Origin of the sequence: Mycolicibacterium anyangense, from assembly GCF_010731855.1 — a bacterium.
Taxonomy (GTDB): Bacteria; Actinomycetota; Actinomycetes; order Mycobacteriales; family Mycobacteriaceae; genus Mycobacterium; species Mycobacterium anyangense.
The window spans coordinates 4,959,499-5,074,841 of record NZ_AP022620.1 but is presented as its reverse complement, the minus strand read 5'-3'; the positions used below and the strand labels follow the sequence as shown (position 1 = coordinate 5,074,841).

The window sequence follows — 115,343 nt, the reverse complement described above, 5'->3', positions numbered from 1 at the left end:
GCCTACCAGCTGTCACCGGGCATGGCGGTCAACGGCGCCATCGCCCGCGCCTGGGAGGCCATGCTCGCCGCGCACCGCGCCTGGCGGACGGCGCTGGATCGGCTACCCGAGGGTGATGCCGCGACCAAACTCACCCGGGACAAGTGGCTGCTGCCGCTGCTGTACGAACTCGGTTGGGGCCGCCCCGATGTCGTCAGCGGTGGGTTAGCGGTACCTCCTGGGCTTGGCGAGACGGAGGCACCGCACTTTCCCATATCGCATCGCGTCGCCTGGCCCGACGCGTCAAATCCCACGGCGTGGGCGCCGCTACACCTCGTCGGCGCCGGAATCGACCTGGACACCAAGACCGCAGGCGTGACTGCACGGGCGCCGCAGGCCATGGTCCAGGACTACCTCAACCGGGAAGACCGTGCCCTGTGGGCCATTGTGTCGAACGGCAAGCTGCTGCGGCTGCTGCGTGATGCCTCAAGTCTCACCCGGCAGTCCTTCGTTGAGTTCGACCTCGACGCAATCTTCACCGACCAGCTCTACGCCGACTTCCGCATCCTGTTCCTCACAGTCCACGCCAGCCGCTTCGCGCCCCGCCTAGACGGCGGGACAGCCAAAGCCGTAACCGATAGCGAGGATTCCGGTGACGATACCGAGGTCGAGCAGGCCGAACCCAAACTGGACAACTGCTGGTTAGAACGCTGGCGCACCACCGCCATCGACGACGGAGCGCGCGCTCTGCTCAATCTGCAGCATGGCATCGCCGCGGCATTGCAGGAGCTGGGCACCGGCTTCGTCGCACACCCCGCCAACGCCGCACTACGAGAGACCCTGGCCGCGGCCGCCGACGCCGACCGCGATCTGCAGCGTGCACTGCTACGCATCGCCTATCGGCTAATCGTGCTGTTCGTGGTCGAGGACCGCGATCTGCTGCACCGCTCCGACGTCCCCGAAGGTGCCCGCACCCTATATGCGGAGTACTTTTCCACCGCGCGCTTACGCCGACTGGCGGCGGAACCGATTGGCGGATGGCACACCGATCTATGGCAGGCGCACCAAATCGTCACCGACGCGATCGCCGGTGATGGCCTGCCCGCTCTCGGGTTGAGCGGCCTCGGGGCGAGCCTCTTCTCGCGAGAGGCACTGAGTATTCTCGACGGCGCCAAGCTACCCAACCGCGCGCTGCTAGCCGCCGTACGGGCGCTGGCACAGATCGACGACCCTGTCACCGGCTTGCCGCGCCCGGTCGACTACCGCAACCTCGATAGCGAAGAACTCGGCGGCATGTACGAAGGGCTGCTGGCGTATACGCCCCGTTATCATGCCGATGAACGGGCCTTCACCCTCGATGTGACGACCGGCAACGACAGAAAGAAGTCTGGCTCCTACTACACCCCATCGGACCTGATTGCGCTGGTCCTCGACGAGGCGCTTGATCCTCTAATCGACGAGGCGGTGCGGGAGAATGACCCGGAACAGGCGCTCCTCGCGCTTACAGTGGTCGATCCGGCCTGCGGCAGTGGGCATTTCGTTGTCGCAGCGGCTCGACGTCTCGCTGCCGCTCTTGCCACCGTGCGCACCGGGGAGACCGAACCAACGCCAGCCGCACTGCGTGCTGCGACTGCCGACGTCATCGAGCGCTGCGTCTACGGTGTGGACCTCAATGACCTGGCCATCGAGATCACCAAGGTGGCGCTGTGGTTGGAGGCCTTCGACGCCGACCGGCCGTTCCCGTTCCTAGATGCGCACTTCCGCGTCGGCAACGCTCTTCTGGGCACCACACCGGAATTGTTGCGGCACAACATCCCCGACGCGGCATTCGTTCCGTTAGGTGAGGACGACAAAGAGTGGACGTCCAAGCTCAAGGCTCGCAACAAGAAAGAACGCCAAGCCGACGAGAACCAGCTGACGCTCAGCTTCGGCGCCGAGACGCTGAACGTAGAAACCAGCCAGTTCACCAAAGCTGCCCGCGAAGCCGACACCGGAACCGTCGCCTCGGTGGCCGCTCTGCGCGCCCGGGCGGACGCCTGGCGCCGCCTGGAAACCGACCCCGACCTAGTAGCTGCCAAACTCGTCGCCGATGCATGGTGCGCGGCGTTCGTGCAACCCAAGACCGGGGCCACCACTTCCGGACAGGGCATCACCCACGCGACCGTTCGAGCTCTCGCCGAGACGCCAGAGTCGGTACCCGACACCCTGATCGACCAGATCAACACGCTGGCTCGGCAGTACCGATTCTTTCACTGGCACTTGGAATTTCCCGGCATCTTCACCGTGCCCGACGACGGCAGCGCAGATGCGGACACCGGCTGGACGGGCGGGTTCTCCTGCGTTGTCGGCAATCCGCCTTGGGAGCGCGTGAAGATCCAGGACAAAGAATTCTTCGGTAACGCTGGAAGACCCGACATCGAAGGTGCGGCGACTGCCGCCGTGCGCAAGAAGATGATCGACAAGCTTGTCGACGATGACCCCGATCTTCATCGCGCTTACCTCGCCGCGCTCAGACAATCGGACGCCACCGCGCACCTTCTGCTGAAGAGCGGCCGCTACCCGTTCACCGGCCAGGGCGACGTCAATACCTACAGCGTGTTCGCCGAAACCATGCGTACCGTCACCAACCCCGAGGGCGCGGCCGGAATCATCGCGCCAACCGGTCTGGCAACCGACAAGACGACGGCGCCATTTTTCGCAGATACCTTAAGTAATCACCGGCTCTATGCGTTCTACGACTTCGAGAACGAAGCAAAGATCTTCCACGCCGTGCACAACCAGATGCACTTCGCCTTGATCGTCATCACTGGAGCAACGCGGCCAGCTGAGCGGACGCGGTTCGCGTTTTATATCCGATACATTTCGGATATCACGGACCGCCGATTCGAACTCGCGGCAAAAGAAGTTCTCGCCCTAAATCCGAACACCGGCACGCTGCCGATGTTTCGCAGCCGCAAGGACGCCGACATTACGCTCGGCATCTACTCCCGGCATCCCGTGCTCATTCGCGACGGCGACCCCGACGGCAACCCCTGGGGGCTATCCTTCGCAAGGCTCTTCGACATGGCTAATGACTCCGAGCTGTTCCACGCTGCGAACGACCTCGATGATGCTACGTTCGACGGCTGGTCTTTCAAGCGTGGCAAGAAAGAGTTCGTGCCCCTATACGAGGCGAAGATGCTGAGTCACTTTGACCATCGTTTCTCGACATACAAGGGCGCCACGCAAGCCCAGCTAAACAAGGGAACTCTCCCGCGGCTGACCGATGAGGAGCACGACGATGACTCGTTAGAACCTCTCGCTCGCTACTGGGTCGATCGATCAGAAGTCGAGTCACGGTTACTCGATCGATGGAACTCCGATTGGTTACTTGGTTGGCGAGATATCACCAAGGCGCATCAGGTGCGAACGTTCATCCCAACGGTGCTTCCTGTCTCAGCCGTCGGCCACGTGTTCCCTGTTGCATTTCCTAGCGATCCAATGCATGCCTATCTGCTCCAGGCAACGTGGTCCAGCATCGCATTTGACTTCATCGCCAATCAGAAACTCAGCGGGAACCACATGACGTATGCCGTGCTGAATCAGATGGCTTGCATGGCGCCTAGCTTCTTCGAGGAACCAGCGCGTTGGCGGCCCAATGAGCAACTAAGGACTTGGCTCCGCCCCTACTGTCTTGAGCTGGGATACACCTCTTCACGGTTGAACTCGTACGCTAGGGATCTCGGCGATAAGGGGCCGGCGTTCCGTTGGCTGCCCGGACGCCGGGCACTACTGCGGGCTGACCTCGACGCCGGATTCCTGCACGTCTACGGTCTGAATCGCGAAGAAGCAGAACATGTTCTCGACTCGTTCTTCGTCGTCCGCAAGTACGAAGAACGGGACCTCGGTGAGTACCGCACTAAGCGCCTCGTGCTCGAGGCCTATGACCGCATGGCCGATGCCATCGCCAACGGCGGCAAGGGCTGGAAGCCACTCGCCGACCCACCCGCCGGACACGGACCCCGCCACCCCGAATAGTCGAGCAACGGAAGAACAATGCCACTCGCCATCGATAAGGGCTTCATCGCCGACCTCGCCAAGATGGAAAAGACTGTCGTCAAACGGGTTACCGAGGTCTTCGACGAGTTCGACGCTGCCACCCATACCGGGTTGCATTTGGAGAAGATCGCCAATGCCCGCAACCCGCGGTTCCGATCCATCCGCATCGACCAGGCCTGGCGCGGCATTGTGCTGGCTCCCGTCACCGGTGACGTATACACGTTGCTCAAGGTGCTACATCACGATGACGCCTATGCCTGGGCTCAACGCAGCAATGTCTCGGTCAACTCCGCGACCGGCGGCATCGAGATTCGCGACGACGCCGAACTCGAACGCCAAATCCCCGAAATGGCTCACGCCGCCAAGACTGCCGGCGCACCGATCTTCGCCAACATCAAAGATGGCGAGCTGGCGAAGCTCGGCATCGACGAAAAGGTTCTTGCGTTCGCGCGCACCGTCACCGACCCCGTCCAGCTGGATGCTGCGAAATCCTTTCTACCCGAAACACAGTGGGATGTGCTGTTCGGGCTTGCCGCCGGATTCACTCCCGATGAAGTGTGGGCCGACCTTGGCGCGCAAATTCTGAACGAGCCCGTCGACACCGAAGACATAGACGCCGCAATCCTCCGAAGCAATGACCGCGTCGTCCTCGTCGACGGACCCGACGAGCTGATGGACGTCTTCGCGTACCCGTTCGCCACGTGGCGGGTATACCTGCACCCCACCCAGCGCACTGTCGTCAACGCCATCTACAAGGGCCCCGCCCGCGTCACCGGCGGCCCCGGCACCGGCAAGACGGTCGTCGCGCTGCACCGGGCGAACATGCTCGCCAAACGCGATGACGGCAAGGTCCTCGTCACCACGTTCACCTCCACGATGTCCGAGACGCTGCAGTCCGGCCTCGACATGCTCGTCGAGGACGATGCCCAGAACCGCATCGAGGTGTCGCACGTCGATCGGATTGCCCACCGCGTCTTCCGCAAGGCCCACGGTGCGCCCCTATTGCTAGGACATGACGACGAAAAGGCGTTGTGGACCGAACTGATCCATCAACTCGGCCTAGGTTTCACTCCAGCATTCCTGTCCGAAGAATGGCGACAAGTAGTACTAGCACGCCGGATCAGCTCGGCCGACGCGTACCTCGCAGCGAAGCGAACAGGCCGCGGAAGGGCCCTCGGTTCCACACAACGAGCCCAAGTTTGGCAAGTCGTCAACGAATTCGAACGCGCTCTTGCGACCAGGGGCTTCTGGACGCACGAAACCGTCCGGCGCGAGGCCACTCACCTCCTAGAGCATTCCTCCGAGAAGCCGTTCCGACACATCATCATCGACGAAGCACAAGACCTCAGCCCCGACCAGTGGCGTCTGCTACGCGCAGCGGTTTCCGAAGCGCCAGACGATATCTTCATCGCAGGCGACACCCATCAACGCATCTACGACAACCGGGTCAGCCTGCGCGAAGTCGGGATCAACATCGCTGGTCGTTCGTCGCGGCTCAGCATCAACTACCGCACCACCGCCGAGATTCTTGCGTGGAGCCTTGGCTTGCTGCGCGGGCAAGCCATCGACGACATGGAGGGCGGCCTGGACTCCATCGCCGGCTGCAGGTCCCACGTCCACGGACGGCCCCCCACATTGCAGAGTTTTGCGAACGCCGAAGCTGAGGCGCAGGCAGTCGCCGACACCATCAAGAAATGGATTGCCGCGGGCGTCGCGCCATCTGAAATCGGCGTGGCAGTTCGCGCCAAGTGGCTCACCACAAAAATCCAACAGGCACTGAAGGTGTCACGCATTCGGTCAGTCGATCTCGCCAAGGCAGCGGACAACGACGAAGCAGTGCGAGTCGGCACCATGCATCGCATGAAGGGGCTGGAGTTCCGCTGCATCGCGGTAGCAGGCGTCAGTGCGAAGCACGTCCCGGAGGCAAAGGCCTTGACTCCGGTCGAAGAGGATAAACACACCCATGAACAAGATCTAGAACGCGAGCGTTGTCTGCTGTTCGTGGCGTGCACCAGGGCTCGAGAAGAACTGCTTGTCACCTGGCACGGCGAGCCCAGCCCGTTCCTGACCGCTCTCGAGAAGAACTGAACAGGAGATTCGAGTGACTCGCTTGTCGACCTTGCTGGACGAAATCGATTCGGGTGTGGTGCTTCTCCCCGAGTTCCAGCGCGGCTACGTATGGAACCGCGATCAGGTCCGCGGTCTCATGCGGTCGCTCTACAAGCAGTATCCCGTGGGCGGTCTGCTGATGTGGGAGACAGCCTCAGACGACATCACCGTACGTGGATCGGCATCCGTCGGCGGAACGCGCCAGCTGCTGCTCGACGGCCAACAACGTGTCACGTCACTGTACGGGGTTATCCGCGGCACTCCTCCGCCCTTCTTTGAAGGCGACAAGAACGCATTCTCCGGTCTGCACTTCAACGTCGAGACCGAATCATTCGAGTTCTACGCGCCGACCAAGATGGCTGGCGACCCGACGTGGGTAAACGTCACCGAGTTGTTCAGCAAGGGGCCAACCAAGTACTACAAGACCTTTTCGCACGTCGACGAGGATGAACGCGACACTTACATCGACCGCCTGAATCAGATTACGCAGATCGCGAATCGTGACTTCAACTACGAGAAGATTACCGGCGCGGGTAAGACCGTTGAGGAAGTCGTCGAGATCTTCAACAAAGTTAACTCGGGTGGCACCAAGTTATCCAAGGGTGACCTCGCGCTGGCAAGACTCTGCGCCGAGTGGCCGGAAGCGCGAAAAGAACTGCGCGACAATCTGCTCCGATGGAAGTCGGCTGGCTTCAACTTTTCACTCGAGTGGCTACTTCGCAACGCGACTGCGGTCGCAAAAGGCCGGGCGCTGTTCTCGTCCCTGAGTGACATCGGCGCGGTGGAGTTCCAGGCCGCTTTGAAGCAATCGGTGAATCACATCGGCACATTCCTAGACTCAGTGTCAGGCCGCTTAGGGCTGGATCACGACCGCGTACTGATGGGAAAGTACGCAACACCTGTCGTCACAAGGCTTCTCCAGCTCAACGGAGGCGGATTCACCGACAGCGCCCACCGCGACAAAGTCCTGTATTGGTACGTCCACTCAGCGCTCTGGGGTCGATTCAGCGGCTCGACCGAAACGGTCTTGCAACAGGACTACGACACCGTGGAGCGCGGCGGAATCGACGCGTTGATCGCGACGCTTGAACGAGCACGTGGCGGACGCCTCTCGGTGAGCGCAGATGACTTCACCGGAGCGACACGCGGTGCGCGCTTCTACCCCCTCCTTTATCTGCTGACTCGCGTGGATGGCGCACGAGATTTTGGTAGCGGATTGGAACTGCGGGCCGAACTTCTCGGCAAGCTGACCTCTCTCCAGGTGCACCACATCTTCCCAAAGGCTCTGCTGCGCAAGCACGGCTTCGACCGCAACGACATCAACGCCCTTGCGAACTTCTGCTTTCTTACTCAGGACACCAACATCAAGATTGGCATGCGCGACCCGGCGGAGTATCTGCCAGAGGTGCAGGCTAAGCATCCCGGCGTGCTTGAGTCTCAGTGGATTCCGACTGACCCGGAACTTTGGCGCGTGGAGCGGTATGCAGACTTTCTGGCCGCGCGTCGTGAGCTACTGGCGGCATCTGCACAATCCTTCCTCGAGAGTCTGCGCAATCCGGAGGCGCCGCATGACGACGTCATCCTGGAACGCCTGCAGGTCGCCGATGAGGAGATAGACGACCCCCGCGCTGAACAGGTGCAAGCATTGATCGCGGAGCTGAGTCGCAGGGGCTACGCCGAGCCCGAGGTCGACGCCGAGATCCCAGACCCTGATACGGGTGCGGTTCTTGCCGTCGCTGAAGCGTTCTGGCCTAAGGGTCTTCAGGAGGAGTTGGGGGATCCCGTCGTCCTCGAACTCGATCCCGACGATGCCGACCTACCCCGCTTGGAGGAGTTGAAGATTCGGGTCTTCACCTCAGTAGACGCGCTGTTACGGTTCGTCGACAGCGAGGCCGCAATGGCAGCAGGCGAGCAGACAGAAGCCATTGTCGAAGAAGCCGGCGCCTCGGAGACAAGCGAATTGGAGGCGTCCTTTGCGCATCGAATGAAGGATGTCTACTTACGAGGCCGTTCGGAGGCCGGGTCCAACGCACCGTTCTTCTTGAACATGCTCTCCCAGTACGGCCCGCTGGAAACAGCCCACAAGCTGCTCGCGTCTCCCGCGATCTCAGATGGGTTTGCCGATCTATGGGAACGTGGCCGGCTCGACCTGACAGTGGAGGCCGTTGTCGTCGAGCCCCAGTTCTCTGGGTTGTTCACCGAGGACGAGATTGAGATCGCTAGGCGGCGGCTCGAGCAGTTCGGGTATACGCCATGACAGCAGCCACCCATGGGGTCGACGCGTTGCAGAGTAGCCGTAATCGAGCTGGTTCGACATCCGAGGAGTGGGGATAACCATGCCAGACGACACCTCCGACAATCTCCCGGCGCCGGCCGATAGTGAGGAAGTAGAAGTATCGGTTCAACCCGGCGGCCTCGTCGTTTCCGGTGAACCTGAAGCTGTCGAAGCCTATTTGTCGCGTTTGCGAAACGTCGCCGGCAGGACAATGCAGGTCACCGGCATCAATCGTTCCTCAATCGGCAACGCCGCAGGCCTATTGGCCGGAATGGCAGGAATCCTCGCCGATGGCGGTAAGTACGTCCGGCTCCACCCCGACAGCGTCAACGCCCTGCGGGTCGGCAATTGGATTCCAGGCACAGACGGCTACTTCCGGATGATGACACGAGGCCACAACGGGCTGTTCCTGCAGCAGCTGCAGTGGGCACCGACGCCAATCGCACCGCCACAAATGCTTGCCGTGCAACTGATCGCGACACAGTTGGCGCTCAAGTCTGCGATCGCCGATGTTGAGACCGCTGTGGACCGCGTCGAAGGCAAAGTCGAGTCCGTCCTCAACATCGCCCAGGCGACCCGTGCGGGTGATGTGCTCGGCAACCACCTGTCGATCCGCCGGGCAACGGACTTCCTCGACAAACACGGCGAGCTACCGGATGCGGACTGGGATGCGTTGGCTGGCCTAGGACCAGCACTCAATGTGACCGTCGAGCAACTCAGAAACCACGTGAGCCGAGTCCTCGACTCGTTCGAACCCAACCGTCCTGTACAGGAGCGCGCAGCGAAGCTGCGCGCTGCGGTCGAGGAGAAGCAGCTCGGCGAAACCCTGAGCCTCCTGGTCGTCGCAGAGGATGCGCTGTACCGCTGGCAACTCCTTCGACTGGCCCGTATTGAGGAGAAGGAACCACAGCATCGACAGCGAGTAATCGACGATCTCAACGAACTGATCCGCCATCAGCTTGCCGAGGACGGCAAGCTCTATCGCGAGGCGAAGACCCTGCTGGACGACTTCGCAAAACCAGCCCCCATAGAGGGATTTCGCTTTCAGAAGGTACGGGAGCTTGCTGAGTATCGGTCAACCCTTCGTGACGAACTAGATCGCTTCGCTACAGCGCGGCGCCACCAGATTGAGGAATGGTCGAATCCAGACACTCCAAACGTCTTGGACGCTGCAGAGGCCGTGATCGACGCCGTCGCGGACTCGGCACTCAAAGTCGTCGGCGCAGCTGGACAGCGACTGATTCGGATGGGTGAGTACCTCGCCGAGAAGTCCCCAGCCAAATCACCTTTGCCGCCAGGAGACGAATCCGACAACGAGGAGTCGACGAGCAGAGATCGAGACCACTGACGGTGCCAGTCAGACTCCACACTTTGTCGAATCGCACCCGTCGTTCCGTAGTGACGGTCAATCCATGAGCAGCGAGAACCGCCCTCTGCCTCCGGCTGCGGAAGCTGCGCACCGCATCCTGGCCGAGCACGGCCCGCTCACGGCCATGGAACTTCGCGACCGCCTGCGGTCAGACCAATTCGTACTCGCCATCGAACGGGTCCTCCAGCTCCCCGATCGCTTTCCCCATCGATTCGCAGTTTCCACCAATGGCCGCCTCTCCATCGCCACTACTACCGCTCGCGAGGCAGCGGCGGAGCCCGACGAAGAGGATTCAGACACTGCGGATTGGTATCGCCCCCGACCCGAGCGCGTCCGAATGGACCGCGTGGCCGTGCTCGACCTGGAAACCACCGGTCTAAACCGCACAAAAGACTTCGTGACCGAAATTGCCCTCGTGCGCCTCGACGGCACGACGTTGGTCGACCTCGCAGTCGGCATACCTGACGGTATTGAGCGACCGACGCCGGCCAAGGACGACATCGTCTCATTCGACCAGGCACTGCGGGTGCTGCAGGCTCACCTGCAGGACGTTGACCTCGTGATCGGCCACAACCTGCTCGACTTCGATCTTCCATTTCTCCTAAATGCAGCTGAACGTGCCGGCGTCGAGGCGGTCAGATTCCCTCGCACCGCCGACAGCATGCACCTGTCGTTACTAGTTGATGTCGCGATGCCCAACCGCGGGCTCGCCGACCTCGCCATGGCGTGCAACATCAGCCACGACAATCCTCACCGAGCCCTCCCGGATGCCGTCGCAACCGCCGCAGTCGTGCGAGAACTGCTCGCCTCCGTGGACCTGAGTGAGCCCAGCTGGAGCCTCGCGGTCGCCGTACTTGAAACGACCGGCCACGCCCTCGCCATGCTTCTCCCTCCGGTGACCGAAGTGCCTGACCTGTCCACGCTTGACCGGCCTGCGGATCCGCTACTCGAGGCCACCGGCCCGCCAGCGCCTGACGCGTGGTCGGCGGTACGTGGTGACTTTCCGGTCTTGCATCAGCAACGGGGCCTGCTGCCCCGACCTGCCCAGGAGGAAATGGCGCGCGGCGTCGCAGAGGTCTTTGACCGCGGTGGCCGCCTGGCCGTCGAAGCGCCAACCGGAACCGGTAAGTCCCTCGCCTACCTGTTGCCTGCCCTCGGCCGCGCGTCCCAAGCAGGGCGGCCGGTCCTCGTGGCAACCGCGACAAAAGCGCTTCAGAACCAACTACGCGCAGACGCCGCCCGGCTCCATGAAGACGGCCTGCTGCGCGCACCGTTCCGACAGATCCAGGGAGTCGGCAATTATGTGTGCGCGAGGGAGCTTGAAGGCGTCCTGACCGACAAGGACGCTTCCGGACTGGCTCTGGCTGTTGCTGTTCGAACGTTGGCAACCTCGCCGTCGGGAACATGGGATGACGTCACCGACTACGCGATAAGTAGCTCCGATGCCCACTACGCCAGAACCCGCGTGCGCCTGCGTACGAACTCGGGAGGGTGCGACCGACGAAACTGCCTGTGGGCCAATGTGTGTCCATTGATGCAGCAGCTGGTGAATCTTGAGAAGAAGCCCGGCGTGGTATCTGTCAATCACGCACTGATCGCCAGCTGGATCAAACTCGAACAACAGGGCTCTCGAGCCCCTGGCGATGTGCTAGCCGAAGGTAGGGCCGACCTGGTCTTCGATGAGGCTCATGCACTTGAGGATTCGTTGACAGCCGCCTGGACCGAACGCGTCGACGCGCTCGAGCTGGAGATTCTTGTCAACAGCCTCGCGAACCGGTCCCGACTGATGCGAGACATCCGCACCAAGACCAAAGGCGACCAGGCCGTCAGCGACGCCATGGAGTCGATCGCGACAGCATCTACCCAAGTCCGATCGACCGGTAAGGAACTGGCCGAGGCAATCGACACATATCTCCATGAGTACGCCGGTAAAGCCGACGCCGTGGTCCTGCAGGCGGGAGTGGTCAACAACCGCCCTGAGTTCAGGGCTTTGCGCCAAGCTGCGTCGAGCGTCCGATATTGGCTTATCCAGCTCGCCAAAGCGGTTACCGGACTTCGAAGTTCACTGGCGGAGATAAAGAAACTCTCCTCGGCCAAGCAGCGACTCCGCGGGTTCTCCGAACGCCTCGACAACGCCATCGCTCTTCTGGACGCGATTGGCGAACTCCCCGATAGTCATCTCTGGGTCTACCGCCTCGCCGCCGAAGAAGACGATCCAGCAGCATGGACGTTCGAGCGTCTGCCCATCCACGTCTTTCCTGAGTTCAAGCAACAGGTGGTCGATCGCACCCACTCCACCGTCCTTTGCTCAGCGACGCTAACGGTGGAGCGCCACTTCGACTACCTCGCCTCCCGGCTCGGTATCCAGATCAGTCCCGACGCCGACGGTGAGGCATTTCGAGCACTGCGTCTCGCCTCCCCGTTCGACTACCAGAACCAGTCGATCGTGGTGCTTACCAACCACCTACCCGTACCCGTGCCGATCAACGAGCGTGAGTTCTGCGAGGAAATGGCAGCCGACCAAGCTGGCTTTCTGTCGTTGTCCGGCGGAAAGACGCTGACGCTCTTTGCCGCCCGAAAACGTATGGAGGCCGTCGCGCACGGTGTCCGCACAAAGTCAGCCGAACTCGCCGACCGCGGGGTCGAGTTACTCGTCCAGGGTGAATTGGGCCGCTCGCAGATCGCTCACCGCTTCCGCACAGAACCCGGCACTGTGCTTTATGGTCTCAAATCGTACTGGGAGGGCTTTGACGCACCCGGCGACACACTCTCGTACTTGTTCCTTGAGAAGCCGCCCTATCCCCATCCGAATGACCCCCTGGTATCCGCTCGCCAGCGCGCCATAGCGGAGCGCGGCGGTGACCCGTTCCGTGAGTACGTCCTTCCGATGACGGCCATGCTCTTCACCCAAGGGTTTGGTCGACTCATTCGCTCTGAGAAGGACAGAGGCGCGGCGTTTGTGTGTGACCGTCGTCTGCACTCACCGACTCTGGCTCAACGAGTGATCCTCGAATCGCTGCCGGAGCCGACGATCCACGAGGCAATCGACAGGGATGACGCGTGGACCCGCGCCATCGAGTTTGTCACGGGCACACCACCCGACCTCTCCGCCGCAATCTCCTTCGGCCGTGATGACGTCACCCAACTTCTTGAGAACCTCAGACTCGTCGAGGGCGAAGACCCCACCGCGAAACTCACCGAGGCCGCAGAGAAGTTGTTTGGGATCACCAAACTTCACCCCAAACAACTTGAAGTGATGCGAGCGATCATCGAAGGAAGGGATGTCGTAGCGGTGCTACCGACCGGCTTCGGTAAGTCGCTGTGCTTCCAACTTCCCGCGCTACTCGCCCCCGAGGCTCGGGCTACCGTCGTCGTGTCCCCCTTGATCGCCTTGATCAAAGATCAGGTCAACGACTTGCGTGGTCGGCGCGGTATCAGACCTGTTCAAGGCATCACAGGGACAACATCGCGGGCGATTCAGATCGAAATTCTGCGCGATACAGCCAAAGGTCAAGTGCGGCTTCTGTATGTATCACCCGAGCGATTGGCGCGCGATCCAATCTTACGCGGGGCTCTAGGTCGCCAGCAGCTCAATCGCGTCGTGGTTGACGAGGCTCACTGCGTCTCCGTCTGGGGACATGACTTTCGGCCGGAGTTCCGCCAGGTTCCCGCCTCCGTCGCGTCGTTTGAGACCCGTCCGCCACGTGCAGGGCTTACGGCGACAGCCACACCTGAGGTCGAAACGGACATCGCGGTCGCGTTGGACATGCATGAGCCCATCGCCATCCGCGAGCCAAGTGATCGGCCCAACCTTCGATTCCGGGTGATCAGGTGTTCAGACGAGCGAGATCGAGCCCGGGAACTACTACGCTTTGTGACGTGGGCAGGAGATAAGTCGGGGATCATCTACGTCTCCAAACGCGCGCTCGCGGAGGAGATCGCCTCGCTGCTACGACGCGCCGGCCATGCGGCGCGCGCCTACCACGCGGGCATGGTTCCCGAACAGCGCGATGCCGTTCAGGAAGACTTCGATTCCGACACAACACGAATCATCGTCGCCACCAAAGCATTCGGAATGGGTATCAACAAGCCGAATATCGGATGGGTCGCCCATTACGACCTCCCAGACTCTCTAGACGGGTACGCCCAGGAAGCAGGTCGAGCCGCTCGTGCGCGCGACATCTCCGGTGAATGCGTATTGCTGTACACGAGCTCCGACCTTGCACGCCGTCGTCGGCTCATCGAGGCACACGGAACCAAGGCCGACGCGGCAATGACACAACAGCTCCTGGCCGCGCTGTGGGAGTGTCCCGAACGTGGCAGCAGCCGTGTCTTCAACATCGATGACATGGCCGACAAACTCGGAATCGACGATGATGAGATCAACGTGCATCTGGCCCAATTGGAACGCGTGCACGCCATCGAACAGGGTTTGGACTGCTCGGCGAGGGGAACAGTCGAAGTCGGCTTTAAGGATCCCAGCGATGAAGACGAACGCCGGCTATTCCGTGAGCTCTTCTACCAGGCGCACCGAGCTCGGCCGAACGTACGGGTTCAGCTCGACTTTCAGCAAATGAAGGACGAACACGGCCACGACCCGGACCAGCTCGAGCAGCAGCTCATCAACTGGTCGCTGGACCGCCTGATTACGTTCTACAGTTCAAAAAGACTGCGTCGCGTACGCGTACTGTCGCGCGTCGCGCCTCAGCAGTCACTGGAAAGTGAGTCTGCTAAATGGAAGTGGTGGCAGAAGCGGCGTCTCCAGGCAATGATCGATTACGCGACCAACGACTCTAACTGCCGCCGAACTGTAGTCGGAAACCACTTCGGCGACACCGTCATGGATTGCAAGAGCAGAGATGTCGAACCGTGCGACGTGTGCAGCGGCGAGGCGGCACCTTGGTCCGCTCTTCCCGACCGGATGGTGCCCGATCCCGAGTTGCTGGTCAATGTCGAACTTATTGTCCTTCAGGCGATCGCGTGGGCGTCCCGATTTCGTGGCGGCGCGTACGGCGAAGCCAGTCTCAAGGCAGCAGTTCTTGGGCGTGAATCACTGGGCGAGGGACGTCCGCTTGGTGCCGGCGTGTTGAACTGCCCTCAGTTTGGTGCTCTGCGCCACGTCCGCGGTAGCGAACGCCGCTGGGACGAAGCCGTGAGCAAGCTCATCGAGAGAGGCCTCGTCGAACGTCGAACTGCCGTCCGCGAAGGATCCCAGTCCTCCTACCAGTCCCTCACCCTGACATCTGCCGGCTGGCAATCACTTGGCATGACGGAGCCAGAATGATCGAGAAGCGAATCACCCACCAAATCCTAGAAACTGGCCTGATCGCGCTTACTGAGCGGGAGTCGGCAGCGCTAGCACTGCCGGAACATAGTTCAGCCATCGAGCTCGAACTCGAGAGTGAACCGTTTCTGGCACAGTGGAGCGGACGTAGCCGACAGCTTAGCGGTGAACTGCTCACCGAACGTTTGCAAGATTGGGGTCAAGACGGTGGCCTGCTGCGGCTGCGACTCGTCAATACCGTGTACCGGCTGCAGCTTCTGCCGCCAGGAACGCCGAGCCAGATCAGTATCGTTACACCACCCCCTATCCCGATCGCCAAGTCGAGTGGAGCGAAGGCCAAGAAGCGTCGCGCCACCGTCGACCGCCAGTTTCACGCTGACACCGAATACGACTGGGGCGCAGGCGGTGACCGCACAATTGGGTTCCTCAGCACCGCACGTGAACTCCTGGCTGAGCAACTGAAAGCCGCGGGATTCGATGAACTCTCCCTGGTGGAACTGCGTCTGCAAGGGGAAGAGCTTGCAACGCTCGACGACTTCGAGGAACTTCTAGCGGTCGACGTGTCAAACGTCGATCGGATGCCACATCAAGAAGCTGTTGCGCGGCATGCGTTGTCTCGGTTACGCGGCCGCGCTGTACTTGCCGATGAAGTTGGCCTCGGCAAGACCATCGAAGCCGGATTAGCGGTCAAGGAGCTCGCGCTACGTGGGCTCGCGAAGCGAGTGCTCATCTTGTGCCCGGCACCGTTGCGCGATCAGTGGCGCGAGGAGATGAACAGTAAGTTCGACATGAGCTTCGACATCGCGGCTCGTGGCCCCGAGATCCAGCAGCAGGACAGACTGATCCTCAGTCTGACATTAGGTCGAAGTAATGCTGAGAAGCTCACCAAGAAGCCCTGGGACATCGTCATCGTGGACGAAGCTCACCGCGCGGCAGGTGCTGGGGCAAGGAAGACTCGCGATGTCATCACTTCATTGACGACGAAGTGCCGCTACGCGTTCTTTCTGACCGCGACGCCCGTACAGAACGACTTACTCGAGCTTTACCGTCTTGTCGAGCTGCTCAGACCCGGAACCTTCAACTCGGTTACCGATTTCAAACGTCAGTTCATGAAGGGATACGACCCCCGCACACCGAACGACCCTGCCGCCCTACGACGACTCATCAGCAGCGTCATGATCCGCACCACTCGCGCCCAGGCCGGCGTGGACCGAGTAGTGCGTCGCGCGGTGGATGTCCCAATCAAGCTAGGAGCTCGCGAGCAGGAACTCTATGTATTAGCAACCCAATTGCTGCGCGGGGTGATGCGCGACCCTGGCGACGCGATGCGCCGTCGAAGTCTGGCGCTCCGTCTCACCGCAAGCCCATTCGCGATGGGAACAACGGCGCTACGGATGGCCGAGCGTCATCCGGATCTTCGGGTCCGAGATGTTCTGCTCGAGATCGGGCATCGAGCGATGGACATCAGCGAGTCAGCGCGCGAAGACACCGCGCTGAAGATCACCCGCGACTGGCTGCGGGAGCACGGCCGAGTGCTGATCTTTACCCAGCACACCGACACGGTAACGGGATTGCTTCGACGAATGGAGCTAGAGGGACTCAACGCTCGCTCCTTCCACGGCTCGATGTCCGCGGGAGAGCGCGCCGCGACTATCGCCGCCTTCAAATCCGGTGACGCGCCGATCATGATCTCCACCGACGCCGGTGCCGAGGGTCAGAACTTACAGTTCTGCAACTGCGTTCTGAACTATGACCTTCCCTGGAATCCCATGCGAATTGAGCAGCGCATCGGCCGCGTGGACCGCCTCACCCAGCCTAAGGATGAGGTCTTTGTTGCCAACCTCTACGCCCAGGGAACCATTGACGAGAGCGTCTACGGGCTGCTCGCTCACAAGCTTCGCATGTTTGAGCTGTTGTTCGGGCAGGTCACCACGATTCTGGGCGAGCTCGATGACTCGAAGACCGCAAGCTTCGAAACACGCGTCATGGAAGCTCTATTCGCCGAGAACGACTCCAAGATGCAGAACCTCCTCAACCAGCTTGGCACCGAGCTGGTGCATGCCCGCGAAAAGGCCTCCGAACTCATTGCCGCCGATAGCGGCATGAGCCGATGGATGGCGACGGCATTCGACCATCGCGAGGGGCTCACTAAGGCTGGCAGCACCGAGCTCGCACCTGAGGTAAGCGAACGGGCACGGATGCGACAACGCCGTGTACAGACCTGGGTGCGCAGCGTTCTCGACGCCCTTAACTCCGAGATCCTGCACGACACTGACGACGGTGACGGCGCCTTCCTGACTGCGAAGTTCGATGAAGAGTTCGAGCAGGAACTCGGCGGCCGAACAGTGATGCATCTGGCCTTCGACCGGTTTGGTCTAGAGCACCACCCTGATGCCGAGCTCTGCGCAGTCGGCTCGCCGGTATTCGACGAACTGCTCGGGCTCCTCCGCGTCCGTGGCGACATGCATGCCACCGTCCCGGTTATCCCCGACGATATTGGCCCCAGCCCATATCGACATTCGTCCTCCATCCAGCTGGTTCGTCGGCGCCTTATTCCCTCTGGATCGTGGAATGGTCAAGCGACATTCCGCGCTACTGTCGGCGAGGCAGAGACGACAGAACATCTCATCACTGCAGACATCAACGGCCATAACGAACGTCGGCTGCCTCGACGCCCACTCCAAGACGGCGAGTCGCTGCCGCCTTCGTTCGGTACGGCCCAGAAGGTGATCGCCCAGTTCGAACGTGCAGCGACAGCCCAACTTGAGAAGCTACGCCGCGAACGTTCGAAGACCATCGAGAAGGAACAGAGCCAAGAGCTCGCGCGCGTCGTGAGCGGCTACAAGGCACAGATCGCCGACACGACCGGGGAAGATCGCGCTCGACTGCAACGGGCCTTACGCTCAGAGGAGAACCGTCTCAGCCGACGCCCCGATGTTCGAGCCCGCGCGAAAATTCTCGCCGTCACCCTCGACGAAGACGACTGGCTGGTCGAGGAGACTTGGGCGGGGCCAAGTGGCGACGTAACCTCCATCACATACGAGTGGGGCACTCATGAGCCCGTCGTCGTGGAAAGTGACGTCTCTGGAAATGCTATAAGCATTCTCGCCCTCTGCTCCGCAATGCACTGGGTCGACGAGACTGAAGCGACCAGCTGCGAGTCTTGCAGCCATGTACTGTGCCAGGCATGCGGCGAGGATGCAGTCTTTGCTCCATGCGCCGCATGCGGACAGCTAAGCTGCGGGCAATGCCGGCGCGAGACCGGAGGGCTGTGCCGCTGCTGCGCGTCACCCGAACGCGCTCCAGAACTGGATGACGAATACTCGATCGCGTGGAGGCTGAACGGAGACAACGTTCTCCGAGTCGGAGAGCGAAGTGCCGAACTTGTCCGTGGAGAACATGCTTCGGCAGTTGCACTAGTAGACGACAATGACACTGATGATCCTGAGCGAGTCCGCCTGCGCGGCTTTGCCCGCCAGAACGGGCTGCCCCTAGACTCCGGCTTGGTTCTGCAAGACCTAACTGTGCGTGTTCCAGAACACAACGAGGGGCGCGTACGCCTGCATAGTATCGAGCGCATCGACGTCGAGACATCGGTCGCTCCTAGCGCCGGCCCGTCGATCGACAGCAGCGCTCTGGCTGATCTTCCCATGGCACCGGATATCTCCGTTGTGCCGGAAGGTCGATCCGGCCTCGCCGATCTCCTGAAGAGGCTGCGCAGTGCCGTTACACCTCCGCCCCGACCCGCTGTACTCGTCACTCGCCGTTCATATTTCACTGACGTGTATCTTGAGGCAGACCGCATCGTCGAGGAAAGATCTCTCGTCACCGACAGCGGGGACCTAGACGTTATCGCTGTCGAGAGCGCCGACATAGCCTGGATCGCTCCGCGCATCGACGATCCCACGATCGCCGACGTCGAGCTTGGTGGCCTCCACGTGAGTTTGCAGCGCAGGAATGAAGCCGTCTTGATCACAGCTCGCCATCAGTCAGAAGAGCTTCTGTCGTGGATTGCTTGTCCTGAACGGTCCTCGCCCGCTGAGCAACTGGGCGCTTATGACTATCTTTGTTCGATCGGGATGCCTGGCGGAAAGCTTGGCAAGCGCACCGACGAAGTGCTGCAGGTGGTCGGCGCCTTCCCCTCACCGTCGGAATGCGGCCTGTCGGCACGCAACGTGCAAGACGTCGCAATCCTTGATGAACTCCCGATTGCGAGGGAAGTAGTCTCCGCCAACACTGCCGCACTCGAAGCGATCGGAGCGGCCCCAAACACGTTCGCAGCAAAGACAGTAGCGCCCCTGCCAGTTGGGCTAGGTCACGCACTGCTCGAGAAAACCGATCGGTCGTTTACGGCCGCTCTCCGTGGCGGTCTTGAGATAACGGAGACATGGAGCGGGCACGGAACCGCCACCCACACATACCAGACGTTCGACGGTATCCCGTTGGCCCCAATCATGTCTCACACTGGTTCCCGCCACTCAAACTTCGGAGTCTGTCGGGACGGGCACTTTTACGAGGCAGGGACAGCCGCGCTCTGTGACGCATGCCTAACGTGGGCTTGCGCCGCCTGCGACGCGTCGGGCTACCAGGCGTCGATCACCTGCCCGGGTTGCTGGCACCCAGCATGTAAGAGATGTACTAGCGTGGCACACGACGTGGCCGCAGATCAGTGCCTTTTGTGCGCTGACCGCGCTTGCGCTGATTGTGGTCGCGATCCCCAGGTTGCCGACTGCGCGATGTGCGAACGCGCTGTGTGCGGGTCGTGCCGGATCGACGACTTGTGTCCTGCATGCAGCCGGCTCGCCCCGCTCACCTTGAATGAGTTGGCGAAACTGCCGGCCGACCTGGCACTCGCCGGTGCAACCGTTACCGTAGGCGACGACAACGACGCAACCGTCATCGCAATTGATCGGGGCAGTTCGTACGAATTGGCGACCGTCCGCGACGGAGCGATTGTCCGGTGGATTGCCTTCGACCGAAGTCAAGTCGACAGCCGGTACCGCCTGAGACTGTCGGCGAGCCGTGCGCTGGGGTCACAGGTGATTCCCACCATCGTGACTCCAGAACCGGAGGCGCCTCGAACAGGCCCTCGGCTTCTGGTTAGTTCGACACGACTATTCCGTCCAGTTTGGTCAGTACCTGGGCTAGGGCTGTCAGGACGAAGTCCTGATGCCCATCCCTCCGCTGAAGGTGATCTGTATTCAGCAATAGGGGATCAGTTTCCGCCACTCGCCTGCTGGCCTGAGGCAGTACCCAACACCCCCCGCCGGCTAAAGAAAGTACTGCAGTCTCTCGGAGCGCCCACAACCACGACCATGCCCTTACGTTGGGATCCAACGGGTTTCGACATTGCGATCACCCCTGCTGGGATCAGCAAAGTCACGATCGAGGGCACTGACGTAGGGGAAACGATCAGCGAGTGGGAAGAATCCAAGCCAGCAAGGGACTGGATAACCAAGGCATGGAAACCAAGCCCAACCATTCGCAAGTTCGCAGCGAGCGGCGACGTTGAGGCGGCTATCGTCAGCATGGCGAGTTCGACTTCGCTAGGCGTTTGCCGATTCGAGAGTTCTGAGTGGTGGGTGATCTCAGCGTCCGAGCGAGCTCTGGCTGCGACCTTCCTGTCGCGCAAAATGGGACTCGGCGACGTCGACGCGGTCGGAATCTTTACTGACCCCAACCAGATCAGATTGTCCCTCGTCTCAAACGCCACTGCGTCTTCACTCGATATCAGGCCTCTGGGGCAGATAACGAACGTCGGAGCGGTGGTCACCGACCACACCTACGATGCGCTCACAGCTTGGTACCCGAAGGAATCCGTCACTGCTCCCGCACTAGATGCGTTACCAATGCAACTTCGAATTGCTTTGCAAGATCTGGTTCAACCAGCGCCGAGAACTTGCCTCGATATCGGTGCCTCGGTGACGGAAGAGGTCACTGTTTCGGGTGGCCAGGAGTGGCGATATGAGGCCGCTCTGGCACCAGGCAAGACCGACGCACGTCGCCCCGATCACATCTCCCGGCAGATTCTCGATTGGGGCGGGATCGACCGCGAAGGACACTTCGGATCCGTAGCCGCCCAATGCGGATACTGCCAACAGCTATGCTGCCCGGCCTGCGCGGACGGAATGGTTATTTGTGATTGCTGCGGCACACCCATATGCAAAAGGTGTGTTCAGGAGCCATCCAGCGGCACCTGGCTTTGCCACGCATGTTCGGCCACACGTCCTCCAACCCGGCACGAGGCTCGCGAACACGGACGCCTATTGTTCACCCGCGGCATGTTGATCGGGATAGACCCAGTGCATACCGTCGTCCTTGAACACTCCAAATCGCACTGGCAGCTGCACGTGCCTAACGGCGACAAACGCCTCGTTGCTAACCCGTCGGTAGTTCGCTATCTCGACACGCGCTTAGCCGGAAGCTAGACGTGGGGGAGACGCGAGCAGTCCGCCACTCCCCTATCCCCCCGACTTCACCAACGTGATCGGGATCTGCTCCTGCCCGGGCCGGGTCATCTGGCACACGCCCTGCTGCACCACGTTGAGCTGACCATCCAGCGTCTGGGCATTCCAGACGAACTGCATGATGCCCTTGGTGGTGCTCTTGTCCGGGCACACCGGCACCAAGCCGCGCAGCGTCATCACCCAGGTGTGCCCGCCGCGGTAGTACGCCTGCCCGTCGATCGTCGAGGAATGCACATCGGACTCGCACCCGATCGAGACCTGGCTGCACTGCGGGGTGATGGTCCAGGTGTCCAGCTTGTTGTTGGGCCCCATCACGTCGTACGTGCCGGACAGGATGTCACCCTCGGCATGCGCCACCGGCGCACCGCCCAGCACCACCGCGCACATCAGCGCGCCCACCGAAGCCACCCGGCCGCCGGTCCTCATGCGAGCTTCCTCCCGGTTCGAGTCCGATCAAGATCTCCCGAACCGTATCCCACGCCCCTGCGGACCGGCAGTTAGAGGTTTTCTAACCAGCTGCCAGCGCCAGCTCCAGCGTCACCAACCGGTGTCCGCCGACAAAGCCACCGACGTCCACCGACGCCGCCCGCGGCAGGCCGCTGACCGCGGTGACCGCCGTGTCCAACTCGGCCGGCGCCGGCACCGGCTCGATCACGTAGAGCACCGAAGCGGAGCTGGCCGCGGGTGCGCCACCGAACAGGTTCCGCAGCCCGTTGACCAGCAACGTCAGCCCCGACGCCGCCCCGATCAGCACGGTCGCGGCCACCCCGACCACACCGCCGACGATGAAGCCGACCGGGTTGTCCCCCAGCAGCGACCCGATGCCCTGACCCACAGCCATGCCGAAGGCGATCTGCAGCTGCGGGCTGCCGATCACCGCGTTGATCACCGTGTTGATCGCGTCTGCCGGCGGCAGCCCGTTGGCGATCGAGACGGTCAGGTTGGTCAGCAAGGTCTGGGCCGCAGAATTGTCGAGCAGCGAGTCGAGCGCCCCTTGGGTCACCTGCCCGACCACCGGGCCCAAACCCGACGGAAGCGCCTTGCTGATCAGCTCCTTGGCGGCCCCACCGACGGCGTACTGCACGGCCGGCACATCCAGCGTCGCCTTGAGTACCTGGGCCACCACTGCGTCGATGGCCGTCTTGATCGCCGGGGTGGCCGCCAGCCCGCCCAGCGCCGCCTGAAGCACCGCGGGCAGCGGAGCACCGTCGAGCACCGTGGCCACGATCAAGCTGGCCGCAGCCGACAGCGCGGCCGGCACCCCGGTCTGGCCGAAGAAGGTACTGAGCGCCCCGCCCACGGCAGCGGCGAGATCGGCAGCGGCCGACGGATCGGCCAGGACGCCGACGATCACCGGCCCGTAAGTCGAGCCGAGCAGCCCGCCGACCAATGCCTGCACCTGCGGATCACCTGCCAGCTGCGTCACCAGCGAGGCGGCCGCCGACCCGAGCGCCGAGATCAGCGCGGTATCGGTCACCACCGAGTTCACAATGTTGCCAGCAGTCGCGGCCAGCGCAGTACGGATGGCCGAATTCGCTTGTAGCGCAGCCAGTGCAGTCTGGATGACGCTTCCGGGGCTGGTGCCACTGACCAGGGCGACCGCCGCGTTCTGCGCCGCCGACACCAGGGCCGTCACCACACCGGTCTGGCCGAGGAATGCCGTGAGCACCGAGCCGGTCAACCCGCCGAGTTCGTCACTGACAACCGAATTGGCCAGCAGGCCCGCAACCGCGCTACCCACCGCGTCGGCGATCTGCTGCCCACCCGGCTGACTACCCAGCGCCGAGGCCAGGAAGTCCGCGACCTGCTCGCCGATCAGGTTCGCCACCGCCGAATCGCCGACGATCCCGGACACCACGTCGGAGACGACGTTGCCCAGCGCCGAAAGAAGACCCGGTGCGGTCAGCAGCGTCTGGACCACATCGTGGACCACCGGGCCGACGACATCGGTCACCTCGGTCTTCAGCGACGGCCACGCGCTCGTCAGCGCCGCCAGCAGATCCTGCCCTCCGATCAGCTTCGGCAGCACCGCGTCGATCACGTGAGCGAGCACCACCGGAACCTGGTCATACCCCAACGCCGCACCGAGAACCGATAGGAGCCCTTGTACCGCAGCGGTATTCGCCAGTAGGTTCTGCACCGCGCCGCCTACCGCGGTCCCGACGGCGGATCCGAGCGCTCCCCCGCCCAGCGCGGAACCCAGCTTCTGCTGGATCTCCGCCGCGACCCAGGCCCGCACCGAGGTGTTCCCGGCCAGCTGGGTGACCAGGGTGCTCACACTGCTGCCCAGCGCGCCCCGCACGTCGCCCGAGCTCAGCAAGAACAACACCGCGTTGCCGAGCGTGGTGCCCACGCCGTCCTGGAAGCCGTTGTCGGCCAACAAGGTCTGCAATGCGGTCGCGATGGCCGTCTGCGGGTTGCCGTCGCCACCCAGCGCGGTGGCCACCGAGCTGGCGAAGGTACCGAGCGCGTCGGCCACACCGGTCTGGCACAGCAGGCCACTGCAGCGGACGTCGGTTCCGAACGGGACGAGGCCGACCAGTCCCCCGAACACCGACGCCAACGCCCCGTCCACACCCGGATTGGTCAACAACCCGGTCAGCGACGTGCCGATCGCGGTGCCGATCGTCGTCGCGACGGTGCCGCCACCAAGTGCCGCGGTCACCGACTGGCCGAGCGCCCCACCGAGGAATGTCACGAACGCCGTCGACGGGCTTCCCGCCCATGACGGGCTGCTGACCCCGGTCAGCACGTTGACCGCGGTCGAGATGCCGCTGGACAGCGCGCTCTGCAACCGGCCGTCGGCCAGGAACGTCGGCAGATCGGTGCCCAAGGCGCCGGCGCTCTGCGCAATATCCTGACTGATCAGGTCGTTGAGGGTGTAGCCCGGCTCCGCCAGGTGCGCAGCGAGGTCGACCAGACCCCACCCATTGGGAATCAGCGTCAGGCTTTGGAAGAACGTGCCGAAGGCGTTCTGGAAGTTGGTGTCGCTCAACACCGTCTGGACCAGGGCCCCGACGGCAGTCCCGACCACGAAGGCGGCCTGGCCGGGCACCCCGGCCGCGTTCACCACGTTGGCGACCTTGGTCACCACGTAGTTCAGGAAGTCCTGATTGCTCGCCAGGGTGGAGAGAGCTTCGTTGACCGAGTCGTTGAAGTAATGGTCGCCGAACAACTGGACCGCGACGGGGATGAAGGCATCGGCCGCGGCCTGGGTGGACGGGCTGAGACCGGCGTAGTTGATGCCGGTCTTGATCAGGTCGGTCAATGCAGGCGCGACGACGTCATTCCAGAAGGAGAAGTCCCCCGGGTCCACGGTCACCGTGGTCGGAGTCAGGGTGGTGTTGCCGTTCAGCGCCGTAGCCGGGGCGACGACACCGCCTACCACCGCGGCGGAGCCGGGCGTGCCGTTCTTGCCCTTGGCGCCGAGGAATCCGGCGGCCCCGCCCTTGCCGCCCGGGGCGGTGCCACTCGCGCCGTTACCGCCGTCGCCCCCGTTGCCGGCGATCAACCCGCCCCGGCCGCCATCGCCTCCCGCACCGCCGTTGATGCCGTCGACACCCTCGCCGCCTTTACCGCCGTTGCCGAGGAAGCCGGCTGCGCCACCGTCACCGCCGGCGAACCCGTTGCCGCCGTTGCCGATGAACCCGCCCTTGCCGCCGTTGCACGGGCCGCTCTGGCAGGCACCCTCATAGGAGGTGTAGGAGTAGCCGTTGCCGAAGAAGATGCCGGCGTCGGGATGGTCGGCGGTGCCGTCCCCGACGAAGAACCGGATGAACGCATCCACCGGGTCCACGACCGTGAGGGAGGCGACGGGCTGGCCGGTGGTCACGATGGCGGCGGCGGGCGCCACCGTGGTGGAGTTGGTGGTCTCGCGTCGACTGACGGCCAGTGCGGCCCAGGCCAGCGGCCCGGTGAAGGCACCGAGCGGGTCGCCGCCCCCGCCGGTCAGCCAGTCCAGCGGCCCACGCGGAGTGGTCGACAAGGACCCCCGCGGGGTCGCTGCGGTGAGCACCGGGGCCGTGGTCTCGGTGGCCGGCACGTCGGCACCGACGGTAGGCGAAATCTCTTTCACGGCAACCGGACTGGGCTCCGGGGTGACGCTGTCGGTGGCTCCCAGGTGAATCCGGCGCGCGGAGGCCGCGGCACCGGATTCGGCGCTGACGGCGCCGGCCGGCTTGGCCGTGGTGCTCCCCTTGCCGTTGCCCGACGCCGAGGAGGCGCTGCCCGGCGTGCTCTTGGCCGCGGCCTTGCGGGCGCTGTGCGCCACCGACCCGGAACTCCCCGAATCACCTGAACCGGTGTCGGCAGCGGCGACCGGCAGACCGGCGATCATCCCGCCGACCCCCAGTGCCACGGCCAGCGCACCAACCCGGCCAACATAGACGCTCTTGTGTCCAACTCCCATGGCCACGGCCCCCCGAATTTGACGCGTGAGAAAGATGTGTCTCTCAGGGATATCACAGCTACCGGCGCGCCGCCGCCGTTTGCTGATGGCAAGTAGCCGAACAGCAGGTGGCGGGGTGCGCTCAGGCCACAGCCACCTGGATCAGGAATGCCGGAATGTCAGTCGACGTCGCCTGCCGCAGCTCGGCACCCCGCCCGTCGCCGAGGATCGGCACCGGAGGCACGGCCGCCGCCGGTTCGATGAGCAGCAGGCTGTTGCCCGCGCGGACGGGTGGCCCGCCGGTCAACAGCGCAGCGACTTTTTCGATCAGCAACGCGGTACTGGCGGTGAGGCCAATCACGAATGCGGCGCCGACCCCGACGACGTTGCCGACGAAGTAGCCGATCGGGTTGTCGCCGAATAGGGAGCCGACGCCGCGACCGATGGCAAAGCCGAAGGCGTACTGCAGGTTCGGGGTGGTGATGACGGCCTGCAGGACGGTGGCAGCGAGCTGATCCGTCGGAGTCCCGGTGAGTGCGTCGAAGGCCAGCTGACTCAGCAGAGTGCGCACGGACGGATCCGACAGCAAGGAGTCGACGGCTGCCTTGGCCACGCCGCCCAATGCCGAATCCAGCAGCGGGTTGCTCAGGATTGTTCCCTTGAGCAGGTCGTCCACCAGGTCGCCCACCGCCGTGCTGATCGCCTGCTGCACAGCGGGCCGGGCCAATACCGCCTTGAGCGCTTCAGGAGCCACGTCGGAAATCGCCTTGGTGATCACCGGATTGTTCTCCAGCGACGCCAGTGCGTCCTGCACCGCCGCATCGATGCCACTGCCGGCGAACAGGTCGGTGACCAACAGGACCGCGGCGGACGACAGCGCCCCTGCCACCCCGGTCTGCGCCAGCACGCCGCTGAGCAGGGAACCGAGGCCGACGGCCAGGTCGCGCGCCGCGTCCGGGGTGGCGAGCAGGCCAACGACGACCGGTCCGTACGTGGGCCCCAGCAGATCGTTGACGTAGGCCTGGACAGCAGGGTTGGGCGCCAGGCGCGCCACCACCTCAGTCAGGCTTGACGCGAGCGCCGACACCAGACCCGTATCGGTCACCAGTGCCGACACCACGCTGCCGACCGCGCTCTTGACCGCGGTGACAAAGGCCTGATCCGAAACAAGGCCTTGCCATGCCGTGGCCAGCGCCGCACTTGACGTAGCCCCGGACAGCAGCGCTGTCACAACCGTTTTGGCTGCCTGCGACAAGGCCGCTGGAATGCCCTGCGTGCCAACGAAGTCCGACAGGGCCCCGCCGACCGCCGAGAGCAGGCCCTCGATGGCGGCGGAGTCGGCCAGGAGATGCTGCACCGCAACGCTGACTGCCGAAGCAACGGCTCCACCGATCGGAATGTCGTGCAGCGCCGAGTTGACGATGCCGGCCACCTCCTGGCCGACCCAGACGCGGACAGCGTCCTTGGCAGCAGCGCCTGCGAGTACATCGTTGATGAAGTCGCCCAGTGCGGGCAGCAGCCCCTGAGCGGTGAGGAACGTGTTCACGGCGGCACCCGCCGCGGCACCGAGAGCCTGCTGGAATGCGCTCGTGCCCAACAACTCCTGCACGGCAACCATCGGGTCGGTACCGGCGAGCACCGCCGACACGATGTGTCCGGCCGCCTCGGCGAGCGCGGCGGCGGCCCCTGGGGCGTTCACCAGAGTCGACAACGCCGAGCCCACGATCGACAGGACGCCATCGACGGCCGAGGTGTTGGCGAGCAAGCCCTGTACCGCACTACCCAGCACGTCACCGAATGCTGCCGCAGCAGTGCCACCACCCAATACCGTTGCGGCCCAGTCGTCGACCAGCTTCCCGACGAAGGCCTGGATCGCCGTGTTACCGGCGAGAGCCGAGACGACATCGGATACCTGCGCGCTGAGTCCATCCAGCACGGCGGCGTTGCCGAGCAGCGACGCCACCGCATCCTTCACCGCGGCGCCGACGCCGGCCTGGATGGCGTCACTGTCGACCAACGCCGACACGGCCGTGGCCACAGCCTGTGATGGGGTGACGCCGGAGGCCAGTTGCTGGACGAGGTCGCCTGCCACGCCGGCCAGGGCCGCCACGACACCGTCGTGGTCGAGCACTCCGGAGATGGCTGCGTCGAACACGTCCGCGAACCCGTCGACAACATCAGCGTTGCCCAGCAGGGCGGTCACGGCGTTACTGACTGTGGTGCTCGCGAACTCGCTGAATGCCGCTGCACCCGGAACGTCGGCGAGTTCGTCGGTCACCCATTGGCCGGCCAGTGCTGCCAGGGCGGCTACTCCGTCGTTTGACAGCGCGGTGCTGAGGAAGAGACTCGGCACCACTGCAAGCGCCGAGACAACGCCGGGTGTGGTGAACAGCGCTGAGAGCGCGTCGTTGGCGGCCGCGCCGAGACCAGTGGCGACTTGGCCCAGCAGGGCCGTCAGTGCCGCCTGTATCGTTGCGTCGGTAGCGGTTCCGTCGAGCAGGTCGGTGGCGAGTTGCTGGGCGGTCGCGATCAGGGCGGCCGGCACTCCCGTCGTGCCGAAGAGGCCGCTCACCGCGGCACTGACCGCTGCACTGAGACCTTGGCCGAACGCCGAATCCTGAAGCAACGCATTGATGGTCTGATCAACCGCCGCACCGATGGCGTTGCCCAGCGCGGAGTTGCCAAGCTGGTCGGACACCCACTGGCCAGCCAGCTGCGAGACATAGTCGGGCACCTCCGGTGACAGCAGGAGGCCGTCGACCAGGGCACCCGCGGCGGAAGCGAGGGCTTGTTGTACCCCGGATAGCTCCAACTGCGCTTGCAATTCATCGAGCACCGCGGTGACGGTGGCTGCGATCGTGGTACTGACGCCGGGGTCCGCCAAGAAAAGGTTCAGGGCATTCTGCGCGGCCACGTCGATTGCCGTCCCGTCGGCGACGGAGTTGATGAATTGTGTTGCAACGGACAGAAATTCGTCGACAGTGTCTTGGTTGAGGAAGGTGACCACGCCCGTGTGGACTATCGATGCAACCAATTGGCTTATCGAGTCGTTGGCCAGCAGCGCGTCCACTGCCTGTTCGACGGCGTAGCCGACTGCGCTGCTCAATCCGGCGAGCGATGGATTCTTGCTGAGTTCAGTCTCAACGAGTTGACCAAGCCACTGGCCGGCGTAGGACTTCACGTCGGGATCGACCAGCAACCCTCCCACCAGTTGACTTAAGGAGGCACCGAGGAGTTGTTGGACATCGGGGTTACCCAACAGATCGTTCCCCGCGGCGTCCAATGCGGCGATCAGGGTGGGTGCCAGCGCAGCCGTCACGGAGGGGTTGGTCTCGAAGTCGGCGACCGCGGAGGTGGTTCCATCTATCAGGCCCTTGATGAGGGTCTGTACTGCACCGGCGATTCCGTTCTGCGCGAGGAATGCGCCGAGGCCGCCGCTGACCACCGCACTCAACCCGCTACCCACATCGACACCGAGCTCACCGTCGGCGGTAAGGAAGGTCTGCAGCGCGAGGCCGATCTGTGTAGCAACACCCAACCCGATTGGGCCCCCGCCCAGCGCCGAAGTCAGCGAGGGAACGATCAGCTGATTCACAGTCCAACCGAACTCATCGGCCTCGTCGACCGAGATCGCGCCGTCAGCGGGTGACTGCGCTCCAAGCAGCACCCGAACGAAGGTCGCCGCAGTCTCGGCGAGAGTGATCTGAACTTCACTGTCACCCAGAGCAATTCCGACTTCGTTTCCGATCTTTTCACCGCCGATCGCTTTGAGGATGTCGACGAGGCTGCCATCTCCCTCAACAAGATCCTTCAACGTATCCAGGAGGTCGTCGGGCAGGCCCTCCAACAGCTTCGCGGTGTAATGCCGAACCGCGTCATCGCTGAATAACACCACCACCGCGGTGGCAACCGCGTTCCCGATGATGTTGGCGACTTCCTGCTGCGCCGTTGCCGGCGTCGAGATGACCGCCAGAGCGGGTTCGACGGCGGCCGCGACCGTTTCGGCGACGTAGGTGACGAACGTCGAATCCTGCACGATGTCGAGGATGTCGGACTTGATCTCGCCGGTGTCATCGACAAGTGCCCACGCGAAGATCGCCACCAGCTTCTCGATGATGTACGCCGAGAGACTCGCTTGCACCTGCACCGGTGTCGTGACCGGCGTCGTCACCGCGTCCGCCGACAGCGCCACCGCGGCACCGCCAGGCGATCCGGATATCAGCCCACCCTTGCCCCCGGCACCACCGGCGCCGTCGTTTGCCGGACCACTGCTCGCCGTTCCCCCAGCTCCCCCGGCCCCACCGTTGCCGACTAGCACGGCACTGCGGCCACCGGAACCACCTGCGCCACCGGCACTTACCCCGTCGCCACCATTGCCGCCTGCGCCGCCGTTGCCCTTGATGAACCCGCCATCACCGCCGTCACCGCCACGTCCACCTGCTCCGGAGGTCACCGTGACTCCGTCACCGCCGCGGCCGCCGTCGCCCATCAACAGGCCACCCCGGCCACCGTCGCCGCCAGCACCATTGTTGATGCCGACCACACCCTGGCCGCCGGCACCACCGTTGCCGATCAACACCGCCGCGCCACCGGCACCACCGGCGAAACCGTTGCCGCCGTTGCCAATCAGGCCTGCCCTGCCGCCGTTGCACGGCCCGCTCTGGCACGCCCCCTCGTAGCCGGTGTAGCTGTAGCCGTTGCCGTAGAGGATGCCGGCGTCGGGATGATCGGCAGTGCCGTCGCCGACGAAGATGCGGAGGAATGCGGCCAACGGATCGACCGCGACCACGGAGGCAACCGGCTGGCTGGTGGTCACGGTGGCCGCTGCGGGGGCAACCGTCACTGCACCTGTGGTCTCGCGTCGGCTAACCGCCAGCGCCGCCCACGCCAGCGGACCCGTCAGCGCGGCGAGCGGATCATTGCCCGCGGCCAGCCAATCCGACGCGGCGCCGGGCTTGGCCGACAAGGATCCCCGAGGGCCAGCTGCGGTGAGCACCGGAGCCGAGGGCACAGTCGGCTCGGCCACCGGGCTGTCGACCGCGGGTGTCTGCGCGTCGGCGGCCGGCTCCGCGTCCGGCTCGGGCTCAGACGTCGTGCTCTCGGTGGCGCCGGTGTGGATGCGACGTGCGGATGTGGCTCCGGTGACAACCGTGCCGGCCGCGGCGCCGGGCTTGGCCGATCCCGATGTGGTGCGCCCGCCGCCGGCCGTGGCCGATGCCTTGGCGGGTGCGCTCTTGCGGGCGCTGTGCCCGACCGAGGTGTGCCCGTTATCGGGCGCCGAGGAGGCCGGTGACTCGGATCCGGTGTCGGCTGTGGCTACCGGTAGGCCGGCGATCCATCCGCCGACTCCCAGCGCGACGGCCAGCGCACCGACCCGCCCGACGTATACGTGCTTGTTTCCAGCCCCCATGCCGCCACCCCAATTTTGACGCACAAGAAAATACGTTTCACAGGGATACCACAGCTGTGGATACCCCGCTGCCATTTAATGATGGCGAACAAGAGAACGGCCGGTGCCCACCGCTTGACGCGGACACCGGCCGTTCTACGAGATCAGCAGTTACTGATTGCCGCGCTTGCTTCCGCCGGTCGAGGAGCCCGAAGACCCGGAGCCGCTCTTGCCCGCCGCCGCACTCTTGGGCCCCTTATTGCTCTGCGGGCCGACCGCCGAGGCACCGCCGACGCGGAACTGATTGATCGCGATGCCGGGGCCCGACTTGGTAACCGTCTGGCCGGTGGTCACCACGGTTCCGGCGAGCGTCAGCGGTCCGGGCCCGGCCGTCACGTTGTTGCCGCCACCCAGGAAGTTGAAGCCGGCAGTGAAGTTGCCGCCGGGGCCGCCTGAGGTGATGGTGTTGCCGTTACCGAGCGCGTTGAGCACGGTGTTCCAGTTACTTCCGGGCCCACCCGCAGTCAGGATGTTGTTGCTGCCGATGATGTTGCGCACCGAGTTCAGCGTCCCGCCGCCGGTGGTGAGCTTGTTGTTGTCCCCACCCAACAGATTGCTGGCCGCATTGTTGATGCCGCCCGAGACTTCCACGAGATTGTTCGTGCCGAAGATGTTCTGCGCGGTGCTGGCGTTGCCGCCGGTGACGTCCACCTGGTTGCCGTTGCCGAACAGGGTGCGGGCCGCGTTCTGGTAGCCGCCGTTGACCGAGACGCTGTTGCCGTCGCCGAACAGGCTGCGACCCCAGTTCAAGTAGCCACCGAACGTCGAAACGGTGTTGTTACTGCCCAAGATGCTGCTGGCGGTGTTGAAGAGGCTGCCATAGGTGGCGACAGTGTTGGCATTGCCCAGGATGCTGGTGGCCCAGTTGAAGATGCCGCCCTGCGCCGACACGGTGTTGTTGCTACCGAACAAGTTCGTCGCCAGGTTGATCACCGATCCCGCCCCCGAGAGGCCGGACTCGACGGCGTTGTTGCTACCGCCGACATTCGTGGCGATGCCGAACTGGCCAGCCGACGTCACATGCATGCTGGTCGGATTCCCGGCCGTCCCGGTACCGAAGAGGTTGATGGCCACGTTGCCGCCGGCACCGGTGCCGCCAGCCGTCACGGTGCTGCTGTTGGCCGGGGCCCAGGGCGCGGTGACGTTCAAGGCGATGTTGGCGCCGATGTTGCCGAACAGACCCGAGCCCTTGGTGATGGCGGAGCCGTTGGGGCCAAGCTGGGTGGCGAAGGCGAACAGACCACCGGCGTTGGCCGCCGATCCGTCGCCGACGGCGGTGGCGAAGGTGAAGGCATCGCTGGTAGTGGCGGCGGAGTTGGTTCCGAGGGCGAAGGCCGCGCCGAACAATCCGGTGGCGTTGGCGGTAGCGCCGTTGCCGATCGCGATCGCGATGCTCAGCGGGGTGCTGGTGCAGTCAGCGCTGTTGCCCAGGCCGAAGAACGACGCGCACGAGGCGTTGGCGGTGGGCGCCGATCCCATAGCGGCCGCGGCGAGCAGCCCGGTGGTGGCGGCCCCGGCCGCCAGGAAGCTGGTGATCGCGGCACGAGACTTCGCGGTGGTGGCCATGCTGACGGTTCCCCTCTGATCAATTGACGTCCGGGCAGAATCGTAGAGGGCACAACTGGGAAACGCAGACGGACCCAGGAAATGGGCTCGCCGCAATGCAATCAAGCCCGTCAAAGACGGGCTTGAAGTGTGTGGCAGGTACAGGATTCGAACCTGTGTAGGCTTCCGCCGACGGATTTACAGTCCGCTCCCATTGGCCGCTCGGGCAACCTGCCGGGTGCTCCACACCGGGGACCGGTTTGGTGCGACTAGCAGGGTACAACGAGGATGTACCCCAAACACAAACCGGCCGATCACACCGAGGAGGGGTCCAATGGCGGATTCATCGTTCGACATCGTCAGCAAGGTCGACCGCCAGGAGGTCGACAACGCGTTGAACCAGGCGGCCAAGGAGCTGTCCACCCGGTTCGACTTCCGTGGCACCGACACCACGATCGCCTGGAAGGGCGAGGAGGTCATCGAGATCGTCAGCTCCACCGAAGAGCGGGTCACCGCGGCCATCGACGTCTTCAAAGAGAAGCTGATCCGTCGCGACATCTCCATGAAGGCATTCGACGCCGGCGAGCCCCAGGCCAGCGGGAAGACCTACAAGGTGAGCGGCACCCTCAAGCAGGGCATCGATCAGGAGAACGCCAAGAAGATCAACAAGCTGATCCGCGACGAGGGGCCCAAGGGCGTCAAGACCCAGGTTCAGGGCGACGAGATCCGGGTGTCGTCGAAGAAGCGGGACGACCTGCAGGCCGTCATCGCGCTCCTCAAGGGCGCCGACCTGGACGTCGCGCTGCAGTTCGTCAACTACCGGTAGGACGGGTCTCCCCCAACTCGTCGGTCAGTGCCTAGTGTGGTGACGGAGACCACACACCGCACGAAGTGAGGACCGCGATGACCGCCACCCCGGAGACCGCCGCGACGCCCACCGAACAAGACGGTGGCACCTACGACGTCGTCATCATTGGCGCCGGCTTCTCCGGGATCGGGGCGGCCTACCGGATCACCGAACGCAACCCCGGGGTCCGCTACGTCATCCTCGAGCGCCGTGAACGGATCGGCGGCACGTGGGACCTGTTCCGCTACCCCGGTGTGCGGTCGGACTCCTCGATCTTCAGCCTGTCGTGGCCGTGGGAGCCGTGGACCCGCAAGGAAGGTGTGGCCGACGGCGATCACATCCGCCAGTACATGGCCGACACCGCCGACAAACACGGCATCACCCCGCACATCCGGTTCGGCACGCACGTGATCTCCGCCGACTGGGATTCGTCGTCGGACACCTGGACGGTGCACGCCGACGAGGACGGCACGCGCACGACCTACCGCGGCCGGTTCGTGTTCTTCGGCTCCGGCTACTACAACTACGACGAGGGCTACACCCCGGAGTTCCCCGGCATCGAGACGTTCGCCGGCACCGTCGTCCACCCGCAGTTCTGGCCGGAGGACCTGGACTACACCGGCAAGAAGGTGGTGGTCATCGGCAGCGGCGCCACCGCGGTGTCGCTGCTGCCTGCGCTGGCCCGCACCGCCGCCAAGGTGACCATGCTGCAGCGCTCGCCGGGCTACCTGTTCTCCGGTTCGCGGGTGAACCCGGTCAACGAGGTGATTCGAACAGCGCTGCCGCGCAAGGCCTCTCACTTGATCGTCCGTTTCATCGCCACCCTGTTCGAGGGGTCGACGTGGCTGTTGTCACGGCGCGCACCGGAAGTGATGAAGAGCGTCATCCGGGCGCAGAACAAGAGTCTGCTGCCGCCGGGTTACCCCGTCGACGTGCACTTCAAGCCGCGCTACAACCCGTGGGATCAGCGGATGTGCCTGGTGACCGACGGCGACATGTTCGAGGCCATCTCCCAGGGCCGTGCCGAGGTGGTGACCGACCACATCGATCACTTCGACCAGACCGGAATCGTGGTGAAATCGGGCCGGCATCTGGACGCCGACATCATCGTCACTGCCACCGGCCTGCAGCTGCAGGCCCTCGGCGGGGTGCGAATCAGCTTGGACGGCAACGAGATCAAGCCACAGGACCGGTACTCCTACAAGGCACACATGCTCGAGGACGTGCCCAACCTGATCTGGTGTATCGGCTACACCAACGCCTCATGGACGCTGCGCGCCGATATGACAGCCCGCTCCACGGCCAAGCTGATGGAGTACATGAGGGCCAACGGGTTCACCCACGCCTCACCGCATCTGGGCGGCCAGCCGATCGCCGAGAAGCCGCTGTGGGACCTGCAGGCCGGCTACGTGCTGCGCAACCTGCACGCGCTGCCGAAGTCGGGTACCAAGCGGCCGTGGATCACCCGGCAGAACTACTGGGCCGACACGATCGATCACCACTTCATCGACAAGATCGGTGAGGACATGACGTTCGGCCGGGTGGGTTCGCCGCTGAGCACCGATGTCGCGGTACGCCCGATCGGCACCGGTGCCGGTAGGAAGGCTCTGGTGGCCTCCGGGGTCGCGGCAGCCGCGGTGTTCGCGGTGGCCCGGGCGCGACGGTCCAAGGCGGCCTAACAGTTCGGGTGACCCACCTTGGCGAACTCGCTGTAAACGGCCAGCCCCGGCAATAACCTAAACGCCATGACACCTGACCGCCGCGAACCCAATGTTGTCGTCCTCGGCGGAGGCTCCTGGGGAACCACCGTGGCCTCCATCTGTTCCCGCCGCGGCCCGACCCTGCAGTGGGTCCGCTCGGAGGAGACCGCCGAGGACATCAACAAGAACCACCGCAACTCCAAGTACCTCGGTGATGAGGTGGAGTTGTCCGAAACGCTGCGGGCGACTACCGATTTCGCCGAGGCGGCCAACTGCGCCGACGTGGTGGTGATGGGTGTGCCCAGTCATGGCTTCCGCGGCGTGCTCGCCGAACTGGGCAAGGAACTGCGGCCCTGGGTCCCCGTCGTCAGTCTGGTCAAGGGCCTCGAGCAGGGCACCAACATGCGGATGAGTCAGATCGTCGACGAGGTGCTCCCCGGCCACCCGGCCGGCATCCTGGCCGGACCCAACATCGCCAAAGAGGTCGCCGAGGGCTACGCGGCGGCCGCTGTGCTGGCTATGCCCGACCAGAACCTGGCATCCAATCTGGCGAAGATGTTCCGCACCAAGCGTTTCCGCACCTATACCACCGACGACGTGGTCGGTGTCGAGATGGCCGGCGCGCTGAAGAACGTCTACGCGATTGCCGTCGGTATGGGCTACTCGCTGGGCATCGGCGAGAACACCCGCGCCATGGTGATGGCCCGCGCCGTGCGCGAGATGTCCAAGCTCGGTGAAGCCGTCGGCGGCCAGCGCGACACCTTCTCCGGCCTGGCCGGCATGGGCGACCTCATCGTCACCTGCACCTCAAAGCGCTCCCGCAACCGCCACGTCGGCGAGCAGCTCGGCTCGGGCAAGACCGTACAGGAGATCATCGAGTCGATGAACCAGGTCGCCGAGGGCGTCAAAGCCGCGAGCGTGATCATGGAGTTCGCCGAGAAGTACGGCATCAGCATGCCGATCGCGCGTGAAGTCGACGCCGTCGTCAACCACGGCGCCACCGTCGAGGATGCCTACCGCGGACTGATGGCCGAGAAGCCCGGCCACGAAGTCCACGGCTCGCGCTTCTAGCCGGGGAACCCCGGGAAGTAGGGGTTGGTGCCCTTCGGCCGGTCCAGCATCGGACTGGGGCCGGAGGTAAAGGTGGCGGCCGGGCCGACGACGAAGCCCACCTGGTCGTGCTGGTTGACGCAGGCCACCACGCCGCCGCCGTCGACGCCGCAGCTGATGTCGCCGAAGCCGATGCGGGTGTTCGGCGGGAGCGCCTTGACCGCGCCCGCCGCGCCGAAGACCGGCTGAGCCGTCGTGGAGAAGCCCGGCTCGCCGGACGCACCCGCACTGACCAGGTTCGCACCGTCGGGCGCACCCGGCAACGGGCCGCTGCAGCCATAGGTGCTGTTCTGCTTGTTGATCACGCAGGTCACCCCGGGCGGGCCGGCGAAGGCGTACCAGTTGCCACCCATCGCGGAGTAGTCCACCGGGCTGACCGCGGTGTAGGCATTGATGTTGGGAAGCACGGGTGCCGGGGCAGGCGTCGGATCGGCGGCGGCGCTGGCCGCCAGACCGACCGCCGCGGAAGCGCCCAGCACGCCGATCAGGATTCTGCTCAGCATCACCACACCCTATTCAGTCGCGTTCTTGGTTGCACTGTCGGCGACGCGCGGCCCGGTGTTACCGCCGCCCGGCCACGACCTGCTCGAGCAGACGCAAAGTCGCACCAGAACAGCCCGAAAGGTGCGATTTTGCGTCTGCTCGCGGCCGGCGGGAAATGTGTAGAAGGCCGCCGGGCGGGCAATGCCACCTGGCGATGACTCCCACCAAAACCTCGATGTACCTTGCTGTTTCATCCCCTGACCTGCACGAATTCTGGGTCGGCAACGTGGGCCGGTGGCTGCAGACCAAGGGACTGCACATTGTGCTGGTGATCCTGGCCGCCTTGCTGGCGACGCGATGCATCAACTGGGTGGCCGCCAAGATCGCCCGCCGCCTGGATCGCGGCCACGCCCTGGTGCGCTCAGAAGCCGCCAAACACCGCCGCGCGGTGGCCTCGGTGATCTCGTCGGTGACGATCGCGCTGCTCTACGTCCTGGTCGCCGTCGACATCGTCGACACCCTCGGGCTACCGGTCGGGTCGTTGATCGCGCCCGCGGCGGTCCTCGGTGCCGCCCTGGGCTTCGGCGCCCAACGGATGGTGCAGGACCTGCTCAGCGGCTTTTTCATCATCACCGAGAAGCAGTACGGGTTCGGTGACCTGGTTCAGCTCACCGCCACCGGGTCGGCCAACGACGCCCGTGGCACCGTCGAGGACGTCACCCTGCGGGTCACCAAGCTGCGCTCCGGCGACGGCGAGGTGTTCACCATCCCCAACGGCCAGATCGTGAAGTCGCTGAACCTGTCCAAGGACTGGGCCCGCGCCGTCGTCGACATACCGGTGCCCACCAGCGCCGACCTCAACACCGTCAACGACCTGCTGCACGACGTCGCCGCCGCCGCCATGCGCGACGACCGGATGTGTCAGCTGCTGCTCGACGAACCCGCCCTGATGGGGGTGGAGAGCATGCAGGTCGACACGGTGAACCTGCGGATGGTGGCGCGCACCCTGCCCGGCAAGCAGTTCGACGTGGGCCGTCGGCTGCGGGCCATGGTGCTGGAGTCGCTACGTCAGGAAGGGATCGTCAGCCCCAAGCCGCACGTATCTGCGACCACTCAGAGCTAGCCACTCAGAGCTGACGCCCCGCCATCTTCTCCAGCCGCGCAATGCGGTCCGGGATCGGCGGGTGGGTGGAGAACATCTTGCCGATCCGCTCACCCGAGCGGAACGGGCTGGCGATCATCAGGTGCGCCTGGTCGGCCAGCTGCGGGTTCGGCGGCAGCGGCGCGGCCTCCACGCCGCCGCTGATCTTGCGCAGCGCCGAGGCCAGGGCCAGCGGATCGCCGGACAGTTCGGCGCCGGACTCGTCGGCCTGGTACTCCCGTGACCGCGACACCGCCAGCCGGATCAAGGTGGCGGCGATCGGACCCAGCAGCGAAACAAGTAGCAAGGCAAAGGGATTCGCGCCGCCTTCACGATTACCACCGAACGCACCGGCGAAGACCGCCATATTGGCCAGGGCGGTGACCACCGAGGCCAGCGCACCGGCCACGCACGAGATCAGGATGTCGCGGTTGTAGACGTGGGATAGTTCGTGGCCTAGGACGGCGCGCAGTTCACGTTCGCTGAGTAGGTTGAGAATGCCGGTGGTGACGCACACCGCGGCGTTGCGCGGGTTGCGGCCGGTGGCGAAGGCGTTGGGGTTGGCGGTGTCGCTGATGTAGAGCCGCGGCATCGGCTGATGTGCGGTGGTGGCCAGCTCGCGCACCATCGCATAGATCTGCGGGGCCTGTACCTCGGTGATGGGCTGGGCGTGCATCGCGCGCAGCGCCAGCTTGTCGGAGTTGAAGTACACGTAGACGTTCATGCCGATGGCGAAGATCAGGGCCAGGAACATGATGTTGCGCCCGAACAGCGAGCCCAGGAAGACGATGAACGCCGACATGCCGACGAGCAGCACGAAGGTCTTGAGCCGATTGGTGGTCGGGTGCCAGGTCATCAGGTTCCTCCTACGAACGCATTCTCCGGGAGACTAACGCCCCGGACATGCCACCAGGTTCCTTCGCTCGCGCTCAGCCGTGCCGGTTGATCGTGTAGTCGACGAGCGACGCCAGCGCCCGGCGTCCCGGCACATCGGGCAACCCGGCCAGCTCCTCGCCGGCCTGGTCGGCATAACGCGCCACGGTGGCCTTGGCTTTCGTCAGGCCGCTCCCCGACCGCAGCAGCCCCAGCGCCTCGGCCAGCGCGTCGTCGTCCTCGATCGGGCCCGCCACCAGCTCGCGCAGCCGGTCGGCATCCGGCCCGGTCTCGGCCAGGGCGTAGAGCACCGGCAGGGTGTGCACACCCTCGCGCAGGTCGGTGCCCGGCAGCTTGCCCGACTCGTCGGGATCGGAGTCGATGTCGATGATGTCGTCGGAGATCTGGAATGCGGTGCCGACGATGCCGCCCAGCCGACTCAGCCGCTCGATCTGGTCCGGGGTGGCCCCGGAGAACGTGCCGCCGAACTGGCCCGATGCCGCGATCAGGCAGGCCGTCTTCTCGTAGACCACCTTGAGGTAATGGTCCACCGGGTCGACGCCGGCCGCCGTGCCCTTGGTCTCCCGCATCTGACCGGTGACCAGCTGGGCGAACGTCTCGGCGATGATGCGCACCGCGTCCGGTCCGAGCTGGCTGACCAGCCGGGAGGCCGTCGCGAACAGGTAATCGCCGGCCAGGATGGCGATGTTGTTGCCCCAGCGGGCGTTGGCCGACGGCGCACCGCGCCGGATCTGGGCCTCGTCCATCACGTCGTCGTGGTACAGCGTGGCCAGGTGGACCATCTCGATGACGGCACCGGCCACGGTGACCTGCCAGGCGTCCGGCTCGGGCCCGATCTGGGCCGACAGCACGGTGAACAGCGGCCGGAACCGCTTGCCGCCGGCCTCGAACAGGTGCAGCACCGCCTCGGTCATCAGCTCGTCGCCACCACGCAGTTCGGTGCCCATGAGCTCTTCGACGCGGCCCACGCCGTCGCGAACATTCTGGGCGAATACGGGGTCACCGAAGTCCACCCCCGCTACCACGGTCGCCGGTGTCCTCACCCTGCCAACATACTGGGAGGGTGGACAGGCATGCGGATGTGGTCATCGTCGGCGCCGGGCCCGCGGGCTCGGCCGCCGCGGCTTGGGCCGCCCGCGCCGGTCACGACGTGCTGGTCATCGACGCCGCCGAGTTCCCCCGCGACAAGGCGTGCGGTGACGGGCTGACCCCGCGCGCGATTCTGGAACTACAGAGCCTGGGGCTGGGTGGCTGGCTCGACGGCCGCATCCGCCACCACGGACTGCGGCTGAGCGGGTTCGGCGCCGCCGTCGAGGTGCCGTGGCCGGGTCCGTCGTTCCCGGGCTGGGGGTCGGCGGTGCCGCGGATGGAACTCGACGACCGGATCCGCAAGGTCGCCGAAGACTCCGGAGCGGCGATGCTGCTGGGCGTGAAAGCCGTTGATGTGTGCCGTGATTCGCGTGGCGCGGTGGATGCCGTGGTGCTGGCCGACGGGTCGTCGGTGCGGTGCCGGTGGGTGATCGTCGCCGACGGCGCCCGCTCGCCGTTCGGGCGGGTGCTGGGCCGGCAGTGGCATCAGGAGACGGTGTACGGGGTGGCTGCGCGGGGTTATCTGGCCTCGCCACGGGCCGGCGAGCCGTGGATCTCCTCCGATCTGGAGCTGCGGTCGGTCGATGGGCAGGTACTGCCCGGCTACGGCTGGATCTTCCCGCTGGGCAACGGCGAGGTGAACATCGGCGTTGGCGCACTGGCCACGGCCAAGCGGCCCGCCGATGTGGCGTTGCGGCCACTGATCAAGCACTACACGGCACTGAAGCGACAGGACTGGGGTTTCGATGGGGCCCCGCGGGCGGTCGCCTCGGCGCTGCTGCCGATGGGCGGGGCGGTCTCCGGTGTCGCCGGGCCGAACTGGTTGCTCATCGGCGACGCGGCGGCATGCGTGAACCCACTCAACGGTGAGGGCATCGACTACGGCCTGGAGACCGGGCGGCTGGCCGCGCAGATGCTGGGCTCCCCCGGCATCGCCTCGGCGTGGCCGGCGCTGCTGCAGGAGCACTACGGGCGCGGATTCTCGGTGGCCCGCCGGCTCGGTCTGCTGCTGACGCTGCCACGGTTCCTCCCGTTGACCGGCCCGGTGGGGATGCGCTCGACGCGGTTGATGGGCCTGGCGGTGCGGGTGATGGGCAACCTGGTCACCGACGAGGACGCCGACTGGGTGGCGCGGGTCTGGCGCTCAGCTGGGTACGGATCGCGAATCATGGACCGCCGCAAGCCTTTCAGCTGAGCTGGGCCAGTCCCGAACGCAGCAGCGCCAGGCTGTCGGCGGACAGGACGGTCAGGTCGGACTCGCACTTGTCGCGGCCCCATTTCTCCGTCGCGACGATCAGCGCGGCGGCCACCGTCGCACCCGCCACCTCGGCAACCAGGTCGATGTTGTCCACGTGCCGGTAGCGGTCCCGGACGAACTCACTGATCACCGCCGCGAACGACGCCTGCACCAGACGGATGTGCCCGGCTGCCCGCTCGCCGTCGATCAGGCTGGCGCGGGCGAGTGCGGCCTGGCGGACTACCTCGACGTCGTGCGGGAAGTTGCCCATGGCCGCCAGCACCGCATCGAAGAGCGGCTCGTCTGTGGGCCGGCGCTCGAGTGCCTCGGCGAACCATTCGAAATGCGTTTCGTAGTCGGCGAACAGCACCGCTTCCTTGGTGGGGAAATGCCGAAAGAAGGTGCGCTGGGTGACGCCGGCCTCCTCGGCCAGTTCGGCGACGGTGACGTTGGCGAAGCCGTCGCGGGCGAACCGCTCCAGGGCAACCCGACGCAGCGCGTCGCGGGTGGAGCGACGGCGCTGTTCATGCAGGTTACCGGGCATCGTCACGACCTTAACGACAAATTTGACAAAACTTCGGGAAATCGCGTCAGTACTGACATAAACTCCGCCGCATGACTGATTATGACGCCATCATCGTGGGGGCCGGACACAACGGTTTGACCGCGGCCGCGGTGCTGCAGCAGGCGGGGCTGCGCACGCTGATCCTGGAGCAGAACACCTACAGCGGCGGCATGGCGGCCACGGTCGAACTCATCGACGGCTTCCAGTTCGAGATCGCCGGGTCGATCCGCTTCCCCACCGCCTCGAAGATCAACAGCGAGCTCGGGCTGGACACCCTGCCCGTCATCGAGAACGAGATCATGTCGGTCAACATCGGGGAAAACGGCGAAGAGCCGATGGTCTTCCACCACGACCCGATGAAGATGATGACCGAGATGACCGAGAAGCACGGCATGGAAGCCGTGATGGGCATGGCCCAGCTGTACGGATGGGCCACCGGGCCGCGAAAGGCGTTGGGCCGCTTCGACGCACTGGAACCACCGAAGACCATCGACGAGATGTACGCCTGCGCGGCCGACGAGAACGAACGCCAGGCCATCCACGACATGCTGTTCGGCTCGGCGATGGATGTGATCGACCGCTACGTGCCAGACAAGGAGCGCCACGCGGTGATCCGCGGCATGCTGGCCTTCCTGGCCGTCAACTCCACCTACCGCGGGCCCTACACCCCCGGCAGCGCAACATGTTTGGCGTTCGCACTCGCGATGCCCGAGGACGGCGGCCAGATGACCACCAAGATCAAGGGTGGTATCGGGGCGCTGTCCGATCACCTCAAGAAGCTCTACCTGGAGGCGGCCGGCGAGATCCGCTACCGCGCGAAGGTCGACAAGATCCTGGTCGAGAATGGGAAGGTCACCGGGGTGCGACTCAAGGACGGCACCACCGTCACCGCGCCCGTCGTCGTCTCCAATCTGGCTCCTGACACCACTCTGCTGGAACTCGTTGGTGCCGAACATCTTCCGTCGTCACTGGTGACCCGTCTCGGCGGTCGCGACCATCGCGGCTCGTATCTGCAGATCCACTTCGCTCTCGACGGGCTGCCGCAGTACGCCGCGCCGTACGAATTCCTCAACGAACCAGGCATGCAGATGTCGGTCGGCATGTTCGGCTCCCCGGAAACCCAACAGCGGCAATGGGACAACTGCCGTTTCGGGATCGTCCCGGACAACCCGGCGTTGTCGATCCAGATCCCGACCGTAGGCGATCCGGAGATGGCACCGGAAGGCAAGCACGCCGCCAGCGTGTACGTCTATGCCTTCCCCACCGAGGCGCCGCGCGAGCAGCACGGTCACCTCAAGAACGAGATGGCCAAGGTCGTCGTCGACAAGATCTCCACGTACGCTCCCAACTTCAAGGACGTCGCGATCCGTCACATCACGTTCGCGCCGTACCACATGAACACCATGTTCGGCGCGCCCAACGGCGACTTCTGCCAGGGCCTGCTGCAGCCCGAGCTGATGGGGCCGAACCGGCCGGGGCCCAAGGGTTTTCTCGACGAGCCCATCCCGATCGAGGGACTGTATCTGGGCGGTGCCGGCTGCCACGGCGGGCCGGGCATCACGTTCATCCCGGGCTACAACGCCGGATACCAGGTGCTCGCCGACGCCGGACGATGAGGTCTTGGGTCAAAAATTCACTGCCACCTTCACGACTTCACCGAGGCTGTCGTTATCGCGCAAAAGTGCGAGTAACCAGCACGATAACGACAGCCTCGCCGTAACAAGGGGCTCACGCGACCCTCGACGGATTAACAACTCAGGCGGCTAGGGCTTGACGGCGGCGTGCAGGGCGACGATGCCGCCGGTGAGGTTGCGCCAGCGCACCTGTGACCAGCCGGCCGCCTCGATGCGCCGAGCCAGCTCGGCCTGATCCGGCCAGGCCCGGATGGACTCCGCCAGGTACACATAGGCCTCGGGATTGCTGGAGACCGCGGTGGCCACCCGCGGCAGCGCCCGCATCAGGTACTCCTTGTAGACCGTCGAGAACACCGGCACCACGGGCGTGGAGAACTCGCACACCACCAGCCGCCCACCCGGCTTGGTGACGCGGGCCATCTCGCGCAACCCGGCGGAGTGGTCGACGACATTGCGCAGACCGAAGCTGATGGTCACCGCGTCGAAGACCTCGTCGGCGAACGGCAGCTTGGTGGCGTCGGCGGCCACCTTGGGTACCGGCCGGCCCGCGCCGGCATGCAGCATTCCCACCGAGAAGTCGGCGGCGGCGCACCACGCGCCGGATTTGGCCAGCTCGACCGTGGAGACCGCCGTCCCGGCGGCCAGGTCCAGCACGGTGTCCCCGGGACCGATGCCCAGGGCCGCCCGGGTCGCGCGTCGCCAGGCGCGGTCCTGCCCCAGCGAGAGCACGGTGTTGGTGATGTCATAGCGGCGCGCCACGGCGTCGAACATCGACGCCACGTCACGGGGATCTTTGTCCAGCGTCGCGCGGCTCACGGACCCGACGCTACCCCAGCGGGAATCATCGGCGGGCCCAGGCGTTGGCTAGGACCATGAGCGAAAAAGTGTGGTTCATCACCGGAACATCCCGTGGCTTCGGACGCGAGTGGACGATCGCCGCCCTGGAGCGCGGTGACAAGGTCGCCGCGACCGCCCGCAACACCGACACCCTGGCCGATCTGGTCGAGAAGTACGGCGACGCGATCCTGCCGATCGCCCTGGACGTCACCGACCGCGCCGCGGACTTCGCCGCGGTCAAACAGGCGCATGACCACTTCGGCCACCTCGACATCGTCGTCAACAACGCCGGATACGGCCACTTCGGGTTCGTCGAGGAACTCAGCGAGGCCGACGCGCGCGACCAGATCGAAACCAACGTCTTCGGTGCGCTGTGGGTGACCCAGGCGGCACTGCCGTATCTGCGCGCCCAGGGCAGCGGCCACATCATCCAGGTGTCCTCGATCGGCGGCATCACCGCGTTCCCGCTCGTCGGGATCTACCACGCCTCCAAGTGGGCGCTGGAGGGCTTGTCCCAGTCGCTGGCGCAGGAGGTCGCACCGTTCGGCGTCCACGTCACCCTGATCGAGCCGGGTGGCTTCGACACCGACTGGTCGGGTCCGTCCGCGAAGCGCTCCGAGCCGCTGCCCGACTACGCCGCGCTGCACCAGCAGGTCGCCGAAGCCCGCGCGCAGCGCTGGGCGAAGCCCGGTGACCCGACGGCGTCGGCGCGCGCCATTCTCAAGGTCGTCGATGCCCCGAACCCGCCGCTGCGGGTGTTCTTCGGTGAGTCACCGCTGCAGGTGGCCCGGGCCGACTACGAGAGCCGGCTGGCCAACTGGGAGCAGTGGCAGCCCGTCGCCGTGGAGGCGCAGGGTTAGAGCCGTGCAGGCCCAGGGTTAGTTACATGGCGTGCGCGTCGACTTGCAGGAGTTGGCGCGCACGCCCTGCCATCCGTTCGCTGAGGTGGATCAGCCGATCCTCGTGCCCAGCGGGCATGGTGTAAGCCAACTTACGTAGCTCGACGGCAAAGGCTTGCAGTTCCTGGCGAAAACTCGTGTCACTCATCAGAGGTATCCCTCGACCTTGGGAGTTGTGTACGAAATGCGGTCGGCTCCCGCGCCAAATTCCCCGATGTATGCCAGTGTGCCCTGAATCACGCTGAAGCAAAACCTATCTCAGCAACTATTCAGCTGACGGCCATCAACTGGTCGGCAACCTATGCCGCCCGAATCCGACGACGACCGTCGGCCTGCACCGCCTCGTAATGGGCGAGCAGTTGGTCACAGACCGCAGGCCAGGTCCGGCCCAACACACTGCGCCGTGCGGCCTGCGCGTAGCGGGTCCGCTCGTCGAGCAGGTGCCCGACCGACTGCGTCAGCCGCTGCTCGAACTCGGGCACCGGCAGCAGAAGTCCGGTGCGGTAGGGAGCGACCAGATCGCGCGGCCCGCCCGCATCCGGTGCGATCACCGGCAGTCCGGAAGCCATCGCCTCCTGGACGGCCTGGCAGAAGGTCTCGTGCTCACCCGGATGGACGAAGACGTCCATGCTCGCGTAGGCGGCGGCCAGCTCTGCGCCGTAGAGCGCGCCGGTGAACACTGCACCGGGCAGCAGGGCCTGCAATTTGGCCCGGTCCACACCGTCACCGACGATCACCAGCTGCAGGTCGTCGCGGTGTGCCAGGGCCGCCAGCCGTTCGACGTGCTTCTCCGGCGCCAGCCGTCCGACGAATCCGATGATCGGCTTGCCCTGCGGAGACCACGACGCCCGCAGCTCCTGATCCCGGTTGGACGGTGCGAAGCCGGTGACGTCCACTCCACGGCCCCAGTGGTGAACCCGCGGGATGTTATGGGCGGCAAGGTCTTCCATCGCCGCCGTGGACGGGGCCAAGGTGCGGTCGGCACGGGAGTGCAGATGCCGGGTCCACGCCCACGCGGCACGAGAGGCGACGCCCACGCCGTAGCTCTGGGCAAAGCCGGCGATATCGGTCTGGAACACCGCGACCGTCGGCACCCCGAGATGCCGGGCGGCGTGCAGCCCGCCGTAGCCCAGCAGGGCCGGGGAGGCCAGGTGTACGACATGCGGGTCGAACCCGCGAAGCACCCCGACCATTCGCGGGCGCGGCACACCCAGGGGCAGCGAGGTCACCTTCGGGAACATCCGGGCCGGTACCCGGTGTACCCGGATACCGTCGTGGATGCGCTCGGCGGGCTGTTCACCGCGGGGGTTGTCCGGTGCGATGACGAGGGCTTCATGGCCGGTGCGGCGCAGATGCTCGAGCACCCGGAGCACCGAGTTGGTCACTCCGTTGACGTTCGGCAGGAAGGACTCCGCGACAATCGCAACGCGCACCCCACGAGGGTGTCAGCGGCGCTTGTCAGCAAGGTTTCGCCCAGGCATACACGACACGAAAAGCTGGTGGGACGGTACGGTTCGACCATGCGCTACCTGTCTGCGCTCATCCTGACGCTGCTGGTCCTCACCGGTTGCAGCCGTGCCGTCGCCGGTGTGGCACAAGTGGATCCGAACGGTCCGGCCACCCAGATCTCCAAGGACGGGTTCGGCGTCATCGCCGGCGATCCCAACGCACCGGTCCAGATCGAATTGTTCACCGAACCGCAATGCACCCATTGCGCCGACCTGCAGAAGGACTTCGGTGACCAACTGGCCAGCGAGATCGACCTCGGCCGGCTGGCCGTCACCTACCGGCCGCTGACGTTCCTGGACACCGCGAACACCGCCGGGCACTCCGCGCGAGTCGCCAATGCACTGTTCGCGGTTGCCGGCCCCAAGACGTCGGCCAGGGCGTTCCAGAAGTTCGTCGAAGATCTGTGGGCGCACCAGGCCCCGGGGAGCAGGGGCCCCAGCGACGATGAGATTGCGCAGATGGCCCGCGAGAGCGGGCTCGGTGCCGACGCCGTCGCCGCCATCACGTCGGGCCGAGACGCGGTCGACGTCAAGGAGATGGCGGACACCAACTTCGAGTACCTCTACGAGGTGGATCCGATCAACACCGGAACCCCGACGGTCTACGACCTGAAGAAGGGCGACACCGTCGACATCTACGACAACAACTGGCTGTCCAAGTTGCTCTCGTCCTGACGGTCGAGGCGGCGCTCCAACACGACCAGCCCGGTCAGCAACACCGCACCGACCAGCCACCCCACCACCGCGATCGAGCCGGCCGGGATGATCGCCAGCGACGCGTTACGGTCCTGCACCCGAACAAGATCCGGATCGTCCCGGTCGTACTCGACGTAGATCCGCATCCCCTCGGCCAGCTCCGAGGGGTACAGCACCCCGAGTTCGGGGCGGTAGGTGACCCGGTCCGGGGTGACGAACTCGATGGTCGAGCGGCGCGGGCCCGCCGAGAGCACCTCGGCCTGCGCCACCCCCATGTTCTGCTCGATCTGACGGTCGTTGCGCCACGCCCCTGCCACCAGCAGGATGGACTGCAGCGTGACCAGTCCGAGCACGATCCACACCGCACATTTGCTCCACCGCAAGGCTTTTCGCGTGGGCGTGTCGACGACACCGGGTGTCCGCAGGGGTAGTGCCGGTTCCAGCAGGGCTCGCAGCCTGCCGATCACAGCGCCGCCTTGATCGCGGCGTGCAGTGCCCGCAGCGATGACCGGTCGGCCTTGACTTCCAAAACCCGCATGCCGTCGTGTTTTTCGTCCAGTGCAGCGGCCAGTTCGTCGACCTCGATCTGGCGGGAGTCGACGTGATAGGCCCGGCACAGTGCGCCCACGTCGACGTCGTGCGGGGTGCCGAAGATCCGCGACGACACATCGGAGAACCTCGGATCCCCCTGCTCGAGCAGTTCGAAGATGCCGCCGCCGTTGTCGTTGGACACCACGATGGTCAGATTGTTCGGCGTCGGCTCCGTCGGGCCGATCAACAACCCGGAGCTGTCGTGCACGAACGTCAGATCGCCGATCAACCCGATGGTGCGGCCCGAATGTGCCAGCGCCGCACCGATGATCGTCGACACCGTGCCGTCGATACCGGCGACCCCGCGGTTGGACCGCACCTTCAGGCCCTCGGTGTTCAACCCCACCAGCGCGGCGTCACGCACCGGGTTGGAGGCACCCAGCACCAGCTGATCCCCCGGACCCACGGCGTCGGCCACCGCGGCCGCCACGTGCAGGCCGGTGGTCAGCGGGTGGGCCTCGAGCTGCTCGCGCACCGCTGCGACGGCATGCCGGTTGGCCTCCGCACAGCGGCGCAGCCAGGCCGGGTCCGCCGCACCGACGACCTCGGCACGGGTTCCGGTGGCCTGGCTGTTGCCCGACACGTCGGGCCAGCGCGGGCCGGTTGTCAGCGCGAACACCGGCAGCGACGGATCGGCGAGCAGCGTGGACACCGGCCGGTGCAGGGTGGGGCGGCCCAGCATGATGACCTGCGCGGGCCGCAGCAGCGGCAACGCCAGCGGGTGCAGCGCGGTGGACGCGTGCGGTGCGGTCGGCTCGGCGACGGTGGGCAGGTGCGCCAGGTTGGGGTGCACACCGGCACCGTGACCGGCGATGACGACGGTATCCGGCGTGACGTCGATCTCCAGCGGCTGATCGAACGTCACCGGCGGGGTGTAGGTCCAGGGCCTGCCGTCGGGTCGGCCCGGCGGGACGTCTCCGGGTACGACGTTCTCGTCGGGCACCAGCGGCTCGCGCAACGGGATGTCGAACTGCACCGGGCCGGCGTTGGCGGTGCGGGCGCCGGTGGCGGCAGCCAGCACCCGGCAGGTCGCCGAGCGCCACTGCGCGTTGAGCGAGTCCAGCTTGTCCGGGGAACCTTCGGCCAGCCCCAGGCTGATCGCGGCGCGCACCTGGGTGCCGAAGTAGCCGAGCTGTTCGAAGGTCTGGTTGGCGCCGGTGCCCAGCAGTTCGTAGGGCCGGTTGGCGCTCAGCACGATCAGCGGCACCCGGGCGTAGTTGGCCTCCACCACGGCCGGGCCCAGGTTCGCGACCGCGGTGCCCGACGTCATCGCCACGCACACCGGGGCACCCTCGGCCACCGCCAGGCCGACGGCCAGGAAACCGGCGGTGCGCTCGTCGATGCGGACGTGCAGCCGCAGCCGGCCCGCACGGTCGGCGTCTTGCAGGGCAAACGCCAGCGGTGCGTTACGGGAGCCGGGGCACAGCACGACGTCGCGGACGCCGCCGCGAATCAGTTCGTCGACGACGACCCGAGCCTGAGCCGTCGAGGGGTTCACCACTACAGCGTGTCATACCGTCATTTGTGACGGAAAGCCGCAGCTCAGACGAGGGTTCCGGCGAAGAAGTCCAGCATCGCGCTGTTGACGGTGTCCGGGCGTTCCAGGAAGCCCAGGTGTCCGGTGTGGCCGATCTGCACGTAGCGGCCGTTGGGCAGCGCATCGGCCACCTCACGGCCCAGCGCCGCCGGGGTGATGACGTCGTCGGCGAATCCGATCACCAGCACCGGCGTGGAGATCGACCGGTAGGCTGGCAGCCGGTTCTCGGTGGGCACCACCGTCAGCTGCGAACGCCAGCCCGGGGTGCGCTTGAGCGGGAACGCCGTGAACATCTCGTACCACTCGGTGATCGCGCTGTCGTTGTTGATGGTCTTGGGCGAAAAGTTCTCCAGCACACGGACTTTCGCCGCATAGGCGGGCGGCAGGTCGATGCCGGATTCGACCAGCGCGTCCTCGGCCGCCCGGAACGACTGGCGGGTGGAATCCACCCGGCCGCGGGTGCCCATCAACACGGCCTGGCTGACCAGCTCGGGGCGGGCGAGCATCAGCTCCTGGGCGATGAACGCCCCCATCGACATGGCCACGATCCGGGTGGGCCCGCCGACGAGGTGCTCGATGATCGTCGCGGTGTCGGCGATCATCTGCTCGGTGGAGAACCCGCCGGCATTCTCGGTGGCGCCGATCCCGCGGTTGTCGAAGGTGATGCAGCGGTAGCCGGCGGCCCGGAAGGCAGGCACCTGATAGATGTGCCAAGTGCGGCCCGCGCCGCCGGTTCCAGCGATGAACAACACCGGCTCGCCCGAGCCGGTGTCGTCGTAAGCCAGGTTGATCACCTGGCAGAGGCTACGCGACCCTTCCTGCGCTGACGCCGTGACCGGGCCGCCTCGATGGCGCCGGACCACAGCAGCGCCGTCGCCGCCTTCACCTGGGTCGGCTTGGCCAGGTCCTTGGCCATCAGTGCGGTGGCCGCCGCCTTGGTGGTCGCCGACGCCTTGGACATATGGCCCGAGTCGAACGGCGGCTGTGGGTCGTACTCCATCGACAGCTGGATGACCTTGGCCCGCTCTTCACCGCCGATCTGGCCCGCCAGCCACAGTCCGAGGTCGATCCCGGCCGATACCCCGGCGGCAGTCACGATGTCGCCTTCATGAACCACCCGCTCGTCACCCACCGGCGTGGCACCCAGCGCCTTGAGCGCGGCAAGGGCCATCCAGTGCGACGTCGCACGCTTACCCCGAAGCAAACCTGCCGAGGCCAGGATCACCGAACCCGAACACACCGACGTCGTCCACGTCGCCGTCTCGTGCGCGCGGCGCACCCACTCGAGCACCTTCTCGTCGCGGGCATGCTCGATGGTCGTCATGCCGCCGGGTATCAGGATGACGTCGGGTGACGGCGTCTCGTCGAACGAATGAGTGGCGGCCACGATCAGCACACCGGAGTCTGCGGTGATCGGCCCGGGCTCGTGCCAGACGAATCGGACTTCGGCGTCGGGCAGCCAGCGCAGTGATTCATAGGGACCGATGAAGTCCAGGGCGGTGAAGCCGGGATAGAGCACGATGGCGATCTGCATGGTTTTCTCCTCTAGGCGAAGGTCTTGCGGTACTGATCGGGTGAGACGCCGACACGTCGAATGAAGTTGCGGCGCATGGTCTCTGCCGTTCCGAAGCCGCAGCGGGCGGCGATGGTGACGACGGTGTCGTCGGTCTGCTCGAGCTGCCGGCGGGCGGCTTCGGTGCGCACCCGCTCGACGTAGGCTCCCGGCGCCTCGCCCACCTCATCGGTGAACACCCGGGTGAAGTGCCGCGGACTCATGGCCGCGCGGCGGGCCAGGTCGGTGATGCTGTGCGCGGCACCGGGGTGCGACTCGATAGCCTCCTGCACCTCCCGGATGGGGGCACGCTTGGCGCGCGGCATCCACACCGGTGCGGCGAACTGGGTCTGTCCGCCGGGCCGGCGCAGGTACAGCACCAGCCAGCGGGCGACGGTCTGGGCGATCTCGGTGCCGTAGTCCTCTTCGACGAGCGCCAGCGACACGTCGATACCGGCAGCGACCCCGGCAGCCGTCCACACCGACGGCGTACTGCGCACGAAGATCGGCTCCGGGTCGACGGTGACGTCCGGAAACTCGCGGGCCATCTGGTCGGCGAACGCCCAGTGGGTGGTGGCGCGGCGACCGTCGAGCAGTCCGGCCTGCGCCGCTAGGAACGCACCAGTGCAGACACTGACCACCCGGCGCGCGTTGGCGACGGCACGGTTGATCCACGCCATGGTGGCCGGGTCGGTTCGGGCGGCGTCGACCCCGCCACCACCGGGGAGCACCAGGGTGTCGATGTCGCGTGGTTGCGGCATGGCCTCGGCGACGAACGCCAGGCCGGTCGGGGTGGTGATCGGCGCACCGTCGGCTGAGACCACGCGGACCCGGTAGCCACCCTCGGTGAGCAGGGCCGCGCCGGTGAACACGTCGTGCGGCCCGACGAGGTCCAGCGCCTGTACGCCGGGAAAGCCGAGAATCACCACCGATCGCGCCATGGGTCCCAGTGTTCACACCCAGCGACATGGCGTCTACGCCATGCACCCCACAGATCAGGACAGGGCAGTCGCTCCCGTCCACACCCCGAGATTGAACCCACGCATGCAGCTACTCGATCTTTTCCTGCACTAGTTCAATCTCGGCGACATGAGCAGCGGGTAGCAGGTGCGCACCCGGGCGATCCACCAGTCGCGGCGGTCGGCGGGGGCGGCGAGCGCAGCGAGCCGGGCCGGCTCGGGCTGGATGTCGACGACGGGAAGCCCGCCGTCCACCGGGGTGATGTCAGCGACGTCCTCGACGAACAACCCGCCGGTGCCCAGACCGCAAGCATGATCGAGGCGCGGCAGCGCCGCGGCCGCGCGCAGTCCGGCGGCGATGCCGACCGCGGAGTCCAGCGCGCTGGAGACCACCACCGGGATGTCGATCTGAGCCGCAATGCCCAGCAGTGCCGAAACCCCGCCCAACGGAGCCACTTTGACCACGGCCACGTCAGCGGCGTGGGCGTGCACCACGGCCAGCGGGTCGGATGCCTTGCGAATGCTCTCGTCGGCCGCGACGGCGACGCCGACGCGCGCGCGCACGTCGGCGAGTTCGGCCACGGTGCGGCACGGCTGCTCGATGTACTCCAGCGCCCCGTCGGCGGTCAGCGCCCGCGCCGCCGCAACGGCCTCGTCCACCGTCCACCCGCCATTGGCGTCCACCCGCACCGTCGGGATCACCGCGCGCACCGCATTGACCCGCGCCACGTCGTCGGCCAAAACCTGTCCCGGCTCGGCGACCTTGACCTTCGCAGTGCGCGCCCCCGGAAACCGCTCGAGCACCGAGGGCACCTGCGCGGCGGGCACCGCGGGCACCGTGGCATTGATCGGGATGGCCGCGCGGACCACCGGAACCCGCGCACCATAGGCGGATTCGATACCCGAAGCCAGCCAGGACGCCGCCTCCGGAGGCTCGTACTCCACGAAAGCGCCGAACTCACCCCAGCCCGACGGGCCGTCGATCAGCGCCACCTCACGAACGGTGATACCGCGAAACCGCACCCGCATCGGCAACGAGACGACGTGCAGGCGCTCCAGTAGCTCCTCGATCGGTGGCAGCATCAGATGGCGCGGTCGCGGCTCTCCCAGTACGGCTTGCGCAGATCCCGCTTGAGCAGCTTGCCGGTGGGGTTGCGCGGCAACTCCACAGAGATCTCCACGCTGCGCGGGCACTTGTAGTGCGCCAGGTGCTCACGGCACCAGGCGATCAGTTCCGCTTCGGACGTGCTTTGTCCGGAGGACAACTCGACGACGGCCTTCACCGACTCGCCCCACTTGTCGTCGGGGATGCCGAACACCGCGGCGTCGAGCACCGCGGGGTGATCGGTGAGCACCCGCTCCACCTCGACGGAGTAGATGTTCTCGCCGCCCGAGATGATCATGTCCTTGAGGCGGTCTTCGACGAAGAGAAAGCCGTCGGCGTCGACGCGGCCGATGTCACCGGAACGGAACCAGCCGTCCTCGGTGATCGCCGCCGCGGTGGCCTCCGGCTTGTTGTGGTAGCGCAGCATCAACTGTGGTGTGCGGAACCATAATTCACCGGGCTGTCCGGTGGGTAGCTCGGCGAGGGTTTCCGGGTCGACCACCCGCACCTCCACCTCGCGGGCCGGTTGACCGGCACTGGCCAGGCGGTCCGGGCGCGACTCGTCACGGTGGACCTCCGAGGAGAGCTGGGTGATCGCGCCGCACACCTCGGTCAGCCCGTACACCTGGATGAAATCGGTATCCGGCCAGGCCTTCAACGCAGCCTTGAGCAACGCCGGCGGCATGGGCGATGCGCCGTAGACGAAGGTCTTCAGGGCGCTGAACAGCTTGATCGCGTCCTCACCGGATTCGAGCACCTTGGCCAGCACGGCCGGCACCAGGAACGTGCGGTTGGCGCCCTGCAGGATCGCCCCGGCCAGCGCCGCACCATCGGCCTCGCGGGTGATGATCGTCGGAATGCCGGCATGGATGCCGTACTGCACGTAGGACGAACCACCGACGTGGAACAGCGGCATGGCCACCATGTTCTTGTCCTCGGGACCGAATTCGAAGGTCCCGGCATTCAGTGTGTGCGCCAAGAGGTTTCGCTGACTGATCGTCACCCCCTTGGGGTGCCCGGTGGTGCCCGAGGAGTACATGATCAGGCAGGGGTCGTCGGGCTGCACCTCGGGCTGGCGACCCACCGGCGCGGCCGACTTGAGCATGGCCTCGTACTGGTCGCCCCGTCCGCCATCGGGGGTGACCTCGATGACGCTGTCGGCATGAGCCAGCTTGTCGCGGATCTTGTCGATCACCGGGATCAGGTCGGTGCCGACGATCAGCAATGTGGCGCCGCAGTCGTTGAGGACGTAATCCATCTCCTCACCGGCGAGCCGGAAGTTGATGATCGCGATGGCCGCACCCAGCGATGCCGCCGCGATCGTCGTCTCGACACAGGCCGGATGGTTCTTGTCCAGGAACGCCACGACGCCACCCCGCCCGATGCCCCGCTCCTTGAGCGCACCGGCGCACCGTCGGATCCGGTCGTCCCACTGCGACCACGTCCAGCTGCGGCCCAGATAGCTCACCGCCTCGTTGTCGGGGGTGTGCTCGGCCCAGTACGCCGGCCGGTCGTCCAGGAAGCGCGGTTCGGGAGGCTGATGCATACCGCACAGGGTGCCACGCCGATGAAAAAAGGGTCTGGAGCTTGTCGATATCAGTGCAACTCGTTCTCGACACCCAAGGAGGCAACCGATGCGCTACATGATGATCATGCGGTCCACGCCCGAAGCCCAGGCCGCGATGGCCGAGCAGAACGTCGGCTTCGACCAGATGATCGCGATGATGGGCCGCTACAACGAGGAGCTGGTCGAGGCGGGCGCTCTGTGGGCGGGTGAAGGACTGACGCCACCCGACCAGGGCTTCCTGGTCGACTTCAATTCTGACCCTCCGGAGGTCACCGAGAAGCCGTACATCGGGGAATCGTTCGACGGATTCTGGATCATCGAGGTGCCGTCGGCCGACGAGGCCAAGCGGTGGGCGGCCAAGTGCCCACTGGGTAGGGGCGTGACGCTGGAGGTGCGCAGGCTCGCGGAGGCCACCGAGTTCCCCCAGGACAACGAGTGGGTCCGCCGGGAGATCCAGTGGCGAGCCGACATCGCCGAGAAGCAGGCCGCCGACGCCCGCCAGGCCGCGGGCAGGTAAGACAGCCCTTCCTTCCGATCTGGAACACGTTCTAGTCTGGAAGTCATGAGTGATGACTTGCTGCGCCATCCCGTGCATTCCGGCCACCTGACCGTCAAGGCGCTCAAGCGCAACAAGGACAGGCCGGTGCTGCACCTGGGCGACACCACGCTGACCGGCGGTCAGCTCGCCGAGCGCATCAGCCAGTACATTCAGGCATTCGAGGCCCTCGGTGCGGGGACCGGAACCACCGCCGGCCTGTTGTCGCTGAACCGGCCCGAGGTGCTGATGATCATCGGCGCCGGCCAGACCCAGGGGTACCGACGGGTGGCACTACACCCTCTCGGCTCACTCGACGATCACGCCTACGTTCTCAACGACGCGGGCGTGACGTCCTTGATCATCGACCCGAACCCGATGTTCATCGAGCGGGCGCAGGGTCTGCTGGAGAAGGTGCCCGGCCTCAAGCAGGTGCTGACCTTGGGGCCGGTGCCCGACGCACTGGCCGACTCCGCGGTGGATCTGATCGCCGAGGCCGCCAAGTACCAGCCGAAGCCGCTGGTGGCCGCGGACCTGCCGCCCGATCATGTCGGCGGCATGGCCTACACCGGCGGCACCACCGGCAAGCCCAAGGGTGTGCTGGGCACCGCGCAGTCGATCACCACGATGACGACCGTCCAGCTCGCCGAGTGGGAGTGGCCGGAGAACCCGCGCTTCCTGATGTGCACCCCGCTGTCGCATGCCGGGGCGGCCTTCTTCGTGCCGACCATCATCAAGGGCGGCGAACTGGTGGTGCTCACCAAGTTCGACCCGGCCGAGGTGCTGCGGGTGATCGAGGAGCAGAAGATCACCGCCACCATGCTGGTGCCGTCGATGATCTATGCGTTGATGGACCATCCGGATTCCCACACCCGCGACCTGTCCTCGCTGGAGACGGTGTACTACGGCGCCTCGGCGATGAACCCGGTGCGACTGGCCGAGGCGATCCGCCGGTTCGGGCCGATCTTCGCTCAGTACTACGGCCAATCCGAAGCGCCGATGGTGATTTCGTATCTGGCCAAGAAGGACCACGACGAGAAGCGGCTCACCTCCTGCGGGCGACCCACGCTGTTCGCGCGCACCGCCCTGCTCGACGCCGACGGCAACGAGGTGCCCCAAGGCGAGGTCGGCGAGATCTGCGTGTCCGGACCGCTCTTGAGCGGTGGGTACCACAATCTGCCCGAGGAGACGGCCAAGACGTTCAAGGACGGCTGGCTGCACACCGGTGACATGGCGCGCGAGGACTCCGACGGCTTCTGGTTCATCGTCGACCGGGTCAAGGACATGATCGTCACCGGCGGGTTCAACGTGTTCCCGCGCGAGGTGGAAGACGTCGTCGCCGAACATCCGGCCGTCGCGCAGGTCTGCGTGATCGGCACCCCCGACGAGAAGTGGGGTGAGGCCGTCACGGCGGTGATCGTGCTGCGCCCGGATCACCCGTCGGACGACGCGGCGGTGGCCAGGGTGACGGAGGAGATCCAGGCGGCGGTCAAGGAACGCAAAGGGTCGGTTCAGGCGCCCAAGCAGGTGATCGTGGTCGATTCGGTGCCCGTCACCGCGTTGGGCAAGCCGGACAAGAAGGCTGTGCGCGCACAGTTCTGGGAAGGCTCGGACCGAGCCGTCGGCTAACGACTCAGCAGAGGGCGGCGGCACAGAAGATGCCGCCGCCGATCAGGGCGATGCCCATCGCGGGCACGGTCAGGCCCATCGAGAGGGTGACACTAACGCCGACGATTGCCGCGATCAGCACGATGACCAGGGCGATCGCCATCAGGTGGCGACGTGCGCCGGTAGCAGCGCGGGGCGACGCGACGGTCAGCGCCGCAGGACTCGGTCCATTTGCAGTGGTCATCGCGCACCTCTCTCGTTGTGAGTGGAATCACCATACATCCGCAACAGTGATAGTCATCACGTATCGACGCGAACGCCATTTTCACGAGGTGCGACGATGGCTTCATGCCAACCCGCGCCGTCCTGTTCGACTTCTCCGGCACCCTGTTCCGACTCGAGGAAGACGACAGCTGGTTCGCCGGGCTGCACCTGATCGACGACACCTTGTCCCCCCGCGGCCGCCGCGAGGTCGACGAGCACGTCCAGGCCGAGTTGATGGAACGCCTCACCCACCCCACCGGTGGCCGCGGTGTCGAGATGTCCGAGGACGCCTATCAGACCTGGGCGCGCCGCGATCTGGCGCCGCAGCTGCACCGTGAGGCGTACCTCCATGTGCTGCGCGCGTCGGGGCTTGCCGAGGACGACGCCCGATCGCTGTACAGCAAGGTCGTCGACCCCGCGTCGTGGGCGCCGTACCCCGACACCGTCGAGGTTCTGGAGACGCTGCGTTCGCGCGGCCTCAAGGTCGCGGTGGTTTCCAATATCGCCTTCGACATCCGTCCGGCGTTCCAGGCGGCAGGCGCGGAGGTCGACGAGTTCGTGCTGTCCTTCGAAGTGGGTTCGGTCAAGCCCGATCCGCAGATTTTCCGGGTGGCGCTGGAGCGGCTCGGGGTGTCGGCAGCGGAGGCGGTGATGGTCGGCGACAGCGAGGAGAACGACGGCGCCGCGCGCAGCCTCGGCTGCGGCTTCGTTCTGGTCGACCCGCTGCCGATCGACCAGCGGCCGACCGGACTGATCGACGGGCTGCGTGCCCGCCTCTGAGCGACTAACCGGACGGCCCGCAGAAAGTTGTCGGCGTGCTATGCGAGCGTGCCGCTATGCCGAACCAATACCTGCTCCGCGGTACCGAGCTGCGGTACACACTCACCCGACTACTCCAGCTGATGGGGCAGAGCTCGGTGACCGAACTCGTTGCCGCACTGGACAAATGGAACTTCAGCGTGCCGGGACGGCCAGCCAAGACGGTGTCCGACGCACTGCGCTGGGAGATGCAGCACGACCGGGTGCTGCGACGCGGCCGGGGTAGATACAGCGCGACCGGGATGCCGCGCAGCACCGAGCATCGGATCATCACCCGGGTGGCCGCACTGCGCAGCGCCGCGGAGTCGCGCAGAGGCGGGCACGACTCCCCCACGCCAGCCCTGCCCGGCGGGTAGCGTGGGACGCCATGGCTGACTCCGAGCGCATCACGCCGCCGTGGTGGCTGAAGCCGATGAACAAAGTCTTCATGAGCATCGTGCGACTGGGCCTCATCAAGGACGGTCCGGTGGTGTTGACGGTGCCGGGCCGGACGTCCGGCAAGCCGAGGGCCACACCGGTCACCCCGTTCACCGTCGACGGCAAGCGGTACGTGGTGGGCGGCTTCCCCGGTGCCGACTGGGTGCGCAATGTGCGTGCCGCCGACGTCGCCACCCTGACCCAGGGCAAGCGCTCCGAACGGGTCCACCCGGTGGAACTGCCCGCCGACGAAGCCCGCCCACTGCTGCGGGCATTTCCCACCCTGGTTCCCACCCGCGTGAGCTTCATGAAGAACGCCGGGCTGGTCACCGAGGGCAGACCTGAGGAATTCGAAGCGCTTGCCGGGCGATGCGCGGTGTTCCGGTTCGACCCGGTCTCGTGACCCGGCTGGCGATGGCAGTTGCGGTGGCGCTTGCCGCCGCCATCGTGAATTCCCCTGCAGCACAGGCAGATCCATACTGCACCGAGGACGGACCACCGCCCGGATCGGCCAGCAAACCCTACGACGGCGGCACGGTCTGGATCAGCCCGGACGGCCTGGTCGGCGTGACGACCGCGGCGGGCAACGGCCGAATCAGGGTGCCGGGGGCGTCGCCGATGCCACTTCAGGCGATGGTCATCGACGCCCAGGCCAACGGCCAACGGCAGCTAATCGTCAGCAACGGCCGGGTTGCCCACCTGTTCGCACTCGACGGCTGCACGATCGACACTGTCTACAACGGGCAAGGCGATCCATTCCTGTTCGACCTGCAGAACCTGCGCGGCAATGGCACCGGAGTCGGATGCAGTGATCTGGGTGACGGACCGCATCTGGTAGGACTGCAAGCGCTGCCCGACGGTTCCGGGTACACGGTGCGCCGCACCGAGATCGACCTCGACGGGTCGATCGCGACCATCGGCCGCTCCGACACCGTCGCAGGCACGTCGCAGCAGGACCCGGTCGTCGCGTGGGCGAGGACCATCAGCTGCGGTGAGCGGACCATGACCCAGGACGGAGTTCAACAGCCTTGAGTTCGGACAACCCCTTCGACCCGTCACTGTGGCGAGCCGTCGACGGCTTCGCGGACCTGACCGACATCACCTATCACCGGCACGTCTCCGACGACACGGTCCGGGTGGCGTTCAATCGGCCCGAAGTGCGTAACGCGTTCCGTCCGCACACGGTCGACGAGCTGTATCGCGCGCTGGACCACGCCCGGATGTCGCCCGACGTGGGGGTGGTGCTGCTGACCGGCAACGGGCCCTCCCCCAAGGACGGCGGGTGGGCGTTCTGCTCCGGCGGCGATCAGCGCATCCGGGGACGCAGCGGCTACCAGTACGCCGCGGGCGAAACCGCCGAGACCGTCGACCCGGCGCGCGCTGGCCGGCTGCACATCCTCGAGGTGCAGCGGCTGATCCGCTTCATGCCCAAGGTCGTCATCTGTCTGGTCAACGGCTGGGCCGCCGGCGGTGGACACAGCCTGCATGTGGTGTGCGACCTGACCCTGGCCAGCCGTGAGCATGCCCGCTTCAAGCAGACCGACGCCGATGTCGGCAGCTTCGACGGCGGATACGGCAGCGCGTACCTGGCCCGCCAGGTCGGGCAGAAGTTCGCCCGCGAGATCTTCTTCCTCGGCGAGACCTACACCGCTGAGCAAATGCATCACATGGGTGCGGTCAATCGGGTGGTCGAGCACGCCGAGCTGGAGACCACCGGCGTGGCCTGGGCCAAGGCCATCAACGGTAAATCGCCTCAGGCGCAACGCATGCTGAAGTTCGCCTTCAACCTGCTCGATGACGGGCTGGTCGGCCAGCAGCTGTTCGCCGGGGAGGCAACCCGGCTGGCCTACATGACCGACGAGGCCGTCGAGGGCCGGGACGCCTTCCTGGAGAAGCGCGACCCGGACTGGTCGCCGTTCCCGCGCTACTTCTAGCGATTTCGGCGCGTTTACCGTCGCTGGACGACGGTAAACGCGCCGAAACCACAAGTCCGAGGAGTCCAACCGTGAATCCGTTGCGCCGCAAGGTGACCGAAGCGATCGCCCTGACCGGCATGCGACCGCCACTCAGCATGCCCACCGGTACCAGGGTGAGCCTGCGAGGCAAGCGGGTATTGGTGACGGGCGCATCCTCGGGCATCGGTGAAGCCGGTGCCGAACTGTTCGCCGACGCCGGCGCCGAGGTCATCGTCGTCGCACGGCGCGCCGATCTGCTCGATGCCGTCGCCGATCGCATCAACGGCAACGGAGGGACAGCCAGGGCCGTCCCGTGCGACCTCGCCGACCTCGATGCCGTCGACGCCCTGGTCGAGACGGTCGGCGACATCGACATCCTGGTCAACAACGCCGGCCGCTCGATCCGCCGGCCGCTGGCCGAATCGCTGGACCGCTGGCATGACGTCGAGCGCACCATGACCCTGAACTACTACTCCCCGCTGCGGCTGATCCGCGGTTTTGCTCCCGGCATGATCGAACGCGGCGACGGGCACATCATCAACGTCTCGACGTGGGGTGTGCTCAGTGAGGCCCCACCGCTGTTCGGGGTGTACAACGCCTCGAAGGCCGCACTCAGCGCGGTCAGCCGGGTCATCGAAACCGAGTGGTCCGCCCAGGGCGTGCACTCGACCACGCTGTACTACCCGCTGGTCGCAACGCCCATGATCGCCCCCACCAGGGCCTACGACGGGCTGCCGGCACTGAGCTCACGGGAGGCCGGACAGTGGATGATCGACGCGGCCCGGCACCGCCCGGTGCGCATCGCACCGCGCATCGCGGTCACCGCACGCGCCATCGACGTCGTCGCACCCGGTGTGCTCAACCGCATGATGAAGCGTCAGCGCGTACAACCCAACTGAGGTAGACACACAACCATGGAGATCCTGGCGAGCCGGACACTGTTCCGGCCGGCCGACTACGACCGCTCGGTGCGCTTCTACCGCGACGACATCGGTTTGGCCGTCGCCCGCGAATACAGCGGCGGCACGGTGTTCCATGCCGGGCAGTCGCTGATCGAGCTCGCCGCACACGGAGCCCCCACCACACCGGGTGGGCCGTTTCCAGGTGCCTTGTGGCTACAGGTACGCGACCTCTACACCGCCCAGAGCGAATTACGAAGCCGCAGTGTGGACATCACCCGTGAGGCACGGCAGGAATCCTGGGGACTGCACGAGATGCATGTGGCCGACCCCGACGGGGTGACGCTGATCTTCGTCCAGATTCCCGAGGATCACCCGCTGCGCAGGGATACCCGCGGCTGATCGGTCAGCTGACGGCAGCCAGCGGCCAGCCGACCATCGCCAACCGCCCCGCGACCTGATTCATCTCGTCGGGCGTCGGCTCTTTCTCGATGGTCTCGCGGATGGCGGCGCGGATCTGATCCGCCGTCACCGGGCTTTCGGCGTCACCGTCCTTGAGGATCGTGAAGGCGGCGGCCACCACGTCGTCTTCTGACAGCGTCCGCTTCAGCAGAGCCAGCAACGGGTAGTAGTCCTTCGGCGGGACGCCGTCGGGATACCCGCTGCGAAGCCAGCCCAGGACGTTCTGGAAGAAGCTCGAATTCTCGGTCTGCGTGGTCATCGGCCAGTCACTTCTTGGGCAGCATCGGGAACAGATCGATGCCGAAGTGGTGGATGATCGTCGCCCTGGTGATCCAGGCGACCGCGGTGAGGATCACCAGCGAGACGAACACGAACAGCAGGATGCCGAGATACTTCAGCGCCGGATTGGCCTTGTGGATCACGTGGTCGGCTTCTTCGCCGCCGGCACCGAAGGAGTAGGCCAGCATCCCGGTGGCGAACAGAGCGGGAAGCCCGGCACCCAGCACCAGTCCGACGACGAGCACCTTGAAGATGGACTCGAAGTAATTCATCTACGTTGTCCTTTTCTCGAAAGCCGCGGTCAGACCGACGCCGTGGGCGTAGCCGGCTTGGCGGCCTTGGTGGCCTCGCGAACCTCGGCCGGCACAACGGAGTTCGTCGACGTGTCCCAATCGGCGTTGACGTTGTTGTGGTCGACCTTCTGCTGCTGGGCGCGCCACCACATGTAGCCGGACAGGCCGACCAGGATCAGGAAGATCAGACCGTCGCCCATCAGTTGAGAGTCGGTGACGTCCTTGACGACGTAGGACAGCCAGTAGGCCAATGCCCCCACCAGCGCTGCAGCCGGCAACGTGACCAGCCAGGCCACTGCCATGCGGCCGGCGACCGCCCAGCGCACCTCGGCTCCGGGCTTGCCGACGCCGCTGCCCAGGATCGAGCCGGTGGCGACGTGGGTGGTCGACAGCGCCATGCCGGCAGCGCTCGAGCTGAGAATGATCGCGGCAGAGGACGCTTCGGCGGCCAGGCCCTGCGGCGACTCGATCTCGACCAGGCCCTTGCCAAGTGTGCGGATGACCCGCCAGCCACCGATGTAGGTGCCGAGGCCGATCGCCAGGGCGCAGCTCAGGATGATCCAGAACGGCAGGCCGTCCTTCTTCACGTCACCGGTCAGGTGGCCGGTGGTGATGAGGGCGAGCGCAATGACACCCATCGTCTTCTGAGCGTCGTTGGTGCCGTGCGAGAGCGCGACCAGCGAGGCGGTGGCGATCTGTCCCCAGCGGAAGCCTTCTTCGCGGCGGCGCGCCAGCACCTTGCGCGTGATGCGGTACACCAGCCAGGTGCCACAGGCTGCCACGATGCCGGCGATGACCGGTGCGGCGACAGCGGGGATCAGCACCTTCTGAGTGACACCGGCCCAGTTGACGCCCTTGGTGCCCAGCGCAGCGAGCCCGGCACCGATCAGGCCGCCGAACAGCGCGTGCGAGGAGCTGGACGGGATGCCGAACAGCCAGGTGAGCAGGTTCCACAGGATGCCACCGATGAGGCCGGCGAAGATGATGGTCAGGCCCATCGAGGCGTCGATACCGGGCAACAGGTGACCGGTCTTGGAGTCCTGGACCTTCAGCACCGACGTCGTGACGGTGACGGCGACCTCGACCGAGAGGAACGCTCCGACCAGGTTCAGCACACCGGCGAGCAGTACCGCGGTCTTGGGCTTCAGGGCACCGGTGGCGATCGAGGTCGCCATCGCGTTGCCGGTGTCATGGAACCCGTTGGTGAAGTCGAAAGCCAACGCAGTGGCTATCAGCAGCACCAGGATGATCATCTCCGCGCTCATGGCTGTGATTCTGCTGGGTCAGGGGACTCTTTGACCAGTTGCCGAAAGTCACTGAAACGCGCCGTACCTGGGCATTTGCGAACTGCCCGCAGGTGTTCACCTGCTGTTCATCTGGCGGCATTGAGCGGTTGGCCTACCCGGGGAGGCTCAGGGTAGATCAATGGGAGCGGCGCGCCGGTGCGCCGTCTAGGATTTCGACATCCAACGGGCGTCTCCACTGCGCCCCGGCCAGGGAGATGCCGCGGTGACCAACTTCATCACCAAGATCGTGGCCTGGATCAAATCGGGGTACCCCGACGGGGTGCCCCGCCCCGACCAGGTTCCGCTGTTCGCGCTGCTCCGTCGTCGCCTCACCGACGAGGAGGTCACCGCCGTCGCTCAGACCCTGTTGGACGGCGGTGAGTTCGACCACGTCGACATCGGCGTCCTCATCACCCGGATCACCGATGAGCTGCCCGCCACCGAGGACATCGAACGGGTCCGGGCCAATCTGGCGACGCACGGCTGGCCGCTGGACGACCCCCGCGACAGTGAGGACGCCGAATAACCACCCTCAGAGCACTCGCCATCCCCTCCGGCCCGTCGGCACTGTCGCTGATGGCCGCCCTGGAGGGGGTGCTCGACGGTCGTGATGCCCCGCTGGTTCCCATCCCCGCCGGCGATCTGCGCGAAAGCGAACTGCTGACCACCTCTCTGCGGGTCGGCGAGGAGATCGACGACGACGTCGCCCTGGTGGTCTCGACGTCGGGCACCACCGGAACACCCAAGGGCGCGATGCTGACGCCCGCGGTGTTGATCGCCAGCGCGTCGGCCACTCACGATCGCTTGGGCGGCTCGGGTACCTGGCTGCTCGCACTGCCGGCCCACCACATCGCCGGGATCCAGGTGCTGGTGCGCAGCCTGCAGGCCGGCACGGTACCGGTGGAGCTGGACGTCTCCACCGGGTTCGACGTCACCGAATTGCCAACGGCGATAGCCCAACTCGGGTCGGGACGCCGCTACACCTCACTGGTGGCGACCCAACTGGCCAAGGCCCTGCTGAATCCAGGGGCCACCGCGGCGCTGGCCGAACTCGATGCCGTGCTGCTCGGTGGCGGCCCGGCGCCGCGGCCGGTGCTCGAGGGCGCGGCGGCGGCCGGGATCACCGTGGTGCGCACCTACGGCTCCAGTGAAACCTCCGGTGGCTGCGTCTACGACGGGGTGCCGCTCGACGGAGTGCGAATCCGGCTGGATGACGGTGCCGAGCCCGGCGTGGGCCGCATCGTGATCGGCGGATCGACCTTGGCCAAGGGATACCGCACCCCGCCCGACCCGGACCCGTTCGCCGAGCAGGGCTGGTTCCACACCGACGACCTCGGCATGCTCGACGATGCCGGACGGCTGCTGGTGCTGGGCCGTGCCGACGAGGCGATCAGCACCGGTGGCCTGACGGTGATGCCGGCACCCGTGGAAGCGGTGCTGTCGCGGCATCCGGCCGTCGCCGATTGCGCGGTGTTCGGGGTCCCCGATGACCGACTCGGCCAGCGCGTGGTCGCCGCCGTGGTGCTGACACCGGGCGCTGTCGAGCCCAGTGTGGCGGAGATCAAGGAGTATCTGGCTCACTCGCTCGATTCGACGGCCGCACCGCGGGAACTCCATGTGCTGGACGAATTGCCCCGCCGGGGCATCGGAAAGCTGAACCGCCGGGCATTACGGCAGCGCTTCGAAAACGGTGGGGATTTGCCAGGCGGCTACGGTTGGTGAACAATTGTTCACTAAAGGAGGTCTGCGATGGGCGAGCTGAAATATCTCGACCTGCACGGTGACCAGGTGGCTTATCTCGACGAGGGTCAGGGCGAGGTGATCCTGCTGCTGCACGGGATGGCCGGAAGTTCCCAGACGTGGCGTTCGATGATCGGACCGCTCTCGCGCAGGTATCGCGTGGTGGCGCCGGACCTGCTCGGCCACGGCCGCTCCGCCAAACCGCGCAGCGACTACTCGCTGGGCGCCTTCGCCGTCTCGCTGCGGGACCTGCTCGACGAGCTCGGCGTGGCACAGGCCACCGTCGTCGGGCACTCGCTCGGCGGCGGGGTCGCGATGCAGTTCGTCTATCAGCATCCCGACTACGCGCGGCGGCTGATCCTGATCGGCAGCGGCGGCCTGGGGCAGGACGTGGGCTGGACGCTGCGCCTGCTGTCGGCGCCCGGTGCGGAATTGATCATGCCGATCATCGCACCGCCACCGGTGCTGTCGGTCGGTGAGAAAGTGCGTTCCCTGTTCGCCAAAATGGGCATCGAATCACCCCGTGGTGCCGAGATCTGGAACGCCTACAGCTCGTTCTCCGATGCCGAAACGCGGCAGGCCTTCCTGCGCACGCTGCGTTCGGTGGTCGATTACCGGGGGCAGGCCGTCAGCGCGCTGAACCGACTGAACGTCAAGGCCGATCTCCCGACCATGGCGATCTGGGGGGATCAGGACGCCATCATCCCGGTCGAGCACGGCTACGCCGCGCAGAAGACCCGCCCTGATGTCCGGCTGGAAGTACTGCCAGGAGTAGGTCACTTCCCGCAGGTCGAACGGCCCATGGAGGTCGTCGACCTCATCGAGGACTTCATCGCCAGCACACCGGGCTCGGTGGTCGAACAGCCCGCCACCCCAGTGTGACTTCGGGATTCGCGTCCGCACCCGTCGCACGGCTGGCCACGGTAACCCCGGAAGGCCTGCCGCACATGGTGCCGATCGTATTCGCCGCCGACGGCGACATCCTCTACACCGCTGTCGACGGCAAGCCCAAGTCGACCAACCGATTGCGGCGGCTGGCCAACATCGCGGCGAACCCGTCGGTCAGTGTGCTGGTCGACCACTACGCCGACGACTGGTCCCAGCTGTGGTGGGTGCGGGCCGACGGGGTGGCGACGGTGCTGTCCGACGGCGGCGAGTTCCTGCATGCGGTGGCGCTGTTGCGAGCGAAATACCCCCAATACAAGTCGGTTTCACTGGACGGTCCGGTGATCCGGATCGCCGTGACGCGGTGGACGTCCTGGCCATCGTGAGGCGCTCTGGGTAGGTACTCTCGGAAGCTGTGAGTATCGGGCGCAGAGAAGCGATCGCCGTCAGCGTCGGTGTGCTGCTGGTGGTCGCGGCGTTCGTGGTGCCACACCTGAACCTGGGCATCGTCACTCCGCTGATCAACAGCACACCGGCGCAGATCAACAGCTTCGCGCAGACGGCACCGATCTTCGGGTGGTGGAACGCGCACATCGGCTGGGGCACCGTTCCCGCCATCCTGATCGGCGTCGCCGCCGTCGTCTGGGGTAAGGCTGTCGCACAGCGACTGTCCTGGCGGGCGCTGACGTTCACGGTGTGGGCCACATCGTTCGCCTGGGCCTTCGCATTGGCCATGATCGACGGCTGGCAGCGGGGTTTCGCGGGCCGGCTCACCGCCCGTCACGAGTACCTGCGCCAGGTTCCGACCATCACCGACATCCCCGAAGCGGTCCGCACGTTCGCCAGCAGAATCCTGGATTTCCAGCCGAATTCCTGGATCACCCACGTCTCCGGGCATCCCCCGGGCGCGCTGCTGACGTTCGTGTGGCTGGACCGCATCGGCTTGGGCGGTGGCGCATGGGCGGCCCTGTGGTGTGTGTTGATCGGGTCCTCGGCGGCCGCGGCGGTGATTGTCGCCGTCCGCGCGCTCAGTGACGAGTCGACGGCGCGGCGGGTAGCCCCCTTCGTGGCGGTGGCGCCCACTGCGATCTGGATCGCGGTGTCCGCCGACGGCTACTTCACCGGGGTCGCCGCCTGGGGTATCGCGCTGCTGGCGTTGGCCGTTCGCCAGCGTGTACGCGCGCCGTGGCTTGCCGCGATCGGGGCGGGCCTGCTGCTCGGCTGGGGCATCTTCCTCAATTACGGCCTGGCCCTGATGGCCCTGCCCGCCGTGGCAGTGCTGATCTGCGCGGCCGACTGGCGGACCGCCGTGCGCGCGCTGGTTCCGGCCGTGCTGGCGGCACTGATGATCGTTGCGGTGTTCGCCATCGCCGGCTTCTGGTGGTTCGACGGCTATACCCTTGTCCAGCAACGCTACTGGCAGGGGATCGCCATGAATCGGCCGTTCCAGTACTGGGGATGGGCCAACTTCGCATCGGTGGTGTGTGCCGTCGGCCTCGGCACCGTCGCCGGGATCGGTCGGGTGTTCGACCTTGCCGCGATCAAGCGGCGCTCCGGCCTTCACCTGCTGGTGCTCGCGGCATTGGCGGCGATCGTGTTCGCCGATCTGTCGATGTTGTCCAAGGCCGAGACCGAGCGGATCTGGCTGCCGTTCGAGGTGTGGCTGACCGCCGCAGGCGCCCTGCTACCCGCCCGCACCCAGCGGTGGTGGCTGGGTCTCAATGTCGTCGGGGCCCTTGCGCTGAACCACCTGATCTTGACGAACTGGTAGCAACCGGTCTCCGACCAGGTACAGCAGCGCGGCACCCCACACCACCGCCAGCGCGATCCAGAACCCGGCCTGGTAGTTGCGATCCAGCACGGTGAGGTTGTCCAGGTGCTGTCCGGGCTTGCTGTAGACCGGAATAGCCAGCGCCACAAGCACAACCGTCAACAGAGCGGCCACAAGGACCGGCGTCCACCACCGGTGCGGCAGGATCCGCCGCCCAGCGAAGCCGACGGCCACACACAGCGGGGCGAACACCGCATCGTGCAGGAGAACACCGATCAGCGACCACGCCACAATGCGGACGATCACCTCGGTGGAGTTGTCCCACAGCAGCACCGCGCCATAGGCGCCGACAGCCAGGCCGGCCAGCAGCAACAGCACCCGGATGGCATTCACTGGACCACCTCAACCCTGGTCAACCACTTCGTCTGCAGCACACCGGGTCTCGTCGGCGCAATCAGGCGGCACGGGTAACCGTGGTCGAGATCCAACGTCTCACCGTTGAGCTTCAAGGCGATCAGAGTCATCGAGTCACGGGCATGCCGGGCCGGCAGTACCGTCCGCGAGTACGGCCCCGGGCCCTCCAGGGAGATCATCCGGACATCCGAATCAGGATTTCCACCAACAGCTTTCACCAGATCCGCGAGGACCACTCCGGTCCAGTCGGCGGTGGCACTCCAGCCCTCGACGCACGCGATCGGCAGCCGGTGCGTGGTCTGCGGCATCGCGGCCAGATCAGCCAGGGAGAAGGCCTTGGTGGTGGAACCGTTGACGACGGTCAGCCGGTAATCCGGCGACTGGGCCGGCCGGATCACCCCGGCCGCCCATGCCGTCCGATTGACTGGAACACCCTGCGGACCCCGGCCCGAGCGCGGCGCGAGCAACGACACGTTACGGAGCCACGAGATCGTCTGCCCCGCAGTCACAACCGTGGCGACACCCACTGCCAGCCAGGTTCCCCCCAGCACCGCCCGGCGGCTGGGGCCACGGTGCGGCATCAGGTCAGCGGTGGGGATCTCGTCGAGCGGCTCCCCGAGCGCGCGGCGGATCACGGGGAGCTTGACGGCGATATGCACCAGCACGGCCCCAGCCGCCACATAGGCCATCGCGTAGTGGCTGGTGGTGAAGAAGAACGTGAACGCATACCACTGGGCGATATTCATCACACCGGTGGACAGCTGAAACAGCATGGCGCCCACCAGCACCAGGATCGAGGCTCGCTCGAACTGCCGGGTCAATCCACCGATGATGGGCCGTTCGAACAACTTCGGATATACCGACCACAGCTTGACCACCAGCAGCGGGATCGCGGCGATCCCGGAGATCACATGCAGCCCCTGGGTGAACTGGTAGAGCCATACCGGTCGGGTGGGCCAGAAGAACCAGGGCTGGGGGTGCTGGATGAAGTGGCTGATCAGCCCGGTGAAGAAGCACAGGGTCACAGCGATGCCCAGTGCGACCCCGACCCGGGCCGTCACCGCGGTGCCACGCAAGGAGTACTTGGTGACGGTTCCCGACTCCCCGGTCATTTCAACGCGAGTGTAGCCACGAGACGGTCGCCGATCGGGTGAATCGACGCCAATGCCAAACCGACCTCATCGGCCAGCGCGGCCGCACAGTCTGCCCCGACCGCCGCCCAGCGAAACCAGGGCCCCACACTGCGGGAGGACTCCAGCCGCACCCAGCTGCTGCGCACACCGGCCACCCCCGGATCGAACTCGACCACACAGCGACCGCCACGGCACATCAGTTCGGCCGCCCGGCGCAGCACCCGCAGCGGATCACCGGCCAGCCCGACATTGCCGTCGGCCAGCAGGACGGTGCGCCACCGGCCAGTGGCCGGCAGCGGGTCGAACACGTCGCGCAGCAGTGCGGGGGCGCCATTGCGGCGGGCCAGCCGGACCGCGGTCGCGGACTGGTCGACGCCCAGCGCCGGGATGCCGCGCCGAATGAGGTGGGAGACCAATCGTCCTGGGCCGCAACCCAAGTCGATGGTCGGCCCGTCACACAGCTCCACGACGGCGGTGTCGAACGTCTGGTCCGAGCTGTGCCCGAACCAGCTGTGCACCGGCAATCGGTGCAGCCTACCGTCGTCATGGCGGAGCCAACACCGCTCGCCGTCGAGTGCACGGTCGTAGAGCTGTCCCAACATGTCATACCTCTCGCGTGACATGCGCGAACCGGCTCGTTGACCGGCAGGCCGCGCGGACCGACGGGATGTCGTCGACGGTGTCGACGTCGTGCAGCTCCTCGACGAGCGTCACGTCGATCCCTGTGTGCCGGAGCGCGTGAAGCGTTACAGCGCCGGTGTCGTCCTGTGACATCGGCACATCGCGCAGACATTCGGCGGTGGCGGGATCGGCTACCCCGAGCACCCACCACCCGCCGTCGCGGGCCATCCCCAGCAGCGCCGGTGTCGTCATCAACGTCTGTGCACAGGAGGTCAGCAACTCGGCGCTGACCTGCGGAGTGTCCATGCCGATCTGCAACACCGGCCGCCCCGCTGCGGCATCGGTGTGGGCGTTGACCAGTCGCTCGGCGAAGTCTCGGCCGCGCTGCTCGATCACCGTGAACGATCGCGACCGGTCCCGGATCTCCGCAGCCCGACAGGCCTGGTCGAGATCGCCCGTCATGGCAACCACCCGCTCGGCCACCGGGGTCGCCGCCACCGCGTCGAGGGTGTCCAGCAACGCCGCGGCGGCGATGTCGGCCGCAACCTCAGGTCCCAGCGTCGCCGCCAACCGGGTTTTCGCCAGACCGGGCACCGGCGCCTTGGCGACCACCAGCATCGTCACCGGGATCGCGGGCTGCGTCACGAGATGACCTTCCAGAAGTCCAGTGCTGCGGTGAAGCTCCCCCGCACCGACCCGCTGACCTTGGATCTGCCTGCGGTGCGGGCGCCGTAGTCGACGTCGACCTCGACCACCCGCCATCCCGCAGCCGCGGCACGGACCAGTAGTTCGAGCGGGTACCCGGAACGGCGATCTTCCACTCCCAGCCCCAGTATTGCGTCTCGGCGGGCCACCCGCATCGGGGCAATGTCGTGCACCAGCAGCTTGTGCCGGGTGCGCAGCCGCCAGCACACCGCTGCCGTCCCTAGCCGCGCATGCCAGGGCCATTGCAGACCGGGCACCGGCCGACGACGGCCGGTCACCATGTCGGCGCCTCGCTCCAGTTCGCCAACCATCCGGGGCAGGTCGCCTGGGTCCAACGAACCGTCGCCGTCGAGGACCGCCACCACCGGTGTCGCGGCAGCCACCACCCCGGCGTGGACGGCCGCGCCGTAGCCGGGCTGGACCTCGTGCACGACGTCGGCGCCGTGTGCCCTGGCGACCTCCGCCGTGCCGTCGGTGCTGTTGTTGTCAACAACCAGAACGCGATAACCAGCCGGAATGGCGGCCAGTACACCAGGAAGCGAGTCGGCCTCGTTGAGGCAGGGAAGGACCACTGTCACCGAACAGTCGGGCATGATGCCAACCTAGGGCAGCAGTCAGCAGACGGTGACGAAACCATGACGTTGGTGCAGGTGGGGGCCTTTTTCCGTTACTCTCGGTTCCATGACGGCCAGGGTTCTGATCGCCGACGATGACACCGTCGTGCGCGACGTGGTGCGTCGTTACCTGGAGCGCGACGGCCTGGAAGTCACCGTTGCCGGCGACGGGAGCGAGGCGCTGCGGGTGCTGGGCACCCAGCGCATCGACGTGGCGGTTCTCGACGTGATGATGCCGGGTCCCAACGGACTGTCGCTATGTCGCACGCTGCGTCAGGGTGGCGACTACAGCGTGCCGGTGATCCTGCTGACCGCCCTCGGCGAGGAAGACGACCGGATCGCCGGCCTGGAGGCCGGTGCCGACGACTATCTGACCAAACCGTTCAGCCCCCGGGAACTGGCCCTGCGGGTGCGCTCGGTGCTGCGCAGGGCCCCCTCCCCCGCGGCCGCCCTGCCCCTGGAGATCACCGTCGGCGATCTGACGGTGTCGACCGGGTCACGCTCGGTCACCATCAACGGCAGCCCGGTGGGCCTGACCAATCGTGAATTCGATCTGCTGCTGTTCTTCCTGACCCATACCGACACGGTGTTCTCCCGCGAGGAGTTGCTGCAGAAGGTGTGGCGCTGGGACTTCGGTGACCTCTCGACGGTCACGGTGCACGTCAAGCGACTGCGGTCCAAGCTCGGCGATCACCACCGCGTCCAAACGGTCTGGGGCCGTGGGTACTTGTGGCGGGGTGAAGCCGGCGGCGGTGACCGTGCCACCGCCTGATATCGCCGAAATCATTCTGCTGGCGCTGGCGTGTTCGCTGCCGGTGGTGGTGCTCGGCTGGGTGATCATCAGGCTGGCCAGGTCGTGGTCGATGACCGTGACCATGGTGGCGCTGGTGCTGATCCCGGTGCTCGCGACCTTGACCGGGGTGCTGGGCGCCAGCGGCTTCATGATCACCGACACCTTCGCCCGTACCGCGGTAGTGCTGGGCATCGTGGCGGTGGTGACGGTGCCGTCGGCGGTGATGCTGGCCCGCTACCAGGCCCGACGCACGGTGTGGGAGCAGGAGATTCGCGATGCCGAGCGGGCCGCCGAGCAGTCCCGGCGCCGGCTGGTGGCCTTCGTCAGCCATGACCTGCGCACTCCGCTGGCCGGGATCCGCGCGCTGGCTGAAGCGATCGCCGACGGCGTGGTGAGCGATGACGAGGTTCAGGTTCAGGCCAAACACATTGAGCAGGAATCGATCCGGCTCTCGGAGATGGTCGACGATCTATTCGAGATGTCGAAGATCAACGCCGGGGCGGTGTACGCGCCCTACGAGAAGGTGGCCCTGGACGAGGTCGTCGACGACGTGCTGTCTGCCCACCGGATCGCCGCCGAACGGGCCGGTGTGCACTTGGAGGTGTCGGTGCCACCCAAGCCGGTCCGGGTGGTCGGCAGCGACCGCGCGCTGGTGCGGGTGCTGTCGAACCTGGTGGCCAACGCGATCGCGCACACTCCGACCGGCGGCACGGTGAAACTGGCGGTCGGATCGGACGCCAAGGGCGCCTGGGCCCGGGTCGACGACACCGGGGTCGGCATCAACGAAGCCGACCTGCCCCGGGTGTTCGACATCGCCTACCGCGGCTCCAACGGCCGGGTGGCGCGCACCGACCCGTCACTGCCCAGTGGTTCGGGGCTCGGGCTGGCGATCGCCGCGGGTTTGGTCCAGGCCCACCGGGGCACCCTGTCGGCGCACAACCTGCCTACCGGGGCGCGCTTCGAGGTCCGCCTTCCGCTGGCCGACTAGCCTGATGCCGTGAAGGGAGGCACCGTTGTCCGTTGCCCGGCGTGAACGAGCTGCTCTTGTCGAAAGCCTGCGCGGGGTGGGACCTGAGGCACCCACCCTCTGCGAAGGCTGGACGGCCCGAGACTTGGCTGCCCACTTGGTGATTCGGGAGTACCGGCTGGATGCCGCACCGGGCATCCTGATCCCGGCGTTCGCCGGACACACCGCCAAGGTGCAAGCCGAGGTCGCCCGTGACGACTGGAACGCACTGCTGGACAAGATCGCGGCCGGGCCGCCGCTGTACTCGCCGCTCAAGGCGCTCGACGGGGTGGCCAACGTGGCCGAGATGTTCATCCACACCGAGGATGTGCGCCGCGCCCAGCCGGACTGGACACCACGCCCGACCGACCCGGAACTGGCCGCCAAGCTGCGCCGCACGCTGCGGATGACCGCCCGGATGACGCTGGCCAAGACCCCGGGCCGGGTCGAGTTACGCACCCCGGACGGCGAGCAGATCCTGACCGCGGGTAGCGGCTCGACCGTCACCGTCACCGGACCGGTGGAAGAGCTGGTGCTGTTCGCCTCCGGGCGCGTCGCCCGGGTGGACTTCACCGGCGACGAGGCCGCGATCGACGCGGTTCGCAACGCGCCGAAGAGCCTGTAGGCCCTAGGGCAGGACTTCGCCGCGCCGACGCTCCTCCCACAGCGCCATCCGGGTCCGTGCCGGCTCCCCGATCGCCTCCATCACCAATGGGATGAGCAACTCGGTCAGCAGGAATCCCGCCGACATGCTCTGGTACACCGTTCCCACGGTGCTCGAGGCGGCCAGCACCACTTCGGCGTCGGGGGCCACCGGGCACGCCATGTCATCGGTGATCAACAGCAGGGTGGCCCCGGCCCGGCGCACATCGGCGGCGAGATCGGCGGCGCTGCGGTGATAGCGGTGGTAGTCGAACAGCACCACCACATCGCGGCGGGTCAGGTCCATCATCGTGCCGAGGTCTCGGCCCGACGGATCCAGCAGCAGCCGGACACCGGGGCGCAACTGCTCGAGATGCGCGGCCAGGTAGACGGCGAGCAAGTGGGAGAACCGGCCGCCGTGCAGGTGCAGCGGCCGGGAGACGTCGGCCATCAACGCCACCGCGGCTTCGATCATGGGCGCGGGCAACCGCGCCAGTGTCTCGTCGGCCCGCGCGTTCTGGGCGCGCGCCTGCTGCAGCAGGCGGTCGAGCTGACTGCCTGCCGGCGGGGCGTCGGCCAGCCGGGTCAGCGGACCGCTGGACTGCTCGGTGAGTTCGGCCCGCAGGGCCACCTGCAAATCGGTGAATCCTTCGTAGCCCAGCGACTGGGCAAAGCGCAGGACCGTCGGCGGGCTCACCTCGGCGCGTTCGGCCAGCCGGGCGGCACTGGCCAGACCGGCGCTCGGGTAGTCGGCCAGCAGCGCGCGGCCCACCCGGCGCTCTGCGCGGCTGAGTCCGGCCAGGGCGGCATTGGTACGGGCTGCCACCGTCTCGCGTCGTTCCTGCACGCGATCAATCTCCCATGATCGGGACGACCGTCGTCGACAAGTCGTCCAGCGCTACCGCCAGGACGCACTCGGGCGGCAGTGGGCTCCAGTCCAGATCGCCGAACCCGGTCGACCCGATCACCACCGTCGCCTCATCGGGCCGGGCGATTCGCAGGGAGAAGTAGTCCTCCAGGTGTTCGGCCGGCAGATCGGTGGCGCTGATCTCTTGGATGTCCTCGTCGAGCAGCGCGCTTCGGGCATGCGCGTGCACGGCGATCAGCTGGCCTTCCCCGAGGATCAGCGCATTGAGGCTGGCTTCGGGATACAGCTGCCGCAGCTGCGCCACCGACTGCCGCACAGACTCGACCAAACTGCTTGCCGCTGTGCGGTTTTGGCGTATCAATGCGAAGTACCGCTCGCTGTCGGTGGTGCCGCGCAGGGTTGCCACGATCTGTGGTTGCAGCAGCGCATCGAGGGCGGCCATCGGTTTGATCGAACCATTGTGGGCCATCGCCACCCCGTCGGCCAGGAACGGGTGGGAGTTTTCCGGCTGCACGGCTAGACCGTTTGTGGCCCAACGCAAATGGACAATCGCACCGCGAGCGGGTTCCTTGACGGCGGTACCGAAACGCGGATCGTCCAGCGCGCTGTCGGCAGAGACCTCCACCGCAGGGGTGGCGTGGGAGTCGGCGGCCACGGCCACTCCCCAGCCGTCGCCGTGGATCTTCGTCAGCGCCAGGAAGTCGGTGAGCACGGATTCACCGACGGCATCGGTCACCGAGACCGGCGCAGTCGACGCCACACCCAACAGTCGACACATGCGCGTCCCCATTCCTCCAACGACCCGATCTAATGAATCGATCATAACTGGCATGATTTAAAGACACTGAAACATTTATGACATAGCGTTCTCCTCACCACCCACCGCCAGAGGAGTTCGTTGCCTTGGAAGACGCCAGCCCAGACCGCACCGCAGACCTCAGTGCCGAAGCCGGCCGCCTCCGTGACGAAGGTGTGGCCATCGTCGCGGGTTCGGTGACCGACCTGGCCGGGGTGACCAGGGCGAAGTACGTGCCGGTGGACCGATTGGGCGCCTTCGCCCGTTCGGGCATGGGGGTATCCCCGTCCTGGAGCGTCTTCTGTGTCGACAGCGGCATCGCCTTCACGCCCACCATCGGCGTTGCCGGCGACCTACGGATCCGCATCGATCCGAACGATCTGCGGGTCGTCGATGCCGGGGTGGCATGGGCGCCGGGCAGTCTGAACGACCAGCACGGCCGGCCGGCGCCGCTGTGCACCCGCACCCAGCTCGTGTTGGCTGAACAGGCCGCCGCGGACCGCGGCCTCGACGTCCGGATGGGCGGGGAGCTGGAATGCACCATGCTCGCCGCGGACGGCGGCCCCGCCAGCACCGAACCGTGGTCGCCCTACGGCATCAGGACCTCGCTGGACCGGTCCGCCTTTCTCGTCGATCTCGCCACCTCGGGCGAGCGCGCCGGGCTTCGCTTCGAACAGCTCCACACCGAGTACGGCCACGACCAGCTCGAGGTATCCCTGGCGCCCGACACCCCGACGGCAACCGCCGACGCGATCATCCTGGCGCGGATCGTCCTGAGTCGCGTTGCCGCGCGGCACGGTCTGCGAATCTCGTTCTCCCCGGTGCCTTTCGATGGGGCCGCGGGCAATGGGGCGCACCTGCACCTGTCGTTGTCCGACGCCGACGGTCCACTGCTGTCGGGCGGAGACGGGCCGCACGGCCTACGCGCAGCCGGCGCGCAGGCCATCGCGGGGGTGCTCGATACCCTGCCCGATCTCATCGGTGTGTACGCCGGCTCTGCCGTCTCACCGCTTCGGCTCAAGCCCGGCAACTGGGCCGGGGCAACGGCGTGCTGGGGGCTGGAGAACCGCGAAGCCGCGGTGCGGTTCATCGCGGCGACGCCGGGAAACCCGCACGGCGCCAACGTGGAACTCAAACTGATCGACCCCAGCGCCAATCCCTATCTGGCCGCTGCGGCATTCCTCGGCAGCGCGCTGCGAGGCATCGATCGCCACCTCGACCTGCCCGAGGAGATCCCGGAGAACCCGGCCCACTCCGACATCCAGACCCGCGCACTGCCATTGGCTCAGCGCGATGCCCTCGACGCGCTGGCCGCCTCCGAGACGGCCGCCGAACTTCTCACTCCGGCCATCGTCGACACCCTCGTCGCAGTACGCCGTTACGAGACGGCCACATTCGGCGATCTGCCCGCCGCCCAGATCTGCGATGCCCTCCGGCTCGCCTGGACCTGCTAACCCCGCGAAGGAGACTCCTGTGCCACTGGAAACCTCAGAAGAGATTGCCTCGATCCCGCACCGCCGGTTGCCGCTGTGGGTAGCTCTCGCGCTGTCGGTAGCGCTGGTCGGCCCCACCCTCGCCATGTCCGGCAACGGCCAGGGTTTGATCGGCACCGTCGGCAAGTCGATCCCGCTGGTGTTCCTCATCGGTCTGGTCGGTGTGTCCCTGGTCGGCTACAGCTTTGTCCGCCTGACCCGCCACCTCAACCACGCCGGGTCGGCCTACGGGCTGGTGGGCGGAACCATCGGGCCGCGGACCGGATTCTTCTCCGGCTTTGCGATGCTCGGCGCCTATTGGGGGTTCTCCATCGGGACGCTCGCGCTGACCGCCTCGTTCGTCAACTCGTTCATCGCGGCGCTGCAGCCCGGTAAGGACAACCCATACCAGGTGCCATGGCTACTGATCGTGGTCATCGGTGCGGTCATCTCGTTCCTGTTGTCGGGCCGCGATATTCAGCTGCTGGCCAAGCTCCTGCTGGCGATCGAGGGTATCGGCATCCTGGCGATGATCGTGCTGTCGGTGACGATCTTCGCCAAGGGCGGCGCGCCCGCCACCGGGGTCGACTTCTCGGTGTTCTCCTTCTCCGGAGGCGGTGTCTCCCCGTCGGCGGTCCTGGCCGGCGTGGTCGCGGCCTTCCTGTCGTGGGCGGGATTCGAGGCGTGCGCCTCGATGGGCGAGGAGACCGACGACCCCAAGCGCAACATCCCCCGGGCGCTCGCCGGAACGCTGATCCTGACCGGCGTCCTGTTCGTCATCGTGATGTTCGCGCAGGTGGTCGGGTTCGGCACCGATGAGGCGGGGCTCAAGGCATTCCAGAATTCCGGCAACACGCTTGGCGATCTGGGTGGTACCTACATCGGCCAGTGGTTCTCGCTGATCATCATCTTCACCGCTATCGTCTCGGCGTTCGGCTGCCACCTGGCCACCTCGGCGACGTCGGGCCGGATGCTGTACGCCTTCGGCCGCGACGGATTCGGCCCGAAAGCGTTGGCGCACATCCACTCCGAGACGGGCGGCCCGCGCCGCGCGACCTGGATCGTGGTGGTGGTCGCACTCGTGGTGGTCCTGATCTGCGGGGCGACCGGGTGGCCGGACATGGGCACCGGCAACCCGGCCATCGACACCTACTTCCTGTTCGCCGTGGCAGGCTCGGTGTGCCTGATGGTCTGCTACCTGCTCGTGGAGATCGCCGCCGCCTACTTCGTCGGCGCGCCGAAGTTCCAGTGGGTGCACGCCGGCAAGGGCAAGGTGGCCGGCCTGGTGCTGCCCCTGCTCGGTGCGATCGTCATCGTCACGGTGCTGTGGTTCAACGTCAAGGATGCCGACACCTGGTCGGCGGCACCGCTGCTCGGCCTGTACTGGTGCGCAATCGGTCTGGTGATCGCCATCGCGCTGTCCGGCATCGCCAAACGCGTCGGTGAGTCACTGGCCGAGGAACTCGACATGACGCCGCCCACCACCGACTCGGCCACCGCGACGAGACCGGAGTGAGCACGCTCTACGCCCGTGACGAAGCGGTGATCGCCGGCATCGAGAAGCTCCGGTTCTTTCCGCTGGAAGTGCAGTCCGGGCACGGGTGCACCCTCACCACTCCCGACGGACGCGAGTTGCTCGACCTGTCGGCGACGTGGACCGCCTCCGGGTTGGGTCACGGGCACCCGGCGGTAGTCGAGGCGGTCTGTCGCGCGGTCCGGGACGCGCCCGGCTCGGGTGGGCTGTCCGCCGTGCACCCGGACTCCGTGGGGCTGGCCGAGGATCTGCTGGCCCTGGTCCCCGGGGAGGGTGAGCGCCGGGTGTACCTGGGTCATGCAGGCTCCGACGCGAACGACGTGGCGCTGCGGGCGTGCCGGTACGCCACCGGTCGGCCGACCATCGTGGCCTTCGAGCACAGTTACCACGGCGGCGTCGGGGTGGCGATGGGCGTCTCCGGCGTTCACGTCGACGCCGGTGCGTCGGCCGATCCCGAGGTGGTATTCCTGCCCTACCCCAACCCGTTTCGACCCGGACCGGACGGTATCGAGGCGGCTGTCACAGGCTGTCTGGACCTTGCCGACCAGCACCTGAGTGGCGGTCGGGTGGCATGTCTGATCGTCGAACCGATCCTGTCCGACGGCGGTCTGGTGGTGCCACCGGACGGCTTCCTGGCGCGCCTGCACGACCTGTGCCGCAGGCACGGCGTCCCGATGATCTGCGACGAGGTCAAGATGGGCCTGGGCCGGCCCGGCACCCTGCACGCCTTCGAACACGACGGCGTCGTCCCGGACATCGTCACCTTCGGCAAAGCGATCGACGGCGGGCTGCCGCTGTCCGCGGCGGTCGGCCCCGCCGCCATCCTGGACCATCCCCCGGCCGCGGCCCTGCTGACGACGGCAGGCAACCCGGTGTGCACGGCCGCTGGGCGCGCCGCCCTCAAAGCCATTGTCTCCGAGGGACTCATCGACAACGCGGCGACGGTGGGTGCAGTTCTGGCCGATGCGCTGCGCGGTCTGGTCGACGTCCCCGGCGGCGACCGCATCGGCGATGTCCGCGGCCGTGGGCTGGCGATCGGTGTAGAGCTGGTCGATCCGGCATCCGGCGATCCGGACCCCCGGTTGGCGGCAGCCGTGGTCTACCGGGCCTGGGAGCTCGGGGCGGTTGTCTACTACGTTGGCGGTAACGTCCTGGAGATCACTCCGCCGTTGGTGCTCACCGAAACCCAGGCGCTGCACGGGGCCGAGATCCTGGGGGCGGCCATCGGCGACGCCGTGGCGGGAAAGATCGACGACGAGGAGGTCGCGAAGTATGCCGGCTGGTGAAGTGCCCGACGTCTTCGACGGGGTATCCGGGCAGGTTCCCGAGGAATTGGCGCAGCACCTGCGCACCGTCGCGCTCGTCGATCACCACGTGCACGGCAGCTTCACCGAACGGATCGATCGGGCGACCTTCGAGTTCTCGATCAACGAGGGATCCAACGATCCCGTGCCGCCGTGGATGACGCAGTTCGACTCCCCGCTGGGATTCGCGATACGGCGTTGGTGTGCACCACTTCTCGGGCTTCCGCCGCACGCGGACGCCGAGACGTACTGGAAGCGCCGCGACGAGTTCGGTCCCGACGAACTGGCCACCACGATGCTGCCGGCCGCCGGCGTCTCGCGCTGGATCGTCGATACCGGGTTCAAGGGCGACCGGATCACCTCACACCGCCGCCTCGCCGAACTCGCCGGCGGGCAGTCGTTCGAGATCGTGCGGCTGGAACGACTGGCCGAGGACCTGATCGACGGCGGGACCGCGCCGCAGGACTTCCCCGAGGCCATGCGCTCGGCGCTGGCATCGGCCGTCGCCGACCCGGCCGTCGTCGGCACCAAGACGATCGTGGCCTATCGCACCGGATTCGACATCGACTGGAACCGGCCATCCGATGCCGAGGTCGTCACACATGCCCGCGCGCTCGCGGCGAATCCGGGTCCGGTGCGGATCGACGACCCGGTTCTGATCGCCTTCGGGGTGCACGAGGCAGCCGCCCACGGGCTGCCGATCCAGGTGCACGTGGGGTTCGGCGACCGCGATCTGGATCTGCACCGCTGCGATCCCCTGCTCCTGCTGCCACTGCTTCGCACGATGCCGCCGGTACCGGTGCTACTGCTGCACTGCTATCCGTTCCATCGCCAATCCGGTTATCTGGCACAGGCGTTCGACCATGTGAACTTCGACGTCGGGTTGGCGATCAACTACCTCGGTGCCCGTTCGACAGGTTTGGTCGCCGAGGCGCTGGACACCGCGCCGTTCGCCAAGCAGCTGTACTCGTCGGACGCGTTCGGGCCACCCGAACTGCACGTCCTGGGATCGGTACTGTGGCGCCGCGCGATGGGACTGGTGCTCGGCGAGTGGGTGCGCAGCGGCGATTGGGCGCAGGCCGACGCCATCCGCATCGTGGACATGATCGCTGCGGCCAACGCCGAGCGGGTCTACGGATTGTGAGCGCGGCGCAGCGGTCAGTGCGGCTCAGTCCTCCAGGGACCTCGACAACCGCTCGGCGGCATTGACGTAGTCCTCGATGAACTCCAGGACCACCTCGCGGGCGGGTTTGACCTTGTTCATCAGTCCGACACCCTGACCGACGAAGTAGGTGGCCAGCTGCTGGGCGCCCGGATGCCCGTTCTCGGCCAGCTTGTCGATCCGGCGCAGCGTTGGCTCGGAGATCATCGACTGCAGCGGCAACGGAAGGGGCTGGCGGCCACCGGGATTCGGGGCCCACGCATCCGTCCAGTCCGACCGCAGCTGACGCGACGGCTTACCGGTACGGCCCGCCGAGCGGATGGTGTCCCGCGAGGATGCCGCCAGCATCTTCTGGACGGTGTGCGGGGCGGTCTCGGCCTCCTCCGTCGTCAACCACACCGAACCGGTCCAGGCCCCGGCCGCACCGAGGGCCACCGACGCCGCCATCTGCCGTCCCGTCACGATGCCGCCCGCGGCCAGCACCGGTACCGGCTTACCGACCGCCTCGATCGCCTCGATGACTTCCGGGATGAGAACCAGGGTGGTTACCTCACCGCAGTGCCCGCCGGCCTCGGTGCCCTGCGCGATGAGCAGATCCACCCCGGCGTTGACCTGCTTGATGGCGTGCTCCTTGGCGCCGACCAGCGCGGCCACCGGGATACCGGTCCGCTTGCCCGCTTCGATCATGTAGTCCGGCGGCACGCCGAGTGCATTGGCCATCAACTTGATCGGGTGGTTCAATGCCACCTCGAGCAGGCTCTCACCGGTGTCGCCGGACAGCGACGACGCCGCAATCCGGGGCTTGTCCTCGACCTCGATGCCGTGGGCGGTCAACAGATCCGCGATGAAGCTGCGGTAGTCCTCGGGGATGCGGTCGGCGAGCTGACCGGTGCTGAGCTTCTCGCCCTTGCCCTCGAACTTGGCCGGCACGATGATGTCGACGCCGTACGGCCGACCTTTCACCTGCTCGTCGATCCAGGTCAGTTCCTGGTCCAGCTGATCAGGCCGAAAGGCGGTACCGCCGAGGACGCCGAAGCCGCCGGCGTTGGTCACCGCGGCGACGACGTCCCGGCAGTGACTGAACGCGAACAACGGGAAATCGATGCCGAACTGGTCGCAGATCGCTGTCTTCACCCGCCCAGTATGCGGTACCCGCGGTCATGGACCAACCATCTGGTTGGCCGACCCGCTCAGGCGGTCGTGAGCACCGCAGCGGTCATCAACGCCTGCGCGACACCGGAGACGATCGCGGCCAGCCGGATCGCCTCGAAGATCACCGTGCGCGACACGTCGGCGTCGCGCAGTTCCTTCTCGTGTGCGGCCAGGCACTGATCACAACCGTTGATCGCCGACACCGCCAGCGACCACAGCTCGAAGTCGGCCTTGGCCACCCCCGGGTTGCCGATGATGTTCATCCGCAGCCCGGCCCGCAGGTCGTCATAGCGGCCGTCGAGCTGATGCTTGGTGCGGTAGAAGACGTTGTTCATGCCCATGATCGAGGCGGCGCCCAACGCGGCGTGATAGGCCTCTTCGGAGAGCACGTCCAGCGCGTCCTCGCTGATCTCACGCAACAGCTGCTCGGACTTGGTCGCGGCGGCGGTGGCCACCAGCGCGCCCCACAGCTGCTGTTCGGTGAGTTCGGTCGACCGGGCGATGCTGCCGAGGTTCAGCTTGAGATCCTTGGCATACTCCGGCAGCGCCTCTTTGATGGCGTCGATGCTCATGCTCAGACCGCCTCGGCCAACAGCTCACCGGCGTTGATCGTCGGGTCACCCTTCTTCCAGTTGCACGCGCACAGCTCGTCGGACTGCAGCGCGTCGAGCACCCGCAGCACCTCGTCGACGTTGCGGCCGACCGAGCCCGCGGTCACCGACACGAACTGGATCTCGTTGTTGGGGTCGACGATGAAGGTGGCACGGTCGGCCACCCCGTCGGCGTTGAGGACACCGGTCGCCGCGGCCAGCTCGCGCTTGAGGTCGGACACCATCGGGAAGGGCAGCTTCTTGAGATCCTCGTGCTGGGCCCGCCACTGGAAGTGCACGAACTCGTTGTCGACCGACACGCCGAGTACCTGGGCATCACGGTCTTCGAACTCGTCGTTGAGCTTGCCGAACGCGGCGATCTCGGTGGGGCAGACGAACGTGAAGTCCTTGGGCCAGAAGAAGATAATGCGCCATTTGCCGGGGCTGTCCGAACTGGTCACCTGGGTGAAGTAGTCATCGGGCTGCTTGGCATCGACCTTCGACAGGTCGCCACCGACAACCGCCTTCAGGTCGTACGCCGGGAACTGATCACCGATCGTCAGAAGCGCCATGACTGTCACCACTCCTTGAAGCTAGTTTGGATTCAATCAAGATTCTGTCAGATGAAACCGGCCTTGTGGACCCCGCGGCACCAGAGGTGACGAGAGTCACTGCCGCCGGAGCGCAGCCGCGCAGTGTTCCGAAATCGGCACCGCGCAAACAGAATCGGGAGTGATCTGTGCCACGTCAGGCGCGCAGCGGCGCAAAGGCGAACTCCTTCAGACCCGAGGTCGGGTCGACCGTCGCGCGGAAGCCGAGCCGTTCCCGAGCACGGGCCGGGTCAGCGACGATATGACGGACATCACCACTGCGGTAGCCTCCGGTGATCACCGGCGCCGGCCCGCCCCGCGCCTCGCACAGCCGGGTGGCGACGTCGAGGATCGAAATCGGCTGCCCAGAGCAGACATTGGCCGCCAGAAAGCCACCGGCCCCGGACCCGATGGCGGCAACGTTGGCGGCGGCGACGTCGTCGACGTGCACGAAGTCGCGCATCTGGCCGCCATCCTCGAAGACCCGGGGTGGTTCACCCTTTTCCAGCGAGGACCGGAAGATCGCTGCCACACCGGAATACGGGGTATCGCGCGGCATCCCGGGGCCGTACACGTTGTGGTAGCGAAGCGCCACCACCGACCCGCCCGTCGACTCGGCCCACGCCAGCGCGTAATGCTCCTGCGCAGTCTTGCTGGCGGCATACAGGCTGCGCGGCGTCAGCGGCGCATCCTCGCCGACCAGCTGCCAGCGCAGTTCCTCACCACCCAGTGGGCAGCGATGCTCGAACACCCCGGCGTCGAGATCAGATCTGTTACGCGGCAACGGATCTACTACGCCATGCACCGGGCAGGAATACCCGCCCTGACCGTACACCACCATGGACGACGCGAGAACCAGCCGGTTGATCCCCGCCCGGTACATCTGGGCCAGCAGCACCGCGGTGCCGTAATCGTTGTGCGAGGCGTACGAGGGGGCATCACCGGCATTGACCCCGGCGCCGACCACGGCGGCCTGGTGACAGACGGCATCGACACCAATCAGCAACGGCGCCAACGCATCCGCGTCCCGTACATCGAGCCGGTGGCACGCGTCGGGCAGCACGGCGCCGTCTCCGTGCGCGGCATCCAGCAGAGCGTCGACCGCCACCACCTCATGCCCGTCGGCCAGCAGTGCGGCCCACACCCGGCTCCCGATGAAGCCGGCCGCGCCGGTGAGCAGGATTCTCATGGCAGGTCGAACGGCAGCTCGACGCCCTCGTGGGCCAGGCAGTGCGTGCAGACCCGTTCGGAGGCCACCTGATCGATCGCCTCGTGGACCAGCTTCTTGAACGGCACCAGGTTCTTCTCGAACTCCGCGAACACGTCCACCGCCCGCACGCCGGCGCCCACGTCGATGCCCGCGTCGAGATCGGTTACCAAAGCCAGTGCGGCGTAACACATCTCCAGCTCACGAGCCAGTACCGCCTCGGGGTAGCCGGTCATGTTGATCAGCGTGAAGCCCTGGCGCGCGAACCACTGGCTTTCGGCACGGGTGGAAAAGCGCGGACCCTGGACCACCACCATGGTGCCGCCGTCGATCACGCCGGGCAGATCGGTGGCCGCGGCCCGCAGCGTCGGGCAGTACGGGTCGGCGAAGCCCACATGGATACCGCCGGAGTCGAAGTAGGTGTCGGCACGGCCGCGGGTGCGGTCCACGAGTTGATCGGGAACGACAATCGAGCCCGGCCCGAGTTCGGGGGTGAGGCTGCCCACCGCGCACGGCCCGAACACCCGTCGCACCCCGAGTGCACGCAGCGCCCACATGTTGGCCCGGTACGGCACGGTGTGCGGCGAGAACTCGTGGCTCAGACCGTGCCGCGGCAGGAACGCCACCTCGTGCTCCCCCACCTGGCCCACGGTGATGGGCGCGCTCGGCTCGCCGTAGGGGGTGTCCAGGTTGACGCTGCGGGCGTCGGCACCGAAGAAGCTGTAGAAGCCGCTACCGCCGATGACTCCGATCATCCGACCATTGTGAGCCATTCGCTGCGTGCGACGATGTCGGGCATGGCAAGCGTTGCGCAGTGGATCGAGGGGGCCAGACCCAGGACCCTGCCCAACGCGATCGCACCGGTGATCGCCGGCACCGGAGCCGCGGCCTGGCTGCATGCCGCGGTGTGGTGGAAGGCGCTGCTGGCCCTGGCCGTGTCGATGGCATTGATCGTCGGCGTGAACTACGCCAATGACTACTCCGACGGCATCCGCGGCACCGACGACGTGCGCTCCGGCCCGCTGCGGCTGGTCGGCTCCAAACTCGCCAGCCCGCGCGCGGTGCTGACCGCCGCCGTGGCGAGCCTTACCGTCGGCGCGGTCGCCGGCCTGGCGCTGGCGATCCTCAGCGCGCCCTGGCTGATCGCCGTCGGGGTGGCCTGTATCGCCGGGGCGTGGCTCTACACCGGCGGCTCCCGGCCCTACGGCTACGCAGGCCTCGGTGAGGTCGCCGTGTTCGTGTTCTTCGGACTGGTGGCGGTGCTGGGCACGCAGTACACCCAGGCGCTGCGGGTCGACTGGGTCGGAGCGGTGCTGGCGGTGGCGACCGGAGCGTTGTCCTCGGCCGTGCTGGTCGCCAACAACCTGCGTGACATCCCCACCGACACCGTGGCGGGCAAGACCACGCTGGCGGTGCGGCTCGGGGACGCCCGGACCCGGGCGTTGTATCTGGCGCTGCTCGGCCTGGCCGCAGTGCTGACCGTGGCGTTGACCGCGGCCACCCCGTGGTGCGCGGTCGGCCTGGTGGCGACACCGCTGGCGGTGCGGGCCGCCGGTCCGGTGCGTCGCGGGCTCGGCGGCCGCGACCTCATCCCGGTACTGCGCGATACCGGCCTGACGATGCTGGTGTGGTCGATCGCGGTCGCGGTGGCCCTGGTGCTGGGTTAGCTACTGCCCGGACTTGTCCCCGCGCAGCCGGGCACGCAACTGCTCGCGATCGCTGCGGCGCCGCTCGTCGATCGCGGAGATGCTGGCGGTGGCGCGCTTGCGCAGCGGCGCCAGCAGCCAGATACCCAACGGCAGGGCGATGACGATCGCGAACAGCATCGCGATCACGAGCGGGAACTGGTGAATGCCGATCAGCTGGGCGAAGTAATAGATCGCAGCGGTCAGCACGACCACCAAGACGAGCCTCGCCAGCGTGTACACGACGACGTCCCGGAGCATGCGGCCCGTCGAGCCGCCCGAATTGTCTGACACGGCGCCGAGCCTACCGACGCGCGTATATTCGGACCAAGGAGGTTGTTGTGCTGTACCTGCTGCTCGCCTTGATCATCGCCGCCGTGGTCTACGTCGGATGGCGCGCCGTTCGCGCGCAGGCGAACCGCCCCAAGACGCGTGTCATCGGACCCGATGACGACCCGGACTTTCTGTGGCGGCTCACCCACGGGGACAACAACAACCCGAACAACCCGCGCTAGCCGAACCGCTCGTCATGATTGGCGGCGGGAAAGCCGTCGGCCACCACCGCGGCCAGCTCGATCAACGCCGCACGGGTCTTGGGCCGTAGCCGGTCCAGATCGATTTCGGCGCCCTCTTCCAGGTGCGGGTCGAACGGCACCACCCGCACCGCCCGGCACCGCCGCGAGAAATGGTCGACGACCTTCTGCATGTCGACCTTGCCGGACCGTGGGCGCACGGCGTTGATCACGCACACCGATCGGCGGACCAGATCCTGATGCCCGTGAGCGTCGAGCCAATCCAGCGTCGCCGAGGCGCTGCGCGCGCCGTCCACCGACCCTGAACTCACCACGATCAGAGTGTCGGCCTTGGCCAACACCGACGCCATGGCCGAGTGCATCAGACCGGTGCCGCAGTCGGTGAGGACCAGGCTGTAGAAGCGCTCCAGCACCTCCAGCGCGCGGTCGTAGTCCTCGGCGCTGAACGCCTGCGACACAGCCGGGTCGCTCTCGGAGGCCAGCACCTCCAACCGGCTCGGGCCCTGCGAGGTGTAGCTGCGGACGTCGCTGTAGCGCTCGATGCCCTCGGCGTCGCGCAGTAGGTGACGCACCGTGGCCGGGGTCTCCAGCGGCACCTTCTGGCTCAGGGTGCCGCGGTCGGGGTTGGCGTCGACCGCGATCACCCGGTCCCCGCGGACCGTGGCGAACGTTCCGCCCAGCGTCGCGGTGATGGTGGTCTTGCCGACGCCACCCTTCAACGACAGCAGCGCGATCTTGTAGCAACCCTGCAGTGGCCGGTTGACCTGCGCTACGAGGTTCTTGTTCTGGGCGTCCCGCGGGCTCTCGCCGACGTTGATGAGCTTGCCGGAGGCCAGATAGAGCAGCCGGCGCCAACCCGACGACGGCGGCGTCTTGACCTGGCGCAGCAGCGCACTGGTCGACAGGTCCGGGTACGGCGTCGGCGGCACAGTCGGCCGGTACGACGGCACCGGAGGCACCTCGTTGACATAGGAGTTGTAGTACGGCGCCGCCGCCGGTATCGGATCGAGCGGTATGCCGATCGGCGGCGTCGCCGTCAGCCAATCGGGCTCCGGCTGGGGTGCCGAGGTCGCCGGGTCGGAGAACCGCTGCGCGCGGAACACCGTTGTCGCATCAGTCAATTCGCGGGCCGGACGCGGACCATGATGATCGGACACGTGCACTTCCCCCTGACTTTCGTTTCGGGTCGAGTGATTCTCGTGCGGTACTTCCAAAGCCTAGCGCAGGCTCGGGTCAGCTCACTCCGGCGTAGGAGTGCAGCCCGACCGTCACAAGGTTGATGAAGAACAGATTGAAGACCATCGCGACGAATCCGACCACGTTGATCCAGGCGGCCTTCTTGTCACGCCAACCAGCCGTCGAGCGGGCGTGCAGATAGGCGGCGTAGACCACCCAGGCGATGAACGACACCGTCTCCTTCGGGTCCCAGCCCCAGTACCGGCCCCACGCCTCCTCGGCCCAGATTGCGCCGAAGATCACACCGAACCCGAAGATCGGGAACGCGAAGATGGTGGTGCGGTAGGCGATGCGGTCCAGGGTCTGGGCGTCGGGCAGCTTGGCCACGATGTTGGCCAGGGCGCTGGTCTGGTCCGGCTGTCCGAACTTCGACATCTTCAGCAGGAACAGGATGCTGGCCACACCGGCGACCAGGAACACCCCGGAGCCCAGGCTGACCACCGAGACGTGGATGGGCAGCCAGTAGGACTGCAGCGCGGGCATGACGGGCGCGGCGTTGGTGTAGAGCCACTTGCCGGACACCGCCAGCAGGATCAGCACCGGGAACAGCACGAACACCCACAGCGCGCGGTACTGCGGCTTGCGCAGCACCACCGCGGCCGCCACCAATCCGCTGAACGCGGTCAGGTTGATGAACTCGTACATGTTGCCCCAGGGCGCGCGCATGGTGGCCAGGCCACGCAGCACGATGCAGGCGAACAGCAGCGCGATGCCGACGTAGACCAGGGCCAGGCCGGCCTTGCCGATCCGTTCGTCGGTCGAGCGCGTCGGGGCGTCGACGACGACACCGGGGCGGTCGCTGTCGGCGGTGACGGCTCCGGTCCCTGCCGCCACCAGCTCACGCGCCTCGGCCTTGCGTCCGCGGCTGTAGGCCAGCTCGACGGCCAGCAGCAGCAGCGCGCCCACCAGGACGACGATCGTGGAGGTGAACGCCCAGTCGGAGTACCGAGCCAGGCCGATGTCGATGTGTTCGGTATTCACGCTCAGACCTTCTCTTTCGACGGCGCCGCGTCCGTCAACAACCGCTCCGTGAGCTTCTCGAACTCGCTGCCCCACCCGGAGTTGTCGGTGCGGGCCAGACCGCCCAGCTCGACACTCACCGTACCGGGCTGGGATGCGGGTTCAATCCTGGCCCACACCCGCCGGCGGCGCACGATCAGGGAGACCAGCAGGCCGGCCATCATCGACATGGCGAACACCAGCACCCACACCTGGCCCGGGTCGTGGGACACCTGCAGGTTGACGAACGGGGTGGCACTGTCGAACCTGACCACGGTGCCGTCGTCGAGCCGCACCTGTTCCCCCTGGCGCAGATTGATGCGCTTGACCTTGGTCAGCCGCTTCTGCTCGAGCAGCCGGTGGTCGAGGGTGAACAGCGACTGCGGGCGTCCGCTGTCCAGCCCGGTGTCACCACGGTAGATGTCGATGGCGACGGCCGGGTCGTTGAGTGCGGGGTAGCTCGACGACAGCAGGGTGCCGTCGAACTCGGCGGTCGGGGCGAACAGGCCCATGATCGCGAGCTGGTGCTTGCGGCGCTCGGTGGCATCCGGATACATGCCGCCGGGCGGGTCGACGCGGATCACGCCCGAGGACAGCAGCGTGCGCGGATCGTCGGGCCGCCACTGCAGGGTCTGGGTGCGTTTCTGCCCGTTGGGAAAGGTGACGGTGAAGGTCGGGGCATAGCCGTGGCCCTGCAGGTACACCCGGTCACCGCCGATGCGCAGCGGGTGGTTGACCTCGAGGCGGTACGGCCGCCAGGTGCCGGTCGCCAGGTCATCGCCGGCCTGATAGTCGATGTTCGAGGCGAACGAGGTGGCCTGCCCTCCCGGCAGGTAGCGGGCCTGAAAGTCGTTGACCTTGATGCACATCGGATACAGCGAGGTGCCGTCGACGCTGTTGCCGGCGCGGAACGAGTCGAAGGCGGCCGGGGAGGCCGAGCAGAAACCTGGGCCGCCGTTGGCGATGACGATGACGTTGCCCTCGTAGCCGAACAGCTTGCCGACGGCGATCGCCACCAGCAGGCCCAGCAGCGAGAAGTGGAAGACGATGTTGCCGAACTCCCGCAGGTAGCCCTTCTCGGCCGATATCTCTGTGACCTCGCCGTCCTGGCGGACGACCCGCCGCCAGCCGCCGAGCCGTCCGCTGATGTCGGCGGCCACCGACTCCGGAGTGCCGGCCACCTCGGCGCTGGCGAACTTCGGTAGCCGGGAGAGATTGCGCGGGGCGGGCACCGGGGTGGAGCGCAGGGTGCGGACATGGTCGAGCATCCGCGGAGTGAGGCAGCCGACCAGTGAGATGAACAGCAGCACGTAGATCGAGGTGAACCAGAAACTGGAGAACACCTCGAAGAACTGCAGCCGGTTCAGCCACGGCCCGATGATCGTGTGGTCGGCGAGGTACTGCTCGACCTTGGCGTCATTGAGGCTGCGCTGCGGCAGCAGTGCGCCGGGGACAGCAGCAAGCGCGAGCAGGAACAGCAGCACCAGAGCGGTGCCCATCGAGGTCAGGGCACGCCAGCCGGCCCGCAGCCACCCGACGAGCAGACGCATAATCGCACCCGGAGAGCCCGATTTGTGCGATTGTGCGTCTGCTCGCGGGGAGGTGGTGGTCATATCGGCAGCCTCACATCGGAGACGAACGCGTCGCGCACCCAGGAGATGAAGTCGTTCCACAGTCCGGTGACCAGGGCCAGGCCGACGGCGATCAGCAGCAGGCCGCCGAAGATCTGGATGGCCCGGGTGTGGCGGCGCAGCCACCCGAATCCGTTGACCGCCCAGCCTGATCCGAGGGCCAGCAGCACGAACGGGATCCCCAGGCCCAGACAGTAGGCGATCACCAGCACCACCCCGCGGGCCACGTTGGCACCGTCGGTGGCCGAGGCGACGGTGATCACCCCGGTCAGGGTCGGCCCCAGGCACGGTGTCCAGCCCAACCCGAACACCGCACCCAGCAGCGGCGCACCGGCCACCCCGGCGAGCCGGCGCGGGGTGAACCGGGCCTGGCGCTGCAGGGCGGGGACGAACCCGATGAACACCAGCCCCATCAGGATGGTCAGCACGCCGCCGACCCGTTGCAGCAGAATCTGATTGGTGATCAGCGTGGTCGTCATCCCCAGCACGGCCACGGTGCCGAGCACGAACACCGCGGTGAAGCCGGCGACGAAGAGCAGCGCCGACCCGGCCACCCGCCAGCGCTGGGTCTTGATCGCCACCTGCCCGGTGGCCGCGTCGAGATCGTCGACCCCGACGACGGCGGCCAGATAGGACAGGTAGCCGGGCACCAGTGGGACCACGCAGGGCGACGCGAACGACACCAGCCCGGCGAGCACGCAGACACCGAGGGCCAGCAGCAGCGGGCCCGCGGCGGCGGTCTGCGCGAATCCGGTCATGGTGCGGCAGGTTTCGGTGCCGGTTCCGCCGCGAGGCGCTGCACCACGGGCAGCAGGTCCTCGGCGAGCAGTTCACGCAGGAACACCGCGGCCACCCGATGCTCGCGGTCGAGGACGACGGTGGACGGGATGACGGTGGTGGGATACTTGCCGCCGAAGGCGATCATGGTGCGCATCGCCGGGTCGTAGATGGACGGGAAGCTCACCTTACGGTCGACGACGAAGTCCTGCGGCGCGCTGATGTCGTTGTCGCGCACGTCGATTCCCAGGAACGCCACCCCGAGGTCACGGGTCTGGTCATAGACCTTCTCCAGTTGGGTGATCTCCGAGCGACACGGGCCACACCACTGACCCCAGACGTTGACGACGACGACCTTGCCTGCGAAATCTTTGAGCGAGACGGTCTTCGACGGGTCCATCAGCTCCGGACCCGACAGCGGACCGGGCGTACCGCGACTGGCCGGCGGGTCGTAGAAGATATCGGTCTTGCCGCCCGGCGCGACGAACTCGAACGTCCCGCCCTGGGCGACGGCGTCGTCGCCGGTGGAGCAGCCGGCCAACAGCGCCGCCGCCACCAGGAAGACCGCCAGCCGCTTCACCGCCCGCCGAGCTCCGCGTAACCCCAGCCGACGTAGTCGTCGCCGTCGAAGTAGAACGACGTCAGCGACGCCAGGTTGCACAACCGCCGAGTCGGGAAATGATGCAGCGGTTGGTCATTCATCGCACGGCGCAGCGTCTCGACCGGAAGCTGGTGGCTGACGCACACCGCCTCGTGGCCGCTGGCCTTTTCCCGGGCCCGGTCCACGGCGGCCTTCATGCGCACCGCGATCTGGTGGTAGGGCTCGCCCCAGGACGGCTGGCGCGGGTTGCGCAGGTGCCACCAGTTGCGCGGATCCCGTAGCGCACCGTCCCCCGGCGAGACCTTCTCACCCTGAAACACGTTGAGCGACTCGATGAGTTCCCCGTCGACGTCGACCGCCAGACCGTGGTGGGCTGCGATCGGCGCGGCAGTCTCCTGCGCGCGCTCCAGCGGTGAGGCCACCACATAGACGATGTCGCGGCTGGCCAGCCAGCTGGCCACCGCCTCGGCCTGGGCACGGCCGCGGTCGGAGAGATGGAAATCCGGTAGCCGCCCGTAGAGAATGCCTTGCGGGTTGTAGACCTCGCCATGGCGCATGACGTGCACGGTCGTCCGGACGCTCGCGGCCGGCGCATCGGCCTGGGTCCGATCGCTCATGGCTTGGCCTCCGCGGCAGCACGCGCCGCCGCCGGCAGCGCCGCGGCAATCCGATCGAAGGCGTCGTCATCCAAAGCCGCGGAGACGAACCAGGTTTCGAATGCGCTCGGCGGCGCGTACACCCCACCGGCGAGCAGTGCGTGGAAGAACGCCGGGAACCGCCAGGTCTGGCTGGCCCGCGCCGAGGCGAAGTCGGTGACCGGCTCGTCGGTGAAGAACACCGACAGGAAGCTGCCCGCCCGCGCCACCTGATGGATGACCCCGGCCTCGGTGAGCGCGTCGGTGAGCAGTGCGGCCAGCCGGTCGGAGTTGACGTTGAGCTTCGCGTACACCGCGTCGTCGGCGTTGCGCAGGGTCGCGAGCCCGGCGGCCACCGCCACCGGGTTACCCGACAGCGTCCCGGCCTGGTACACCGGCCCCAGCGGGGCCAGCCGCTCCATCACGTCGCGGCGCCCGCCGAACGCGGCGGCGGGCAGTCCACCACTCATCACCTTGCCGAAGGTGAACAGGTCGGCGTCCACGGGATCGACCCCGTACCAACCACTTCGGCTGATCCGGAAGCCCGTCATCACCTCATCCATGATCAGCAGTGCGCCGTGCTCGGCGGTGATGCGGCGCAGCGCGACGTTGTAGCCCGGCAGCGGTGCCACGGCACCCATATTGCCCGGGCTGGCTTCGGTGATGACCGCGGCGATGGTGTCGCCGAATTTCGTAAAGGTCTCCTCAACCGCAGCAATGTCGTTGTAGGGCAACACGATCGTGTCGGCAGCGGTGGCACCGGTGACCCCGGGTGAGGACGGCAGCCCCAGCGTCGCCACGCCGGAGCCGGCGTCGGCCAGCAGGGCGTCCACGTGCCCGTGGTAGCAGCCGGAGAACTTGATCACCTTGGAGCGGCCGGTGAACCCTCGGGCCAGGCGCACCGCACTCATGGTGGCCTCGGTGCCGGAGTTCACCAGCCGTACCCGCTCCACCGGCGCCATCCGCGCCACGATCTCGGCAGCCAGGTCGGTCTCCCCCGGCGTCGGCGCCCCGAACGACAACCCGTCGGCGGCGGCCCGCTGCACCGCCTCGACGACGGCCGGGTGGGCGTGGCCGAGGATCATCGGCCCCCACGAGCACACCAGGTCGATGTAGCGGTTGCCGTCGGCGTCGGTCAGCCAGTAGCCGTTGGCCGAGGTGATGTAGCGCGGCGTGCCGCCTACCGAGTTGAAAGCCCGCACCGGGGAGTTCACCCCGCCGGGAATGACCTCGCAGGCCTGCGCGAACAGCCGCGCCGAGGCGGCGGTCGGGGCGGCCTGATCCGTACTGCTCATGGCCACCAGTGTCCCAGCCCGGCCGGGGTGGTCAACTACAGGGTGTAGCAGCCCGCTGACCAGCCTGTTCACCCCAGCCCGGCGACCAACAGATCAAGCAGATGCTCGAAGCTGGCGGCGGGTTCGGGCGTTTGCCCGATTCCGGCGATCTCGATGGTGACGGCGCCGTGCACCGCACTCCAGACGGCCTGGGCGGCTTCGGTCGGATTCTTGGCCGCCGCACCGGTGGCGAAGGCGCGGACCAAATCCACCAGCACGCCGAAGACGGGCCGCCCGTGGGCTGCCGCGGCCGACGTCTGGTCCGCCAGCGGGCTTCCGTTCGAGAAGATCAACCCGTACCGGGCGGGGTGGCTCAGCGCGTAGCTGCGGTAGTTGCGGCAGGCCTGGCGAAACCGTTCCACGGGAGCGCCATCGGACGGCTTCTCGATGACGACGTCGAGGTCGTCGAGCGCCCGCATCGCCAGCGCAGCCAGCAGGGCTTCCTTGTTCGCGAACCGGTTGTAGACGCTCATGGGCGCGACATCGGCTTCATGGGCGACGGCGCGAATCGTGACACCGGGCGTCCCGTCGCGATCCAGCACGGTCTCGGCCGCGTGTAGAACCACGGCCGAGACCTGTTCGCTGGCGGTGCGCCGCCGTCGCGGTGTTCTCGTCATGACCGGCCGGCGGCACCCCGGTCGGCCAGCCAGGCCAGCGTGGTGTCGGCAACCTCACGCCACCCCGCATCGATGGTCAGCGAGTGGCCGCGACCGTCGAACGCGTGGAAGTCGGTGATCGCATCCGATTTCCGGTACAAGCCATGTGCGGCCTTGGCGCTGACGTAGGGCACGGTGTGGTCGGCGGTGCCCGCGGTGATCAACAACGGCCCACGAGCGCTGTTGGCGGTGTCGACCTTCGCCGGCGAGTTCGGGGCGAAGTTCGCGACCGCGGCCTGGAACAACGGCTTGGCCGGCGACGGGATCGACCACTGATCCCACAGCGCATCCGACTCGGCGGGAGTCAGCGCATTGCCGAATCCGTAGCGCCACTGCGCCTGGGTAAGCCCTTTGGCGCGGCCACGGTTGAGCGGGTTGCCCAGGACCGGGAAGGCCGAGCGCAGCTGTGCGATCGGCAGCGGCTTGACGCCCTTGATCGGGGCGGGATCGATAGCGACGGCGGCAGCGGCCTTGTTCTGGCCGAGCAGCTTCTGGGCGATCAGCCCGCCGAAGGAGTGCCCGATGACCACCGGCGGGGTATCGAACTGGCCGAGGATCTTCGCGAAGTGGTCGGTCAGCTCGTCGATGCCGAAACCCGCTTGATCCGAAGGGTTTTCGCGGGTGGCGGCGACGGTTTCATGTTCACCCGGCCAGGCCGGGGCGATGGCCTGGTAGCCCTGGGCGGCGAAGTGGTCGATCCACGGCTGCCAAGCCGTGGCGGCGACCCACAATCCGTGGATGAAGACGACGTTGGTGGTCATGAGGTGGTCCTCCCGTCAAGACGTCGCTGTTCCTTATAGAACAACGTTACATAAGCGTGCACTCGTCTGAACACATGACGGGGGGCGAGAAATTCCCGGACCGAGGTCGCGAAGTCGGGCCCTGCCCGACGGGTCACTCACAGGAACCGCACTGACGGGTACGCATATTCTCGTAGCCGTGTCTTCGGTATCCGACCGTATGAGCCGACGCCAGCTGGCGTCCGGCTCCGAGGTGGATGCCGCTGCCACCGTCACCCTCGCCGACCTCGAGCGCGGCCAGCGAGCCACGGTCGTCGGCTACGGCGACGAAGTCGCTGCCAGCACCGCCCGCCGGTTCTTCGATCTCGGCATCGTCCCCGGCATCGAGGTCACCATGGTGCGCCGCGCTCCGCTGCGTGACCCGGTGATCTTCCGGGTCGGTGACTACGAAATCGCCCTGCGCACCACCCAGTCGCGCTGCATCCATGTGGAACGGGTCAGGTGAGCGGACATCACCACCATGGCGGGGGAACCGCCGAGGCCAACGTCGGGCTGACCCGCTTCGCGGTCGTCGGCAGCCCCAACTCGGGCAAGACCACCCTGTTCAACGCGATGACCGGCCTGCACGCCAAGACCGGCAACTACCCGGGCGTCACCGTGGCCCGCTTCGAGGGCCGGATGCGGCTCGGTGAGCAGACCGTCGTCGTCGAGGACCTCCCCGGCACCTACAGCCTGGATCCGATCAGCCCCGACGAGCAGATCGTCGTCGACGTCCTCGACACCGACCAGCTCAACAGCCGCGTCGACGTTCCCGATGCGCTGTTGGTTCTGCTCAACGCCACCACGCTGCGCCGCTCGCTGGGCTTGTTGGCCCAACTGCTGCAGACCGGGCTGCCGGTCTGTGTGGTGCTGACGTTCACCGACGACCTGGCCCGGCGCCGCGGCACGCTCGACGTCAGGGCGCTGAGCCGCGCGCTCGGCGTCCCAGTGGTGCCGGTGGTGGCCGGGCATCGGGATGGGGTGGAGGCGCTGCGCGCGGCCATGGCCGACCACGAGGCGTGGAGTACGCCGGTGGTGCTGCCGCCCACCGACATCGCCGAGGTGACGGCCTGGGTGGACTCGGTGCTGGCCGCCGCGGGCTACGAAGTGCCCGACCTCGATCACCGGACCCGCCGCATCGACGCGGTGCTGCTGCACCCGGTCGCCGGCACCCTGATCTTCCTGCTGACGATGTTCGTCTTCTTCCAGACCATCTTCACCGTCGCCGCCCCGTTGCAGGACTACGTCGCACAGTTCTTCGGCTGGCTCGGCGACCTGGTGGCCGCGCACGTCCACGTGTCGTGGCTGTCGGCGTTCCTGTCCCAGGCGATCATCGGCGGCGTCGGCAGCGTGCTGGTGTTCGTGCCGCAGATCGTGCTGCTGTTCGTGCTGATCGCGCTGCTGGAAGGTACCGGCTACCTGGCGCGCGCGGCGTTCCTGATGGACCGTGTGATGGCCAGGGCCGGTCTGGAGGGCCGCGCGTTCGTGGCCCTGCTGTCCTCGGTGGCGTGCGCCATCCCCGGCATCATGGCGACCCGATCGCTGCCGTCGGCCAAGGACAGGTTGGCGACCATGATGGGCGCGCCACTGATGACCTGCTCGGCGCGGCTGCCGGTGTACATCCTGCTGATCAGCATGCTGCTGGGCGCCGACGCCAAGATCGGGCCGTTCAGCGCCCGCGGTGTGGTGATGTTCGCGCTGTATCTGCTGGGCGCACTGTCGGCGATGACGGTGGCGGCGGTGTTCAAGCGCTTCACCTCCCGCAGCGGCGCCGCGCTGCCGTTCTACATGGAGATGCCGCCCTACCAGGTGCCGCGGCTGAAGACCGTGGCCGCCGAGGTGTGGACCGCCGCGTCGGCCTTCCTGCGCAAGGTCTCCTCGATCATCCTGGCGACGACGGTGCTGCTGTGGGTGCTGCTGAACCTGCCGCTGCGCCACGACGCCGAGATCGCCACAGCCGGTGTCGACACCTCGGACTCCGCGGCGGTATCGGCCTACGTGCTGGACCACTCGTACGGCGCCTCGGTGGGCCGGGCGCTGGAACCGGTGTTCGCGCCGCTGGGCTTCGACTGGCGGATCAACATCGGCGTGCTGTCCTCGCTGGCCGCGCGGGAGACCTTCGTGGCGACCCTGGGCCAGGTCGCCGCCGCCCAGGATCCCGAGGACCCGGCGGATTCGCTGCGCCAGATGCGGGTGCAGAGCGGACCGTCACAAGGCCGGCTGCTCTTCGACGCACCAACCATCACCGCCCTGCTGGTGTTCTTCATGTTCGCGCTGCAGTGCATGTCGACAGTGGGTGTGCTGCGCCGCGAGACCGGTTCGTGGAAGTGGCCGGCGATCGCGTGGGCCTACATGTTCGTGCTGGCCTGGGTGCTGGCGTTCGCGGCGCGCTCGGTCGTGGCGGCGCTGTGGTGATCGCACTGCACGCCGAGCGAGTCAGCGGCGAGCCGCAGGCGGTGCGCTGGGTGGTCGGCACCGACGGGGTTGCTACCGGCCGGGTGGTGTCCGCACCGGGCTCGCTCGGCGGACTCTTTGCCGACGGCACGCTGACGGCTGGGCTGGTGGAGCCAGCCGCCGTCTGGCTGTGGCTGCGCGACGGGATGTCCTGGCGGACCGCCGGACCCGCGGTGTCAGCGGCGGTGCGCGAGGCCCTGGCGGCACCGGATCAGTGGGTGGTCGAGCCCGCGCCCGGGGAGGTGTTGGAGCGGGTGGTCGCTGACCTGCTGGACGGCTCGGTCGGCGACTTCGTGCGCTCCCACGGCGGTTCGGTCGAGGCCTCGCGGGACGGTGACGTGGTGAGCATCCACCTCGGGGGAGCCTGCGAGAGCTGCCCCGCGGCCGACCACACCCTGCGGGCCCGGCTGATCGGTGAACTGCAGCGCCGCTGCCCCGATGTGGTGGAGCTGGATTCGCACGGCGGTCGGCTGACGCTGAGTCTGGGTTGATCGAGTCTGCGCTGGCCGCACCGATTCTGCGCGTAGATCGTGTTTTCACCCCGAATTGCGATCTGTACGCAGACTCGGCGCGATGATTGGGTGATGCAACTGCCGCAATGGCTGGCTCGGTTCAACCGGCACGTGACCAACCCGGTGCAGCGACTGTGGGCGGGGTTCATCCCGACGATGGGCATTCTCGAGCACACCGGACGCAAGTCGGGCCGACAGTTCCGCACGCCGCTGACCGTGTTCACCACGGACGAGGGTGTCGCGATCCTGCTGACGTACGGCCCCGACCGTGACTGGCTGAAGAACATCACCGCCACTGGCGGCGGACGGCTCAAACGCTACGGTCGCACCTTCGTGGTAGCCGACCCGCGGGTGATGAGTAAAGCTCAAGCGGCTGAACATGTTTCGGGGTTGTGGCGGCCGATTTTCTCGGCGCTCCCGTTCGAGAACGCGGTGCTGCTCAGGCGCGCCAGCTGAGCAGTTCGCCAGAGCCCGCGGTCATCACCGTGCCGGGCATGACCCGCAGCCGCCAGGGCTGCAGGCGCAGCACCGCGAACGCCTCGGACGTGGGGCCGCCGGACCACTGCGGGATGATCGCCGGGTCGTACCCGACCGGCGCGGGCGCGTTCTTGAACTTCTCCCAGATCGCGGCACGGACGTCGTCGTCGAACGCCCACTGCACGTTGCACTCCGCAGTACAGGTGTCGTGGTTTGGCGCCCAGTAGGTGATCGACGCGTAGGGATTCGCCTGTACGTGAGCCCGTTTCAGCGGAGTGGGGACGGTGGCGATCCAGCCCTGCAACTGCTCGCCGTCCCACTCCCAGATCGGGTGCAGCACCCGGCTGCGCGGGCGGCCGCCGGAATCCACGGTGGCCACCGACGCCCACACGATGCGATGGGCCATGCGGACGAACGCCGGAGCGATGGCGTCAAGCGAGGTCACATCGGCACTGTACGTCGTCGGCCTCAGCCGTGGGCCGCCGTCGCGATCGGTTCGTGTGCGTCGTCGGTCGGGGCTGCGGGCAGCCGGCGCTTGAGCGCCGCCACCCGCAGCAGCTGCATGGTGAGGTTGGTTCCGGCCAGCATCGGGATCAGCCCGATGAACGTCCGCAGCGACGGGTCGCGGCCGTGCAGCTGTTCGAGGCTGCCGAAGACGTAGATGCATCCGACGGTGATGATCGCGGCCGGGATGCAGAACGCCAGAGGTGACCGGCGATCGGTGATGATCTGGGCGGCCAGCGCCAGCTCGTCGGCGGACATCGGTTGCTTCTTGCGAACCTTGCGCAAAACCGCCGTGGAGCCTCCCACCGCTTCGCTCAACGGGGTCTTGGGCCGGCCGAGCAGACGTTGCACCACGACGAATGCTCCAGCGGCGAAACAGAAGATGGCGATGTAGGAGATCACGGTCAACATGCCCCATACGCTCACTGGGTCACCGTCCCGGACTTCGCGCCGCTGTGCTCGTCGTCGTCATCCCACAGCAGAAGTTGGCGCACCGACGAGCGTGTTCCGTACGGCTGAAGCATCTGGCTGGCGGGGCGCGGGCGCACCCGTTGCGGCCACCAGAACCAGCGGCCCAGCAGCGCCGCGATCGACGGCGTCATGAACGAGCGCACGATCAGGGTGTCGAACAGCAGACCGAGCGCGATCGTCGTGCCGACCTGGCCGATGGCACGCAGATCGCTGAACACGAACGCGGCCATGGTGGCGGCGAAGACCAGACCGGCAGAGGTGACGACAGAGCCCGAGCCCACCATCGCTCGGATGATGCCGGTGTTCAACCCCGCGTGGATCTCCTCCCTGAATCTCGAGATCAGAAGCAGGTTGTAGTCCGACCCCACCGCGAGCAACAGAATCACCGATAGTGCCAACACGATCCAGTACAGCTGGATCCCCAACAGGTCCTGCCACAACAGCACCGAGAGCCCGAACGAAGCCCCCAGGGACAGCGCCACGGTGCCGACGATCACGAGGGCGGCGACCAGACTGCGCGTCACGAACACCATGATGAGCAGGATCAGGCTGAGCGCCGAGATCGCAGCAATCATCAGGTCGTACTTCGCGCCTTCGCTGATGTCCTTGTACGTCGATGCGGTCCCACCCAAGTAGATATCGGACTTCCCCAGTGGAGTGCCTTTGACGGCTTCCTTCGCCGCAGCGCGTAGTGCGGCGATATGAGCGATGCCATCGGGAGTGGCGGGATCACCGTCATGGGTGATGATCAGACGGGCGGCCTTGCCGTCCGGGGAGAGAAAGAGCCGAAGCCCACGCTGGAACTCGGGGTTACTGAACACCTCCGGTGGAAGATAGAACGAGTCGTCGGACTTTGCCGCATCGAACGCCTGGCCCATGGCCGTAGCATTCGCAAGATTCGCCTCGCTGTTGGCGGCGATCCCGGAGTTGGTGGCGTAATTCGTCATCGCCAAATCCCGGTTGGCCTGCTGGCTGGCGATCTGGGTGGGAATCAGCGCGAGCAACTTCGGTTGCAGGGCAGTCAGTTTGTCCAGACTGGCCGTCACATTGCCCAACTGGTCGGTGAGTGCATCGACACCGTCGAGAGCATCGAAGATCGAGCGCAGCGCAGCACAGGCCGGGATGTCGAAACAGTGTGGCTCCCAATAGAAGTAGTTGCGCAGCGGCCGGAAGAAATCATCGAAGTTGGCGATCTTGTCGCGCAGCTCCTGGGCGATCTCGACAGTCTGATGGAAGGCTTTGGCCTGCTCGTCGGTGGCGGCATTGGCCTGCTGCTGCAGCGCGAGCTGTTGCCTCAGAGTGTCGATGGAGGTGTCGATCTCGGCGACCTGCTTGAGGATGTCGGCGGCTCGGGCCTGCTGGAACGGCAGATTCTCGATCTGACCGACGCTTTGCGCACTGAGTTGGAAGCCCAGCGACGTGTGATCCAGCGGGGTGCCCAGCGGCCGGGTGATCGACTGCACCTCGGCGATGCCCGGGGTGTGGAAGACGGCCCTTGCCACCCGTTCCAACAGGATCATGTCGGCCGGGTTGCGCATGTCGTGGTCGGTTTCGATCATCAGCAGCTCGGGGTTGAGCCGGGCCTGGGAGAAATGCCGTTCGGCGGCAGCGTATCCGGCCACCGCGGGCGCGCTACCCGGCAGGTAGCGCCGCTGGTCGTAACTGGTCTTGTAGCCGGGCAACGCCAGCAGCCCGATCAGTGCCACCCCGACGCTGACGACGAGGATGGGGCCCGGCCATCGGACCACCGCAGTCCCGATACGCCGCCACGTCCGGGTGCGCAATACTCGCTTGGGCTCCAGCAGCCCGAACAGCGATGCCACCGACAGCACGGCGGGCGCCAGCGTCAGCGCGGCCATCAACGCGACCGCCACGCCGATCGCCGACGGCGGACCCATGCTCTTGAAATACGGGAGCCGCGTGAAACTCAGACATAGCACCGCCCCGACCACCGTCAGGCCCGACCCGAGGATCACATGCGCCGTGCTGCGATACATGGTGTAGAAAGCGGTCTCCCGGTCCTCTCCCAGCTGGCGGGCTTCGTGGTAGCGCCCGACCAGGAAGATGGCGTAGTCGGTGCCGGCGGCAATCACCAGTAGCGTCAGCAGATTCGTAGCGAAGGTCGACAGTCCGATCACCCCGGAGCTGGCCAGCAGGCTCACGATGCCACGTGCCGCCGAGAGCTCCACGAGGACCGTGAGCAGGGTGACGACAGCCGCTGAGATCGAGCGGTAGATGAACAGCAGCATGGCCATGATCACGACGATGGTGATGACGGTGACCTTGCCGACCCCCGCGCTGCCCACCGAAAGTTGGTCGGCGAACAGCGGTGCCGCCCCGGTCACGTAGGTCCGCACGCCCGGGGGACGTGGCGTATGGTCGACGATCGCGCGAACCGCGTCGACCGACTGCAGAGACAGCGAATCACCCTGATTGCCAGCGAGATTCAACTGCACATAGGAGGCCTTACCGTCGTTGCTCTGCGCCGCCCCTGCCGTCAGCGGGTCGCCCCAGAAATCCTGGACATGCTGTACATGGGCGGTGTCAGCGGACAGCTTGCGGACCAACGCATCGTAGTAGGAGTGGGCATCCGGGCCGAGCGGCTGATCGCCTTCGAGCACGACCATCGCCACGCTGTCCGAGTCGTACTCGCCGAATGCCTTTCCCATTCGCTTCATCGCCTGCAACGACGGTGAGTCCGGTGAGATCAATGAGACGTTGTGCGCCTTGCCGACATCCTCCAGCAGCGGCACGAACACGTTGGTCGTTGCGGCGATCAGCAACCACAACAGCACGATCAGCACGGAAAACCGGCGAATGATGCGGGCGATGGCGAACTCGACGCCCTCCCGCTGTTGTTCGGTCATCCGGACTTCTCCAGGCAGTAGGTGTAGGCGTTCTGGGTGGTGGTGGTGCGCTCGTCCTTGACCTGGCCATCGATGGTGATCCGGCATCCCAGGGAGTCGGTGTTACCTTGGGCGACCACGTTGGTGAAGACACCTGGCTGCGTGGTGGTGACGTCGTAGGACCACGGCAGCGTGGCGTCGGCGACGTGCTGGGGTTGCGCGTTGATGTCGAGGTAGCTGATCGACGCCACCGCACCCGGGGCACCGAAGACCTCGATCACCAGATGCTTGGGCGTCGAGGCCGTGTTGTCGTTCGGAAGCGCCCCGCCGGCCGAGACGTCGTTGTGGGAGCCGAAGATGCCGTGCAGGCGGTAGACACAGAAGCCTGCGATCACGATGACCACGACGGCGACCACCACCGTCCAGCTACGCACCAGCAGCCGGCCGATCGAGGGATGAGCACCCGTCACGGCGCGAGATCCCCACGGAGGTAGTGCTGGAACGTAGTTCCGAGGTCGGTGATGACGCGGTCGCGCGCCCTCGTCTCCAGCGGCTTCAGGGCGACCACGTAGCGGGCCATGGTGAAACCCACGACCTGCGACATCACCAGGGCTGCCCGATACTCGGCGTCGGGGACACCGAGGCGTTCGGCGATGGGCAGCAACACATTTCGTGTCAGGTACTCGCGCACCAGCTCCGCTGCGGCGGGTTCGGAGGTGGCGGCGCGCATCATGCTCAGCATCCGGCGTCGGCGGGTCTCGTCGTCGAGGGTGTCGACGAGCACGTTGGCCAGCCGCAGCCCCACCAAGGATTGATCACCCGTCACCACGGTCTCGATGAGGGCCGGCGGATCGACGGCAAGTTCCACGACGGCCAGGAACAGTTCCCATTTCTTGCCGAAGAAGTGGGTGACCAGCGCCGGATCAACGTCGGCTTGTTTGGCGACCGAGCGAATCGAGGTGCGGTCGTACCCCAGTTCGGCGAACTGTTTGCGGGCGACATCCTCGATCAGCTCACGGGTGGTCGTGGTTCCGGGCCGTCGACCGGTATGGACACGTCGAGTCGCCAACCCAGTCTCCCCGAAGGTCGTCGTTAGGAATTCCGCGGGTGAAGAATTCCACGCGTGCAGAACTGTAACGCCGCCGTGCCCGGCGGGCAAGGGCGGCGTTGTTTCCGTGAGGTCAGACGGCCACGCCTGACCTCACGGCGGCTACTGCGCGGCGACGAGTGCGGCGGCGAACTCCGTCAGGAACCGGTCCGCGTCGGGTTCATCGAACGCCAGCGGCGGACGAATCTTGAGGACGTTGCCCCGCGGCCCCGAGGCGGAGATGAGCACGCGCCTGCGGCGCAGCTCGTTCACGACGGCCGCCGCCTGCGCGGGGTCGGGTGTGCCGTCGGCCGGGTCGATGACGTCGACGCCGAGGAAGAGCCCGCAACCGCGTACGTCACCCACGATGCGGTTCTCGGACGAGGCCGCCAGTACGCCAGCCTTCAGATGCGCGCCGACGCGCGCCGCCCGCTCGATGAGACCGTCGGAGCGGATGGTGTCCAGCACGGCTTGTGCGGCGGCGATGCAGACGGTATTGCCGCCGAAGGTGTTGAAATAGCGGATGTTCTGCCCGAATTCGACGAGCAGATCGGGCCGGAAGATGGCCGCTGCGATCGGCATGCCGTTACCCATCGGCTTGCCGATGGTGGCGATATCCGGCTCGATGCCGTGGCGCTGAAAACCCCACCACGCCTGGCCGGTGCGGCCGAACCCGGGTTGGACCTCGTCGGCGATGTACAACCCGCCTGCCCGGTGCACCTCCTCGATCGCCGGGGCGAGAAAGCCCGGCGGGTCGCTGATCACTCCGTCGGAGGAGAAGATGCTGTCGGCGATGAAGGCGGCGAGGCCCACTCCGTGTCGGTGCAGATCTTCAGTGGCGGAACGGATCTGGTCTCTCAGGTGCCCACCACGATCAGCCCGGTCGCAGTCGAGAGGTTCGACGACGCGCACATGGATGTCCAGTGGCGAGTGGGTGCCCAGTGACGGCGAGATGGCGGCTACCGTTTCGGTGACGCCGTGGTAGGCGTTGGCGGTCACGATGATTCCGCGGTTACCGGTGACGTACTTGGCCACCCGCAGGGCAAGGTCGTTGGCTTCCGAACCCGAACAGGTGAAGACGATGTTCGACAGCGCTGCCGGGAAGGTGGACAGCAAGTCCTCGGCGTATGCCGTGACGCTCGGCTGCAGATAGCGGGTATTGGTGTTGACTGTGTGCAGTTGGCGCGCGACGGCGTCGGCGACGGCCGGGTGGGAGTGCCCAATACAGGGAACGTTGTTGTAGGCGTCGAGGTACTGGTTGCCGTCCGAGTCGTAGAGGTAGGTGCCACTGCCACGGAGCACCTCGACGGGGTCGTCATAGAACAGCCGGTACACCGGGCCGAGCACCTGGTTGCGGCGTTGGATCGCGTCGCGGGTCTTGGCGGACAGCGCCGAGATCCGTTGCGGGTCAAATCCATTGACCATGGTGGGGGCGGCGGGCCGTGGCGGGGTGCTCATGGGCGATGCGGGGTCCTTCCGACCGAGTCGGTGCCGATGGCGCCACGGATCCGTTCCTGCGCCGTGTCCAGCGGGATAGCGCGCAGTTGCTCCAGTGTCCGCCAGGTGTGTTGTGAACGAGCCTGGCCGTATACCTTGGCTGGTCCGGCACGCCGAGCCGTCCAGGTGGCGGCGTTGACCGCGAGCCGGACCCGGGCCAGCGGGAAGACCAACGCCAGCTCGGCCTCGGTGAGCGGCATGACCCGGTGGAACCCGGCGGTCACCTCGGCCAGCGCGGAGACCGGGTCGTCCTTGCGCAGCATGGCGTACGCACCGGCGATGGCCGGTTCACACACCCGGGCGGTGTAGAGCGCATCCGCGAAGTCGATCACACCGGCGATCAGCTGTCCGGCCGGGTCGGCAAGCACGTTGAAGTCATTGAGGTCCTGATGCACAACACTTTTGGGCAACGACGCCGCGGCGGGCGCGACGACGTCGGCGAAGAGCGCAAGTGCCTCGTCGACGATCTCGCGGTGCGTCGGTACGTCGATCGCGGGTAGCGCCTGGGTGAGCGCGCGCGGAGCTGCCAGGAGATCCCACGTGTGGGTGGCCGGTACCGCCCCGACGGCGTGCGCACCGGCCAGAGCGATCACGATCCTCGCCGCGGTGGCACCCCAGTCCGCGAGCAGGCCCGGCTGATGCGACGGCAGATCGGCAAGCAGCGTCCCGTCCAGCCACGAGTACATGCCCAGGTAGCGGCCGTCGCCCAGTGGAACGACATCATCGCCGGACCGCGTCCGGCGGACGGCGGCGACCGGGACACTCCCGGCGAGCTGGTCGAGCAGCCGGTGCTGCCACCGGACGCCGTCGACGTCCTGGGCTGGGTACACCTTGACGACACACCGGCTACCGGAGACGGTCGTCGCGGCGAATGTCTGGTCGAACTCGCCGCCAAGGGGATGCACGTCGGCAATTCCTGCCCCGAACGCGGCATCGATCGTCGTCGCGATGCCATGCAGCAGGGCCTGTCGATCCTGCATCCGCTCCCCCCGATCGGTTCTCGATGCCACGATTACACATCGTCGGGGCGGCCGGCGCCGAAGTCCACTCCCCACCGTGACCATACGGTCAGACCGACGACGGTGAGCTCGGCGAATACGCTGATCAGCGCGTGTGGCTGGGGCTGCCATCCCCGCTCGACGAACCCCAACAGCCCGACGGTGCGTGACATCACGAACGCGCCGAGCGCCGCCAGGGCGACGGTCGCGCCAGCCAGCCGAAGCCAGACCGGCCCACCGACTGTGATCAGCACCGCGAGCGCCACGAAGACACTGGTCAGCGCGAGAAAGCCGAAGCCGACCAGCGGTATGTGCCGATAGCCTTGCAGATACAGGTACCCATGACTCACGGCGCTGACCACCAGGGCCACCACGATGCCGACCGTCCGCAGGTGCGTCATTGCAACCGCTCCTCTTTCAGCGCCAGCGCCTGTTCACCCCGGCGGTAGGTGACCTCCCGGATGCCGAGCGCGTCGCGCAGCCGCCCGGCCGGCAGCGTCACCGGTTTGGGGGCCGGTCCGTCGCCGGGAGCAGGAAGCGGATAGGCCGTTGTGGTCGCGCTGTAGAAGGTGACGTTGCCCTCGGTCTTGGAAAAGACCTGGTGCACATGACCGTTGAGGCAGGTGACGGAGGCGAATCGGCGCATGTAGCCCAGGGCTTGGGCGGCATCGTCGGTGCCCCATCCCCAGTCCGGATACATGGCGAACAGCGGGATGTGGCTGAACACGACGATCGGGGTGTCCGATGGCAACGGGGCAAGGTCCTTCTCGATGAACTCCAGCTGGTCGACACCGAGGTGACCCAGCTTCTTGAGGTTCAACGTGTTCACCAGGCCCAGGACGTGGACCCCGGCGATGTCGAAGCTGTACCAGCCGTCGCCGCGAGTTCCGGCACCGAACACCGAACGGTACTTCTGGCCGGCGTCGTCCACCGAGTCGTGCTCACCGGGCACGGTGAACACGTGCGGTGTCTTCATCGTGCTCATCATCTGCTTCACCTGGTCGAACTGCGCCGGCGTCGCCACGTGCGTCAGGTCGCCGGTGTGGATGACGAAATCCGGTGTGTAGCCGAGGTTGTTGATGCGGTCGATCGCGTGACCGAACGACGCGGTGACATCCGGGTTCGCCGTTCCGGTGAAACCGATGTGGCTGTCGCTGACTTGGGCAAAACGCAGGGTCGGGCGGTCGTTGACCGCGGCCGGGGCGGTCGCGAGGTGGGAGAGCACCTCGCCCCCGACCACGCTCAGTCCGACCGCGGCACCGAACCAGGCGCTGTGGCGCATCAGCTGCCGGCGCGTCATCTGCTGCGGATCGCGCTGCCCCGTCATGCCGACACCACCACGGTGCCGTGCATGAACGGATGGATGCTGCAGAGGTAGCTGAAACTGCCGGGCGCGGTGAACGTGAAGGTGTACTTGTCGTTGGTCCCGAGGCCTGGTGAGTGGAACGACCCGTCATCGGCGACGACGGTGTGCGGTTCCTCGTCATGGTTGGTCCACGTGACGGTGTCACCGACCTTGACCGTCAGGGTGGCCGGAGTGAACGCGAAATTGGTGATGTCGACAGCGGTGCCGACAACCGGCTGCTGGGCGGACGTGGCGGGCGCCGAAGACTGACTCGACGGCACCGGCATCCCGGTCATTCCCGACATACCGACCGGCGTCCCACCGTTGGCGCCGAAGTCCGGTGCGGGTGTCGCGACCGGGTGCGAGCAGGCAACCAGGGCGGTGATGCCGGCGGTGGCCAGCACCGCAGCGGTGCCGGCGCGGGTGCGAGTCATGATCGCGTCCTCCTCGAGTGAACCGCGTCCGCGGCGCGGACGTCTAACCAAGAGATAGGCCCGCGGTTACAGCCCTCTTCGGGTGTAACCCGTCGCGCTATCTAGAGCATGTGACGAGAGGCGGATGTATGCCCGCGCGCGAAAGACGGGAGCCGCACCCCGATTTGCGGCTGGTGTCCGACGAGCGCTACCCGAATTGGGAAGCGGTCTACGAGGACAACGTTCTGTGGGTCTACCGCACCATCTTCAACCGGGTCGGTAACCGGCCGGACGCCGAAGACTTGACCTCCGAGGTCTTCCTGACTGCGATGCGGCCACTGCGGTTGACCGCGAGCGTCGCCGAGGTGCGGTCCTACCTACGTGCCACGGCGCGCACCGTGCTGGCCGCCCACTGGCGCTCCACAATGGGACAGCAGATCACCACTATCGACGATCTTCCCGTTCCAGTCTTGGCAGAGCCCATCCCCAGCACCGCGCCACAACGGTTGACCTCGGTGCTCGCCGCCCTACCCGACAACTACCGACGAGTCCTGGAACTCCGTTTCCTGCAGGGACTTTCGGTTCGTGACACGGCCGGTGCGCTCGGTGTGAGCGTGAACAACGCCAAGGTTCTGCAACACCGCGCACTGCGGCTGGCCGCGCAGATCGACGACGGGACACGGTGATGACCGATCGCGGATTGCACACCGCCATCGAGGACCTGTTGGCGGGACGATCGCCCCGAGGATTCGATCCCAACGAGTTCGAGGCCGCCCAGTTGCGAACTGCCATCGAACTGGTCGCCGCCCGGCCGGGAGCCGATACGCCCTCGCCGGAGTTCGTCGGCACTCTCAAAGCCCGCCTGGCACAGCAGATGTCCGGTGAGACACCACCACCACGGCGCACCATCTCCTCGACCCGCCGCCAGGTGATCATCGGAACCGCGGCGGCGGCCACTGCCGCGGTCGCATCGGTGTCGGTCGACCGGCTACTCTCCCCGGTCGCCGAGCAGGGCGACGGCGGCGAGCTGGCTCCCACCGACGGCGCATGGCGCGCCGTCGCGGACAGTTCCGCACTCACCGAGGGTTCCGTTCACGCGTTCGATCTTGGTTCGGTCAAGGGATTCGTCCGCCGGGTCAAAGGTGCGGTCTCGGCGGTCTCGGGTATCTGCACCCACCAGGGCTGCGCCTTGTGGTTCGACCAGGGCGCCGATCGGCTACGGTGCCCATGCCATCTGACGTCGTTCTCCCCTGCCGGCCAAGTGGTCTCGCATGCCCTGCCGATCGCGCCCAAACCGCTGCCGCACTTCGATGTTCGCGAACGCGATGGCGTGGTCGAAGTGCTCGCACCACCCATCCAGCCGTCCTGATCTGTAACCTCACCGGCTATCTAGTGGTATGAACAAGTGCAGCAAGACAATTGGCGCGATGCTCATCGTGGCGTCGAGCGCGGCAAGCACACCCGCGGTCGCCGCGGCGTCGGCCAGGACGACGAACAGCGCCGCTGACGTCGTGAGCGAGCTGCAGGGCCAGGGCTACGATGTGCAACTCAACGGACAACTCAGCGGCGGACTGGCCCGGTGCACGGTCACCGGTGTGCATCCGACACTGCGAGGGCCGATGCAACCCGGCACCGCCTATGTCGACATCGACTGCCCCGGCGACGACTAAACGGGCACCGTGCGCAACGCCTCGGGAAGGCTGGGCAGAAAGTGCTTGGTGGCAAAGGCTCTGATGTCGTCAGCGGTGTCGACCGGTTCGGCACTGGGCAGCAGCTGGATCATCAGGGCGTATCGCCAGATACAGTCGGCCAGGTCGTGGACGGCCTGCGGCCCGATCCGCTCGGCGAAACCGGCCGGGAAGATCACCTGCAGAGCCTGCTCGATTCGCAGGACCGCGGCCGCATAGTGGGTGCGGGCCAGCTCCAGAGTCAGTGCGGGCTCGTCGAGCACCATCCGGTGCAGTACCCGGTGCTCGCGGCTGCGCAGGATCGCCTGGGTGAACGCCTCGACGTAGTAATTGCTCTGCGGGCGTGAGCTTGAGAGTTCGTCGGCGATGTCGGCGAACAGTCGCACGTTCTCCCGGTCCATCACCGCGGCGACCAGGTCGTCCTTGTTGGCGAACCGCCGGTAGATCGTCGTGCGACTCACCCCGGCGCGGCGGGCCACGTCGTCGAGCGCAACCCGTCGGATGCCATGCCGGTCGAACTCGACGAGCGCGGCGTCGAGGATCGCTTCGGTGGACGGGTCAGCCATGCTACGCCTGCGCGAAACCTTTTCTGGCGTAACCGTTGTAGCGCACCGTCATCGGAAGATGATCCCACAGCCAGTTGACCGCACGGGAGCGCCACAGCGCGGCGAAGAGTTGATAGGCGCGCTCCTTGCGGCCACTCCACGGCAAGCCCAGCACCTCCCGGGTGCGCGGCGGCATTCCGCCGGTGGTGAGGAAGGCCGCCACCGGGTTGAAGACCGGCGATACCAGCCGCCACACCAGTGGATGGACCGCCTTGGGCTTGGGAAAGCCCTTGGTGACGTAGCCGATACCGTACTTGGCGGTCGGGTGGGCGACGAGCACGTCGTTGATCATGTGGTCCCAATACCGCTCGAACTCGGTGTAGTCGGCGGGCATCGGCCGGTCGCTGACCCCGTAGCGGCGGTACCAGGTCTTGGATTCGGAGTACATCTGCTCCTTCTCGGCGCGGGTGAGGCGCTTGACGAAGGTGTCGGCGAAGTAGAGCGCTTGGTCGAAGAAGGTGGCGTGGGCCCAGTAGTAGGTATCGGGGTCCAGCGCGTGGTAGCGACTCCCGTCAGGCATGTCGCCCTTGATGTTGACGTGGAAGTCGCGGACCCGCGGGCCGGCGTTGTCGTCGTCACTGCCGTAGACCGTCATGAAGATCGGGGGCAGGGAGCGCTTGATCCGCGCCGCGGTGTCGGCGAACCAGACCGAGTGGTCGAACACCCCCTGGCCGAGCTGGGCCAGCATGTTCTGCAGCACGGCGGGGCGCGGACCGATGAGGAACATGCGGTTGTCGCCGAAGTAGCGCCACACCAGTGACTGCGGACCCAACGGCAGGGCGTCGGTCGCGGGCGTCGGTTCGGCAAGCTCCGTCATGTGCAACAGTGTTACAGATTTCGCACTTTGTACCAACCGGTCGTGACGACCGTCACGCACCACTCGTCACACCCGCCCTCACGATCTGGAGGGCACTACCGGCGTTCGCCATCGAGATTGAACTGACGCACACAAAGATCGAGTGGGCGTCTGCGTGCTGTCAATCTCGGCAACGCTCACAGGACGGAGTCGCTCAGAGGCGGGCACCAATGCCATGCCCTCGCGCGCGGTGACGGAAGTGACGTCAGTGAAAGCGCTTGAGCCGCAGGCTGTTGGTGACCACCAACACCGAGGAGAATGCCATGGCCGCGCCCGCGATCATCGGGTTCAGCAGCCCCAGCGCCGCCAGCGGGATGGCGGCCACGTTGTAGCCGAACGCCCAGAACAGGTTCTGCTTGATGATCCGCAACGTGCGCGCCGATAGGCGCAGCGCGGTTGGCACGGTGCGCAGGTCGCCCCGGACCAGCGTGATGTCGCCGGCCTCGATGGCCGCATCTGTGCCGGTTCCCATCGCCATGCCGACATCGGCGGTGGCCAGCGCCACCGAGTCGTTCACCCCGTCCCCCACCATCGCCACCCGGCGCCCCTGTGCCTGCAGTCGCGTGATGGCATCGGCCTTCTCCGACGGGAGCACCCCAGCGACCACGTCGCCCGAGGAGATCCCTACCTCGTCGGCGACCCTGGCAGCCACCGCGGCGTTGTCACCGGTGAGCAGCACTGGCGTGATCCCCATGGACTTCAGTTCGGCGATCGCCCCGGCACTCGTGGACTTGACCGCATCGACCAGCCGGATGACGCCCTGCTGCCTGCCGTCCCAGCTGACCGCGACACTGGTGCGTCCGTCGTCGTCAGCGGCCCGCGCCACCCGCACCGTCAGCCCGTCGACCACACCCGTCACACCGGTACCCGGTTCGTTGACGAAGTCGCTCACCGGGGCAACGACGAGGCCCCGCGCGCGGGCAGCCGCCACGATCGCGGCGGCCACCGGATGCTCGGACGCCGACTCGACGGCGGCCGCGCGGGCCAGGGCAGTATCGGGTTGGTCGCCCTCGACGCCGTCCACGGTCATGGTTCCGGTGGTGACGGTGCCGGTCTTGTCCAGCACGACGGTGTCGATGCCGGTGACGGTCTCGAGCACCTGGGGTTCCTTGATCAGCACCCCGAGCTGGGCGCCGCGGCCGGTGCCGACCAGGATCGCCGTCGGCGTGGCCAGCCCCAGCGCGCAGGGGCACGCGATGATCAGCACCGCCACTGCGGCGGTGAACGCCGCGGCCACCGAATGCCCGGACACCAGCCATCCGGCCAGCGTCAGCGCGGCGATGCCCAGCACCACCGGCACGAACACCGCAGAGACTCGGTCGGCCAACCGCTGAATCGACGCTTTGCCACCCTGGGCATCGGCCACCATGCGGGCCATCCGCGACAGCTGGGTATCGGCACCAACCCGGCTGGCACGCACCAGGATTCGGCCGTAGGTGTTGACCGCGCCGCCGAGCACCTCATCACCGGCGCGCACGTCCACCGGGACTGATTCACCCGTCATCGCGGAGGTGTCCAGCGCCGAGGCGCCGTCGACGACGACGCCGTCGGTGGCCACCCGCTCCCCTGGGCGCACCACCATCACATCGCCCACCTGCAGCTGCTCGGCGGGGATCCGGACCTCCTCGCCGCCGCGGCTGACCACCGCGTCCTTGGCGCCCAGCGACAACAGCGCACGCAGTGCCGCACCGGCCGAGCGCTTGGCCTTGGCCTCGGCGTAGCGCCCGGCCAACAGGAACACCGTGACCGCGGCGGCCACCTCGAAATAGACATGGCCGTGGACCTGGCTGTAGCCGTGGGCCGTTGCCCCGGTGACCACCGTGAATGCCGACCACAGGTAGGCGGCCAGGGTGCCGATCGACACCAGCGTGTCCATGGTCGACGAGCCATGCCGGGCACTGTTGATTGCCGCCTTGTGAAACGGGTAGCCGCCCCAGAACACGATCGGAGTGGTCAATGCCAGCATCACCCACTGCCAGCCCGCGAACTGCCAGGCCATGACCATCGAGATCGCGACCACGGGGACCGCCAGCACCGCCGAGACCACGAGCCGCGGCCGCAACTGCTCGGCCGGGACGTCGTGGTTCATGTGATCGTGGCTCAGGTGGCCGGCGTGGTCGACCACCGAGGCGTGATAGCCGGTGGCTTCCACGGCCTGGACCAGATCCGCTTCGCTGACCTTCGGGCCGTGTTCGACGTGTGCCTGCTCGACGGCGAAGTTCACCGTCGCGTGCACACCGTCCAGCCTGTTGAGGCTGCGCTCGATCTTGGCCGCGCAGGATGCGCAGCTCATGCCGCTCAGCTGGAGGTCGGTCGTTGACATACCTCGACTATACCCCTGGGGGGTATAGTATCAAGAACTGCTGGAACGGCGAATCCTGTCATCAGGGTTTGATCGCGTTCACCTACCGAACTGCGGTAAGTACCCGGTGAGCAAGCCCCGCTCGACGGTTGAAGCAGAGCCGGCCGGAAGTCTCAGCCGCGCCGACGGGACCGCACCACGCCCGCGACCCCGACGACCAGCAACACCCCGGCTGCGGTGGCCAGCGCCATGGTCAGCAGCATCAGCGGCGGGTCGTAGGCCACCGAGGTGGTCGCGGGCTGTCCGTCTGTCACCGGCGCCACGTCGACGATGGTGCGCACCTGAAGCCAGCTCCAGACGGCGCCGACGCCGGCGAGGACGGCCAGCACCAGCGCAATCACGTGCCTCATGAGGAACCTGCCGTCCTCTCCTCGACCAGTTTGGTCAGTTGCGCGCGCAACTCGCGATGGTTGCGCGCCCATGCCTGCGCGGTGCGCTCCCCGCTGAGGTGCAGGCCGATGCCGGTGCGTCCGCGCGGAACCCCGCTCAGCTCCCCCAGTGCCCGGGCCTCCTGCCACTTCTCCGTCGCTTCACGCGATTTCGGGCCGTGCGAAGATTCGGGATACAACCCCACGATGGTCCGCACCGGAACCACCTCGGTCCCCTGCCGCAGTGAGTCCGCGGTGAGCTCGACGCTGGTATGGATGCGGGCGGCCTTCACCTGCAGGTAGAGGAACCCGGTCACCAGAACGAGGAACACCATCGGCACGAACAGCTGGATACCCATCCCACCCTTGAGCTGGATGACGAGCATCGCCACCGCCGACACCGGGCCGGCCAGCAGCCAGTACCAACTCGCGCCACGTTCGAAGAACAGCGGCTCGGCCTGCACACTCGGCGCCTCAGTCATCGGACCTCGAGGTGTCGCCGGGGTCGAACCAGCCCGCCACGACGGGACGGGTCAGCAGCAGGGTGCCGGCGATGATGGGCAGCAGGCTCACCAGCGCCACCAGACCGATGTTGACGCCGACCTGGAGAATCCCGACCAGCACGATGAGCGCCAGGCCCAAGCCGATGGTGGCGCGGCGGAATCGCACATCGCCGTTGCGGGTCTTGCCCGTCAGATAGGCCAGGCCCAGACCGGCGACCACGCAGATGGCACCGGCGCCGCGGCGGAAGGCCAGCAGCTGCCGCAGCTGGGCATCGCTGATCGTGGCCGGGGTGACCTGACGCAATGCGTCGAAGCCGAACGTCAAGGCGAGCAGACCACCGGCCAGCAACAGCACCGAGCCGGCAATCAGCAGCCAGACGGCAATAGTGAGGGCGCGGGGCCGGGGTCGAGATTCGGGTGCGGTCATCGTCGGGCAGCCTATCCCTAGCGGACGAAGAACCCGTGGGCATCCGGCCGGTGCAGCAGATAGATACCGCCCACGATCAGCACCGAACCGACAATCCCGGTCACCGCGAAAGTCACCGCTGCCAGCGGCTCGCGGGGCACCGAGAACAGGCTCACGGTGGTGTAGATGACGGTCGCCACCCCGCCCCCGGTGAGCACGGTGCGGGTCCAGCGGTAGCCCGAGCGCATCAAGAGCAGGAACGTCAGCACCATGGCGCCCATCGTGACCGCGAACAGCAGGGTGAGCGCCACCACCACACTGGAGATACGTGCGACGGCGAGCCCGTCGACGATGTAGCCGATCAGCAACAGCGTCAGGGCCACCAACCACAGCCAGAAGCCGGTGTCGACGTCGGC

105 protein-coding genes and 1 tRNA gene (2 of these 106 only partly in view) are annotated in these 115,343 nt (G+C 66.6%); 44 read left to right on the top strand and 62 right to left on the bottom strand.

Annotation, left to right across the window (positions count from 1 at the left end; all coding sequences use genetic code 11):
• From G6N35_RS23950 to G6N35_RS23925, 6 genes are all read left to right on the top strand, one after another.
• Positions 1-3,996 carry the 3' portion of an Eco57I restriction-modification methylase domain-containing protein gene (locus G6N35_RS23950; RefSeq protein ID WP_163806751.1) on the top strand. The gene continues 108 nt to the left of window position 1, outside the view, so only the last 3,996 of its 4,104 coding nucleotides appear in the window; the start codon falls outside the window, past its left edge; its stop codon occupies positions 3,994-3,996.
• A gap of 18 nt (positions 3,997-4,014) precedes the next feature.
• Positions 4,015-6,105, top strand: a complete 2,091-nt coding sequence (locus G6N35_RS23945; protein WP_163806749.1) for a UvrD-helicase domain-containing protein — start codon at positions 4,015-4,017, stop codon at positions 6,103-6,105.
• 13 nt (positions 6,106-6,118) lie between these two features.
• Entirely contained in the window at positions 6,119-8,383 is a 2,265-nt protein-coding gene (locus G6N35_RS23940) for a GmrSD restriction endonuclease domain-containing protein (RefSeq protein WP_163806747.1), read from the top strand.
• Between the two features lie 79 nt (positions 8,384-8,462).
• Complete coding sequence (locus G6N35_RS23935) at positions 8,463-9,749, top strand: hypothetical protein (RefSeq protein ID WP_246224490.1); 1,287 nt, start codon at positions 8,463-8,465, stop codon at positions 9,747-9,749.
• Between the two features lie 358 nt (positions 9,750-10,107).
• The gene (locus G6N35_RS23930; protein WP_246224699.1) at positions 10,108-15,054 is read left to right on the top strand and encodes a RecQ family ATP-dependent DNA helicase; all 4,947 of its coding nucleotides are present in this window, start codon (positions 10,108-10,110) and stop codon (positions 15,052-15,054) included.
• Positions 15,051-21,482, top strand: coding sequence for a DEAD/DEAH box helicase (locus G6N35_RS23925; RefSeq protein WP_163806744.1), 6,432 nt, complete (start codon positions 15,051-15,053; stop codon positions 21,480-21,482). The genes G6N35_RS23930 and G6N35_RS23925 overlap by 4 nt, the downstream gene beginning before the upstream one ends.
• Positions 21,483-21,515: 33 nt before the next feature.
• On the opposite strand, the gene G6N35_RS23920 is transcribed toward G6N35_RS23925, so the two are convergent.
• From G6N35_RS23920 to G6N35_RS23900, 5 genes are all read right to left on the bottom strand, one after another.
• Positions 21,516-21,947, bottom strand: coding sequence for a hypothetical protein (locus tag G6N35_RS23920; protein ID WP_163806742.1), 432 nt, complete (start codon positions 21,945-21,947; stop codon positions 21,516-21,518).
• Positions 21,948-22,029: 82 nt separating this feature from the next.
• On the bottom strand, positions 22,030-25,929 hold the full coding sequence (locus G6N35_RS23915) for a beta strand repeat-containing protein (protein WP_163806739.1): 3,900 nt from the start codon (positions 25,927-25,929) through the stop codon (positions 22,030-22,032).
• Between the two features lie 121 nt (positions 25,930-26,050).
• A complete protein-coding gene (locus tag G6N35_RS23910) occupies positions 26,051-31,318 on the bottom strand; it encodes a beta strand repeat-containing protein (RefSeq protein WP_163802238.1) in 5,268 nt (1,755 codons plus the stop codon).
• A gap of 150 nt (positions 31,319-31,468) precedes the next feature.
• On the bottom strand, positions 31,469-32,923 hold the full coding sequence (locus G6N35_RS23905) for a beta strand repeat-containing protein (RefSeq protein WP_163806737.1): 1,455 nt from the start codon (positions 32,921-32,923) through the stop codon (positions 31,469-31,471).
• Between the two features lie 132 nt (positions 32,924-33,055).
• Positions 33,056-33,138: transfer RNA gene (locus tag G6N35_RS23900), tRNA-Tyr, on the bottom strand.
• A 98-nt stretch (positions 33,139-33,236) separates the two neighbouring features.
• On the opposite strand from G6N35_RS23900, the gene G6N35_RS23895 reads away from it, so the two are divergent.
• The 3 genes from G6N35_RS23895 (at position 33,237) to G6N35_RS23885 (ending at position 36,520) form a co-directional block, all read left to right on the top strand.
• Positions 33,237-33,728, top strand: a complete 492-nt coding sequence (locus G6N35_RS23895) for a YajQ family cyclic di-GMP-binding protein (protein ID WP_163806735.1) — start codon at positions 33,237-33,239, stop codon at positions 33,726-33,728.
• Positions 33,729-33,805: 77 nt separating this feature from the next.
• Positions 33,806-35,428 carry a flavin-containing monooxygenase gene (locus tag G6N35_RS23890; RefSeq protein WP_163806733.1) on the top strand — a complete coding sequence of 541 codons (1,623 nt, stop codon included), beginning with the start codon at positions 33,806-33,808 and terminating at the stop codon, positions 35,426-35,428.
• A 66-nt stretch (positions 35,429-35,494) separates the two neighbouring features.
• Entirely contained in the window at positions 35,495-36,520 is a 1,026-nt protein-coding gene (locus tag G6N35_RS23885) for an NAD(P)H-dependent glycerol-3-phosphate dehydrogenase (RefSeq protein WP_163806731.1), read from the top strand.
• On the opposite strand, the gene G6N35_RS23880 is transcribed toward G6N35_RS23885, so the two are convergent.
• Positions 36,517-37,062 carry a hypothetical protein gene (locus G6N35_RS23880; protein ID WP_179967414.1) on the bottom strand — a complete coding sequence of 182 codons (546 nt, stop codon included), beginning with the start codon at positions 37,060-37,062 and terminating at the stop codon, positions 36,517-36,519. The genes G6N35_RS23885 and G6N35_RS23880 overlap by 4 nt on opposite strands.
• A gap of 194 nt (positions 37,063-37,256) precedes the next feature.
• Here G6N35_RS23880 and G6N35_RS23875 point away from each other — a divergent pair, with 194 nt between their 5' ends.
• Positions 37,257-38,165, top strand: a complete 909-nt coding sequence (locus tag G6N35_RS23875; RefSeq protein ID WP_163806728.1) for a mechanosensitive ion channel family protein — start codon at positions 37,257-37,259, stop codon at positions 38,163-38,165.
• Positions 38,166-38,169: 4 nt separating this feature from the next.
• On the opposite strand, the gene htpX is transcribed toward G6N35_RS23875, so the two are convergent.
• Together htpX and grcC1 are read right to left on the bottom strand one after the other, a co-directional pair.
• On the bottom strand, positions 38,170-39,039 hold the full coding sequence (htpX, locus tag G6N35_RS23870; RefSeq protein WP_163806726.1) for a zinc metalloprotease HtpX: 870 nt from the start codon (positions 39,037-39,039) through the stop codon (positions 38,170-38,172).
• Between the two features lie 73 nt (positions 39,040-39,112).
• Positions 39,113-40,120 (bottom strand): nonaprenyl/(2E,6E)-farnesyl/geranylgeranyl diphosphat synthase, encoded by a 1,008-nt coding sequence (grcC1, locus tag G6N35_RS23865; protein WP_179967413.1) that lies wholly within the window; start codon positions 40,118-40,120, stop codon positions 39,113-39,115.
• Positions 40,121-40,140: 20 nt separating this feature from the next.
• Here grcC1 and menJ point away from each other — a divergent pair, with 20 nt between their 5' ends.
• Positions 40,141-41,361 carry a menaquinone reductase MenJ gene (menJ, locus tag G6N35_RS23860; RefSeq protein ID WP_163806724.1) on the top strand — a complete coding sequence of 407 codons (1,221 nt, stop codon included), beginning with the start codon at positions 40,141-40,143 and terminating at the stop codon, positions 41,359-41,361.
• Here menJ and G6N35_RS23855 read toward each other — a convergent pair.
• Positions 41,354-41,953, bottom strand: coding sequence for a TetR/AcrR family transcriptional regulator (locus G6N35_RS23855; RefSeq protein WP_163806722.1), 600 nt, complete (start codon positions 41,951-41,953; stop codon positions 41,354-41,356). The genes menJ and G6N35_RS23855 overlap by 8 nt on opposite strands.
• 65 nt (positions 41,954-42,018) lie before the next feature.
• Between G6N35_RS23855 and G6N35_RS23850 the strand changes: the two genes are divergently transcribed.
• Complete coding sequence (locus tag G6N35_RS23850; protein ID WP_163806720.1) at positions 42,019-43,584, top strand: phytoene desaturase family protein; 1,566 nt, start codon at positions 42,019-42,021, stop codon at positions 43,582-43,584.
• Positions 43,585-43,731: 147 nt separating this feature from the next.
• On the opposite strand, the gene G6N35_RS23845 is transcribed toward G6N35_RS23850, so the two are convergent.
• Entirely contained in the window at positions 43,732-44,418 is a 687-nt protein-coding gene (locus G6N35_RS23845; RefSeq protein WP_163806718.1) for a demethylmenaquinone methyltransferase, read from the bottom strand.
• A 56-nt stretch (positions 44,419-44,474) separates the two neighbouring features.
• Between G6N35_RS23845 and G6N35_RS23840 the strand changes: the two genes are divergently transcribed.
• A complete protein-coding gene (locus G6N35_RS23840; RefSeq protein WP_163806715.1) occupies positions 44,475-45,299 on the top strand; it encodes an SDR family oxidoreductase in 825 nt (274 codons plus the stop codon).
• 22 nt (positions 45,300-45,321) lie between these two features.
• On the opposite strand, the gene G6N35_RS26985 is transcribed toward G6N35_RS23840, so the two are convergent.
• Positions 45,322-45,486 (bottom strand): hypothetical protein, encoded by a 165-nt coding sequence (locus tag G6N35_RS26985; RefSeq protein ID WP_170313147.1) that lies wholly within the window; start codon positions 45,484-45,486, stop codon positions 45,322-45,324.
• A gap of 151 nt (positions 45,487-45,637) precedes the next feature.
• Complete coding sequence (locus tag G6N35_RS23835) at positions 45,638-46,771, bottom strand: glycosyltransferase family 4 protein (protein ID WP_163806713.1); 1,134 nt, start codon at positions 46,769-46,771, stop codon at positions 45,638-45,640.
• 87 nt (positions 46,772-46,858) lie between these two features.
• On the opposite strand from G6N35_RS23835, the gene G6N35_RS23830 reads away from it, so the two are divergent.
• Positions 46,859-47,521: a DsbA family protein gene (locus G6N35_RS23830; protein WP_163806711.1), complete on the top strand. Its 663-nt coding sequence runs from the start codon at positions 46,859-46,861 to the stop codon at positions 47,519-47,521.
• On the opposite strand, the gene G6N35_RS23825 is transcribed toward G6N35_RS23830, so the two are convergent.
• From G6N35_RS23825 to G6N35_RS23795, 7 genes are all read right to left on the bottom strand, one after another.
• Positions 47,482-48,006 carry a DUF3592 domain-containing protein gene (locus G6N35_RS23825; protein ID WP_407664638.1) on the bottom strand — a complete coding sequence of 175 codons (525 nt, stop codon included), beginning with the start codon at positions 48,004-48,006 and terminating at the stop codon, positions 47,482-47,484. The two genes, G6N35_RS23830 and G6N35_RS23825, sit on opposite strands and share 40 nt — an antisense overlap.
• Positions 48,006-49,631: a 2-succinyl-5-enolpyruvyl-6-hydroxy-3-cyclohexene-1-carboxylic-acid synthase gene (gene menD / locus G6N35_RS23820; protein ID WP_163806709.1), complete on the bottom strand. Its 1,626-nt coding sequence runs from the start codon at positions 49,629-49,631 to the stop codon at positions 48,006-48,008. Before menD ends, G6N35_RS23825 begins: the two co-directional genes overlap by 1 nt.
• A gap of 44 nt (positions 49,632-49,675) precedes the next feature.
• The gene (locus G6N35_RS23815) at positions 49,676-50,464 is read right to left on the bottom strand and encodes an alpha/beta fold hydrolase (RefSeq protein ID WP_163806707.1); all 789 of its coding nucleotides are present in this window, start codon (positions 50,462-50,464) and stop codon (positions 49,676-49,678) included.
• The gene (locus tag G6N35_RS23810) at positions 50,461-51,204 is read right to left on the bottom strand and encodes a DJ-1/PfpI family protein (protein ID WP_163806704.1); all 744 of its coding nucleotides are present in this window, start codon (positions 51,202-51,204) and stop codon (positions 50,461-50,463) included. The genes G6N35_RS23815 and G6N35_RS23810 overlap by 4 nt, the downstream gene beginning before the upstream one ends.
• An 11-nt stretch (positions 51,205-51,215) precedes the next feature.
• Positions 51,216-52,163: a GlxA family transcriptional regulator gene (locus tag G6N35_RS23805; RefSeq protein WP_163806702.1), complete on the bottom strand. Its 948-nt coding sequence runs from the start codon at positions 52,161-52,163 to the stop codon at positions 51,216-51,218.
• Between the two features lie 129 nt (positions 52,164-52,292).
• Positions 52,293-53,264 (bottom strand): o-succinylbenzoate synthase, encoded by a 972-nt coding sequence (locus G6N35_RS23800; protein ID WP_163806700.1) that lies wholly within the window; start codon positions 53,262-53,264, stop codon positions 52,293-52,295.
• Positions 53,264-54,832, bottom strand: a complete 1,569-nt coding sequence (locus G6N35_RS23795; RefSeq protein WP_163806698.1) for a long-chain-fatty-acid--CoA ligase — start codon at positions 54,830-54,832, stop codon at positions 53,264-53,266. The genes G6N35_RS23800 and G6N35_RS23795 overlap by 1 nt, the downstream gene beginning before the upstream one ends.
• Positions 54,833-54,920: 88 nt before the next feature.
• On the opposite strand from G6N35_RS23795, the gene G6N35_RS23790 reads away from it, so the two are divergent.
• The gene (locus tag G6N35_RS23790; protein WP_163806696.1) at positions 54,921-55,370 is read left to right on the top strand and encodes a YciI family protein; all 450 of its coding nucleotides are present in this window, start codon (positions 54,921-54,923) and stop codon (positions 55,368-55,370) included.
• 45 nt (positions 55,371-55,415) lie between these two features.
• On the top strand, positions 55,416-57,017 hold the full coding sequence (gene fadD8 / locus G6N35_RS23785; RefSeq protein WP_163806694.1) for a fatty-acid--CoA ligase FadD8: 1,602 nt from the start codon (positions 55,416-55,418) through the stop codon (positions 57,015-57,017).
• Between the two features lie 4 nt (positions 57,018-57,021).
• Here fadD8 and G6N35_RS23780 read toward each other — a convergent pair whose 3' ends face one another.
• The gene (locus G6N35_RS23780) at positions 57,022-57,240 is read right to left on the bottom strand and encodes a hypothetical protein (RefSeq protein ID WP_163802237.1); all 219 of its coding nucleotides are present in this window, start codon (positions 57,238-57,240) and stop codon (positions 57,022-57,024) included.
• Between the two features lie 104 nt (positions 57,241-57,344).
• On the opposite strand from G6N35_RS23780, the gene G6N35_RS23775 reads away from it, so the two are divergent.
• From G6N35_RS23775 to G6N35_RS23745, 7 genes are all read left to right on the top strand, one after another.
• Positions 57,345-58,040, top strand: a complete 696-nt coding sequence (locus tag G6N35_RS23775; protein WP_163806692.1) for an HAD family hydrolase — start codon at positions 57,345-57,347, stop codon at positions 58,038-58,040.
• A gap of 56 nt (positions 58,041-58,096) precedes the next feature.
• A complete protein-coding gene (locus G6N35_RS23770; protein ID WP_163806690.1) occupies positions 58,097-58,435 on the top strand; it encodes a hypothetical protein in 339 nt (112 codons plus the stop codon).
• A gap of 11 nt (positions 58,436-58,446) precedes the next feature.
• Positions 58,447-58,899, top strand: coding sequence for a nitroreductase family deazaflavin-dependent oxidoreductase (locus G6N35_RS23765; RefSeq protein WP_163806688.1), 453 nt, complete (start codon positions 58,447-58,449; stop codon positions 58,897-58,899).
• A gap of 11 nt (positions 58,900-58,910) precedes the next feature.
• The gene (locus G6N35_RS23760; protein WP_163806679.1) at positions 58,911-59,528 is read left to right on the top strand and encodes a hypothetical protein; all 618 of its coding nucleotides are present in this window, start codon (positions 58,911-58,913) and stop codon (positions 59,526-59,528) included.
• Positions 59,525-60,430, top strand: a complete 906-nt coding sequence (locus G6N35_RS23755) for a 1,4-dihydroxy-2-naphthoyl-CoA synthase (RefSeq protein WP_163806676.1) — start codon at positions 59,525-59,527, stop codon at positions 60,428-60,430. The genes G6N35_RS23760 and G6N35_RS23755 overlap by 4 nt, the downstream gene beginning before the upstream one ends.
• Positions 60,431-60,501: 71 nt before the next feature.
• Positions 60,502-61,350 (top strand): SDR family oxidoreductase, encoded by an 849-nt coding sequence (locus tag G6N35_RS23750; protein WP_163806674.1) that lies wholly within the window; start codon positions 60,502-60,504, stop codon positions 61,348-61,350.
• Between the two features lie 15 nt (positions 61,351-61,365).
• A complete protein-coding gene (locus G6N35_RS23745; RefSeq protein ID WP_163806673.1) occupies positions 61,366-61,752 on the top strand; it encodes a VOC family protein in 387 nt (128 codons plus the stop codon).
• Between the two features lie 4 nt (positions 61,753-61,756).
• Here the strand turns inward: G6N35_RS23745 and G6N35_RS23740 are convergent, their stop codons facing one another.
• From G6N35_RS23740 to G6N35_RS23730, 3 genes are read right to left on the bottom strand one after another with little or no spacing between them, the layout of a single operon-like run.
• Positions 61,757-62,071, bottom strand: coding sequence for a DUF3349 domain-containing protein (locus tag G6N35_RS23740; RefSeq protein ID WP_163806671.1), 315 nt, complete (start codon positions 62,069-62,071; stop codon positions 61,757-61,759).
• Positions 62,072-62,078: 7 nt separating this feature from the next.
• Complete coding sequence (locus G6N35_RS23735) at positions 62,079-62,363, bottom strand: hypothetical protein (protein ID WP_163806669.1); 285 nt, start codon at positions 62,361-62,363, stop codon at positions 62,079-62,081.
• A 29-nt stretch (positions 62,364-62,392) separates the two neighbouring features.
• Positions 62,393-63,649 (bottom strand): inorganic phosphate transporter, encoded by a 1,257-nt coding sequence (locus tag G6N35_RS23730; RefSeq protein WP_163806667.1) that lies wholly within the window; start codon positions 63,647-63,649, stop codon positions 62,393-62,395.
• A gap of 244 nt (positions 63,650-63,893) precedes the next feature.
• Here G6N35_RS23730 and G6N35_RS23725 point away from each other — a divergent pair, with 244 nt between their 5' ends.
• Genes G6N35_RS23725 through G6N35_RS23705 form a run of 5 tightly spaced genes read left to right on the top strand, consistent with a single transcriptional unit; the run spans position 63,894 to position 68,066 of the window.
• Positions 63,894-64,196 (top strand): DUF3349 domain-containing protein, encoded by a 303-nt coding sequence (locus tag G6N35_RS23725; RefSeq protein ID WP_163806665.1) that lies wholly within the window; start codon positions 63,894-63,896, stop codon positions 64,194-64,196.
• Positions 64,197-64,246: 50 nt separating this feature from the next.
• A complete protein-coding gene (gene menE, locus G6N35_RS23720; protein WP_220098521.1) occupies positions 64,247-65,392 on the top strand; it encodes an o-succinylbenzoate--CoA ligase in 1,146 nt (381 codons plus the stop codon).
• 27 nt (positions 65,393-65,419) lie between these two features.
• Complete coding sequence (locus G6N35_RS23715; RefSeq protein WP_163806662.1) at positions 65,420-66,292, top strand: alpha/beta fold hydrolase; 873 nt, start codon at positions 65,420-65,422, stop codon at positions 66,290-66,292.
• A complete protein-coding gene (locus G6N35_RS23710) occupies positions 66,289-66,681 on the top strand; it encodes a TIGR03668 family PPOX class F420-dependent oxidoreductase (protein WP_163806660.1) in 393 nt (130 codons plus the stop codon). The genes G6N35_RS23715 and G6N35_RS23710 overlap by 4 nt, the downstream gene beginning before the upstream one ends.
• A 29-nt stretch (positions 66,682-66,710) precedes the next feature.
• Complete coding sequence (locus G6N35_RS23705; RefSeq protein ID WP_163806658.1) at positions 66,711-68,066, top strand: hypothetical protein; 1,356 nt, start codon at positions 66,711-66,713, stop codon at positions 68,064-68,066.
• Here the strand turns inward: G6N35_RS23705 and G6N35_RS23700 are convergent.
• From G6N35_RS23700 to G6N35_RS23680, 5 genes are read right to left on the bottom strand one after another with little or no spacing between them, the layout of a single operon-like run.
• Complete coding sequence (locus G6N35_RS23700) at positions 67,980-68,459, bottom strand: hypothetical protein (protein WP_163806656.1); 480 nt, start codon at positions 68,457-68,459, stop codon at positions 67,980-67,982. The two genes, G6N35_RS23705 and G6N35_RS23700, sit on opposite strands and share 87 nt — an antisense overlap.
• Positions 68,456-69,592 (bottom strand): molybdopterin-dependent oxidoreductase, encoded by a 1,137-nt coding sequence (locus G6N35_RS23695; RefSeq protein WP_163806654.1) that lies wholly within the window; start codon positions 69,590-69,592, stop codon positions 68,456-68,458. Before G6N35_RS23695 ends, G6N35_RS23700 begins: the two co-directional genes overlap by 4 nt.
• Positions 69,589-70,215 (bottom strand): methyltransferase domain-containing protein, encoded by a 627-nt coding sequence (locus tag G6N35_RS23690; protein ID WP_163807891.1) that lies wholly within the window; start codon positions 70,213-70,215, stop codon positions 69,589-69,591. Before G6N35_RS23690 ends, G6N35_RS23695 begins: the two co-directional genes overlap by 4 nt.
• Position 70,216: 1 nt before the next feature.
• A complete protein-coding gene (locus G6N35_RS23685) occupies positions 70,217-70,852 on the bottom strand; it encodes a TIGR04282 family arsenosugar biosynthesis glycosyltransferase (protein ID WP_163807890.1) in 636 nt (211 codons plus the stop codon).
• Between the two features lie 23 nt (positions 70,853-70,875).
• On the bottom strand, positions 70,876-71,532 hold the full coding sequence (locus tag G6N35_RS23680; RefSeq protein WP_163806652.1) for a glycosyltransferase family 2 protein: 657 nt from the start codon (positions 71,530-71,532) through the stop codon (positions 70,876-70,878).
• An 88-nt stretch (positions 71,533-71,620) separates the two neighbouring features.
• Here G6N35_RS23680 and G6N35_RS23675 point away from each other — a divergent pair, with 88 nt between their 5' ends.
• The 3 genes from G6N35_RS23675 to G6N35_RS23665 are packed head-to-tail and all read left to right on the top strand — an operon-like array spanning position 71,621 to position 73,977.
• Positions 71,621-72,325: a response regulator transcription factor gene (locus tag G6N35_RS23675; RefSeq protein WP_163806650.1), complete on the top strand. Its 705-nt coding sequence runs from the start codon at positions 71,621-71,623 to the stop codon at positions 72,323-72,325.
• Complete coding sequence (locus G6N35_RS23670; protein WP_407664579.1) at positions 72,306-73,334, top strand: sensor histidine kinase; 1,029 nt, start codon at positions 72,306-72,308, stop codon at positions 73,332-73,334. The genes G6N35_RS23675 and G6N35_RS23670 overlap by 20 nt, the downstream gene beginning before the upstream one ends.
• Positions 73,335-73,359: 25 nt before the next feature.
• Positions 73,360-73,977, top strand: a complete 618-nt coding sequence (locus tag G6N35_RS23665) for a TIGR03085 family metal-binding protein (protein WP_163806648.1) — start codon at positions 73,360-73,362, stop codon at positions 73,975-73,977.
• A gap of 3 nt (positions 73,978-73,980) precedes the next feature.
• On the opposite strand, the gene G6N35_RS23660 is transcribed toward G6N35_RS23665, so the two are convergent.
• Both G6N35_RS23660 and G6N35_RS23655 read right to left on the bottom strand, forming a co-directional pair.
• Complete coding sequence (locus G6N35_RS23660) at positions 73,981-74,841, bottom strand: MurR/RpiR family transcriptional regulator (RefSeq protein ID WP_163806645.1); 861 nt, start codon at positions 74,839-74,841, stop codon at positions 73,981-73,983.
• Positions 74,842-74,845: 4 nt separating this feature from the next.
• A complete protein-coding gene (locus G6N35_RS23655; protein WP_163806643.1) occupies positions 74,846-75,640 on the bottom strand; it encodes a class II glutamine amidotransferase in 795 nt (264 codons plus the stop codon).
• A 125-nt stretch (positions 75,641-75,765) separates the two neighbouring features.
• Between G6N35_RS23655 and G6N35_RS23650 the strand changes: the two genes are divergently transcribed.
• Genes G6N35_RS23650 through G6N35_RS23635 form a run of 4 tightly spaced genes read left to right on the top strand, consistent with a single transcriptional unit; the run spans position 75,766 to position 81,112 of the window.
• A complete protein-coding gene (locus tag G6N35_RS23650; RefSeq protein ID WP_163806641.1) occupies positions 75,766-77,112 on the top strand; it encodes a type I glutamate--ammonia ligase in 1,347 nt (448 codons plus the stop codon).
• 19 nt (positions 77,113-77,131) lie between these two features.
• A complete protein-coding gene (locus G6N35_RS23645; protein ID WP_163806639.1) occupies positions 77,132-78,646 on the top strand; it encodes an APC family permease in 1,515 nt (504 codons plus the stop codon).
• Complete coding sequence (locus G6N35_RS23640; protein WP_163806636.1) at positions 78,643-79,950, top strand: aspartate aminotransferase family protein; 1,308 nt, start codon at positions 78,643-78,645, stop codon at positions 79,948-79,950. Before G6N35_RS23645 ends, G6N35_RS23640 begins: the two co-directional genes overlap by 4 nt.
• Positions 79,937-81,112 carry an amidohydrolase family protein gene (locus G6N35_RS23635; RefSeq protein WP_163806634.1) on the top strand — a complete coding sequence of 392 codons (1,176 nt, stop codon included), beginning with the start codon at positions 79,937-79,939 and terminating at the stop codon, positions 81,110-81,112. The genes G6N35_RS23640 and G6N35_RS23635 overlap by 14 nt, the downstream gene beginning before the upstream one ends.
• Before the next feature lie 24 nt (positions 81,113-81,136).
• On the opposite strand, the gene G6N35_RS23630 is transcribed toward G6N35_RS23635, so the two are convergent.
• From G6N35_RS23630 to G6N35_RS23610, 5 genes are all read right to left on the bottom strand, one after another.
• Positions 81,137-82,264: a nitronate monooxygenase gene (locus G6N35_RS23630; RefSeq protein WP_163806633.1), complete on the bottom strand. Its 1,128-nt coding sequence runs from the start codon at positions 82,262-82,264 to the stop codon at positions 81,137-81,139.
• Between the two features lie 56 nt (positions 82,265-82,320).
• Complete coding sequence (ahpD, locus tag G6N35_RS23625; protein ID WP_163806631.1) at positions 82,321-82,854, bottom strand: alkyl hydroperoxide reductase AhpD; 534 nt, start codon at positions 82,852-82,854, stop codon at positions 82,321-82,323.
• Between the two features lie 2 nt (positions 82,855-82,856).
• Positions 82,857-83,444, bottom strand: coding sequence for a peroxiredoxin (locus tag G6N35_RS23620; protein ID WP_163806629.1), 588 nt, complete (start codon positions 83,442-83,444; stop codon positions 82,857-82,859).
• 175 nt (positions 83,445-83,619) lie between these two features.
• Positions 83,620-84,651, bottom strand: a complete 1,032-nt coding sequence (locus G6N35_RS23615; protein ID WP_163806627.1) for an NAD-dependent epimerase/dehydratase family protein — start codon at positions 84,649-84,651, stop codon at positions 83,620-83,622.
• Complete coding sequence (locus G6N35_RS23610) at positions 84,648-85,424, bottom strand: S-methyl-5'-thioadenosine phosphorylase (protein ID WP_163806625.1); 777 nt, start codon at positions 85,422-85,424, stop codon at positions 84,648-84,650. Before G6N35_RS23610 ends, G6N35_RS23615 begins: the two co-directional genes overlap by 4 nt.
• A gap of 42 nt (positions 85,425-85,466) precedes the next feature.
• Between G6N35_RS23610 and G6N35_RS23605 the strand changes: the two genes are divergently transcribed.
• Positions 85,467-86,336 carry a 1,4-dihydroxy-2-naphthoate polyprenyltransferase gene (locus G6N35_RS23605; protein ID WP_163806622.1) on the top strand — a complete coding sequence of 290 codons (870 nt, stop codon included), beginning with the start codon at positions 85,467-85,469 and terminating at the stop codon, positions 86,334-86,336.
• On the opposite strand, the gene G6N35_RS23600 is transcribed toward G6N35_RS23605, so the two are convergent.
• Entirely contained in the window at positions 86,337-86,615 is a 279-nt protein-coding gene (locus G6N35_RS23600) for a DUF4229 domain-containing protein (RefSeq protein ID WP_163807888.1), read from the bottom strand.
• A gap of 80 nt (positions 86,616-86,695) precedes the next feature.
• Between G6N35_RS23600 and G6N35_RS23595 the strand changes: the two genes are divergently transcribed.
• A complete protein-coding gene (locus G6N35_RS23595; protein ID WP_163806619.1) occupies positions 86,696-86,869 on the top strand; it encodes a hypothetical protein in 174 nt (57 codons plus the stop codon).
• Here G6N35_RS23595 and G6N35_RS23590 read toward each other — a convergent pair.
• From G6N35_RS23590 to G6N35_RS23550, 9 genes are all read right to left on the bottom strand, one after another.
• A complete protein-coding gene (locus G6N35_RS23590; protein WP_163806617.1) occupies positions 86,866-88,044 on the bottom strand; it encodes a MinD/ParA family ATP-binding protein in 1,179 nt (392 codons plus the stop codon). The genes G6N35_RS23595 and G6N35_RS23590 overlap by 4 nt on opposite strands.
• Before the next feature lie 76 nt (positions 88,045-88,120).
• Complete coding sequence (gene ccsB / locus G6N35_RS23585) at positions 88,121-89,104, bottom strand: c-type cytochrome biogenesis protein CcsB (protein WP_163806615.1); 984 nt, start codon at positions 89,102-89,104, stop codon at positions 88,121-88,123.
• A gap of 2 nt (positions 89,105-89,106) precedes the next feature.
• Positions 89,107-90,735: a cytochrome c biogenesis protein ResB gene (gene resB / locus G6N35_RS23580; RefSeq protein ID WP_163806612.1), complete on the bottom strand. Its 1,629-nt coding sequence runs from the start codon at positions 90,733-90,735 to the stop codon at positions 89,107-89,109.
• Positions 90,732-91,511 (bottom strand): cytochrome c biogenesis CcdA family protein, encoded by a 780-nt coding sequence (locus tag G6N35_RS23575; RefSeq protein WP_163806600.1) that lies wholly within the window; start codon positions 91,509-91,511, stop codon positions 90,732-90,734. The genes resB and G6N35_RS23575 overlap by 4 nt, the downstream gene beginning before the upstream one ends.
• Positions 91,508-92,110 (bottom strand): TlpA disulfide reductase family protein, encoded by a 603-nt coding sequence (locus G6N35_RS23570; RefSeq protein ID WP_163806598.1) that lies wholly within the window; start codon positions 92,108-92,110, stop codon positions 91,508-91,510. The genes G6N35_RS23575 and G6N35_RS23570 overlap by 4 nt, the downstream gene beginning before the upstream one ends.
• The gene (locus G6N35_RS23565; protein WP_163806595.1) at positions 92,107-92,748 is read right to left on the bottom strand and encodes a histidine phosphatase family protein; all 642 of its coding nucleotides are present in this window, start codon (positions 92,746-92,748) and stop codon (positions 92,107-92,109) included. The genes G6N35_RS23570 and G6N35_RS23565 overlap by 4 nt, the downstream gene beginning before the upstream one ends.
• Entirely contained in the window at positions 92,745-94,061 is a 1,317-nt protein-coding gene (gene hemL, locus G6N35_RS23560; RefSeq protein ID WP_163806593.1) for a glutamate-1-semialdehyde 2,1-aminomutase, read from the bottom strand. Before hemL ends, G6N35_RS23565 begins: the two co-directional genes overlap by 4 nt.
• A 68-nt stretch (positions 94,062-94,129) precedes the next feature.
• Positions 94,130-94,717, bottom strand: coding sequence for a TetR/AcrR family transcriptional regulator (locus tag G6N35_RS23555; protein WP_163806591.1), 588 nt, complete (start codon positions 94,715-94,717; stop codon positions 94,130-94,132).
• Positions 94,714-95,517: an alpha/beta hydrolase gene (locus G6N35_RS23550; protein ID WP_163806589.1), complete on the bottom strand. Its 804-nt coding sequence runs from the start codon at positions 95,515-95,517 to the stop codon at positions 94,714-94,716. Before G6N35_RS23550 ends, G6N35_RS23555 begins: the two co-directional genes overlap by 4 nt.
• Positions 95,518-95,695: 178 nt before the next feature.
• Here G6N35_RS23550 and G6N35_RS23545 point away from each other — a divergent pair, with 178 nt between their 5' ends.
• From G6N35_RS23545 to G6N35_RS23530, 4 genes are all read left to right on the top strand, one after another.
• On the top strand, positions 95,696-96,001 hold the full coding sequence (locus G6N35_RS23545; RefSeq protein WP_197748438.1) for a FeoA family protein: 306 nt from the start codon (positions 95,696-95,698) through the stop codon (positions 95,999-96,001).
• Complete coding sequence (feoB, locus tag G6N35_RS23540) at positions 95,998-97,950, top strand: ferrous iron transporter B (RefSeq protein ID WP_197748437.1); 1,953 nt, start codon at positions 95,998-96,000, stop codon at positions 97,948-97,950. The genes G6N35_RS23545 and feoB overlap by 4 nt, the downstream gene beginning before the upstream one ends.
• Positions 97,947-98,480 (top strand): NifU family protein, encoded by a 534-nt coding sequence (locus G6N35_RS23535; protein ID WP_163806587.1) that lies wholly within the window; start codon positions 97,947-97,949, stop codon positions 98,478-98,480. Before feoB ends, G6N35_RS23535 begins: the two co-directional genes overlap by 4 nt.
• Positions 98,481-98,573: 93 nt before the next feature.
• Entirely contained in the window at positions 98,574-98,957 is a 384-nt protein-coding gene (locus G6N35_RS23530; protein ID WP_163806585.1) for a nitroreductase family deazaflavin-dependent oxidoreductase, read from the top strand.
• Here the strand turns inward: G6N35_RS23530 and G6N35_RS23525 are convergent.
• The 10 genes from G6N35_RS23525 to G6N35_RS23480 form a co-directional block, all read right to left on the bottom strand.
• Positions 98,941-99,384: a pyridoxamine 5'-phosphate oxidase family protein gene (locus tag G6N35_RS23525; protein ID WP_407664637.1), complete on the bottom strand. Its 444-nt coding sequence runs from the start codon at positions 99,382-99,384 to the stop codon at positions 98,941-98,943. The two genes, G6N35_RS23530 and G6N35_RS23525, sit on opposite strands and share 17 nt — an antisense overlap.
• 62 nt (positions 99,385-99,446) lie before the next feature.
• The gene (locus G6N35_RS23520; RefSeq protein ID WP_407664578.1) at positions 99,447-99,908 is read right to left on the bottom strand and encodes a hypothetical protein; all 462 of its coding nucleotides are present in this window, start codon (positions 99,906-99,908) and stop codon (positions 99,447-99,449) included.
• Positions 99,905-102,820, bottom strand: a complete 2,916-nt coding sequence (locus G6N35_RS23515; RefSeq protein ID WP_163806579.1) for an MMPL/RND family transporter — start codon at positions 102,818-102,820, stop codon at positions 99,905-99,907. The genes G6N35_RS23520 and G6N35_RS23515 overlap by 4 nt, the downstream gene beginning before the upstream one ends.
• Positions 102,817-103,269 (bottom strand): MmpS family transport accessory protein, encoded by a 453-nt coding sequence (locus tag G6N35_RS23510; protein ID WP_246224487.1) that lies wholly within the window; start codon positions 103,267-103,269, stop codon positions 102,817-102,819. Before G6N35_RS23510 ends, G6N35_RS23515 begins: the two co-directional genes overlap by 4 nt.
• Positions 103,266-103,868 carry a TetR/AcrR family transcriptional regulator gene (locus G6N35_RS23505; protein WP_163806576.1) on the bottom strand — a complete coding sequence of 201 codons (603 nt, stop codon included), beginning with the start codon at positions 103,866-103,868 and terminating at the stop codon, positions 103,266-103,268. Before G6N35_RS23505 ends, G6N35_RS23510 begins: the two co-directional genes overlap by 4 nt.
• A 141-nt stretch (positions 103,869-104,009) precedes the next feature.
• Positions 104,010-105,311 (bottom strand): aspartate aminotransferase family protein, encoded by a 1,302-nt coding sequence (locus tag G6N35_RS23500; RefSeq protein ID WP_197748465.1) that lies wholly within the window; start codon positions 105,309-105,311, stop codon positions 104,010-104,012.
• A gap of 29 nt (positions 105,312-105,340) precedes the next feature.
• Positions 105,341-106,393, bottom strand: a complete 1,053-nt coding sequence (locus tag G6N35_RS23495) for a phosphotransferase (protein WP_163806572.1) — start codon at positions 106,391-106,393, stop codon at positions 105,341-105,343.
• 2 nt (positions 106,394-106,395) lie between these two features.
• Positions 106,396-106,782: a hypothetical protein gene (locus G6N35_RS23490; RefSeq protein ID WP_163806570.1), complete on the bottom strand. Its 387-nt coding sequence runs from the start codon at positions 106,780-106,782 to the stop codon at positions 106,396-106,398.
• Positions 106,779-107,708, bottom strand: coding sequence for a metallophosphoesterase family protein (locus G6N35_RS23485; protein WP_163806568.1), 930 nt, complete (start codon positions 107,706-107,708; stop codon positions 106,779-106,781). The genes G6N35_RS23490 and G6N35_RS23485 overlap by 4 nt, the downstream gene beginning before the upstream one ends.
• Positions 107,705-108,160, bottom strand: coding sequence for a cupredoxin domain-containing protein (locus G6N35_RS23480; RefSeq protein ID WP_163806566.1), 456 nt, complete (start codon positions 108,158-108,160; stop codon positions 107,705-107,707). Before G6N35_RS23480 ends, G6N35_RS23485 begins: the two co-directional genes overlap by 4 nt.
• Positions 108,161-108,288: 128 nt before the next feature.
• Here G6N35_RS23480 and G6N35_RS23475 point away from each other — a divergent pair, with 128 nt between their 5' ends.
• From G6N35_RS23475 to G6N35_RS23465, 3 genes are read left to right on the top strand one after another with little or no spacing between them, the layout of a single operon-like run.
• Positions 108,289-108,825 carry an RNA polymerase sigma factor gene (locus tag G6N35_RS23475; RefSeq protein ID WP_163806564.1) on the top strand — a complete coding sequence of 179 codons (537 nt, stop codon included), beginning with the start codon at positions 108,289-108,291 and terminating at the stop codon, positions 108,823-108,825.
• Entirely contained in the window at positions 108,825-109,508 is a 684-nt protein-coding gene (locus G6N35_RS23470) for a Rieske (2Fe-2S) protein (RefSeq protein ID WP_163806562.1), read from the top strand. Before G6N35_RS23475 ends, G6N35_RS23470 begins: the two co-directional genes overlap by 1 nt.
• Positions 109,509-109,566: 58 nt before the next feature.
• A complete protein-coding gene (locus tag G6N35_RS23465) occupies positions 109,567-109,809 on the top strand; it encodes a hypothetical protein (RefSeq protein WP_163806560.1) in 243 nt (80 codons plus the stop codon).
• On the opposite strand, the gene G6N35_RS23460 is transcribed toward G6N35_RS23465, so the two are convergent.
• The 7 genes from G6N35_RS23460 to G6N35_RS23430 form a co-directional block, all read right to left on the bottom strand.
• A complete protein-coding gene (locus G6N35_RS23460; RefSeq protein WP_163806558.1) occupies positions 109,806-110,393 on the bottom strand; it encodes a TetR/AcrR family transcriptional regulator in 588 nt (195 codons plus the stop codon). The genes G6N35_RS23465 and G6N35_RS23460 overlap by 4 nt on opposite strands.
• 1 nt (position 110,394) lies before the next feature.
• Positions 110,395-111,249 (bottom strand): oxygenase MpaB family protein, encoded by an 855-nt coding sequence (locus G6N35_RS23455; protein WP_163806556.1) that lies wholly within the window; start codon positions 111,247-111,249, stop codon positions 110,395-110,397.
• Positions 111,250-111,493: 244 nt separating this feature from the next.
• The gene (locus G6N35_RS23450) at positions 111,494-113,611 is read right to left on the bottom strand and encodes a heavy metal translocating P-type ATPase (RefSeq protein ID WP_163806554.1); all 2,118 of its coding nucleotides are present in this window, start codon (positions 113,609-113,611) and stop codon (positions 111,494-111,496) included.
• A gap of 152 nt (positions 113,612-113,763) precedes the next feature.
• Complete coding sequence (locus tag G6N35_RS23445) at positions 113,764-114,000, bottom strand: hypothetical protein (RefSeq protein ID WP_163806552.1); 237 nt, start codon at positions 113,998-114,000, stop codon at positions 113,764-113,766.
• Positions 113,997-114,500, bottom strand: coding sequence for a transport-regulating membrane protein Mce1N (locus G6N35_RS23440; RefSeq protein WP_163806550.1), 504 nt, complete (start codon positions 114,498-114,500; stop codon positions 113,997-113,999). Before G6N35_RS23440 ends, G6N35_RS23445 begins: the two co-directional genes overlap by 4 nt.
• Positions 114,493-114,948: a hypothetical protein gene (locus G6N35_RS23435; RefSeq protein WP_163806548.1), complete on the bottom strand. Its 456-nt coding sequence runs from the start codon at positions 114,946-114,948 to the stop codon at positions 114,493-114,495. The genes G6N35_RS23440 and G6N35_RS23435 overlap by 8 nt, the downstream gene beginning before the upstream one ends.
• A gap of 17 nt (positions 114,949-114,965) precedes the next feature.
• Positions 114,966-115,343, bottom strand: partial view of a hypothetical protein gene (locus tag G6N35_RS23430; protein WP_179967412.1) — the 3' portion only. The gene runs 39 nt beyond the window's last position; only the last 378 of its 417 coding nucleotides appear in the window; its start codon lies beyond the right edge, outside the window; it ends in the stop codon at positions 114,966-114,968.

Bases quoted from the DNA above. Each gene is read 5' to 3' on its own strand.
- G6N35_RS26985 (WP_170313147.1), bottom strand. From the start codon at position 45,486: ATGAGTGACACGAGTTTTCGCCAGGAACTGCAAGCCTTTGCCGTCGAG.
- G6N35_RS23575 (WP_163806600.1), bottom strand. From the start codon at position 91,511: ATGACCGGATTCGCGCAGACCGCCGCCGCGGGCCCGCTGCTGCTGGCC.
- G6N35_RS23745 (WP_163806673.1), top strand. From the start codon at position 61,366: ATGGAGATCCTGGCGAGCCGGACACTGTTCCGGCCGGCCGACTACGAC.
- G6N35_RS23480 (WP_163806566.1), bottom strand. From the start codon at position 108,160: ATGACTCGCACCCGCGCCGGCACCGCTGCGGTGCTGGCCACCGCCGGC.
- G6N35_RS23795 (WP_163806698.1), bottom strand. From the start codon at position 54,832: ATGCATCAGCCTCCCGAACCGCGCTTCCTGGACGACCGGCCGGCGTAC.
- G6N35_RS23715 (WP_163806662.1), top strand. From the start codon at position 65,420: ATGGGCGAGCTGAAATATCTCGACCTGCACGGTGACCAGGTGGCTTAT.
- G6N35_RS23470 (WP_163806562.1), top strand. From the start codon at position 108,825: ATGACCGATCGCGGATTGCACACCGCCATCGAGGACCTGTTGGCGGGA.
- G6N35_RS23440 (WP_163806550.1), bottom strand. From the start codon at position 114,500: ATGACTGAGGCGCCGAGTGTGCAGGCCGAGCCGCTGTTCTTCGAACGT.
- G6N35_RS23800 (WP_163806700.1), bottom strand. From the start codon at position 53,264: ATGCTGCCACCGATCGAGGAGCTACTGGAGCGCCTGCACGTCGTCTCG.
- G6N35_RS23805 (WP_163806702.1), bottom strand. From the start codon at position 52,163: ATGGCGCGATCGGTGGTGATTCTCGGCTTTCCCGGCGTACAGGCGCTG.
- G6N35_RS23895 (WP_163806735.1), top strand. From the start codon at position 33,237: ATGGCGGATTCATCGTTCGACATCGTCAGCAAGGTCGACCGCCAGGAG.
- G6N35_RS23735 (WP_163806669.1), bottom strand. From the start codon at position 62,363: ATGAATTACTTCGAGTCCATCTTCAAGGTGCTCGTCGTCGGACTGGTG.
- G6N35_RS23455 (WP_163806556.1), bottom strand. From the start codon at position 111,249: ATGACGGAGCTTGCCGAACCGACGCCCGCGACCGACGCCCTGCCGTTG.
- hemL (WP_163806593.1), bottom strand. From the start codon at position 94,061: ATGAGCAGTACGGATCAGGCCGCCCCGACCGCCGCCTCGGCGCGGCTG.
- G6N35_RS23875 (WP_163806728.1), top strand. From the start codon at position 37,257: ATGACTCCCACCAAAACCTCGATGTACCTTGCTGTTTCATCCCCTGAC.
- G6N35_RS23485 (WP_163806568.1), bottom strand. From the start codon at position 107,708: ATGACGGGGCAGCGCGATCCGCAGCAGATGACGCGCCGGCAGCTGATG.
- G6N35_RS23760 (WP_163806679.1), top strand. From the start codon at position 58,911: ATGGCAGTTGCGGTGGCGCTTGCCGCCGCCATCGTGAATTCCCCTGCA.
- G6N35_RS23765 (WP_163806688.1), top strand. From the start codon at position 58,447: ATGGCTGACTCCGAGCGCATCACGCCGCCGTGGTGGCTGAAGCCGATG.
- G6N35_RS23680 (WP_163806652.1), bottom strand. From the start codon at position 71,532: ATGCCCGACTGTTCGGTGACAGTGGTCCTTCCCTGCCTCAACGAGGCC.
- G6N35_RS23810 (WP_163806704.1), bottom strand. From the start codon at position 51,204: ATGCAGATCGCCATCGTGCTCTATCCCGGCTTCACCGCCCTGGACTTC.
- G6N35_RS23740 (WP_163806671.1), bottom strand. From the start codon at position 62,071: ATGACCACGCAGACCGAGAATTCGAGCTTCTTCCAGAACGTCCTGGGC.
- G6N35_RS23780 (WP_163802237.1), bottom strand. From the start codon at position 57,240: ATGACCACTGCAAATGGACCGAGTCCTGCGGCGCTGACCGTCGCGTCG.
- G6N35_RS23525 (WP_407664637.1), bottom strand. From the start codon at position 99,384: ATGGCCCATCGCATCGTGTGGGCGTCGGTGGCCACCGTGGATTCCGGC.
- G6N35_RS23635 (WP_163806634.1), top strand. From the start codon at position 79,937: ATGCCGGCTGGTGAAGTGCCCGACGTCTTCGACGGGGTATCCGGGCAG.
- G6N35_RS23600 (WP_163807888.1), bottom strand. From the start codon at position 86,615: ATGCTCCGGGACGTCGTCGTGTACACGCTGGCGAGGCTCGTCTTGGTG.
- G6N35_RS23530 (WP_163806585.1), top strand. From the start codon at position 98,574: ATGCAACTGCCGCAATGGCTGGCTCGGTTCAACCGGCACGTGACCAAC.
- G6N35_RS23620 (WP_163806629.1), bottom strand. From the start codon at position 83,444: ATGGCGCTTCTGACGATCGGTGATCAGTTCCCGGCGTACGACCTGAAG.
- G6N35_RS23675 (WP_163806650.1), top strand. From the start codon at position 71,621: ATGACGGCCAGGGTTCTGATCGCCGACGATGACACCGTCGTGCGCGAC.
- G6N35_RS23445 (WP_163806552.1), bottom strand. From the start codon at position 114,000: ATGAGGCACGTGATTGCGCTGGTGCTGGCCGTCCTCGCCGGCGTCGGC.
- G6N35_RS23935 (WP_246224490.1), top strand. From the start codon at position 8,463: ATGCCAGACGACACCTCCGACAATCTCCCGGCGCCGGCCGATAGTGAG.
- G6N35_RS23885 (WP_163806731.1), top strand. From the start codon at position 35,495: ATGACACCTGACCGCCGCGAACCCAATGTTGTCGTCCTCGGCGGAGGC.
- G6N35_RS23610 (WP_163806625.1), bottom strand. From the start codon at position 85,424: ATGATCGGAGTCATCGGCGGTAGCGGCTTCTACAGCTTCTTCGGTGCC.
- G6N35_RS23500 (WP_197748465.1), bottom strand. From the start codon at position 105,311: ATGGTCAATGGATTTGACCCGCAACGGATCTCGGCGCTGTCCGCCAAG.
- G6N35_RS23770 (WP_163806690.1), top strand. From the start codon at position 58,097: ATGCCGAACCAATACCTGCTCCGCGGTACCGAGCTGCGGTACACACTC.
- G6N35_RS23840 (WP_163806715.1), top strand. From the start codon at position 44,475: ATGAGCGAAAAAGTGTGGTTCATCACCGGAACATCCCGTGGCTTCGGA.
- G6N35_RS23920 (WP_163806742.1), bottom strand. From the start codon at position 21,947: ATGAGGACCGGCGGCCGGGTGGCTTCGGTGGGCGCGCTGATGTGCGCG.
- G6N35_RS23465 (WP_163806560.1), top strand. From the start codon at position 109,567: ATGCTCATCGTGGCGTCGAGCGCGGCAAGCACACCCGCGGTCGCCGCG.
- G6N35_RS23925 (WP_163806744.1), top strand. From the start codon at position 15,051: ATGATCGAGAAGCGAATCACCCACCAAATCCTAGAAACTGGCCTGATC.
- G6N35_RS23905 (WP_163806737.1), bottom strand. From the start codon at position 32,923: ATGGCCACCACCGCGAAGTCTCGTGCCGCGATCACCAGCTTCCTGGCG.
- G6N35_RS23565 (WP_163806595.1), bottom strand. From the start codon at position 92,748: ATGAGCGATCGGACCCAGGCCGATGCGCCGGCCGCGAGCGTCCGGACG.
- G6N35_RS23475 (WP_163806564.1), top strand. From the start codon at position 108,289: ATGCCCGCGCGCGAAAGACGGGAGCCGCACCCCGATTTGCGGCTGGTG.
- G6N35_RS23690 (WP_163807891.1), bottom strand. From the start codon at position 70,215: ATGTTGGGACAGCTCTACGACCGTGCACTCGACGGCGAGCGGTGTTGG.
- G6N35_RS23555 (WP_163806591.1), bottom strand. From the start codon at position 94,717: ATGACGAGAACACCGCGACGGCGGCGCACCGCCAGCGAACAGGTCTCG.
- G6N35_RS23460 (WP_163806558.1), bottom strand. From the start codon at position 110,393: ATGGCTGACCCGTCCACCGAAGCGATCCTCGACGCCGCGCTCGTCGAG.
- resB (WP_163806612.1), bottom strand. From the start codon at position 90,735: ATGACCACCACCTCCCCGCGAGCAGACGCACAATCGCACAAATCGGGC.
- G6N35_RS23830 (WP_163806711.1), top strand. From the start codon at position 46,859: ATGCGCTACCTGTCTGCGCTCATCCTGACGCTGCTGGTCCTCACCGGT.
- G6N35_RS23655 (WP_163806643.1), bottom strand. From the start codon at position 75,640: ATGTGTCGACTGTTGGGTGTGGCGTCGACTGCGCCGGTCTCGGTGACC.
- menE (WP_220098521.1), top strand. From the start codon at position 64,247: ATGGCCGCCCTGGAGGGGGTGCTCGACGGTCGTGATGCCCCGCTGGTT.
- G6N35_RS23790 (WP_163806696.1), top strand. From the start codon at position 54,921: ATGCGCTACATGATGATCATGCGGTCCACGCCCGAAGCCCAGGCCGCG.
- G6N35_RS23730 (WP_163806667.1), bottom strand. From the start codon at position 63,649: ATGAGCGCGGAGATGATCATCCTGGTGCTGCTGATAGCCACTGCGTTG.
- G6N35_RS23945 (WP_163806749.1), top strand. From the start codon at position 4,015: ATGCCACTCGCCATCGATAAGGGCTTCATCGCCGACCTCGCCAAGATG.
- G6N35_RS23880 (WP_179967414.1), bottom strand. From the start codon at position 37,062: ATGCTGAGCAGAATCCTGATCGGCGTGCTGGGCGCTTCCGCGGCGGTC.
- G6N35_RS23775 (WP_163806692.1), top strand. From the start codon at position 57,345: ATGCCAACCCGCGCCGTCCTGTTCGACTTCTCCGGCACCCTGTTCCGA.
- G6N35_RS23850 (WP_163806720.1), top strand. From the start codon at position 42,019: ATGACTGATTATGACGCCATCATCGTGGGGGCCGGACACAACGGTTTG.
- G6N35_RS23915 (WP_163806739.1), bottom strand. From the start codon at position 25,929: ATGGGAGTTGGACACAAGAGCGTCTATGTTGGCCGGGTTGGTGCGCTG.
- fadD8 (WP_163806694.1), top strand. From the start codon at position 55,416: ATGAGTGATGACTTGCTGCGCCATCCCGTGCATTCCGGCCACCTGACC.
- G6N35_RS23550 (WP_163806589.1), bottom strand. From the start codon at position 95,517: ATGACCACCAACGTCGTCTTCATCCACGGATTGTGGGTCGCCGCCACG.
- G6N35_RS23435 (WP_163806548.1), bottom strand. From the start codon at position 114,948: ATGACCGCACCCGAATCTCGACCCCGGCCCCGCGCCCTCACTATTGCC.
- G6N35_RS23695 (WP_163806654.1), bottom strand. From the start codon at position 69,592: ATGACCGGGGAGTCGGGAACCGTCACCAAGTACTCCTTGCGTGGCACC.
- G6N35_RS23615 (WP_163806627.1), bottom strand. From the start codon at position 84,651: ATGAGAATCCTGCTCACCGGCGCGGCCGGCTTCATCGGGAGCCGGGTG.
- htpX (WP_163806726.1), bottom strand. From the start codon at position 39,039: ATGACCTGGCACCCGACCACCAATCGGCTCAAGACCTTCGTGCTGCTC.
- G6N35_RS23515 (WP_163806579.1), bottom strand. From the start codon at position 102,820: ATGACCGAACAACAGCGGGAGGGCGTCGAGTTCGCCATCGCCCGCATC.
- G6N35_RS23450 (WP_163806554.1), bottom strand. From the start codon at position 113,611: ATGTCAACGACCGACCTCCAGCTGAGCGGCATGAGCTGCGCATCCTGC.
- ahpD (WP_163806631.1), bottom strand. From the start codon at position 82,854: ATGAGCATCGACGCCATCAAAGAGGCGCTGCCGGAGTATGCCAAGGAT.
- G6N35_RS23605 (WP_163806622.1), top strand. From the start codon at position 85,467: ATGGCAAGCGTTGCGCAGTGGATCGAGGGGGCCAGACCCAGGACCCTG.
- G6N35_RS23685 (WP_163807890.1), bottom strand. From the start codon at position 70,852: ATGCTGGTGGTCGCCAAGGCGCCGGTGCCCGGTCTGGCGAAAACCCGG.
- G6N35_RS23890 (WP_163806733.1), top strand. From the start codon at position 33,806: ATGACCGCCACCCCGGAGACCGCCGCGACGCCCACCGAACAAGACGGT.
- G6N35_RS23930 (WP_246224699.1), top strand. From the start codon at position 10,108: ATGGACCGCGTGGCCGTGCTCGACCTGGAAACCACCGGTCTAAACCGC.
- G6N35_RS23910 (WP_163802238.1), bottom strand. From the start codon at position 31,318: ATGGGGGCTGGAAACAAGCACGTATACGTCGGGCGGGTCGGTGCGCTG.
- G6N35_RS23490 (WP_163806570.1), bottom strand. From the start codon at position 106,782: ATGACGCACCTGCGGACGGTCGGCATCGTGGTGGCCCTGGTGGTCAGC.